This window comes from Myxococcus sp. CA033 (assembly GCF_013336625.1).
Classification (GTDB): Bacteria; Myxococcota; Myxococcia; order Myxococcales; family Myxococcaceae; genus Myxococcus; species Myxococcus llanfairpwllgwyngyllgogerychwyrndrobwllllantysiliogogogochensis.
On the sequence record NZ_JABUMU010000007.1, the window covers coordinates 177,595 to 292,937 of the forward strand.

The 115,343-nt window shown below is 69.1% G+C and carries 75 protein-coding genes and 2 tRNA genes (1 of these 77 running past the window's edge); 17 read left to right on the top strand and 60 right to left on the bottom strand.

From position 1 onward, the window contains the following. A partial coding sequence (locus HUA78_RS20030) for a non-ribosomal peptide synthase/polyketide synthase (protein ID WP_371745614.1) occupies positions 1 to 29,222 on the bottom strand: 29,222 nt, incomplete at its 3' end. 152 nt (positions 29,223 to 29,374) lie between these two features. Further along, entirely contained in the window at positions 29,375 to 31,678 is a 2,304-nt protein-coding gene (locus HUA78_RS20040) for a TIGR02266 family protein (RefSeq protein ID WP_174476935.1), read from the bottom strand. A gap of 175 nt (positions 31,679 to 31,853) precedes the next feature. Between HUA78_RS20040 and guaB the strand changes: the two genes are divergently transcribed. Then, a complete protein-coding gene (guaB, locus tag HUA78_RS20045) occupies positions 31,854 to 33,311 on the top strand; it encodes an IMP dehydrogenase (protein ID WP_141641090.1) in 1,458 nt (485 codons plus the stop codon). Positions 33,312 to 33,395: 84 nt separating this feature from the next. Here guaB and HUA78_RS20050 read toward each other — a convergent pair whose 3' ends face one another. Beyond that, positions 33,396 to 34,016 carry a hypothetical protein gene (locus tag HUA78_RS20050; protein ID WP_174455526.1) on the bottom strand — a complete coding sequence of 207 codons (621 nt, stop codon included), beginning with the start codon at positions 34,014 to 34,016 and terminating at the stop codon, positions 33,396 to 33,398. Between the two features lie 99 nt (positions 34,017 to 34,115). Between HUA78_RS20050 and guaA the strand changes: the two genes are divergently transcribed. Further along, positions 34,116 to 35,669: a glutamine-hydrolyzing GMP synthase gene (guaA, locus tag HUA78_RS20055; protein WP_141641088.1), complete on the top strand. Its 1,554-nt coding sequence runs from the start codon at positions 34,116 to 34,118 to the stop codon at positions 35,667 to 35,669. A 119-nt stretch (positions 35,670 to 35,788) separates the two neighbouring features. On the opposite strand, the gene HUA78_RS20060 is transcribed toward guaA, so the two are convergent. Next, a complete protein-coding gene (locus tag HUA78_RS20060; RefSeq protein ID WP_174476936.1) occupies positions 35,789 to 37,915 on the bottom strand; it encodes a S46 family peptidase in 2,127 nt (708 codons plus the stop codon). Positions 37,916 to 38,167: 252 nt separating this feature from the next. Next, positions 38,168 to 40,558: an ABC transporter permease gene (locus HUA78_RS20065; protein ID WP_174476937.1), complete on the bottom strand. Its 2,391-nt coding sequence runs from the start codon at positions 40,556 to 40,558 to the stop codon at positions 38,168 to 38,170. Positions 40,559 to 40,817: 259 nt separating this feature from the next. On the opposite strand from HUA78_RS20065, the gene HUA78_RS20070 reads away from it, so the two are divergent. After that, positions 40,818 to 41,366 carry a hypothetical protein gene (locus tag HUA78_RS20070; RefSeq protein WP_141648045.1) on the top strand — a complete coding sequence of 183 codons (549 nt, stop codon included), beginning with the start codon at positions 40,818 to 40,820 and terminating at the stop codon, positions 41,364 to 41,366. A gap of 202 nt (positions 41,367 to 41,568) precedes the next feature. Here HUA78_RS20070 and HUA78_RS47530 read toward each other — a convergent pair whose 3' ends face one another. From HUA78_RS47530 to HUA78_RS20135, 13 genes are all read right to left on the bottom strand, one after another. Further along, positions 41,569 to 42,387, bottom strand: a complete 819-nt coding sequence (locus HUA78_RS47530; RefSeq protein WP_174476938.1) for a DUF3014 domain-containing protein — start codon at positions 42,385 to 42,387, stop codon at positions 41,569 to 41,571. A 155-nt stretch (positions 42,388 to 42,542) separates the two neighbouring features. Continuing rightward, entirely contained in the window at positions 42,543 to 43,424 is an 882-nt protein-coding gene (locus tag HUA78_RS20080) for a ribonuclease H-like domain-containing protein (RefSeq protein WP_141648043.1), read from the bottom strand. Beyond that, complete coding sequence (locus tag HUA78_RS20085) at positions 43,424 to 43,888, bottom strand: (deoxy)nucleoside triphosphate pyrophosphohydrolase (protein ID WP_174476939.1); 465 nt, start codon at positions 43,886 to 43,888, stop codon at positions 43,424 to 43,426. Before HUA78_RS20085 ends, HUA78_RS20080 begins: the two co-directional genes overlap by 1 nt. Beyond that, positions 43,849 to 45,012, bottom strand: coding sequence for a PQQ-binding-like beta-propeller repeat protein (locus tag HUA78_RS20090; protein ID WP_141648041.1), 1,164 nt, complete (start codon positions 45,010 to 45,012; stop codon positions 43,849 to 43,851). The genes HUA78_RS20085 and HUA78_RS20090 overlap by 40 nt, the downstream gene beginning before the upstream one ends. Positions 45,013 to 45,022: 10 nt before the next feature. Further along, positions 45,023 to 45,823, bottom strand: a complete 801-nt coding sequence (locus HUA78_RS20095) for a tetratricopeptide repeat protein (protein ID WP_174455505.1) — start codon at positions 45,821 to 45,823, stop codon at positions 45,023 to 45,025. Between the two features lie 103 nt (positions 45,824 to 45,926). Further along, positions 45,927 to 47,306: a ribosome biogenesis GTPase Der gene (der, locus tag HUA78_RS20100; RefSeq protein ID WP_174455504.1), complete on the bottom strand. Its 1,380-nt coding sequence runs from the start codon at positions 47,304 to 47,306 to the stop codon at positions 45,927 to 45,929. Between the two features lies 1 nt (position 47,307). Continuing rightward, positions 47,308 to 48,252, bottom strand: a complete 945-nt coding sequence (era, locus tag HUA78_RS20105) for a GTPase Era (RefSeq protein WP_174455503.1) — start codon at positions 48,250 to 48,252, stop codon at positions 47,308 to 47,310. Positions 48,253 to 48,375: 123 nt separating this feature from the next. Further along, positions 48,376 to 48,927 carry a peptidylprolyl isomerase gene (locus HUA78_RS20110; RefSeq protein ID WP_174455502.1) on the bottom strand — a complete coding sequence of 184 codons (552 nt, stop codon included), beginning with the start codon at positions 48,925 to 48,927 and terminating at the stop codon, positions 48,376 to 48,378. Between the two features lie 79 nt (positions 48,928 to 49,006). Next, a complete protein-coding gene (locus tag HUA78_RS20115; RefSeq protein ID WP_174464520.1) occupies positions 49,007 to 49,732 on the bottom strand; it encodes a peptidylprolyl isomerase in 726 nt (241 codons plus the stop codon). Positions 49,733 to 49,776: 44 nt separating this feature from the next. Beyond that, the gene (gene rnc / locus HUA78_RS20120; RefSeq protein WP_174455500.1) at positions 49,777 to 50,586 is read right to left on the bottom strand and encodes a ribonuclease III; all 810 of its coding nucleotides are present in this window, start codon (positions 50,584 to 50,586) and stop codon (positions 49,777 to 49,779) included. Between the two features lie 9 nt (positions 50,587 to 50,595). Then, complete coding sequence (locus tag HUA78_RS20125; RefSeq protein ID WP_174455499.1) at positions 50,596 to 51,459, bottom strand: hypothetical protein; 864 nt, start codon at positions 51,457 to 51,459, stop codon at positions 50,596 to 50,598. After that, positions 51,459 to 52,604 carry an acyl-CoA dehydrogenase family protein gene (locus HUA78_RS20130; RefSeq protein ID WP_141645880.1) on the bottom strand — a complete coding sequence of 382 codons (1,146 nt, stop codon included), beginning with the start codon at positions 52,602 to 52,604 and terminating at the stop codon, positions 51,459 to 51,461. Before HUA78_RS20130 ends, HUA78_RS20125 begins: the two co-directional genes overlap by 1 nt. Before the next feature lie 69 nt (positions 52,605 to 52,673). Next, on the bottom strand, positions 52,674 to 54,203 hold the full coding sequence (locus HUA78_RS20135) for an acyl-CoA carboxylase subunit beta (RefSeq protein ID WP_174476940.1): 1,530 nt from the start codon (positions 54,201 to 54,203) through the stop codon (positions 52,674 to 52,676). Between the two features lie 206 nt (positions 54,204 to 54,409). On the opposite strand from HUA78_RS20135, the gene HUA78_RS20140 reads away from it, so the two are divergent. Then, on the top strand, positions 54,410 to 54,769 hold the full coding sequence (locus HUA78_RS20140) for a YtxH domain-containing protein (protein WP_141645878.1): 360 nt from the start codon (positions 54,410 to 54,412) through the stop codon (positions 54,767 to 54,769). Between the two features lie 109 nt (positions 54,770 to 54,878). Here the strand turns inward: HUA78_RS20140 and HUA78_RS20145 are convergent, their stop codons facing one another. Continuing rightward, positions 54,879 to 55,655: an enoyl-CoA hydratase-related protein gene (locus HUA78_RS20145; RefSeq protein ID WP_141645877.1), complete on the bottom strand. Its 777-nt coding sequence runs from the start codon at positions 55,653 to 55,655 to the stop codon at positions 54,879 to 54,881. Between the two features lie 102 nt (positions 55,656 to 55,757). Between HUA78_RS20145 and HUA78_RS20150 the strand changes: the two genes are divergently transcribed. After that, positions 55,758 to 57,719, top strand: coding sequence for a TIM44-like domain-containing protein (locus HUA78_RS20150; protein ID WP_174476941.1), 1,962 nt, complete (start codon positions 55,758 to 55,760; stop codon positions 57,717 to 57,719). A gap of 102 nt (positions 57,720 to 57,821) precedes the next feature. Here HUA78_RS20150 and HUA78_RS47535 read toward each other — a convergent pair whose 3' ends face one another. From HUA78_RS47535 to HUA78_RS20180, 6 genes are all read right to left on the bottom strand, one after another. Further along, on the bottom strand, positions 57,822 to 59,333 hold the full coding sequence (locus tag HUA78_RS47535) for a methyl-accepting chemotaxis protein (protein ID WP_174476942.1): 1,512 nt from the start codon (positions 59,331 to 59,333) through the stop codon (positions 57,822 to 57,824). A gap of 155 nt (positions 59,334 to 59,488) precedes the next feature. Further along, positions 59,489 to 60,457: a hydroxymethylglutaryl-CoA lyase gene (locus HUA78_RS20160; protein WP_141645874.1), complete on the bottom strand. Its 969-nt coding sequence runs from the start codon at positions 60,455 to 60,457 to the stop codon at positions 59,489 to 59,491. Continuing rightward, the gene (locus HUA78_RS20165) at positions 60,450 to 61,178 is read right to left on the bottom strand and encodes a class I SAM-dependent methyltransferase (protein WP_141645873.1); all 729 of its coding nucleotides are present in this window, start codon (positions 61,176 to 61,178) and stop codon (positions 60,450 to 60,452) included. The genes HUA78_RS20160 and HUA78_RS20165 overlap by 8 nt, the downstream gene beginning before the upstream one ends. Before the next feature lie 98 nt (positions 61,179 to 61,276). Continuing rightward, the gene (locus HUA78_RS20170; RefSeq protein WP_174476943.1) at positions 61,277 to 62,470 is read right to left on the bottom strand and encodes an aminotransferase class I/II-fold pyridoxal phosphate-dependent enzyme; all 1,194 of its coding nucleotides are present in this window, start codon (positions 62,468 to 62,470) and stop codon (positions 61,277 to 61,279) included. Positions 62,471 to 62,509: 39 nt separating this feature from the next. Next, a complete protein-coding gene (locus HUA78_RS20175) occupies positions 62,510 to 63,442 on the bottom strand; it encodes a phosphatase PAP2 family protein (RefSeq protein ID WP_141645871.1) in 933 nt (310 codons plus the stop codon). A 38-nt stretch (positions 63,443 to 63,480) separates the two neighbouring features. Next, the gene (locus HUA78_RS20180) at positions 63,481 to 65,991 is read right to left on the bottom strand and encodes an MMPL family transporter (RefSeq protein WP_174476944.1); all 2,511 of its coding nucleotides are present in this window, start codon (positions 65,989 to 65,991) and stop codon (positions 63,481 to 63,483) included. Between the two features lie 434 nt (positions 65,992 to 66,425). Between HUA78_RS20180 and HUA78_RS20185 the strand changes: the two genes are divergently transcribed. The 3 genes from HUA78_RS20185 to HUA78_RS20195 are packed head-to-tail and all read left to right on the top strand — an operon-like array spanning position 66,426 to position 70,181. Next, the gene (locus tag HUA78_RS20185) at positions 66,426 to 67,973 is read left to right on the top strand and encodes an aminotransferase class I/II-fold pyridoxal phosphate-dependent enzyme (RefSeq protein WP_141645869.1); all 1,548 of its coding nucleotides are present in this window, start codon (positions 66,426 to 66,428) and stop codon (positions 67,971 to 67,973) included. Positions 67,974 to 67,979: 6 nt separating this feature from the next. Further along, positions 67,980 to 69,161 (top strand): N-acetyltransferase, encoded by a 1,182-nt coding sequence (locus HUA78_RS20190; protein ID WP_141645868.1) that lies wholly within the window; start codon positions 67,980 to 67,982, stop codon positions 69,159 to 69,161. A gap of 18 nt (positions 69,162 to 69,179) precedes the next feature. Continuing rightward, on the top strand, positions 69,180 to 70,181 hold the full coding sequence (locus HUA78_RS20195) for an NAD(P)-dependent oxidoreductase (protein WP_174476945.1): 1,002 nt from the start codon (positions 69,180 to 69,182) through the stop codon (positions 70,179 to 70,181). Positions 70,182 to 70,255: 74 nt separating this feature from the next. On the opposite strand, the gene HUA78_RS20200 is transcribed toward HUA78_RS20195, so the two are convergent. The 7 genes from HUA78_RS20200 to HUA78_RS20230 form a co-directional block, all read right to left on the bottom strand. Then, entirely contained in the window at positions 70,256 to 70,891 is a 636-nt protein-coding gene (locus tag HUA78_RS20200; RefSeq protein WP_141645866.1) for a phospholipid-binding protein MlaC, read from the bottom strand. A 54-nt stretch (positions 70,892 to 70,945) separates the two neighbouring features. After that, complete coding sequence (locus HUA78_RS20205; RefSeq protein ID WP_174476946.1) at positions 70,946 to 72,730, bottom strand: TolC family protein; 1,785 nt, start codon at positions 72,728 to 72,730, stop codon at positions 70,946 to 70,948. A gap of 382 nt (positions 72,731 to 73,112) precedes the next feature. After that, positions 73,113 to 73,185 (bottom strand) — tRNA-Ala (locus tag HUA78_RS20210). Between the two features lie 55 nt (positions 73,186 to 73,240). Then, positions 73,241 to 73,642, bottom strand: coding sequence for a hypothetical protein (locus tag HUA78_RS20215; RefSeq protein WP_174455490.1), 402 nt, complete (start codon positions 73,640 to 73,642; stop codon positions 73,241 to 73,243). A gap of 56 nt (positions 73,643 to 73,698) precedes the next feature. Continuing rightward, on the bottom strand, positions 73,699 to 74,985 hold the full coding sequence (locus tag HUA78_RS20220) for an RsmB/NOP family class I SAM-dependent RNA methyltransferase (RefSeq protein WP_141645885.1): 1,287 nt from the start codon (positions 74,983 to 74,985) through the stop codon (positions 73,699 to 73,701). A 114-nt stretch (positions 74,986 to 75,099) separates the two neighbouring features. Then, positions 75,100 to 75,768, bottom strand: a complete 669-nt coding sequence (locus tag HUA78_RS20225; protein WP_141645863.1) for a response regulator — start codon at positions 75,766 to 75,768, stop codon at positions 75,100 to 75,102. 99 nt (positions 75,769 to 75,867) lie between these two features. Then, positions 75,868 to 75,953 (bottom strand) — tRNA-Leu (locus HUA78_RS20230). 96 nt (positions 75,954 to 76,049) lie between these two features. Between HUA78_RS20230 and HUA78_RS20235 the strand changes: the two genes are divergently transcribed. The 3 genes from HUA78_RS20235 (at position 76,050) to HUA78_RS20245 (ending at position 79,935) form a co-directional block, all read left to right on the top strand. Then, positions 76,050 to 76,796, top strand: a complete 747-nt coding sequence (locus HUA78_RS20235; protein ID WP_174468232.1) for a lipopolysaccharide assembly protein LapB — start codon at positions 76,050 to 76,052, stop codon at positions 76,794 to 76,796. Between the two features lie 397 nt (positions 76,797 to 77,193). Further along, positions 77,194 to 78,150: a diguanylate cyclase gene (locus tag HUA78_RS20240; RefSeq protein WP_141645883.1), complete on the top strand. Its 957-nt coding sequence runs from the start codon at positions 77,194 to 77,196 to the stop codon at positions 78,148 to 78,150. A gap of 48 nt (positions 78,151 to 78,198) precedes the next feature. Beyond that, positions 78,199 to 79,935: a response regulator gene (locus HUA78_RS20245; RefSeq protein WP_174476947.1), complete on the top strand. Its 1,737-nt coding sequence runs from the start codon at positions 78,199 to 78,201 to the stop codon at positions 79,933 to 79,935. 147 nt (positions 79,936 to 80,082) lie between these two features. On the opposite strand, the gene HUA78_RS20250 is transcribed toward HUA78_RS20245, so the two are convergent. The 17 genes from HUA78_RS20250 to HUA78_RS20330 all read right to left on the bottom strand — a co-directional run bounded on the left by HUA78_RS20250 (position 80,083) and on the right by HUA78_RS20330 (position 95,678). Beyond that, a complete protein-coding gene (locus HUA78_RS20250; protein WP_371745615.1) occupies positions 80,083 to 80,709 on the bottom strand; it encodes an HdeD family acid-resistance protein in 627 nt (208 codons plus the stop codon). 74 nt (positions 80,710 to 80,783) lie between these two features. Continuing rightward, positions 80,784 to 81,710 (bottom strand): tRNA (adenosine(37)-N6)-dimethylallyltransferase MiaA, encoded by a 927-nt coding sequence (miaA, locus tag HUA78_RS20255; RefSeq protein ID WP_174476948.1) that lies wholly within the window; start codon positions 81,708 to 81,710, stop codon positions 80,784 to 80,786. Then, positions 81,703 to 82,605 carry a hypothetical protein gene (locus HUA78_RS20260; protein WP_174476949.1) on the bottom strand — a complete coding sequence of 301 codons (903 nt, stop codon included), beginning with the start codon at positions 82,603 to 82,605 and terminating at the stop codon, positions 81,703 to 81,705. The genes miaA and HUA78_RS20260 overlap by 8 nt, the downstream gene beginning before the upstream one ends. Continuing rightward, positions 82,593 to 82,772 (bottom strand): hypothetical protein, encoded by a 180-nt coding sequence (locus tag HUA78_RS20265; RefSeq protein ID WP_217442545.1) that lies wholly within the window; start codon positions 82,770 to 82,772, stop codon positions 82,593 to 82,595. Before HUA78_RS20265 ends, HUA78_RS20260 begins: the two co-directional genes overlap by 13 nt. After that, a complete protein-coding gene (locus HUA78_RS20270; RefSeq protein ID WP_174476978.1) occupies positions 82,769 to 85,867 on the bottom strand; it encodes a PQQ-binding-like beta-propeller repeat protein in 3,099 nt (1,032 codons plus the stop codon). The genes HUA78_RS20265 and HUA78_RS20270 overlap by 4 nt, the downstream gene beginning before the upstream one ends. 16 nt (positions 85,868 to 85,883) lie before the next feature. After that, a complete protein-coding gene (locus HUA78_RS20275; RefSeq protein ID WP_174455485.1) occupies positions 85,884 to 86,426 on the bottom strand; it encodes a hypothetical protein in 543 nt (180 codons plus the stop codon). Next, positions 86,426 to 86,722: a PqqD family protein gene (locus HUA78_RS20280; protein WP_141646465.1), complete on the bottom strand. Its 297-nt coding sequence runs from the start codon at positions 86,720 to 86,722 to the stop codon at positions 86,426 to 86,428. The genes HUA78_RS20275 and HUA78_RS20280 overlap by 1 nt, the downstream gene beginning before the upstream one ends. Then, on the bottom strand, positions 86,719 to 87,126 hold the full coding sequence (locus HUA78_RS20285) for a S24/S26 family peptidase (protein ID WP_256434350.1): 408 nt from the start codon (positions 87,124 to 87,126) through the stop codon (positions 86,719 to 86,721). The genes HUA78_RS20280 and HUA78_RS20285 overlap by 4 nt, the downstream gene beginning before the upstream one ends. A gap of 137 nt (positions 87,127 to 87,263) precedes the next feature. Further along, positions 87,264 to 88,532 carry a histidine--tRNA ligase gene (gene hisS / locus HUA78_RS20290; RefSeq protein WP_217442540.1) on the bottom strand — a complete coding sequence of 423 codons (1,269 nt, stop codon included), beginning with the start codon at positions 88,530 to 88,532 and terminating at the stop codon, positions 87,264 to 87,266. A 26-nt stretch (positions 88,533 to 88,558) separates the two neighbouring features. Next, positions 88,559 to 89,401, bottom strand: coding sequence for an archaetidylserine decarboxylase (asd, locus tag HUA78_RS20295; RefSeq protein ID WP_141646468.1), 843 nt, complete (start codon positions 89,399 to 89,401; stop codon positions 88,559 to 88,561). Between the two features lie 13 nt (positions 89,402 to 89,414). Continuing rightward, entirely contained in the window at positions 89,415 to 90,131 is a 717-nt protein-coding gene (locus tag HUA78_RS20300) for a hypothetical protein (protein ID WP_141646469.1), read from the bottom strand. A 55-nt stretch (positions 90,132 to 90,186) separates the two neighbouring features. Further along, complete coding sequence (locus HUA78_RS20305; protein WP_141646470.1) at positions 90,187 to 90,918, bottom strand: metallophosphoesterase; 732 nt, start codon at positions 90,916 to 90,918, stop codon at positions 90,187 to 90,189. Between the two features lie 26 nt (positions 90,919 to 90,944). Then, positions 90,945 to 91,298: a TIGR02266 family protein gene (locus HUA78_RS20310; protein ID WP_141646471.1), complete on the bottom strand. Its 354-nt coding sequence runs from the start codon at positions 91,296 to 91,298 to the stop codon at positions 90,945 to 90,947. Between the two features lie 102 nt (positions 91,299 to 91,400). Beyond that, on the bottom strand, positions 91,401 to 92,327 hold the full coding sequence (locus HUA78_RS20315; protein ID WP_141646472.1) for a PfkB family carbohydrate kinase: 927 nt from the start codon (positions 92,325 to 92,327) through the stop codon (positions 91,401 to 91,403). Positions 92,328 to 92,441: 114 nt separating this feature from the next. Next, a complete protein-coding gene (locus HUA78_RS20320; RefSeq protein ID WP_141646473.1) occupies positions 92,442 to 93,971 on the bottom strand; it encodes an MlaD family protein in 1,530 nt (509 codons plus the stop codon). Positions 93,972 to 94,071: 100 nt separating this feature from the next. Continuing rightward, on the bottom strand, positions 94,072 to 94,809 hold the full coding sequence (locus tag HUA78_RS20325; RefSeq protein WP_141646485.1) for an ABC transporter ATP-binding protein: 738 nt from the start codon (positions 94,807 to 94,809) through the stop codon (positions 94,072 to 94,074). A gap of 53 nt (positions 94,810 to 94,862) precedes the next feature. After that, entirely contained in the window at positions 94,863 to 95,678 is an 816-nt protein-coding gene (locus HUA78_RS20330; RefSeq protein ID WP_141646474.1) for an ABC transporter permease, read from the bottom strand. Positions 95,679 to 95,876: 198 nt separating this feature from the next. Here HUA78_RS20330 and HUA78_RS20335 point away from each other — a divergent pair, with 198 nt between their 5' ends. From HUA78_RS20335 to HUA78_RS20345, 3 genes are read left to right on the top strand one after another with little or no spacing between them, the layout of a single operon-like run. After that, positions 95,877 to 96,434 carry a hypothetical protein gene (locus HUA78_RS20335; RefSeq protein ID WP_141646475.1) on the top strand — a complete coding sequence of 186 codons (558 nt, stop codon included), beginning with the start codon at positions 95,877 to 95,879 and terminating at the stop codon, positions 96,432 to 96,434. 24 nt (positions 96,435 to 96,458) lie between these two features. Continuing rightward, positions 96,459 to 97,853 carry a hypothetical protein gene (locus tag HUA78_RS20340; RefSeq protein ID WP_217442534.1) on the top strand — a complete coding sequence of 465 codons (1,395 nt, stop codon included), beginning with the start codon at positions 96,459 to 96,461 and terminating at the stop codon, positions 97,851 to 97,853. Then, positions 97,850 to 98,620, top strand: coding sequence for a hypothetical protein (locus HUA78_RS20345; protein WP_174476952.1), 771 nt, complete (start codon positions 97,850 to 97,852; stop codon positions 98,618 to 98,620). Before HUA78_RS20340 ends, HUA78_RS20345 begins: the two co-directional genes overlap by 4 nt. Positions 98,621 to 98,629: 9 nt before the next feature. Here the strand turns inward: HUA78_RS20345 and HUA78_RS20350 are convergent, their stop codons facing one another. Genes HUA78_RS20350 through HUA78_RS20370 form a run of 5 tightly spaced genes read right to left on the bottom strand, consistent with a single transcriptional unit; the run spans position 98,630 to position 104,838 of the window. Continuing rightward, entirely contained in the window at positions 98,630 to 99,328 is a 699-nt protein-coding gene (locus tag HUA78_RS20350) for an RluA family pseudouridine synthase (protein ID WP_174476953.1), read from the bottom strand. Next, positions 99,325 to 100,767, bottom strand: a complete 1,443-nt coding sequence (locus tag HUA78_RS20355; protein ID WP_174455478.1) for a pitrilysin family protein — start codon at positions 100,765 to 100,767, stop codon at positions 99,325 to 99,327. The genes HUA78_RS20350 and HUA78_RS20355 overlap by 4 nt, the downstream gene beginning before the upstream one ends. A gap of 8 nt (positions 100,768 to 100,775) precedes the next feature. Further along, on the bottom strand, positions 100,776 to 102,092 hold the full coding sequence (locus HUA78_RS20360) for a pitrilysin family protein (RefSeq protein ID WP_141646480.1): 1,317 nt from the start codon (positions 102,090 to 102,092) through the stop codon (positions 100,776 to 100,778). A 26-nt stretch (positions 102,093 to 102,118) separates the two neighbouring features. Further along, the gene (locus HUA78_RS20365) at positions 102,119 to 102,784 is read right to left on the bottom strand and encodes a response regulator transcription factor (protein ID WP_174476954.1); all 666 of its coding nucleotides are present in this window, start codon (positions 102,782 to 102,784) and stop codon (positions 102,119 to 102,121) included. A 2-nt stretch (positions 102,785 to 102,786) separates the two neighbouring features. Next, the gene (locus HUA78_RS20370; protein WP_174476955.1) at positions 102,787 to 104,838 is read right to left on the bottom strand and encodes a serine/threonine-protein kinase; all 2,052 of its coding nucleotides are present in this window, start codon (positions 104,836 to 104,838) and stop codon (positions 102,787 to 102,789) included. 389 nt (positions 104,839 to 105,227) lie between these two features. Here HUA78_RS20370 and HUA78_RS20375 point away from each other — a divergent pair, with 389 nt between their 5' ends. Continuing rightward, positions 105,228 to 106,937: an HAD-IG family 5'-nucleotidase gene (locus HUA78_RS20375; protein WP_141648660.1), complete on the top strand. Its 1,710-nt coding sequence runs from the start codon at positions 105,228 to 105,230 to the stop codon at positions 106,935 to 106,937. Between the two features lie 84 nt (positions 106,938 to 107,021). Here the strand turns inward: HUA78_RS20375 and HUA78_RS20380 are convergent, their stop codons facing one another. Continuing rightward, positions 107,022 to 107,918 carry a hypothetical protein gene (locus HUA78_RS20380; protein WP_174476956.1) on the bottom strand — a complete coding sequence of 299 codons (897 nt, stop codon included), beginning with the start codon at positions 107,916 to 107,918 and terminating at the stop codon, positions 107,022 to 107,024. 100 nt (positions 107,919 to 108,018) lie between these two features. Next, complete coding sequence (locus tag HUA78_RS20385; RefSeq protein ID WP_174476957.1) at positions 108,019 to 108,816, bottom strand: class I SAM-dependent methyltransferase; 798 nt, start codon at positions 108,814 to 108,816, stop codon at positions 108,019 to 108,021. Between the two features lie 208 nt (positions 108,817 to 109,024). Between HUA78_RS20385 and HUA78_RS20390 the strand changes: the two genes are divergently transcribed. Next, positions 109,025 to 111,274 (top strand): di-heme oxidoredictase family protein, encoded by a 2,250-nt coding sequence (locus HUA78_RS20390; RefSeq protein ID WP_141648663.1) that lies wholly within the window; start codon positions 109,025 to 109,027, stop codon positions 111,272 to 111,274. 69 nt (positions 111,275 to 111,343) lie between these two features. Here the strand turns inward: HUA78_RS20390 and HUA78_RS20395 are convergent, their stop codons facing one another. The 4 genes from HUA78_RS20395 to HUA78_RS20410 form a co-directional block, all read right to left on the bottom strand. Next, positions 111,344 to 113,509, bottom strand: coding sequence for a diguanylate cyclase (locus HUA78_RS20395; protein ID WP_141648664.1), 2,166 nt, complete (start codon positions 113,507 to 113,509; stop codon positions 111,344 to 111,346). Beyond that, entirely contained in the window at positions 113,506 to 113,787 is a 282-nt protein-coding gene (locus HUA78_RS20400) for a septum formation initiator family protein (RefSeq protein ID WP_141648665.1), read from the bottom strand. Before HUA78_RS20400 ends, HUA78_RS20395 begins: the two co-directional genes overlap by 4 nt. An 81-nt stretch (positions 113,788 to 113,868) precedes the next feature. Further along, positions 113,869 to 114,381, bottom strand: coding sequence for a TlpA disulfide reductase family protein (locus HUA78_RS20405; RefSeq protein WP_174455472.1), 513 nt, complete (start codon positions 114,379 to 114,381; stop codon positions 113,869 to 113,871). Between the two features lies 1 nt (position 114,382). Beyond that, positions 114,383 to 114,865, bottom strand: coding sequence for a Fur family transcriptional regulator (locus HUA78_RS20410; protein WP_174455471.1), 483 nt, complete (start codon positions 114,863 to 114,865; stop codon positions 114,383 to 114,385). Positions 114,866 to 115,216: 351 nt separating this feature from the next. Here HUA78_RS20410 and HUA78_RS20415 point away from each other — a divergent pair, with 351 nt between their 5' ends. Next, positions 115,217 to 115,343, top strand: the 5' end (the start) of a protein-coding gene (locus tag HUA78_RS20415; protein WP_174455470.1) for a hypothetical protein. It continues 1,109 nt past the right edge of the window; 127 of the gene's 1,236 nt are visible here — the first part of the coding sequence; the start codon lies at positions 115,217 to 115,219; the stop codon falls past the right edge of the window.

Genomic DNA, 115,343 nt, shown 5'->3' on the forward strand with positions numbered 1-115,343 from the left:
ACCTGGACGCCGCCGATGAAGAGCTCACCAGGGACGCCGATGGGAGTGGGCTGGCCGAGGGAGTCGAGGACGTAGAGGCGGGTGTTGGCGACGGGCCTGCCGATGGGGACGGAGGAGCGGGAGGAGCCGCGAGCGCAGTGGAAGAAGGAGACGTCGACGGCGGCCTCGGTGGGGCCGTAGAGGTTGTGGACTTCCGCGGAGGGCGGCAGGCGCGAGTGGGCGCGACTCACCAACTCCGAGGAGAGGGCCTCGCCACTGCACACGACGCGGCGCAGTCCCGAGAGCTTCTCGAGTCCCGGCTCCTCCAGGAAGGCGCGGAGCATGGAGGGGACGAAGTGCAGGGTGGAGATGCGCTGCTCGGAGATGAGGCGGACGAGGTAGGCGGGGTCCTGGTGTCCGCCCGGCTTCGCGAGGACGAGGCGAGCGCCCGTCATGAGGGGCCAGAAGAACTCCCAGACGGAGACGTCGAAGGAGAAGGGAGTCTTCTGAAGGACGGAGTCGTCGGGAGACAGGCCGTACTGCTGCTGCATCCACAGCAGGCGATTGACGATGCCGGAGTGGGCATTCATGGCGCCCTTGGGGCGGCCAGTGGAGCCCGAGGTGAAGATGACGTAGGCGAGGGAGTCGGCGCCAGCCAGGGGCGAGGGAGTCGTCGAGGGCTGACGAGAGACAGCGGCCGCGTCGGAGTCCAGGCACAGCACGCGAGAGGCGTGAGGAGGCAGGACGGGCTTGAGGTGCTCGTGGGTGACGAGGACGGGTGCATCCGCGTCCTCCAGCATTCCGGAGAGGCGCTCGCGGGGGTAGGCCGGGTCCAGGGGGACGTAGGCGGCGCCGGACTTGAGGACGGCGAGGAGCGCGACGACGAGGTCCAGGGAGCGCTCCAGGCAGACACCGACGAGGACGCCGGGACGAGCACCGAGAGAGCGCAGGTGCCAGGCGAGCTGGTTGGCGCGAGCGTCGAGCTGGGAGAAGGAGAGAGAGGAGTCCTCGAAGCGGACGGCCTCCGCGTTGGGAGAACGAAGGACCTGGGCCTCGATGAGCGAGTGCAGGGACACATCGCGCGGGTAGGACTCCGTGCGGCCCTGGAACTCCACCAGCACCTGTCGCCGCTCCTCCTCGCCCATCAGCGGGAGGCGCTGCACCGGCAGGTCCGGTGAGGCCACCACAGTGCGCGCGAGCACGTTGAGGTGCTCGATGAGGCGCTCCATCGTGGCGTCATCGAAGAGCTTCGCGGCGTACTCGAAGCGGCAGGCGAGCTCGCCCTGTCCCTCGACGACTTCCAGGCTCAGGTCGAACTTCGACGTCCCCGTGGCGACGTCGAGCTGGCTCAGCTTGAGCGTCTGATGCGTGGTCTCCGCCGGAGGCGTGTTGATGACGTTGAGGACGACCTGGAAGACCGGCGTGCGGCTCTGGTCTCGCGGCGTCTGGAGCACTTCAATCAATCGCTCGAAGGGCGCGTCCTGGCGCGAGAAGGCCCCCAGCGACTGCTTCTTCACGCGGCCCAATAGCTCGCGGAAGGTCGGCGTCCCCGTGAGCTGGGAGCGCATGGCCAGGGTATTGACGAAGCAGCCGATGAGGCCCTCCGTCTCCGGCTGCGTGCGGCCCGCGATGGGGATGCCGATGGCGAAGTCGTCCTGGCCCGCGTGGCGGCCCAGCAACGCCTGGTACAGCGCCAGCATCACCATGAACGACGTCGCGCCTTCCTTGCGGCCCAGGGCGAGCAGGGGCTCCGTCACCTCGCGACTCAGCACGAAGCGCAGGCTTCCACCGTCGTAGGACTGCACCGCCGGACGCGGCCGATCCACGGGCAGCTCCAGCGCGGGTACTCCAATGAGCTGGTCCTTCCACCAGCGAATCTGTCCGTCGAGGACCGCGCCCTCCAGCCACTCCCGCTGCCAGACCGCGTAGTCCGCGTACTGCACGGGCAGCTCGGGCAAGGGGTTGGGGATGCCCGCGCTGAAGCACGCGTAGAGCACCGACATCTCTCTCGCGAGCACCAGCGAGCACCACGCATCCGAGATGGCGTGGTGCATGACCATGTTGAGGACGTGGTCCTGTGGCCCCATGCGCAGCAACACCGCGCGGATGACCGGACCTTGCTCCAGGTCGAACGTCCGCGCGCCGTTCTCCTGGCAGCGGCGCATCAGCTCGGCCTCGCGCTCCTCGGAGGTCGCTCCAGCCACTACCTCCAGCGGCATGGGCAGGCCACCCTTGGGGTGGATGATCTGCACCGCTCCGTCCTCGGTGAGCTGGTACGTGGTCCGCATCACCTCGTGACGCTGCACCAACATGTTCAGCGCGGCCTGGAGCGCGTCGGTGTCCAGCGGACCGACGAGCCGGAAGCTGGAGCTGTTGTTGTACGCGGTGCTCGTCGGGTCGAGCTGCTGCAGGTACCACAGGCGCTGCTGCGCGAAGGACAGCGGCAACGGCCTGTCGCGCCGTGCCCTCGGAATCCCCATGGGCGCGGTGGGCACCGTGGCCGCACGGGGCGCGGGGCTCTCGGTCTTCGCGGGTGGCGCCTTGGCCACGGGGGCAGGGGGCTTGGGTACGGAGACCTGGACATTCTCCACGCGTCCATCCGCGCGCAGTCGCGCATGGCGGCCGGTGCGGAACACCTGGGACGCGCCTCCCATGGGGTGGGCCACCAGACGACGGCGCTCCTCCTCTTCGGAGCGCCACAGTCCGGAGGGCAGGCCCGCGCCTTCCAGCGCCAGCTCTCCGACGACTCCCACGGGCACGGGGTGGCCCGCGCCGTCGAGAATCCACGGACGGAGGCCCGCGGGGATGCGCTCCTCGGGGCCTCGGGGAACCAGCGCGCCTTCTCGTGCGCCGCCCGCGAGCAAAACCTGGAGTCCCGAGCTCTGATGCAGCGTCGTGGCCAGCTCGGGCGAAGCCCCATCGAGCACCAGGGCTCCCACGGGCCCCAGCGCCTCACGGGCGCCGGGCAGCTCGGTCAGCGTGCGCGCGAGGCGCGCGGACGTGTGCAGGAGGACCTGGCCTGGCTGCCGTGCCAGCTCCAGCACCTCGCCTACGCCCTGGTCGCCTTCCACCAAGACCTGCTCGTGGCGCGTGGCGGCCTCTTGCTCCAGGCGGTCTCGGATGGCGGAGAGCTTCTCGAGTCCCTTGAGCACCACGGGCGTCTCGAGCCCGAAGTCGATGAGCGCGGCGATCTCATCCACGTCCGCCACCCGCACGTCGAGCAGGCGCTTGAAGCCGCTCTCCACCGTGCCGATGAGGCCCGTACCCTTCGCGTGATGCTCGAAGGTGTGCTCCAGGAGGGTGTTGATGTCCTCCTCGGAGACCTTGTCGATTTCACCCTGGTGCCCCTGGGCCGCGAGCAGCGTGGCGGTGATTTCCGCCGAGCTGCGGAAGTAGCCCAGCAGCGGCTTGCGCACCGTGCGAAGGACTTCCTGTTCATCGTCGCCGATGAAGGCGTGCAGCATCACCGTGACGTGTCCTCGCCCCGGGTGGCCGTTGCGACGCCACGCCTCCCGGTAGAGGGCGACCCGCTGCTTCAGCTCGTCGATGGACAGCGCGAGCAGACCGGTGAGCACGCCCGCGCCCACCTCGCCGGCCAGTCGGAACGTCTCCGGATTGCCCACGGCCGTGAGCCAGACGGGCAGCTCCTTCTGCACGGGCTTCGGACGCAGCCCCACCTCCACCGTCACGCCACCACCACCCAGCCGCTTCATCTTCTCGCCCCGCCACAGGGAGCGCAGCGTCGCCAGGTGCTTCATCAGGATGTTGCGGCGGTCCTCGAAGTTGGCCGGAGCGAACGAGAAGTCCGCCACGTGCCAGCCCGTGGCCACCGAGAGGCCCACGCGGCCGCCCGAGAGGTTGTCCACGACGGACCACTGCTCGGCGACCTGCATGGGGTCATGCAGCGGCAGCACCACGCTGCCGGAGCGCAACTGCAGGCGTTTGGTGATGGTGGCCAGCGCCGCGGCGACGACCGCCGGCTGCGGGTAGAGACCGCCGAACGAGTGGAAGTGCCGCTCGGGCGTCCAGACGGCCGAGAAGCCGTGGGCATCCGCGAACTTCGCGCCCTCGACGAGCAGCTCGTACTTGGGACCCGTCATCGAGTCCTCATCGTTGGCGAAGTAGATGAGGCTCATGTCCATCGCCTGGGTGCGAGGACCGCCGCCTTGCAGTCGCACCAGTCGCGCGGAGACCTGCTCGGAGGGGAACGCCACGCGCAGACCGCGCGAGAGCGCCCACAACATCTCCAGCTCCGGACGCTCCGCCGACGTGTCGACCGCCGCGAGCCACGTGCCGCCTTCCGACGGACGCAGGCGCTCATCCAGCGCGGTGAACAACTCCGCCAGGGAGTGATGGTCCAACGTCCACGCCGGCTGGCCCGCGCCCGAAGGCAACAGCCAGGCCGCCGCATCCGCGCGAGTTCCACGTGCGCCCGTGCTCGCGGGAACCGATGCATCGAGGAGATCCTCGAGGTAGAGCGTGCGCGCGGCATCGAGCTTCGAGGAGGTGACGACCCCTCGCCAGGTGATGAGCAGGGGCGTTGCCGCGCCCTGGGGCGCATAGGCCGCGAGCCCACCCAGGTCCGTGGCGCCGAGGGCCACCACCGCGCCTCCGGCTTCGAGGACACCCCAGAGGACCGCCAGCTTCGAGGGGGACGGAGGCAGGCAGACCGCGACAGGGGCTCCGGGATTCAATCCCGTGGCACGCAGTCGCGCGGCGACGTTCTCCGCGCGCCGGGTCAGCTCCGCCCAGGACCAGGACTGGTCCCCGATGATGGCGGCCACGGTGCCTGGGTTCCGCTTCGAGCGCTCAGCGAGTTGGGCCGGAACGCAGGTGGAGACACGCACGGGACGCGGCGCGGGCCAGGTGGCGCGCTCGGTCTCGGTGGCCAGGGGCAGGCGAGAGACGCGCTCATCCGGACGAGCCATCGCGGACGCGAGCAGCACGTGGAGGTGGTCCACCATCCGACCGGCGGTCGCCGCGTCGAACAGCTCCGTGGCGTACTCCAGCGCGCCGTGGACGCGGCCCGACTCGTCACCAAGCACGAGCGTCAAGTCAGACAGCGTGGTGCCCCACTGCACGGGGCCGTCAGGGACTTCGACGATGGAGCCGCGGACCCCGGTCATCTCCAGGGCCGCCGCTCCGCCGCTGATGCCGCTGTGGAACACGAAGACGGTGTCCGTCATGCGCCCGCGGCCAATGTCCTTGCCGGGGACGAGTGCTTCCACCAGGTACTCGAAGGGCACGTCCGGACGGGACTGGACCTCGTTGAGTTCCTGGCGCACACGGTTGAGCAGCTCACGGAACGTCGGGTCGTCCGCGAAGCTGGTGCGGAACGCGGCGGAGTGCGCCACGTATCCGATGAGGGGCAGCAGCTCCGGCCGGGTGCGATTGCCCAGGGGTGTGCCGACGATGATGTCCGTCTGTCCGCTGTAGCGGTGCAGCAAGGTCTGCCACGCGGCGAGCACCAGCATGTACGACGTGAAGCCCTCGCGTTTACCGAACGCGCCCAACTCGCGGGCCAGGGCTCGCGGGAACTCCACGGGCAGGCGCACGGAGGTGAGCGGGCAACTCGCGGGGCGCTTGCGGTCCGTGGCCACCTCGAGCTGACGCGGCATTCCCGCGAGCCGCTGACGCCACCACTGCTCCTGCTCGGGGAAGCGGCCCTCGCGGATGCCCCCGCGCTGCCACGCGCCGAAGTCCGCGTACTGGATGGGCAGGGGAGGCAGGGGCGACGGGCGGCCTTGCTTGAAGGCGCCGTAGAGCTGCACCAGCTCGTTGATGAAGAGCGCGGTGGAGAGCGTGTCGCAGACGACGTGGTGGATGCTGCCCAGCAGCAGGTGGTGCCCAGGCTCCAGCCTGAGCAGTGAGGTCCGGATGACGGGCCCGTTCACCAGGTCGAACGGGAGCATCGCCTCCTCGCGCGCCAGGCGCATGGCCTCGGCTTCGCGCAGCTCGGGCGTGGCTCCGTGTACGTCGACGATGGGGAGGGGGATGTGTACGTCGTTGTGGAACCGCTGGACGGGTCGGCCGTCGACCACGTCATACGTCGTGCGCAGGGCCTCGTGCCGTCGGACGACCTCCTGGACCGCGCGCGCCAGCGTGGCCGCGTCCAGATCTCCTTCGAGTCGAAGGACGAAGGGGATGTTGTACGCGGAGAGGCCGGGCAGGTGCTGCTCCAGCCGCCAGACACGTTCCTGGACGAAGGAGAGCGGCAGCTCGGTTGTGCGGGGCAGGGGGACCAGGGGCAGCTCGCGCGTCGGCGCGGCGACGGGGGCCTGCCGCAGCATCGGCTCGATGCGCTGAGCGATGCCGGCCACGGTGGGCGCCTCGAACAGCGCCGCCAGGGGGAGCTGCACGCCGAACGCTTCTCGGACCTGGTTGAGAAGCTGCGCGGCCATCAGCGAGTTGCCGCCAATCTCCAGGAAGTCGTCGTCGCGGCCGACGAACTCCAGGCCCAGACGCTCACGCCAGAGTCCCGCGAGTCGCTCCTCGATGGCACCGCGCGGTGCGTCCTCGCGAGTCGGCGTGGCTTCCACGGGCTCCGGCTCGGGAGTCACCGGTGGCGACCGAGGTGCCTCCACTGGCGCCACGTGGCCGGGTCGGAATCCCGAGGGTTCCAGCGACGCTACCTGGGCTGGCTGGAAGCCTGAGGTCTCCGACGGCGCCACGTGGGCAGGGCGGAAGCCCGCGGACTCACTCTGGACGGCGTGAGTGGGCCGTGAGCCAGCGGGTTTGGACGGGAGTCCGTGCACGGGCGGTGAGCCGGGAGAACCGGCCGGGACTCCGTGGGCGGGCCGGACGCCAATGGCCTCCGATGGCACCACGTGAGCAGGTCTGTACCCAGACGACTCCGACGGAGCAACCAACGCCGGCAGGGGAACGAGCCCCGTCGTCGTCGGACGCCCGGGCTCCATTCCGGACGCCATGGCCGTGACAGACGGAGGGTGTGCGACCGGCGTTGGTGCTCCGGACGCGGCCCTCAGCTGCACGGTCTCCGCGACGATCAGGGGTTGCACAGGTGCCGCGCCGGGCTTTGCCTCCACCCAGACGCGCTTCTCCTGGAACGGATACGTGGGCAGATGCAGCCGGTGGCGCTGCTCATGCGCGAAGAAGGCGGACCAATCCACCTCCACACCCTGGGTCCACAGCTCACCCACGGACGCGAGGAGACTCGCGTGCTCGGGCGTTGAGGTCCCCCGCCGCAGCGTGGCGAGCGCCTTCACCCGGTCCTTGTCCTGGCCCAGCGACGCGCGCACCAGCGGCGTCAAATCCTGTCCAGGGCCCACCTCCAGCAACACGCTGCAGCCCTCTTCGAGCAGCGCTCCCACCGCGTCGGCGAACAACACCGGCTCGCGCATCTGGTCGGCCCAGTACCGAGGCTCGGCCAGCGCCCCGGTCCGCGCCCACGTGCCCGTCACGCTGGACGCGTAGCGCACTGTCGGCTCGGAGCGGCGCAGCGAGGCCACCACCCGCGAGAGTTCGGGCATCAGCGGCTCCACATCCGCCGAGTGGAACGCATGGGGCGCGGGCATCCGCACCACACCGACGTCCCGGCGCTTCAGCGTCTCCTGGAGTTGCTCCACCTCCGCCACGGGGCCCGCGACGACGCAGCGGTCCACCGCGTTGACCGCGGCCAGGGACAGCCGGCCCGACAGCAGCGGCTGCACCTGCGACTCGGGCAGCGCCACCGCGAGCATGGCTCCCGGCGGCATCCGGTGCATCAGCTCGCCTCGGGCCACGGCCAGCTTCAGGCCGTCCTCCAGCGACAACACTCCGGAGACGCAGGCCGCGGCGTACTCACCGAAGCTGTGTCCCAGGACGGCATGGGGCTTCAGGCCCCAGTCCATCCACATCCGCGCGAGCGAGCACTCGACGGTGAACAGCGCCGGCAGCGCGACGCGCGTGTCCGCGAGCAGCGTCGCGTGCTCGGCCTCCTGTCCCGGTGCGGAGGTCAGCAGCGTGCGGACCTGGGCCCGCAGCGCCGGAGTCAGCAGCGCCAGGCACGCCTCGACATGGGCGCGGAACGTGGGCTCGGTGTCGAGCAACTCTCGTCCCATGCCCAACTGCTGGCTCCCCTGGCCCGGGAAGATGAAGGCGATGCGGCGCCGACGCGCGGCCTCCGTGTCCTTCACCTTCGTCGGCGTGGAGGGCTTGAGGAGCTGTCGCGTCAGCTCGGCCGCGTCGCGAGCCACCACCACGCGGCGGTGCTCGAAGACCTTGCGCCCGACGGCGAGCGTGAAGGCGGCATCCGCCACGGGCAGGGCCTCGGCATGCGCCTCCGCATGGGAGGCGAGCTGCTTCGAGGCCGCATCCAGCGCCTCGGGCGTGCGTGCGGACAGGACGAACAGGTGATGCGTGCGGGAGCTGCTGCCGCTCGGAGACATCGGGGACTCCTCGAGCACGGCGTGGGCGTTGGTGCCGCCAATGCCGAAGGAGCTGACCGCGGCGCGCCGCGGGGTCTCGCTCCTCGGCCACGGCCGAAGGGTGGTGTTGACGAAGAAGGGCGTGGCGTCGAAATCAATCTGCGGATTGGGGCGCTCGAAGTGCAGGCTCGGGGGAATCTCCCCGTGCCGCAGCGACAGCGCGACCTTGATGAGGCCCGCGAGTCCGGCGACGGTGTCCAGGTGGCCGACGTTGGACTTCAACGAGGCCAGGGCGATGGTGCCTCGGTGCTCGGGGCCCAGGCCGTAGGCGCGCTGGAGCGCCGTCACCTCGATGGGGTCTCCCAGCGGAGTCGCCGTGCCGTGCGCCTCCACGTAGCCGATGTCCGAGGCCGGCACGCCGGAGCGCGCGAGCGCCTGGCGGATGACCGCGGACTGCCCCTGCACACTGGGCGCGGTGAAGCCCGACTTGTCGCGCCCGTCGTTGTTGGTCGCCGTCGCGCGAATCACCGCGTAGATGGCATCGCCATCCCGCTCCGCGTCCTCCAGGCGCTTGAGGACGACGCAGGCCACGCCGTTGCCGGAGACGGTGCCCTGCGCCGCCGCGTCGAACGAGCGGCAGTGCCCGTCCGGCGAGAGAATCATTCCCTCCTGGTACACGTAGCCCGTGCGCTGGAGCACCGACAGGCGCGTCGCCCCGGCCATGGCCACGTCGGACATTCCCGCGAGCAGGTTCTGGCAAGCCAGGTGGACGGCCACCAGCCCCGTGGAGCACGCGGTGTGGATGAGGACGCTCTCACCGGTGAGGCCCAGCTTGAAGGACGTCTTCGTGGCCAGGCTCTCGTGAGTGGCCGTGCCGTAGAGTTCGAACAGCGCGGCGCCATCCAGCGGCACCGTGGCGCGCACCGCCTCCGTGTAGCCGGAGTCGATGGCCCCCGCGTACAGGGAGATGGCACCCGGGAAGCGATCAGGGTCGATGCCCGCGTCTTCCAGCGCCGTCCAGGCCGACTGGAGGAACACCCGCTGCTGCGGGTCCAACCACTGCGCCTCGCGCAGGGACATGTCGAAGAACGCGTGGTCGAAGCGGTCCGCGCCTTCGAGCACGCCCCCCGCCGGGACGAACGCCGGGTGCTGGCTCAGGTCGATGCCCTCGGGGAGGCCGGGCATGCGCTCCAGCTCCTCGGGCTTGAACCAGGTGATGGACTCGATGCCTCCGCGCAGGTTGCGCCAGAACTCGCCCACGGACCTCGCGCCGGGGAAACGTCCCGCCATGCCGATGATGGCGACGGCCCCCGAGGTGGAGGGCTTGGACACGGGGTGCTGAGGCACGGGATCGACGTGAGGCGTCGCCGTGGTGGCGGCCTCCGCGCCCTGCTTCTCCAGGGCACGGGCGAGCCCCTGGACGGTGGGGTGTTCGAACAGCCACACCACGGGGAGCGGCTGGCCCAGCTCTTCACGCAAACGCGCGGCGATGCGCACGACGGAGAGCGACGTGCCGCCCAGCTCCTCGAAGAGGTGGTCATGCATGCCGACGCGCTCGGTGCCCAGCTCCTTCGCCCAGATGGCGGAGATGCGCTGCTCCAGTGGATTCGCGGGCTCGACGAAGCGGCCCTGTCGTCCCGTGGACGCGGCATCCGGCTTCGGCAGTGCCTTGCGGTCCACCTTGCCCGTCGAATTCAGCGGCAGGGTGGGCAGCGTGACGATGACCGACGGCACCATGTACTCGGGCAGCCGCTGGCGCAGCCCCGCGCGCAGGTCGGCCGTGTCCAGCGTCTGGCCCTCCCGCGCGGAGACGTAGGCCACCAGTCGCCTGTCACCGGGGACGTCTTCGCGAACCACGGCGGCGACTTCGTGCACGGCGGGCTGCGAGGCCAGGGCGGCTTCCACTTCGGACAGCTCGATACGGAAGCCGCGGATCTTCACCTGCTGGTCCGTGCGTCCGATGAACTCCAGCACGCCCTCGGCCCGCCAGCGGACGACGTCACCAGTGCGGTAGAGCCGCTCTCCCGGGAGGTTGCCGTAGGGATTCGGGACGAAGCGCTCGGCGGTGAGGTCCGGCCGCGACACGTAGCCGCGAGCCACGCCCAGGCCACCGAGGTACAGCTCGCCAGGGACGCCCACGGGCACCAGCTGCTGCCGGGCATCCAGGACATACGCCTGCGTGTTGTCGATGGGCGTTCCAATGGGGAACGACACGCCCGACGGCATCGGCCGCTGGATGGAGAAGGCCGTGGCGATGACCGAGACCTCGGTGGGCCCATAGGCGTTGGTCAGCGAGCCGCGCACCGTGGACAGCGCGCGATGCGCATGGGGCGCCGAGAGGACCTCACCGCCGACGTGAATCTCCTTCAGGCGCTCCAGGATGTCGGGGCGGTGCTCCACGAGCTGCGCGAAGAGGCCCGAGGGCAGGTGCGTGAACGTGACGCCATGCCGCTCCATGACCGCGCCCAGCGTGTCCAGGTCACTGGGGACGGCGTTGGCCGGGTAGATGACCACTCGGCCGCCATGCAGCAGCGAGGGGCACAGCTCCAACACCGAGCCATCGAACGAGATGGGCGCGAGCAGGATGCTGGTTTCTCGTGCTCCGTACCGCGCGTACCGCTCCGCGTGGCACAGGCGCAGCAGGCCCCGGTTCTCGATGGCCACGCCCTTGGGCCGCCCCGTGCTGCCGGACGTGAAGATGACGTACGCGAGGTTGCGGGGGCCCGCGCCGGAGCTCGGTGGCGTCGTGGGCCATGAGTCCAGCTTCAGGTCCTCCAGGTTCAGGCTCTCCAGTCCCGAGTCGGGGAGGGACAGCCGCTCCCTCAGCGCGCGCGAGGAGACGAGCAGCTTCGGCCGCGCGTCCTCGACCATGAAGGCCAGGCGCTGGGCCGGGTAGGCCGCGTCGAGCGGGACGTAGGCGCCACCCGCCTTCATCACGGCGAGGATGGTGACCACCATGTCGAAGCCGCGCTCCAGGCACACGGCGACGAGGACCTCGGGCCCCACACCGCGAGAACGCAGCAGGTGCGCGAGGCGGTTGGCCCGTGCCTCCAGCTCCCTGTACGTCAGCTTCTGTTCGCCGGACTCCAGGGCGATGGCATCGGGGCGCAGGTTCGCCTGTCGCGAGAACCCGTCCACGAACGTGGCATCCGCCGGGAAGGGCCGCACGGTGTCACTCCAGTCGACCACGAGCTGACGGCGCTCGTCCGACGAGAGCAGGTCCAGCGTCCCCAGCGCACGGTCCGGAGTCGCCACCACGGCTTCGAGCAGGTTTCTCAGGTGGCTCGCGAGGCGTGCCACCGTGGGCGCGGTGAACAGCTCCGTGCTGTACTCGATGACGCCACGCAGCCCGTCCGCCTCTTCCACGAGGACGAGGCCGAGGTCGAAGCGCGCGGTGTCGTTGTCCACGTCGAGCTGGCGCAACGTCAGGCCGGGCACGTTCATCGTCGTGGCGGGCGTGTTCTGGAGCGCGAAGACCACCTGCACCAGCGGCGTGCGTCCCAGGTCTCGCTGGGGATGGAGTTCCTCGACGAGCCGCTCGAAGGGCAAGTCCTGGTGCTCATACGCCGCGAGGGTCGTCTCACGCACCTGGGCGAGCAATGCGCGGAATGAGTCCTCCGGACGCACCCGTGCGCGCAGCACCAACGTGTTGACGAAGAACCCGACCAGTCCCTCCAGCTCGCCATGGCGGCGGCCCGCGATGGGCGAGCCGACGAGCAGCTCCTCCTGCCGGCTGTAGCGCGAGAGCAGCGTCTGCCACGCGGCCAGCAAGGTCATGAAGGGCGTGGCCCCTGCCTGCCGTCCGAGGGCAACGACGCGATTCACCAGCTCACGAGGAAGCTGGATGGCGTGCGAGGCCCCCTGCGGCGTGCGCAGCGCGGGACGCGGCAGGTCGGTGGGCAGATCGAGGACGTGAGGCGCGCCTTCGAGTCGCTGCTTCCACCAGGCGACTTCCCTGGCGAGCGTGTCGCCCTGGAGCCACTGGCGCTGCCACGCCGCGAAGTCGACGTACTGCACCGGCAGCGGAGACAGCGCCGGAGCCTTCTGCGCGGAGAAGGCCTCGTAGGCCAACGCCACCTCGCGCACCATCACCGCCAGGGACCACCCGTCCGAGATGATGTGGTGCATGACGAGCACCAGTACGTGCAGCTCCGAGTCGAGCTTCACCAGCACGGTGCGCAGGAGCGGCCCGGTGCTCAGGTCGAACGGTTGGCTGGCCTCCTCGGCGGCGTACTTGCGCGCCGCGGCCTCGTGCTCCGAAGGCGGGACATCGGTGAGGTCGGCGAGCGGCAGGGTCCACGGCTTGTGCGGATGGAACGTCTGCGTGGGCTGGCCGTCCTTGAGCGCGAAGGTCGCGCGCAGGGGCTCGTGACGGGAGACGAGGACGTCCAGCGCCTGCCGCAGCGCCTCGGGATTCAAGGCGCCTTCCAGTCGGACCGCGCCGGACACGTTGTACTGGGTGCCTCCTGGCTGGACCTGGTCCAGCAGCCACAGCCGCTGCTGCGCGAACGACAGCGGCAGCTCCCCGTCGCGAGGAATGGGACGCAGCGGCGGCACCTGCGACGGTGTCGAGCGGAAGAGCATTCCCTCTTCGACAAGCTCCGTGACGCGGGCCACGGTGGGCGCGTCGAACAGGGCGTGCACGGGGAGTTCGACGCCGAACGTGGTGCGGATGCGAGAGACGAGCTGGGTCGCGAGCAGCGAGTGTCCGCCGAGCGCGAAGAAGTCGTCATGCAGCCCCACGTGCTCGACGCGGAGCAGCTCGCGGAAGGCGCTGGCGACCCGTTGCTGGAAGGGCGTGAGTCGCTCAGGTGCCGAGGGCACGGTGGTTCCTCCCGTGGTCGGTGTCACCGGGGCCGGGAGCACCTTCCGGTCCAGCTTCCCGCTCGGGGACAGCGGGAAGGCCGGGAGGCTCACGAAGGCCGAGGGCACCATGAAGGTGGGGAGTCGGGTCGCCAGGTGGTCCTTCAGCCCGGTCGTGTCGGACGACGCGGACTCCTGGACGACGTAGGCGACGAGGCGCTGGTCGCCGGGGACGTCCTCGCGAACGAGGACGACGGCGTCGCGGACGGAGGGGTGTGAAAGGAGAGCGGCTTCGATGTCACCGAGTTCGATGCGGAAGCCGCGCAGCTTGACCTGGAAGTCGGAGCGGCCGAGGTACTCGAGGGTGCCGTCGGGCAGCCAGCGAGCGACGTCGCCGGTGCGGTAGAGGCGGGCCTCGGGAGCGTCGGAGAACGCATCGGGGATGAAGCGCTCGGCGGTGAGCTGGGGCTTGCGCCAGTAGCCGAGGCCGACCTGGACGCCGCCGATGAAGAGCTCACCAGGGACGCCGATGGGAGTGGGCTGGCCGAGGGAGTCGAGGACGTAGAGGCGGGTGTTGGCGACGGGCCTGCCGATGGGGACGGAGGAGCGGGAGGAGCCGCGAGCGCAGTGGAAGAAGGAGACGTCGACGGCGGCCTCGGTGGGGCCGTAGAGGTTGTGGACTTCCGCGGAGGGCGGCAGGCGCGAGTGGGCGCGACTCACCAACTCCGAGGAGAGGGCCTCGCCACTGCACACGACGCGGCGCAGTCCCGAGAGCTTCTCGAGTCCCGGCTCCTCCAGGAAGGCGCGGAGCATGGAGGGGACGAAGTGCAGGGTGGAGATGCGCTGCTCGGAGATGAGGCGGACGAGGTAGGCGGGGTCCTGGTGTCCGCCCGGCTTCGCGAGGACGAGGCGAGCGCCCGTCATGAGGGGCCAGAAGAACTCCCAGACGGAGACGTCGAAGGAGAAGGGAGTCTTCTGAAGGACGGAGTCGTCGGGAGACAGGCCGTACTGCTGCTGCATCCACAGCAGGCGATTGACGATGCCGGAGTGGGCATTCATGGCGCCCTTGGGGCGGCCAGTGGAGCCCGAGGTGAAGATGACGTAGGCGAGGGAGTCGGCGCCAGCCAGGGGCGAGGGAGTCGTCGAGGGCTGACGAGAGACAGCGGCCGCGTCGGAGTCCAGGCACAGCACGCGAGAGGCGTGAGGAGGCAGGACGGCCTTGAGGTGCTCGTGGGTGACAAGCACCGGCGCATCCGCGTCCTCCAGCATTCCGGCGAGGCGCTCACGGGGGTAGGCCGGGTCCAGGGGGACGTAGGCGGCGCCGGACTTGAGGACGGCGAGGAGCGCGACGACGAGGTCCAGGGAGCGCTCCAGGCAGACACCGACGAGGACTCCGGGACGAGCACCGAGAGAGCGCAGGTGCCAGGCGAGCTGGTTGGCGCGAGAGTCGAGCTGGGAGAAGGAGAGGGAGGAGTCCTCGAAGCGGACGGCCTCCGCGTTGGGAGAACGAAGGACCTGGGCCTCGATGAGCGAGTGCAGGGACACATCGCGCGGGTAGGCCTCCGTGCGGCCCTGGAACTCCACCAGCACCTGTCGCCGCTCCTCCTCACCCATCAGCGGAAGCTGTCCGATGGGGCTCTTCGCATCGCGGGCCACGGTCTCCAGCAGGACGCGGAAGTGTCGGCCCAGCCGCTCGGCGGAAGCAGGGGAGAACAGGTCGAGACTGAACTCCAACGCGCCGTCGAGTCCGCCGTCCTGCTGCTCCATCAGGGACATCGTGAGGTCGAGCCGCGCGGTGTTCGTCGCGGTCTTCAACACGTCGACCCGGACGCCGGGCAGCGCCGGAGGCTGCATGGGCGCGTTCTGCAACGCGAACATGACCTGGATGAGCGGAGACCTGCGGCCCTCGCGCTCGCCGCCGAGCGACTCCACGAGCTGGTCGAACGGGACGTCCTGGTGGACGTACGCGGCCAGCGACTCCTCACGGACTCGCGCCACCAGCTCCGTGAAGGTCGGGTTGCCGTCGACGCGGGCCCGCAGCACCAGCGTGTTGACGAAGAAGCCGATGAGCGGCTCCAGCTCTGCTCGGGTGCGCTGGGCCACGGGGCTTCCGATGCAGAAGTCCTGCTGCCCGGAGTAGCGCGACAGCAACACCTCGAACGCGGCGAGCAGGACCATGAACAGCGTGGCCCCTTCGGCGCGAGCCAGCTTTTCCAGCTCCGCCACCAACTCCGGGGGCAGCGTGAAGAAGTGGCTGCCACCCCGAATCGTCCGCGTCGCGGGGCGCACGGTGTCCGCCGGAAGCTCCAGCGCGGGAGCCCCGACGAAGCGGGCGCGCAGTGCTTCGAGCTGTCCCTGGATGCCCTCGGAGCGCACCCACTGCCGCTGCCACGCCGCGAAGTCCGCGTACTGCACGGGCAGCTCGGGCAAGGTGGGCTCACGGCCCTCGGCGATGGCCTCGTAGAGCGCGGCCACCTCTCGCACCAGCACACCCATGGACCAGCCGTCCGAGACGATGTGGTGCATGCACAGCAACAGGACATGCTCGCTGGGCTCGGTGCGGACGAGCACCGTGCGCAGCATCGGACCGTTCTGGAGGTCGAACCGGTGATGCGCCTCCTCGACCATCCGAGCGCGGAGCGCGGTCTCGCGCGCGGCGGGAGCCAGCGTGCTCAGGTCCTCCACGGGCAGGGACCAGCGCGTCGGCGCGGGTTGGATGCGCTGGAACGGAAGGCCTTCACGGGCGAGGAAGGTCGTGCGGAGCACCTCGTGCCGGAGGACCAGCGCGGCGAAGGTCTGCCTCAACACGTCCACGTCGAGCGCGCCGGACATCTTCAGCGCCACGGGCACGTTGTAGACGGCCTGGCCCGGCTGGAGCTGTTCCAGGAGCCACAGGCGCTGCTGGGCGAAGGACAGGGGCATCGCCTCGTCACGGGCCACCGTCAGCAGCGGCGGCATCGCCGTGCGCGAAGCGTGCAGCATGAGCGCCTCGATTCGCTGCGCCAGCCCCGCCAGCGTGGGGGCCTCGAACAACACGCGCAGCGGCAGGTCCACGTCGAGCCGCGCGCGCACCCGTGTCACCAACTGCGTGGCCAGCAGGGAGTGGCCACCCAGCTCGAAGAAGTCGTCGTCCGGACCCACCCGGTCCACCTTCAGCACCTCGCGGAACAGGGCCGCGAGCTGCTGCTGGAGGAGGGGAAGGGCATCCTCGGAGACAGGCGAGGACGAGGACACTTCCGGCGTCGGCAGCGCCTTGCGGTCCACCTTGCCGTTGGGGGACAGAGGCAGGGCGTCGAGCGCGACGAACGCCGTCGGCACCATGTACTCCGGCAACTGACGACGCAGGTGCTCACGCAGGGCGCCGCTCTCCAGCGTCGCGGGCACCACGTACGCCACCAGTCGCTTGTCGCCCGGTGTGTCCTCGCGCACCACCACCGTGGCTTCGAGCACGCCCGGATGGGTGCGCAGCGAGGCTTCGACCTCGCCCGGCTCGATGCGGAAGCCGCGCACCTTCACCTGGAAGTCCGTGCGGCCCAGGAAGCGGAGCGTGCCGTCCTCTGTCCACCGCACCCGGTCTCCGGAGCGGTACAGCCGAGCGCCCGGAGTGGAGGAGAACGGATGAGGAACGAAGCGCTCCGCGGTGAGGGCGGGCTGGCCCAGGTAGCCCCGGGCCAGACCGTCTCCTCCGATGAACAGCTCACCCGGGACACCGACGGGCACGGGCTGCAGGGCGTCGTCGAGGACGAAGACCTGGGTATTGCCGATGGGCCGACCGATGGAGACGGAGGTCCCCATTTCGTCACCCGGTGACAGCCGGTGGCAGGCGGTGAAGGTGGTCCCCTCGGTGGGGCCGTAGCCGTTCACCAGCCCCCGGCCACTGGCCAGTCGCTCGCGCACCCGTGGCACGGGCAACACGTCGCCGCCCGCGAGGAGCTGCGGAACCCGGGCCAGGGCCTCCGGCTGGTGCTGCTGCATCTGGTCGAACAGCGCGGCCGTCAACCAGAGGAGCGACACCTCGTGCCGCACGAGCGCCTGGCCCAGCTCCTCCAGGTCCGTCGTCGCGTGCGGGTAGATGACCAGCCGTCCGCCATGCAGCAACGCGCCCCACAGCTCCAGGGTGGACGCGTCGAACGCCAACGGCGCGAGCTGGAGCACCACTTCCTTGGGGCCCAGGTCGACGAAGCGCGCGCCGGTCAGCAGGCGCACCACGCCTCGGTGCGGAATGGCCACGCCCTTGGGCGTTCCCGTGGAGCCGGAGGTGTACGTGACGTACGCGAGCTGGTCCGGTCCGATATCCGCGTTCACCGCGTGCGTGGGCTGCCGCGCGATGACGCTCCATTCGGAGTCCAGGCTCACCAGGGGCTGCGAGCCCGAGGGGAGCTCGTCCTCCAGCGACGCCTGCGTGAGCACCGCCGCCACGCCCGAGTCCTCGAACAGGAACGCGAGCCGATGCGCCGGATACGACGGGTCCAGGGGCACGTAGCAACCCCCGGCCTTGAGGATGCCGAGCACCCCCACCACCATCTCCAGTCCCCGGTGGAGGCACACGCCCACGCGCGACTCGGCGCCCAGGCCCAGGGTGCGCAGGTGGTGCGCGAGCTGGTTGGACCGCTCGTCGAGCTGCGAGTACGTGAGCGTCCGACCGTCATGCTCCACGGCCACGGCCGACGGCGTGCGGGCGACCTGAGCGAAGAACAGCGCGGGAATCGTCGCCACGGCGGGCAGCTCCACCCGCGTGTCGTTCCAGTCGCGCAGCTGTTGATGACGCTCGGCTTCGGTCATCAGGGGCAACTGACTGAGGCGCTGCTCCAGACTTCCGCGAGCCACCGCCTGGAGCACCACGCGCAGGTGCTCCGCCATCCGGTGGATCGTCGCTTCGGTGAAGAGGTCGGTGCTGTATTCGAGCTGTCCCTCCAGCGCGCCCTCCCGCTCCATCAGGGAGAGCGTGAGGTCGTAGCGCGCCGTGTCCGTGGTGCACGGAAGCAGGTCCACCTGCATGCCAGTGAGCGACGGCGCCCGCATCGGCGTGTTCTGGAGCACGAAGAGGGTCTGGAACAGCGGCGTGCGCGAGAGGTCTCGCTCACCGCCGAGGGCTTCCACCACCCGGTCGAACGGCGCGTCCTGATGAGAGAAGGCCGCCAGGGCGACTTCCTTCACCTGCCGCACCATGGTGGCGACGGTGGGGTCCTCGCCCCACTGGAAGCGCAGCGGGACGGTGTTGACGAAGAAGCCGATCAACCCCTCCAGCTCCGGCCGTTCGCGGTGACCCACCGTGGTCCCCGTGGTGAAGTCGCGCTGCCCCGAGTACCGCGCCAGCAACGCCTGCCAGCCGGTCAGCAGCACCATGAACAGCGTCGCGCTCTGTTCGCGACCGACGACCTCCAGGGCCGACACCAGCTCCGCGGGCAACGAGAAGGAGTGCATGGCGCCCCGGAAGCTGCGGGACGCGGGACGTGCATGGTCCGTGGGAAGCTCCAGCACGGGAGCCTCCTGGAGCCGTGAGCGCCACCAGTCGACTTGCGCGCTCACCGCGCTGTCTTCCATCACTCGCCGCTGCCACGCCGCGTAGTCGGCGTACTGCACCGGCAGCTCCGGGAGCGCCGCGCTCTTGTTCTCCAGGAGCGCGGTGTGGACCTCGGCGACTTCGCGCACCAGCACGTCCACGGACCAGCCGTCCGAGATGATGTGGTGCATGCATAGCAGCAGGACGTGCTCCTGCTCCCCGAGCTTCAGCAGGGCGGTGCGCAGCAACGGGCCGCGCTCCAGGTCGAAGGGACGGTGTGCCTCTTCGCTGATGCGTCGCTCGGCCGTGGCCTCGCGCGCGGAGGGCTCCAGCGCGCTCAGGTCCTCGATTCGCAGCTCCCAGGTCTCGGGGGCGGGATGGACGTACTGCACGGGCCGCCCCTCGCGGGACGTGAAGGTGGTGCGCAGCGTCTCGTGACGACGGGCGACCTCCTGGAAGGCACGGCGCAGCACGTCCACCTGGAGCGTCCCACGCAGTCGCAGCGCGGCGGGCATGTTGAACGCGACGAGTCCCGGCTGGAGCTGGTCCATGAACCACAGTCGCTGCTGGGCGAAGGACAGCTCCATTCCCTCTGGAGCGCGGGGCAGGGCGACCAGGGGCGGCAGCTCGGAGGCGGACGCCGCGAGCGAGGCTTCGAGTCGCTCCGCGAGCCGCGCCACGGTGGGCGCCTCGAAGAACGCGCGCAGCGACAGCGTGCTCCCCAGCCGCGCACGCAGTCGCGTCACCACCTGCGTGGCGAGCAACGAGTGCCCGCCCAGCAGGAAGAAGTCGTCATGCAGGCCCACGCGCTCCACACGCAGCACTTCGCGGAACACGTCCGCGAGCTGTCGCTGGAGCTCCGTCTGGGGGGCCTCGAAGCTGGAGGCTCCCGCAGCGAAGTCAGGGACTGGCAGGGCCTTGCGGTCCACCTTGCCGTGGGACGTCTGGGGCAACGACTCCAGCGCGACGAACGCGCTCGGCACCATGTACTCGGGGAGGCGCTGGCGCAGGTGGGCGCGAAGCGACTCCGTGTCCACGGTGGCCGGCGAGACATAGGCCACCAGTCGCTTGTCACCTGGAACGTCCTCTCGGACCACCGCGATGGCCTCACCGACCTCGGTGTGCGCGCGCAGGGCGGACTCCACCTCACCCAGCTCGATGCGGAAGCCACGCACCTTCACCTGGAAGTCGATGCGCCCCAGGAACTCGAGGGTGCCATCCGGACGCCAGCGCACGCGGTCTCCCGAGCGGTACAGCCGCTCGCCGGGCGTGGAGGCGAAGGGATTCGGGACGAAGCGCTCGGCGGTGAGCGCGGGCTGGCCCTGGTAGCCCCGAGCGAGCCCCGCTCCACCGATGAGCAGCTCGCCCGGAACACCCACGGGCACGGGCCGAAGGCTCGGGTCCACGACGTAGACGTGGGTGTTGGCCAGGGGGCGACCGATGGGAATCGAGTCGCCCAGCGTGTCACCCGGGTTCAGGGGGTGCTGCGTGGTGGCGACGGAGACTTCCGTGGGGCCATAGGCGTTGATGAGCGAGCGGCCCTGGGCCAGTCGTTCCCGCGCCCGGGGCACGGGCAGCACGTCTCCACCCACGATCAGCCAAGGCACCTGGGCCAGGGCCTCCGGTTGATGCTGCTGCATCACGTCGAACAACGCGGTGGGCAGCAAGGCGGCGGTCACTCGCTCCTCGACGAGGATGCGTGCGAGTTCTGTCACCTCGGGCATTTGAGCCGGGTACACGACGAGCCGTGCGCCGGACAGCAGCGTGGTCCAGACCTCCAGGGCGAGCGGGTCGAACGTGGGCGCACAAATCTGGAGGACGACGTCCTCGGGTCCGGTGGCGAGGCTCAGGCCGGACGCCAGACGCAGCACGGCCCGGTGGGTGACGGCCACGCCCTTGGGCACGCCCGTCGATCCGGATGTGTACGTGACGTAGGCAAGCTGGTCCGGGCTCGTCGAGAGCGTCACCTCGTCTGTCGACTGGCGCGCGATGTGCGCCCACTCGGAGTCCAGGCACACGCGCGAAGGCGCGACGGACGGGAGCACCGAGGCGACAGCCTCCAGCGTGAGCACCGTGGAGAGGCCGGCATCCGCGATGACGAAGGCGAGTCGTTGCTCGGGCCACGCCGGATCCAGGGGCACGTAGCTGCCACCAGCCTTCACGACACCGAGCATGGCGACCACGAGCTCCGTGCTTCGCGGCAGGAGCAGGCCCACGCGAGGCTCCGACCCCAGTCCCCGGGCCAGGAGGTGGCGCGCGAGCTGGTTGGAGCGTGCTTCGAGTTCCGCGTAGCTGAGCCCGTGGCCCTGGTGAACCACTGCCACGGCGTCGGGTCTGGCCCGCGCGTGCGCGGAGATGCGCTCGTGGAGCGTGGTCTCGGACGGGTACTCGGCGCGGGTGTCATTCCAGGAGACGAGCACCTGGTGTCGCTCTGCCTCGGACATCAGCGGCAGTGCGGAGAGCCGGCGCCCCGCGTCTTCCACCACGCCGCGCAGCAGGCGCTGGAAGTGGTCGACCAGTCGCCGCGCGGTGTCCGGGGTGAAGAGGTCCAGGCTGTACTCGAGCTGCCCCGCGAGGGCTCCCGCGCGTTCCATCAGCGAGACGGTGACGTCGAACTTGGAGGTGTTCGTCGCCGTCTGAAGAAGGTCCACGCTCAGGCCCGGCAGCGCTGGCGGCTGCAACGGAGCGTTCTGGAGCACGAACACCGACTGGAACACGGGCGTGCGCGACAGGTCGCGCTCTCCGCCCAGGGCCTCGACGAGTCGATCAAAAGGCACGTCCTGATGAGCGAAGGCCGCGAGGGACTCCTCGCGCACCCGGCCCACCAGCTCCACGAAAGTCGGGTCGCCCGCGAGCTGTGCCCGCAGCGCGAGCGTGTTGACGAAGAAGCCAATCAGCCCCTCCAGCTCCGGACGCGTGCGATGGGCCACGGGAGTGCCCACGCAGAAGTCCGTCTGGCCGGAGTACCGCGCGAGCAGGGTCTGCCAGGTGGCGAGCAGCACCATGAAGAGCGTGGCGCCCTCGGACTGGCCCAGCTTCTCCAACTGGGAGACCAGGTCACCCGGCACGGTGAAGAACTCTGTCGCGCCGCGCGAGCCGCGCACGGCGGGACGCGGGAAGTCCGTCGGCAGTTCGAGGACGGGGGTCCCCTGGACGTGCGCGCGCCAGGCTTCGAGCTGGGTGTTCTCGGTCTCGTTCTCCAGCACGCGCCGCTGCCAGGCCGCGTAGTCGGCGTACTGGACCGGGAGCGTGGGGAGGGTGGCCGCGCGGCCCGAGGAGACGGCCGCATAGAGCATGGCGACCTCGCGCACGAGCACGCCCATGGACCAGCCGTCGGAGACGATGTGGTGCATGCACAGCAGGAGCAGGTGCTCCTCGGCTCCCAGTCGGAGCAGCGCCGTGCGCAGCAGGGGGCCGTGCTCCAGGTCGAACGCGTGGTGCGCCTCCTCGGAGACGCGGTGCTCCACGGCAGCCTCGCGCGCGGAGGACTCCAGAGTGCTCAGGTCCTCGACCGTCAGGGGCCAGGCCTCGGGCGCCGGGTGGATGAGCTGCACGGGCTGGCCATCGCGCGAGGCGAACGTCGTCCGCAGGGGCTCGTGCCGACGGACGACCTCCGCGAAGGTCCGACGCAGGGACTCGACGTCGAGTCGTCCCGTCAGCCGAAGGGCCACGGGGATGTTGTACGCGGCCTGTCCGGGCTGGAGCTGCTCCAGGAACCAGAGGCGCTGCTGCGCGAAGGACACGGCGAGCGCGTCCACCGTTCCGGAGCGAGTCAGGCGCTCCAGGGGCACGCTCTCGCTCGGTGTCGGAGCCGAGCCTTGTAGCGGAGCGATGCGCTCGGAGAGCCGTTCGACGGTGGGCGCTTCGAAGAGGGCGCGAAGGGACAACGAGACGCCGAGCTGAGCGCGCAGCCGCGTCACCACCTGCGTGGCCAGCAGCGAGTGTCCACCGAGCGCGAAGAAGTCATCCCGGGCCCCCACGCGGGAGTGCCCCAGCACCTCGGAGAAGATGCGAGCGATGGCCTCCTCGGTGGGGTTTCTCGGCGCGAGGTATTCGTCCTCGATGACGGAGCGGTCCGCTTCCGGAGCGGGCAGCGCGCCACGGTTCACCTTGCCACTGGGAGTCAGCGGCAGCGACGGCAGCACGACGAAGGCCGACGGCACCATGTGCGGCGGCAAACGCTCCATGAGCGACTGCCGGATGCGCGCCACTTCGCGAGCACTCCGGGCCCCGCGCAGCGGGTCGTTCGCGAGTCGCGACACGGGCGCGAGGTCACCGGCCGCCTCCGGGGTGAGGTCGAGTCGAGTGGCCTCACCGGGCCGTGAGAACACCACGTCCAGGGCGCCGTCCGCATGCGCGCCGGCCCAGCTCACCCGGACGTCGTAGCCGATCACTCCGCCCAGGGCATAGAGGTCCTCCGGCTCCACGCCTCGTGAACCGGGCCAGTCGCGGAGCACTTCGCGCAGCGCGCCCACGTGCGGCGGCCGGCCGGAGCCGGAGAGCAGCGCGACCAGGCGCGTGTCATCGAGCACGCGGGCGTTGGGCAGGCCGCGCACGGCCAGCATCGAAGGCTGGGCTTCGAGCTTCTGGCGCAGAGGCTCCAGCGACAGGTTGCTTCCATCCACCCAGTCAGGACGCGAGGCCGCGGCGGCCTCGCCCACGTGGAGGATGACCTCGTAGCGGAAGCGGCTCAGCTCGTTGTCGTAGCGACCGTGTTTGGGCAGGACCTCCACTCGGGAGATGCCCGGCACCCGCGCGGGCAGCGAGGTGAAGTACGTGGGCGAGAGGACCAGCTCCTCCTCGGCCAGCACGTCTCGCTGCACGCGGTACTGGAGTTGCGGCGTCGACAGGTTGGGCGGCGCGCGGTGCAGGCGCACCGAGGCACGGAAGGACTCCAGCAGCTCCAGGTTGCGCACGTCGCCCAGGAAGATGCGGCCCCCGGGCTTGATCACCTTCACCGCTCCGCTCAGGACCTGGAGCAGGTAGTCGCCGCTCGGGAAGTACTGGATGACGGAGTTCAGGATGACGGTGTCGAACGAGTGGGGCTCGATGCCAGACAGGTCATCCACGCTTCGATGCAGCAAGGAGACGGAGCGAAGGGAGTCGCCCAGTCGTTCCTTCTGCTGCTCGATGCGATCCAACGCGGGCCGGGCGAAGTCCACGCCCCAGTACGCCTCGCACCGAGGCGCCAGCCGGTACAGCAGGAGGCCCGTGCCGCAGCCCAGCTCCAGCACCCGGCGAGGACGCAGGGCGAGGATCTGCCGCACCGTGGTGTCCACCCACTCGCGCATCTGCGGCGCGGGGAGCGGCCCACCGGTGTAGCTGTCATTCCAGCCGGAGATGTCGAAGGTGGGGTCCTCGCTGCGCTCCCCCTGGGCGTAGGTCTCGTCGTAGACGGCCTTCCACTGCGCCGTCTGCTCCACGGTGCCCGAGGAGTCCAGGTCCCCGAGGACAACATACGCCGCCAGGCGCTTGTCTCCCGGCGAGTCCTCGCGGGCCATCACCACGGTCTCTCGCACCGAGGGATGCGTGCTCAACGCCGATTCGATCTCCCCCAGCTCGATGCGGAAGCCGCGAATCTTCACCTGGTTGTCGATGCGGCCCAGGTACTCCAAGTCTCCATTGGCCAGGCGTCGCGCCAGGTCTCCCGCGCGGTACAGCCTGCGTCCGCGCACGGGGCCGAAGCGGTCTTCCACGAAGCGCGCGGAGGTCAGCTCGGGACGCCGCAGGTAGCCACGGGCCACACCCGCGCCACCAACGTGGATTTCTCCCGGGACGCCCACGGGCACGGGCTGGCCGAGCGCATCCAGCAGGTAGATTTGAAGGTCCGGAATCGGCGCGCCAATCACGCTGGACCAGGGGCGCTCCACGTCCTCCATCCGCACGGGACGGTAGGTGACGTGGACCGTCGTCTCGGTGATGCCGTACATGTTGACGAGCGTCGGACGCGCGTCGCCATGCCGCTCGAACCACGGACGCAGCGCGGCCATGTCCAGCGCTTCACCGCCGAAGACCACGTAGCGCAGGGACAACGTGGGGAGCGGACCGCGCGCGGCGGCCTGTTGCTCGGCATGGATGAGCTGGCGGAACGCGGTGGGCGTCTGGTTGAGGACGGTCACGCGCTCGTCCACGAGCAGCCGATGGAAGGCCTCGGGAGAGCGGCTCACCCAGTACGGCACCACCACCAGCCGGCCGCCGTAGAGCAGCGCGCCCCAGAGTTCCCACACTGAGAAGTCGAACGCGTAGGAATGGAACAGCGTCCACACGTCCTCGGGTCCGAATTGGAACCACGCGTCGGTGGCGGTGAAGAGGCGCACGACGTTGTCGTGCCGCACCATCACGCCCTTGGGGCGCCCCGTGGAGCCGGAGGTGTAGATGACGTAGGCGAGGTCGCTCGGGGCGTTGCAGCGCGGCGGGCGAGGCGCGGGGGTGGAGTCGGACGGCTCGGTGTCCAGACGCACCACGGCGGCACCGGGCGCGGGCACGCGGTCCTCCAGCGAGGTCTGCGTGATGAGGACGGGGGCCTGCGCGTCCTCCAGCATGAACGCGAGGTTCTCCCGGGGATACGACGGGTCCAGCGGCAGGTACGCACCGCCAGCCTTGAGGATGCCGATCAGGGCCACGACGAGGTCCAGCCCGCGCTCCAGGCACACTCCGACGAGGACGTCGGGGCCCACGCCATGGCGCAGCAGCACCTGGGCCAGCCGGTTCGCGCGTGAATCCAGATCGCGGTACGTCAGGTGACTGGACTCGAACGTGGCTGCGACGGCGTCCGGCGTGCGGTCCACCTGCGCCTCGAAGCGCTCCACCAGCGTGCTGTCGCTCGGCGACTCGGTGCGGGGGTTCCAGGCGTGCAGCACGTGCTGACGCTCGGCCTCTGTCATCAAGGGCAGCTCGGCGATGCGCTGGCCGGGAGCGTCCACCATGCCGCCCACCACCACTTCGAGGTGGCCGAGCAGCCGGTCGATGGTCTCCGCATCGAAGAGGTCCGACGCGTACTTGCAGCCGATGAGCAGGCCGTCGGGCCCGTGCGCGGCCTCGAACGTCAGGTCCAGCTCGGTGGTGCGGTTGTCCAGCAGCGACACGCCCAGCGTCAGGCCGTTGCCGACGGCCAGGTCGCGCGGAATGTCGTAGTCGTCGAGGACGAAGGCGACGTTGTACAGCTCGCGCCGCTGCGAACCGGGCTGCACGGCCGCGAGCACGTGGTCGAACGGGCAATGCCCGTGGGCCAGCGCGCCCAGGGTGCTCTGCTTCACCGCCGCGAGCAGCCCCGTCACGGTGGACTCGGACGGGAGCCGTACGCGCAGAGGGATGAAGTTGGTGCAGTCGCCCATCAGCCCGCGAATGCCGGGGACCTCGCGGCCGGAGATGGCGGAGCCGAGCACGAAGTCGGCCTGTCCGCTCCAGCGATGCAGCACGGTGGACAGCGCGGCGACCACGCTCATGAACGGCGTGACGCCTTCACGTCGGCCCAAGGCATGGAACTGCGCCATCAGCGCCGCGGGCAACAGCCGCGAGCGGCGCGCACCGTGGAACGAGAGGCGCTGCGGCCGAGGTCTGTCGGTGGGAAGGGCGAGCAGAGAGGGGGCCTCCGCGAGCGCCTGCTTCCACCACGTCAGCTCCTTCCGGAGTGCCTGGGGCGTGAGGTGTTCACGCTGCCACGCGGCGAAGTCTCCGTACTGGAGCGCCGGCTCGGACAGGGGCGAAGGTTGTCCCGCGCTGAAGGCCCCGTAGAGGGTGGCCAGCTCGCGCGCCATCAGGCCCACGGTCCAGCCGTCGGCCACCAGGTGGTGTACGGAGACGACGAGGGCATGGTCCTCGGCCGCGAAGCACACGAGGCTGAAGCGAAGCAGCGGACCCGTCGCCGGGTCCATGGGACGTTGGCCATCTCGTACGGCCACGGCATCCAGCACGGAGGCGCGGTCCGCGAGGTCATCGGCGTCAGTGACGACTCGCTCGATGGCCACGGGCGTCGGTGCGTGGACGTGCTGGAGCAGCTCACCGTCCTTCGAGGTGAGCGTGGTCCGCAGCACGTCGTGGCGACGGACCAGTTCGTTCAGCGCGCGCTCCAGCGCGGCCGTGTCCAGGTGTCCCCGCAACGTGAAGGCGAGGGGGATGTGGTAGGCGGTCGAGGCCGGTTCGAGCTGTTGGATGAACCAGAGTCGCTGCTGCGCGAAGGAGGCCGGCAGGGGCCCTGTGTTCGCGCTGCCCCGCGCCACCGGACCGGAACGCGGTGCGAGCGAGCCCTGGGCCCCCGTCGAAACCTCTCTGATGAGGCCCCGGAGGCTGACGTCCTGAAGCAGCGTGGCGGCGGAGATGCGCGCGCCCAGGCGCTTCTCGATGCGCACCTGAAGGTCGGCCGCGCCCAGGGAGTCCATCCCCAGTCGGGTCAACGGAGCATCCAGGTCCACGGTGCCAGCGGAGGCACCCAGTACGGCGGAGAGTTCCTCGCGAAGCGCGCGCTCCAGCTCCGCGGAGGACAAGCCCGAAGTCCTCGCGGATGGTTCCACGAGCGCGCCAGCGGAAACCGCCACGTCGGCGCTCGCGGACGGCGCGGTGCCGGACTGAGCGGCCACACCGACACCCACCGTCGATGCCGTGCCGGGCTGAGTGGCCACGCCGACGCCCACCGTCGATGCGGTTCCGGACTGTGCGGCCACGCCGACGCCCATCGTCGACGCGGTGCCGGACTGAGCGTCCGCGGTCCCACCAACGTTCACGGACGAAGCGGTGCCCAGCAGCGACGACCCGGTTGCTCGAGGCTCCCTCTCAACGACCCCAGCGGTTGCATCCCGAGTCGTCCCAGGTGCGCCCCCGAGGTTCAGGTCCGAGCGCCACAGCACGGGCAGCTCGCCCGAGGCCAGGCCCGCCCGGCAGGCGAAGCGCTGGATCTTCCCGCTCGACGTCTTCGGGATGGAGCCGGGCGGAAGCAGTGCCACCGTCCTGGGTTGGACCTCCAGCTCACGGGCAATGCCCTGCCGCACCGAGTCCGCCACGGCGGTCAGCGCCTCGGTGTCTCCCGACTCCGCAAGCTCGCGCGCTACCTCCGCGACCACCGCGAGGGCCTCACCCTCCGGCGTCTCGATTCCGAAGGCCGCCACGCCACCGGGCCGCACGCGCCGATGCGCGCGCTCCACCACGGCCTCCACGTCCTGCGGGTACAGGTTCCTACCCCGCAGGATGATGAGGTCCTTGCGACGCCCGGTGACGATGAGCTGCCCGTCATCGAGGAGCAGTCCCAGGTCCCCCGTGCGCAGATAGGCAGGTCCGTCCTCGGCGCCCACGGGGCGTGCCTGGAACGTCTCCTGCGACTGCTCGGGCTTGTGCCAGTAGCCCAGCGCCACACTGCCGCCGGACACCCAGATTTCGCCCACTTCACCCGGAGCCCGCTGCACCTTCGTCTCGGGATCGACGATGAGCAGCCGCTGCTCGGCCAGCGTCGCACCGCAGCTCACATGCGCGCGGACGCCCGGGGTCTCCGGAGATGCGAGGACAGCGGTGCCACGAGACAGCGAAGCCTCGTCGAGCACGTGCACGCGAGGAACGCGGCCCTTCTGCTCACCGGTGACGATGAGCGTGCCCTCGGCCAGCCCATAGCAGGGATAGAACGCCTCGCGACGGAAGCCCGCCGGAGCGAACACCTCCGCGAAGCGGTCCAACGTCGCGGCTCGAATGGGCTCCGCTCCGCAGAACGCCACTTCCCACGAACTCAAGTCGAGCGCCTTCACATCCTCGGAGGTGGCGCGACGCGCGCACAACTCGAAGGCGAAGTTCGGGCCTCCACTGACGGTGCCCCGGAAGCGGGACACGGCCTCCAGCCAGCGCATGGGACGCTGGAGGAAGGACATCGGTGACATCAACGCCACGGAGAAGCCGCCGAACAGCGGCTGGAGGATGCCGCCAATCAGCCCCATGTCGTGGTACGGCGGCAGCCAGATGACGCCCACGCTGTCGCGGCGCACCTGGAACGCACCGGAGATGAGCCCCAGGTTGTGCAGCAGGTTGGCGTGGGACAGCATCACGCCCTTGGGCGTCCCCGTGGAGCCCGACGTGTACTGGAGGAACGCCAGCGTGTCGGAGCCAAGGTCGGGCTCGCGCCACGCGTCCTCGCCGCCCACGGGCAGGTCATCCGTGGACAACCACTGGAGCGCTCGGAAGTCCGGCGCCTGTTCGAAGACGAAATCCGCCAGGCCCAGGATGCCCGACGTGGTGAGTACCACCGTCGCCTCCGCGTCCTGGATGATGGCGCGCAAGCGGGGAAGGGTGCGCTCGAGCCGCGTCGGGTCCGGCGGATAGGCGGGCACCGCCACCGCGCCCGCATACAAGCAGCCAAAGAAACCCGCGAGGTAGTCGAGCCCCGGCGGATAGAGCAGCAGCACTCGCTGGCCCACGGCCCCACGCGCTTGCAGCGCGGCGGCGATGCGACGTGCCTGGCGCTCCAGCTCGGGTGCGGTCAGCGCGGCTTCGTCGCCGTCCGACTCTCCGAGGAAGGTGTAGAGCGGCTGCCGCGACGACTCTCCGACTGCGCGCACACGGAGGGCGTCATTGAGGATTCGAAAGGGAGCATGCATGGGGTGTGGAGCTCGTCCGGGCTGATTGCGGCCGGCGGCTTAATAACAGGCGAGGCCGACAATCGCGGGCCTCAACGACTACCCACATGCATCTTCATTCCCAGCGTGAAAGTGGAAGGACGACTGATCCACTCTCAGCAAGAAATCGAGACTCAGGCCCTACCGAACAAGCCTTTGAGCCATCGCACGAAGCCTCGCGACTTCGCGCTCACCAAGGCCGGTACCGCGTGGACGTTGGATTGCGGCGCGGCTGTGACCTTCGGAGGAGCGATTCGTGGGGCCGAGGTAGTTGTCACGCCCGCAGGAGCCCTCATCGGCGCCGGACTGGCGGTGCCTGTTCCCGTCGTGCTCACGGTGCGCGTCGGCGTGGAGCCCGTCGCCTGTGCCGCGGCGGCCGTTCCTTCGGCGTCCAACTGGGCGAGCTTCGCCTTCACGGCGTCGGGCGTGTCGCGCGTGGAGAAGGTGCTCGTCACCTCGCGCCCGGAGGAGGACTCGCGCGCGGTGACCTTCAACAGTGACTCGTTGTTCACCTCGAACGTCACCGACACCTGCACGGCGCCACGCGGGAGCTTGGGCAGTCCCGCGAGCTTCAGCGTGCCCAGGTACTCGTTGTCGGACGCCTTGTCGGAGTCGCCCTGGAACACGGTGAGCTCCAGCTCCGTCTGGCCGTCGCGGTGCGTGGAGAGGGTGTAGCTCTTGGTGGAGGGCAGCGAGGTGTTGCGCTCCAGCACGGGCTTGAAGCGTCCACCGGGCAGGCCCACGCCAATAGCCATGGGGAGCACGTCGATGAGCACCACGCCCTCGAGCTGCCCCAGGCTGTGCGCCAGGAGCGCGGCCCCCAGGGCCACCGCTTCGTCGGGGTGGACGCCCTTGCTCGGCGGCTTGCCGAAGAAGCGGGTGATCTTCTCGTGCACCAGCGGGAAGCGACTCTGGCCTCCGACGAGGATGACCTCGTCGATGTCCTTGGGGCCCAGGTTCTTCACCCGGAGGACCTCCTCGCAGACCTGGACGGTGCGGTCGACGAGCCCTTCCGTCAGCTCGATGAGCTTCTGCCGCGTGAGCGTGACGTCCAGGTCGTACGGCTTGTCCTCGATCATCGTGACGAAGGCCACATGCACCCGCATCTCCGAGCGCTCCGACAGCGCGCACTTCGCGCGCTCCGCCGCGTCGTTGATGCGCTGCATGGCCACCCGGTCGCCCTGGAAGGCCCGGCCCGTCTTCTTCTGAAACTCCTCCAGCAGGTACGCGACGATGGCGTTGTCGAAGTCGATGCCACCCAGGAAGGTGTCGCCGCCGGTGGAGATGACCTCGTAGACGTTGTCGGCCAGCTCCAGCACGGACGCGTCGAACGTGCCACCGCCCAGGTCGTACACCAGCACGCGCTGGTTGAGCTTGCGGCCGTAGCCGTACGCGAGCGCCGCGGCGGTGGGCTCGTTGAGGATGCGCTCGACGTAGAGCCCCGCGAGCTTGCCGGCCTCGCGCACCGCGTGGCGCTGGTTGTCGTTGTAGTACGCCGGGACGGTGATGACGGCGCGGGACACGGGCTGGCCCAACTGGTTCTGGGCGACTTCGCGCACCTCGCGCAGGATGAGCGCGGAGATCTGCTGGAGCGTGTAGACGCGGTCCGACAGCTTCACGCCCGCGTCACCGTTCTCTCCCGCGGTGATCTCGTAGTGGAACTTGTCCTTGATGGCCCCGACGATGGCCGACTCGTACGCGCGCCCCACCAGGCGCTTGGCGCCGTACACCGTGTGCCGGGGGTTGGTGAGCATCTGCCCCTTGGCGGGGTGGCCCACCACCAGCTTGCCGCGCGTGTTCACGGCGATGATGGAGGGCACCGTGTTGTGGCCCTCGCGGCTGTTGAGCACCCCGGGCTTGCCGTTGCGCACATAGGCGGCACACGAGTTCGTCGTGCCCAGGTCGATGCCAATCACCACACCCGCGCGCTTGGGCTCCGCCGTGTTCAGGTCCAACGCCGCGTCCGACATCATCGTCGCGGGCACCGGGGCGACTCCGCCCGGAGGGGGGGCGACCTGGGCGGCGACGACCTGGGGATTCGCCTGCCGTGGCGGAGGTGGGACGGTGTAGTCCGGAGCACCCACGCCCGTGGGGACCGGGGGCGCGTCCGACTGGGCGTGGGGCAGGGCGGCGACCGCCGAGTCGAGGAAGCGGCGCGTCTGGGGGTCCATCCCCAGGAAGCGCAGGCCCATGCCCACCACGCCCTGGCCTCCCTGCCCGGTGACGAAGTGGACCACGGCCTGCGCGTGGATGAGCCGCTCGCCGCTCGCCAGCCGAAGGTCCAGCGTGACGGCCGTCCCCGGAGGCTTCACCGCGCGAGCGCGCAGGTAGATGCCACCCCGGGTGACGTTGCCGCCGTACTTCGCCAGGAACTCCTCCGGCGTCGCGAATGGCAGCTTCACGACCAACCCGACCGCCGCCTGATTCGATTCCGTCAAAGCCCGGTTCCTGAGACGTGAGTGAAAAGCCCGGTCGGATTATCGCTTGAAGTGCGAGTGAACGGGCGTCAAAAAGTCCACCCTTCCAGGTTGCGTGGGGACAACGTACCTCGTATGGAACCGCACCCTCGGGGCGCTGGTGCCTCGTGGGCCCTTCGCCCCGGGAGCGCCGCCCATGTTGAACCCCGAGATCCGGCTCGCACTCACCTTCGATGACGTCCTCCTGGTGCCCGCCGAAAGTTCGGTTGTCCCCAAGGATGCGGACCTGTCGACCCGCCTCACGCGCAACCTTCGCCTGAACATCCCGCTCCTGTCGGCGGCGATGGACACGGTGACGGAGTCGCGCACCGCCATCGCCATGGCGCAAGAGGGCGGCATCGGTGTCATCCACAAGAACATGACCCCCGAGCAGCAGGCGCTCGAGGTGACCAAGGTCAAGAAGTTCGAAAGTGGAATGGTGGTGGACCCCGTCACCATCGACCCCGAGGCCCCGCTGGGCCGCGCCATCGAGCTGATGCGGCACCATGGCGTGTCGGGAATCCCCGTGGTGAAGGGGCGTCGCCTCGTCGGCATCGTCACCAGCCGCGACGTGCGCTTCGAGACCAACCTCACGCAGAAGGTCGAAGCGGTGATGACGCGCAAGCTCGTCACCGGCCGCGAGGGCATCATCCAGGGGGATGCGCAGAAGCTGCTGCACGAGCACCGCATCGAAAAGCTGCTCATCGTCAACGACGACTTCGAGCTGCGCGGCCTCATCACCATCAAGGACATCGAGAAGCGCAGGACGAACCCGAACGCGGCCAAGGACGGAAAGGGGCGCCTCCTGTGCGCCGCCGCCGTGGGCGTGTCTCCGGACCGCGAGGCGCGCATCGACGCGCTGGTAAAGGCGGGCGTGGACGTCATCGTCGTCGACACCGCGCACGGCCACTCCAAGGGCGTGGTGGACGGGGTGCGGGACACGCGCAAGAACTTCAAGGGCTTCGAGCTCATCGCCGGCAACGTCGCCACCGCCGAGGCCACCCGCGCGCTCATCCAGGCGGGCGTGGACGCGGTGAAGGTGGGCATCGGCCCCGGCTCCATCTGCACCACCCGCGTCGTCGCCGGCGTGGGTGTGCCGCAAGTCACCGCGGTGGATGACTGCTGCCGCGAGGCGGAGAAGCACGACATCCCCATCATCTCGGATGGCGGCATCAAGTACTCGGGCGACATCGTCAAGGCGCTCGCGGCCGGAGCCAGCACGGTGATGATCGGCTCGCTCTTCGCCGGCACCGAGGAGGCCCCCGGAGACGTCATCCTGTACCAGGGCCGCAGCTACAAGAGCTACCGGGGCATGGGCAGCCTGGGCGCGATGAAGCAGGGCGCCAAGGACCGCTACTTCCAGTCGGACGTGGACGCGGTGAAGCTCGTTCCCGAGGGCATCGAAGGCCGGGTGCCGTACAAGGGCACGCTCGCGATGAACGTCCACCAGATGCTGGGCGGCATCCGCAGCGGCATGGGCTACGTGGGCTGCGGCACCATCGACGAGCTGCGCAAGAACGCGACCTTCGTGCGCATCACCTCGGCGGGCCTCAAGGAGAGCCACGTCCACGACGTCATCATCACCGAAGAGGCTCCCAACTACCGCGTGGAGTAAGGCGCGCCGTCGGGCGAATCCCGGAACGAAAAGAGGGCCCACGCCAGGCGGCGGGGCCCTCGGTTGTTTCGGCCGGGAAGGCGGCTACTTGCGGCCCTTGCGACCGCCGGAGCCGGAGTCCTCGGAGGACGGCGACGCGGCGGAGATCTTCCCCTCGGCGCCGGCCACGCGGCTGAGCAGGGCGTCCTTGTCGTCGGGCTCCAGCGTTTCAATGGCCTGGCGCAGGGTGTTGAAGTCGAGCCGGGCGATGGTGACGGTGTTGCCGCCCTTGATCTCCTGCACGGTGGGCACCATCACCAGCTCGCGCATGTAGGTCTCGAACTCCACCTTCACGTCGGCCGTCTGCTGGATGCAGGTGTCCCGTGCATTGACGATCTGCTGGCTGCCCTCGCGGTAGCTCAGGTCCGGGTTGCGGTTCATCGCCTCCTCGAACGTGGTGGTCCGCTTGCGCAGCGAGGAGTACAGCTCGATGTAGTCGACGAGGCGGTCCGTCTCGGGGCGATTGACGTTGCGGGCCTTGCCCAGTGCGTCGGTGGTGTCGTCACAGGTGAGCTTCTGGAGATCGGAGACCCCTGGCGTGTCTTTGACAGCCAGGTTCTGGGTCTCGCGGTCCAGTCGCTCGTCGGAGGAGATTTCCTTCACGCATCCAGAGGCGGAGAGGAACAAGAGGGTCGCAGCAGTGGAAGCGGACAGGCGGCGGAGCATCCGGACCTCGAACAATTGAGGGGACTTGGGCGTTGCTTTCCGGAAGTTTGTAGCGATAAGGGCCCCCAGCCGTCAACGACGCCCCTTGGAGAACCTCCGGTGGACCTGCACGCCGAGAAGATCCTGATCCTCGATTTCGGGAGTCAGTACACCCAGCTCATCGCCCGGAGGGTGCGCGAACTGGGCGTTTATTGCGAAATCCACCGCCCGGACCTCCCGGCGGAGGATATCCGCCGCTATGCCCCCCGGGGCATCATCCTCTCCGGAGGCCCGGCGTCCGTGGAGGCGCCTGGTTCCCCCCGGTGTGACCCGTTCGTCTTCGAGGCGGGCGTGCCCGTCCTCGGCATCTGCTACGGCCTCCAGCTCACCGCCAAGCTCCTGGGCGGGCGCATTGACCGGGGCGCACACCGTGAGTTCGGCAACGCGGAGGTCGAAGTCCTGGCCCCCCGCGGGCCCTTCTCGGAGTTCAAACCCGGAGACCGGGTCCAGGTGTGGATGAGCCACGGAGACCGGGTGGAGGAGCTTCCGCCCGGTTTCGAGGCCATTGGTCGCAGTGGCAATTCGCCCTTCGCTGCGGCGGCCCACCAGACCAAGCCCTTCTACGGCCTCCAGTTCCACCCGGAAGTCGTACATACCCCGCAAGGCAAGGCCATGCTGCGCGCCTTCCTCTTCAACGACTGCAAGGTGAGCGGCTCGTGGACGATGAAGGGCTTCATCGACGAGGCGGTGGCCACCATCCGCCGCCAGGTGGGTGAGCAGGGCCGGGTCATCTGCGCGCTGTCCGGCGGCGTGGACAGCTCCGTGGCCGCGCTGCTGCTCCACCGCGCCATCGGCCCCCGGCTCCAGTGCATCTTCGTGGACAACGGGGTGCTGCGGCAGGGGGAGCGCGCCCAGGTGGAGGGGCTCTTCGTGGACCGCTTCCACGTCCCGCTGAAGACGGTGGATGCGCGGGCCCGGTTCCTGGACGCGCTGGCCGGCGTGACGGACCCGGAGAAGAAGCGGAAGATCATCGGCCGCGAGTTCATCGCCGTGTTCGAGGAGGCCTCGCGCGACATCCAGGACGCCGGGTTCCTGGCACAGGGCACGCTGTACCCGGACGTCATCGAGTCCGTCTCGTACAAGGGCCCCTCCGTCACCATCAAGAGCCACCACAACGTGGGCGGCCTGCCGGAGACGATGAAGCTCAAGCTGGTGGAGCCGCTGCGCGAGCTGTTCAAGGACGAGGTCCGCGCCCTGGGCCGCGAGCTGGGGCTGCCCGAGGACATGGTGAACCGCCAGCCGTTCCCCGGTCCCGGCCTGGCCATCCGCGTGCTGGGTGAAGTCACGGAAGCCCGCCTGGAGCTGGTGCGCCGCGCGGACGCCATCGTCCAGGAGGAGATTCGCGCCGCGGGGCTCTACAAGGAGCTGTGGCAGGCCTTCGCCGTGCTGCTGCCCGTGCAGAGCGTGGGCGTCATGGGCGACGAGCGCACCTACGAGTCCACCTGCGTGCTGCGCGCCGTCACCAGCGTGGACGGCATGACCGCAGACTGGGCCCGGCTGCCGTACCCCGTGCTGGAGCGCATCTCCACGCGCATCACCAACGAGGTGCGTGGCATCAACCGCGTCGCCTACGACGTGTCCTCCAAGCCCCCGGCCACCATCGAGTGGGAGTGAGCCGGGAGTAGGGTGCCCGCTGGAAACGCGAAAGAGGCTGCCTGGCGAACGTGCCCAGGCAGCCTCTTCGTGCTTCAGGGGTCCGGGGGTTGAGCCCGGGCCCCTTCAGGCGGGGTGAATCACCCGGCCGGCTTCGTGGGGACCGAGGGAATCTTGGTGCTGCCCGGACGCAGCTCCTCGAGCACCCGGGTGGCGCCGTAGATCTTCTTCAGCGACTCGATGATGGCGTCGCTGTGCACGGCCACGGTGCGGTTGACGGACTCGTCGAAGCCGTACTCACCGCCCAGGGACTGGATGTTGCCGTCGAACACCAGGCCGACGATCTCCGCGTCCTTGTTGATCATCGGGGAACCGGAGTTGCCGCCGATGATGTCGTTGCTGGTGACCAGGTTCATCGCCGTGGCGCCGTCGAGCAGCTTCTCCGACTTCAGCCAGGAAGGCGGAAGGGCGAAGGGCTCCTCGCCCGTGGCGTGCTCGAACGTCCCGGCCATCTGGGTGACGGGCTCCACCTTCTTGCCGTCCTCCATGTAGCCCTTCACCGAGCCGTAGGACAGGCGCAGGCTGAACGTCGCGTCCGGGTACTGGTTGGTGCCGTAGGCCTCGAACTTCGCCTTGGCGACCAGCTCCGCGTTCTTCTTGATGACCGCGTCGATGTTCTCCTCGTAGTTCTTGCGGACCGCGCGGCCATCCGCGTCGAGCGCGAGGGCCAGCTGGATCATCGGGTCCTTCGAAGCGGCGATGGCCGCCTTGCCGCCGTCGAGCAGGCCCTTGCGCACGGCCACGTCACAGACCTTGGAGCCCTTCACGTCCTTGAGGACACAGAGCTTGGAGCCCTTGACCAGCCGGGCCGCCAGCTTCTCGGGGGACTCCTTGCCCAGGACCTTCTTGACGAACGGGTGGTTGGAGCCGAGCTCCTCGCGCATCTTCGTCAGGCCGAACGACAGGCGCATGATCTCCAGCTCCGGGTAGATGGGCGCCGGGCTGAGCAGCCCGGCCGTGAGGGCCGGCACGTTGGCCTGGTTGAACTCACGCAGGCGCTGGCCGTTCTCCTTGGGGAGCTCCTCGGAGGCGCGCACCAGCGTCTTGGCGATGCTGTACAGGCTGGAGGACAGGCCGTTGCCCTGCTCGACGAAGGCCAGGTCCTTGCGGACGTTGACGAGCTGGCCCTGCGCCTTGGCGATCTCATCCCACGCCGCGCCGTACTTCTTCTTCATCTCCGGGTTGGCGTCGACCTTCTTGCGCAGCTCCTGCTCGGCGGCGACCTTCTGGCCGAAGAACTTCTTGTCCTGCAGCGCCTCCAGGCGGCCCTTGGTCGCCTTCAGGCCGTTCTCCACGCCGAAGAGCAGGTTGTTGGAGATGCGCTTCTGCTCGGGGCCGCGCTTCTGGAACTCCGTCACCATGCCGCGCACTTCGGACATCATGAAGAGCATCTTCGGCATGGCCACGTCGCGCTGGTACTCCAGCTCCGCGATGGTCAGCCCGCGCGAGGTGCGGCCGGGGTGGCCGGACACGAAGGTGAGGTCACCCTCCTTGGCGCTCTTCTCGGACCACTTGAAGAAGTTCTCCGTCTTGGCCGGCTTGCCGTCCTGGTAGACGCGCAGGAACGTCACGTCCAGGTCCCACCGGGGGAACTCGAAGTTGTCCGGGTCGCCGCCGAAGAAGGCGATGGCGTGCTCGGGGGCCATCACCAGGCGCACGTCCTGGAAGCGGCGGTACTTGTAGAGGTTGTACTTGCCGCCCTGGTACAGGGTGACGACGTCGCAGCGCACCTTGGCGTCGCCCGCGGAGCACGCCTGCTCCAGCTCGGACATCTTCGCCTTCAGGGCGTCGCTATAAGGCTTGCCGGACAGCCCCGCGGTCGCCTTGTTCAGCGTCTCGGTGACGTCGGTGATCTGCTCCAGCTGGTTGATCTCCATCGCCGGGCACTGCGTCTCCTCGGCTTCGGTCTTCGCGTAGAAGCCGTTGGCGATGTAGTCCTTCTTGGCGCCGGAGAGCTGCTCGATACAGCCGCGAGCACAGTGGTGATTCGTCATCACCAGGCCGTTGGCGGACACGAAGCTGGCGGAGCAGCCGCCCGCGAGCCGCGCGGAGGACAGGCGGGCCTTGTCGAGCCACTCCTGCGAAGGCTCGAAGCCGTACTTCTCCTTCACCTTCGCGGACGGGAAGTTGTTGTACGTCCACATGCCTTCGTCGGCCAGCGCGGGGGCGGCGCCGACAAGGGTGGCAATCAGGAACAACCGTTTCATTGGACAGGTCCTTTCCAGGGCCGGGGGTGTCGCGGTTCTGCGGTAACCCACTGCCTCGGTCAACCGGGAAAAAAGCTGGGAAGAATTCCCAACCCCTGGAACATCCAGGCGGCCTGGGGATTCCTCGTCAGTGCGAGGAGTCCTACGAGATGTTGCTGCCCGTGATTGCACGATTCGAGCGGATGACCGCTCCCCAGGGTTGGCTATCGCAGCGCGTCGAGAACCCGCCGCTCCGGGTCGGGTCGCCGTGACTCAGGTGCGCATGGCCACGAGCGGGTCCACGCGGGTGGCGCGGCGCGCGGGGAACCAGCAGGCCAGCAGGGCGACGAGGGCGAACAGGGTAGCCACGGCGCCGAAGGTGAGGGGATCCGTGGCGGTGATTCCGTGGAGCTGGCTTTCGAGCAACCGGGTCAGCGCCAGGGAGCCCACAAGCCCTAGGACGATGCCCAGTCCCGCGAGCCTCGCTCCCTGGCCGAGCACGAGTCGGAGGACGTCTCCGGGCCGTGCCCCGAGCGCCATGCGGATGCCGAGCTCCCGCGTCCGCTGCGAGACGAGCAGCGAGATGACGCCATAGAGGCCGTAGGTGGACAGCACCAGGGCGAGCGCCGCGAAGCCGCCGAGCAGGCACAGCACGAGCCGCCGGAAGCCAAGCGACTGGGAGATGACCTGGTCCATGGTGAGGGCACGGAAGACGGGCAGGCTCGAGTCGACCCGGCGCACGGCCTCGCGGACCGAGGGCAGCAAGGTCTCCGGTGGCACCGAGGTTCGAGCGACGAGCACCAGGCTGTCGTCGCCCCAGGGCCGGCCGTAGGGGACGTGGAGCTCGGCCAGCGGCGTCTTGTCCAGGCCGGCCTGTCGCACGTCGCCCACGACGCCGATGATGGTGTGGGCCCCGGTGCCGAGTCGGAGCTGGCGGCCCAGGGCGTTGCCGTCCGGGAAGTGCCGGCGCGCGAGCGTCTCGTTGATGATGACCGTGGCGGGCTGACCGGGGGCCGCGTCGACGGTGGTGAAGTCGCGGCCTTGCTTGAGCGGGATTCCCACCGTGCCGAAGAAGCCGGGGCTCGTGGAGCGGCGCTCGGCCCTCGGTTCCGAGCCGGCCTCCGGGGGCGGTTCGCCCTCGATGACATAGCGGGCGTTGTTCCATGCGCGCTGGATGGGCAGCAGCGACGTCATTCCCACGGCGCTCACCCCGGGCAGAGCTCGCACCTGGTCGAGGATGGGCTCCAGCAGGGTGCTCGGCACGTTTCCGTCCAGGCCCTGATCGGTGAAGAAACGGCTGTCGGGGATGGCGATGTGCAGCGTGAGCAGTTGCTCCGGAGCGAGCCCAGGGGACGTGCCGAGGAGCTGGAAGAAGCCCCGGCCCAGGAGGCCCGCGCCCACGAGGAGCACCAGACAGACCGCCAGCTCCACGACGACCAGCGTGGACCGGAGGCGTCGGCCGCCCTGGATGGGGGCCCCGCGAAGGTCGAGCCGGGAGACCTGGAGCGCGGGAAGCAGTCCGAAGGCCAGGCCGCTCAAGATGGAGATGGCGGCGAGGAACAGGAAGGTCGTCCCATCGAGGGAGACCGCGGCCCGGTGTGGCATCGACTCGGGGACCACGGCGAGCAGCGCGTCCAGGCCCCAGTGCGCGAGCAGTCCACCCAGGGCGCCACCCGTGAGCGCGAGCAGGAGGCTTTCGACGAGGAGTTGCTGGATGACGCGGGCGCGCGTCGCGCCGAGCGCCACGCGGACGGCGAGTTCCTGCCGGCGGGCACCAGCGCGCGCGAGCAGGATGTTGGCGACGTTGGCGCAGGCGATAAGGAGGACCAGGGCCACGGCGCCGAGCAGCAGCTTCAGTGGGCCGCTCCAGAGCCGCGTCTGGGCCTCGGCGAGCGAGTCGACCCGTGCGGTGCGTTCCTTGAGGGCATCCGGGCCCGCGGCCGCGATTCCGGCGGAGACGGCCTTGAGTTGCTCGTTGGCCGAGTCCAGGGTGATTCCGGGCGCCAGCCGGGCGCGCACGGAGAGCACCGTGGAATAGCGACCGCCACGGGCATCGGGCGGAGCCACCAGCGGCAGCCAGACGTCCATGTCCGGGGCGAACGACTCGGGAATGACTCCGACGACGGTATGCGGGACGTTGTCCAGGAGCACCGTGCGGCCGAGGACGGCGGGATTCGCGCCAAAACGGCGTCGCCAGAGCGCCTCGTTGAGCACCGCGACGGGCTCATGCCCAGGCTGGTCGTCGCCGGGCGCGAAAGTCCGGCCGAGCAACGGGGGGACGCCGTGCACGGTGAAGTAGTCGGCGGTGCCTCGGGTGGTTTCCAGGCGCTCGGAGTCGTCGTCCGCGCGGAGAATCGAGCCGCCCACGGTGAACGCCGCCATGTGCTCGAAGGCCCGGGCCTGGTCGCGCCAGTCGAAGAACGTGAGCCAGGAGACCGGGCCGCCTGAGCCTTGGGCGCGCAGTTCGACGAGCGACACGAGCCGCTCGGGTTCGGCGTACGGGAGAGGCCGGAGCAGCACGCCGTGGACCACGCTGAAGATGACGGCGTTGGCGCCGATGCCCAGGGCGAGGCAGAGGATGGCGGCGGCCGCGAAGCCGGGGGCACGTCGGAACGTGCGGAACGCGAAGCGCGCATCCGCGAGCAGGTCGTCGAGGAATCTCATGGGGCTGGTCCGGGAACGCCGTGGTGGAGGTTTGGAAGGCCCCCATCTTTGCCGACCGCCGCGCGCCGATTGCCCGGGAACAGCGGGGAAGAACCCTGGAAAAACGACCCCTGGTTTCCCATTCACTTAGTTTACATAACGCATGTTATCGGACGTATCGATAGAGGGAGGACAGGGGTGAACCGTGGGCCTGGCTGCCTGGATGCCCGCATCGAGTCCTCGCTTCTCGTGGCCACCGTGGCCGCGTACCGTGCCCGGCATGCGTTTCCTCCAACGAACCGCGGTCACCACCGCGTTTTGCTGCGGCCTGCTGGCGCTGACGGGATGCCCGGACAAGACCTCGGGTCCGTCGCCGGATTCTGGCGTCGCCGAAGTTCCCGAGGCGCCCAAGGCCCCGCCGCCGACCACGTTCGCGCTTCGCTCCCAGGTTCCCGATGCGGGCCTCGCGGAGATCTCCCTGGACCCTGGTGAGAAGCCGGTCATCGAGCAGACCTCGACGCTGGAGCTGACCGCGTCACGAGGCCTCCGGAACTACCGGGTCCGGCTCTTCGACGCCGCTGAGCGCGCCATGGTCTCCGACGACGTCGCCGAGGAATCCGACACCGGGCTCGTCTACCGCATCGTCCTGCCCCAGCCCCTGAAGACCGGCTTCGAGTACACCCTGGTCGTCGATGCCCAGACCGGCACCGCGTTCACGGACACCTTGGGCCGCGACGTCGAGGAGCTCCGCACCACGTTCCTGATCGCCGGCGAAAAGGAAAAGCCGGCACCGCCTCCAGCGCCGGCCAAGAAGAAAAAGCGCCGCTAGTCCTGGGCCTCATGGCGGCCCCGAATGTTCCCGGCGCCGCCTCGAATGTTCCGGGCCGCTAGCCCTGGGCCCGCATGAACATTCCAGCCTTGCCGCGAACATCCGGCCCCCGGCTTGCCCCGGTCGCCCCTGAACATTCGGGCTCGCTACCGCGAATATTCGGGCTCCATCCAGCCCGGCCGCCCATCAGCATTCGGGCTCGCTACGGGCCCTCGGCGGCCACCGGAGGCAGTCCCAGCGCGCCCTGAAGCTCCCGGAGCTTCGCCTGGATGACCCGAATGTTCTGGGGCCCCATCCGCAGCAAGTGCTTCTGCGCCCGGCTCAGGCCCTCCAGCTCCGGCGAGGCATAGACATAGAGCGCTCCTTGCGGCTGGACCTCCAGCGCGGCGCCCTCCGGAACCGGAACCGCGAGCAGATGTTGGATGGCTCGGCTCAGCGTCGAATCGAACGTCTGTCCCGGCGGAGCAATCTCGCCATGCGCCTGGTCGATGAGCGGCTTCAAGTCGCGGTACATGCTCTTGGCGACCTGCGCGTCGAAGGTGCCGAACACTCGCGCCACCAGGTCGTAGCGAGCATGGCTTCGCGGGTCGATGGTCACCGACTTGTCCTTGCCCTCGACGACCTGGAATCCATCCGCCGGGCCCAGGAAACCCAGCACCATCCGGGGGCTCACGCCCTCCGCGATGTTGTTCACGGCCGCCGTCACCCGGCGCACCAGATCCTTCTCCTGGAGCCAGCGCTGGAGTTCCGCTTCCTCCGACATCCGGCTCGCCATCTCCCGGACCCGGCCGTCACTCCCCGGAAGCGAAGCCGTCGGTGCTACCGGCGCGGCCACACCTGCGTCCTCGATGATTGGAGCCACCGCGACCACGGGCGGCGGCTCCTTCTCGAAGAGGCCCAGCGCGACGGCGGCCCCTACGCCCACCGCCACCAGCGCGCCGCCAACCAGCGCGGCCTTCTTTCCAGCCGAGCCGCGCTGGGGAACCTCGGAGCTCTCTGTCGGGTCAATCGGGTCGCTCATGGGTTGCGGTCCTCCGTCTCGGGTTCGGTTCACCCTACAAACGACTCCTGGACGCATTCCACGGGCGCGGTGCAACCCATGAGGCCGGTTGTTCACCGGAAGAGAGTCCCAGGGGGGCGAATCGCCGAGGCACCCTGCCCGCCCTGCTCAGGAACTCAGGGAAACTGCTCTTCGGCCCGGACGCGCTCGAGTGTCTGAAGGTCCCGCTCCGTGGGCCCCAGCTCCAGGATGATCCGGCTCACGTCGTACAGCACTTCGCCACGCTCGAACACGGGCAGCCGGGGCACGTCCTGGTTCAAGTCATCGGCGCCGCGGTTGTAGGCCACGTCCATCAGCGTCCGGAGCTGGAAGGAGTCGTAGAGGTTGTATTCCACCAGGAACCGCAGCGCCTCCACGTCGCCGCGCCGCGTATACGCACGCCACAGCAGCACGGCGTCGTAGCCGTTGACGCCCTTCATGTGCGGCGGACGCTCGGCGCCAATCTTTCCTTCGATCTCCTTCAGCCCGCCGCCCAGTCCCAGCCGACGCGTGACGAAGCGCAGATCGATATGCGCGTCCGGCACCGGAAACCGCCCCGCGCCAAAGTAGTTGCGCAGCACCGGCACATCGAACGTGGACCCGTTGAAGGTCACCCACAGCCGCCGCGCCGCCATGGCCTCCGGCAGCGCGTCCATGTTCCGGCCCTGGATGAACACGTGCAGGCCCGTGGCATCGAACAGACTCACCACCGTGGGTGCCTGGGCCTCGCGGCCATCCGTCTCGATGTCGAAGTAGACGGCGTCCTGGTGGAACTCGGGGTACAGCCGCCAGTGCTCACGGGGCGGAATCAGCTCCGCCAGCCGGCGCAAATCCCTCCGCTCCAGCGCCTCACGACCCAGCGCGAGTCGCTCCCGCGCGATGTCGTCCGTCTTCCGGGTGATGGCCACACCCTCGCCGGCCGCCGGATAGTCGTCCCACGTCTTGAAGCCGCGCGCCCAGAGGTCCTTCTCGCGCCAGGGGCCCACGCCGGGGATGTGCTGGAACGTCCGCTGGAGCATCAATCGAGCGCGCCCAACCTTCCCGCCACCAGTTCCTCCAGGAGCGGAATGTCCGCTTCGCAGAAAGGCAGGGACTGCATCTCCCCGGGCGTCCGGAACTCGAGCGCATTCGCGCCCAACGGCTTCGGCTCACCAGAGAGCATCCGCGCCGCGTAGAGCACCAGCTCCACCGTCAGGTCCGGGTACTCGTGGCGGCCTTCCCACAGTCGCCGGCCCACGGAGAGCTCCACATCCAGCTCCTCGCGACACTCCCGGGCGAGCGCGGCTTCGTCCGTCTCGCCAGCCTCCACCTTGCCACCGGGAAACTCCCACAGGAGCGCGCGGCTTCCACCCGGAAGCCGCTGCTGCACCAGGAAGCGCTGGGCGTCGAGGCGACCTGGAATCAGCGCCGCCACCACGCGGACCGTCCGGGTCGCCACCGTGGTCACCCCTTCAGCCCGTTGAAGTCCAGCGAGTAGAGCCATCCGTTGTTGGAGAGCACGAACAGCTTCGAGCCCGCCACGAACGGCGTCGCGGAGACGCCGTCACCGGGGTTCCACGACACGCGCGCCTGGCCCGTCTTCGGGTCCAGGAACAGCAGCGACCGCTGGATGGGAACAATCAGCATTCCCTTGGAGAACACGGGCGTCTGGCCCGACCTTTCGCCCAGGGGGTGCGACCAGAGGAGCCGTCCGTCTTCCGCCAGGTAGGCGTCCACGCGGCCGTCGCCCACGGTGAAGAGCATCTGCCCCTTCGCCAGCAGCCCCGTCATGCCGGACACCGAGCTGGTCCAGACCAGCTCTCCGGACTCCGCCTCCAGCGCGAAGAGGCCGTTCTTGTACGACGCCACGTAGAGCTGCCCGTGGTCATCCAGCGCGGGCGTGGTGTCCACGTCCAGGAACTCGGAGCCGCTTCCCGACAGCGACTTCTCCCAGTTGGCGCCGCCGTCCTTCATGTTCAGCGACACGATGTAGCCGTCGGAGAAGCCCACGTAGACATTGCCGTCGCGAACCAGCGGCGTCGACGCGCCTCGCACCGTGAAGCCCGACGGCGGATCCCTGCGGTACTGCCAGGCCCAGACCCCGTCCTCGACCTTCACCGCGAACAGGGTGTCGCTCTCCGAGGCCACCAACACCAGGCCCTCGGCAATCACCGGCACCGTGGCCAGCGACTCACCCGCCGCGTACTGCCACTTCTGATCTCCAGTGGCCGCGTCCAGCGCGTACAGGGTGCCGTCACCCCCGGGAACGAAGGCCACGCCGTCGCTCACCTGGGCCCCCGCCGCGAAGCGGGTCGTCGTCCGCTTGGACCACTTGATCTGACCGTCCGGACCCACGCCGCGGATGACGCCATCCCGCGTGAGCGCGATGACCGTCTTGCTCTTCGCGTCGTACGCTGGCGAGGCGACCTCGCGCGGCGCGTACTCCAGCAGGGTGGGCGCCACCAGTGGCGCCCACCAGTCCACCGAGAAGTAGTCCACCGGAGGCGCCAGCTCCGTGCGGGGCAGCTCCGGATTGCCGTAGCGCGGCAGGGTACTGCAACCGCCCAGGAGACCGACCGCCACGGCACTCCCCAGCCAACGCCTCCAGCTCACGAGCTGCTTCTTCATAACGTGCGCGCTACCCCGCGTCAGTGACGGCGGCCGGCGCGGGCGCCGGGGCCGGGATCTTCACGCCCTGCGAGGCCAGCACCGCCAGCCGCTCGCTGGACAGTCGCGCCGCCGTGGTGTTCGCGTGGTCCGTGGACACCTTGGACAGCACGGCCGCGGCCTCGTCCTTCTTGTCCTGCGCGATGAGCATCCGACCCTTGTGGTAGTCGCCCATGCCGGCCAGGAACTCACCGCCGCCCGCCGCGCCCATCTGCTCGAAGGACTTGATGGCCTCGTCGTACTTCTTCTCCGCCTCGAAGGCGTAGCCCTGTCCCTCCAGCGCGCCCGCGCGGAGCGGGTCGTTCTGGGCGGCGCCCTTCAGGAAGTCGCTGAACGCGGTCTGCGCGTCCGCGAAGCGGCCCAGGCGGAACTGCGCCTCGCCGAGCGACAGCGCCGCAGTCGTCGCCGACCGCGTCCCACCGTGCTCCTTGCGGAAGTCCGACAGCGCCGTCACCAGCGCCTCGTCGCGCTCCTTCACGTTCTTGAAAGGCGTCTCGGTGTCGCCGGGCTGCGCGGGCTGCACGCCCTCCACGGGACGATCCAGCACGGCGAGCGCCTGGCCCAACGCCTGGCCGGCCTGCGCCTCGCCGCGCTTGGACACCTCGCTGGCGATGGCCACACCCACGCCGCCCAGGATGATGACGGCCACGGCGATGCCGATGAGCTTCTGCCGCTGGATGAGCCAGTCACGCGCGTCAGCGCCGACCTTTTGGAAGGTGTCCGGCTGACGAAGCTCCTGCTGGCGAATCTTCTCGGTCTTGGTTCCAGCCACGTCGGTCAACCTCTCTCTGCGCTTCGGTGCTCTACCCTGTCGGAGAGCGGAAGAGCGGCGCACTGTACGGAGCGCGCGCCGCGAGTGTCAACGCACGGACGCTTCAGTGCTTCCCCTGATGGCTCGGCCTCTTTCGAGCCGCCCGCTTCGCCTGTCCGGGCCGCTCCCGGAACACCAGCCGGATGGGCACGCGCAGGTCGAAGGTCTTCCGGAGCTGATTGGTGATGTACCGCTTGTACATGTCCGGCACGCCCTCCGGATGGTTGCACGTGAGGGCGAACGTCGGCGGCGCCGACGTCACCTGGGTGATGTAGTACAGGCGCAGCGGCTTGCTCCGGACGATGGGCGCCGGGTGGTTGTCCACCATGTACTCCAGGAGCCGGTTGAGCTGGGGCGTGGGGGCCCGGAACCGGAACTGCTCGGCCAGCTCCACCGCCGCGTCCATGACCTTCTCCACCTTGGAGCCCGTCAGCGCGGACGTGAAGATGATGGGCGCGTAGCCCACGAACTTCAGCGAGTGCCGGAGCGACTCCCGGAACGCCTCCTGGCGGCGCTGATCCGCGTCGATCAGGTCCCACTTGTTCACCACGATGACCAGCGCCCGGCCGCGCTCCTCGGCCAGGCCCGCCAGCTTCGCGTCCTGGTCCACCGCGGGCTCCGTGGCGTCCATCAGCAGCACCGCCACGTCGCTGCGCTCCATCACCTTGAGCGCCGCGATGACCGAGTACTTCTCGATCTGGTGGGCAATCGTCTTCTTGCGCCGGATGCCCGCGGTGTCCGTGAGGAGCAGCTTGCGGTCCTTGTACGTCAGCGGCGAGTCGATGGGGTCCCGCGTCGTCCCCGGAATCTCGCTGGCCACCACCCGCTTCTCCTTCAGGATGGCGTTGACCAGGGTGCTCTTGCCCACGTTGGGCCGGCCGATGATGGCCACGCGGATGATGCCGTCGTCCGGCGGGGCCTCGGCGTCCTCGCCCTCTTCCTTGGGCGGCAGCTTCTCGACGACTTCGTCGAACAGGCCGGGCACGCCCAGGCCGTGCTCCGCGGACATGGCATGCACCTCGCCCAGGCCCATCTTGTAGAAGTCCGCGGTCAGCGACTGCATCTGCCCGCTGGTGGTGTCCAGCTTGTTCACCGCGACAATCACCGGCTTGCCGCTCTTGCGCAGGTACTTGGCCACCGCTTCGTCAGCGCCCGTCACGCCCTCCCGGCCGTCGGTGACGAAGATGATGACGTCACACTCCTCCACGGCCAGCTGGGCCTGCTCGCGCACCTGCTTGAGCAGCGAGTCCTTCTCGCCGGGGACGAAGCCGCCGGTGTCGATGAAGGTGAACGCCCGTCCACCCCACTGCGCGTCCGCGTAGTGGCGATCCCGCGTCACGCCCGGCTGGTCCTCCACCAACGCGATGCGGCGACCGATGAGGCGGTTGAACAGCGTGCTCTTGCCCACGTTGGGGCGTCCGACAATGGCTACCAGGGGCTTCATCTCAGTCGTATCCCAGCTTCTTGAGGCCTTCGGGGCGCTCGCTCCAGCGCGGCTCCACCCGGACACGCAGGTCCAGGTACACATGCGCGCCCAGCAGGCGTTGCACGGACTTGCGCGCGTCCGTGCCAATCGTCTTCAGCATCTGCCCCTGTTTTCCAATGATGATGGCCTTCTGGCTGTCGCGCTCCACGAAGATGGAGGCGGCGATGCGGATGAGTCCGCCCAGCTGGCCCGGAGGAGTTCCCGGCCGGGGCTCGCGCTCGGACTCGTCGAAGATGTCCACCATCACCGCGGTGGAGTACGGAATTTCCTGGCGGCAGTGCCGCAGCACCTGCTCGCGGATGTACTCGCTCACCAGCGTCCGCTCCTGCTGGTCGGTGAGCATGTCCTCGTCGAAGAGGTTCTCGCCTTCCGGCAGGTGGCTCAGCACCGTGGTGAACAGGCGCTCCACGCCGTCCTTCTCGCGCGCGGAGATGGGGACCACCTCCGCGAAGGGGAACTCCTGGCGGTACAGGTCGATGAGCGGAAGGATGGCTCCCTTGGGGATGGAGTCGATCTTGTTGATGACCAGGAAGGTGGGCTTGCCCAGCTTCTGGAGCCGCTCGAGGATGATGCGGTTGCCCGGGCTGACCTCGGGCTTCTCGCCGGCGGGCGGTTCAATCAGGAAGAGGACCAGGTCCACCTCCTCCGCGGCCTGGATCGCCGTCTCCACCATGTAGCGGTTGAGCTCCCCCTTGGCCTGGTGGATGCCGGGGGTGTCGAGGAATGCGACCTGCCCTTCAGGGCGGGTCACGACTCCGAGGATGCGGTTGCGCGTCGTCTGCGGCTTGCCGGAGACGATGGCGATCTTCTCACCGGTGAGCGCGTTGAGCAGGGTGCTCTTGCCCACATTGGGGCGTCCGATGAGCGCGGCGAAGCCGCTGCGGTGGTTCTTGGGAGAGGCCATTGCTTCGAAGGTGGTCTGGGAGTCCCTGTGTGGCTGGGAGCCCCTGAGGGGGAACTTCCAACAGCGCCCTATAACAGACCACCACCCCCGGCATCTGCCCGGGGCGGTGGTCAGGCGGGCGGCCTACGGCTGGGTCGTCGAGATGGTCAGCTTGTTGACCGTCACGGGCGTGCGGGGACGGTCATCACCATCCCGGGCCACCTTGCTGATCTTCTCCACGATGTCGTAGCCCTTCACGACCTCGCCGAAGATGGTGTGCTTGTTGTTGAGGTACGTCGGCTTCGACGTCGTCAGGAAGAACTGGCTGCCGTTGGTGTGCGGCCGGCCGATGTTCGCCATCGCCAGCAGGCCCACCTTGTCGAACGTGCGGCCGGACTGGAACTCGTCCTTCACGTTGAAGCCGGGGTTGCCGCGGCCGGAGCCGAGCGGACAGCCGCCCTGAATCATGAAGTTGTCGATGACGCGGTGGAACACGGTGCCGTCATAGAACGGGCGCTTCGTCTTCTCCTGCGTCTTGGGGTCCGTGAACTCCAGTTCCCCCGTCGCCAGGCCCACGAAGCTCGCCACCGAATCCGGGGCGTCCTTCGGGAACAGCTTCACGACAATCTGCCCCTGCGTGGTGTCGAAGGTGGCGTAAAGGTCATTGCCCGCGCGGGCCTCGTCCGTCATTCCCATGCTGCCCTCCCGTCTTGCTTGATGGACCCGCCGAAGCAGCGGGTCCGTTTCACGTCCACTGCCCTAAAGTCCCGCCAACCTACCGGGAGGACTCGGGCCGAGCGCCCTGGGGCTTCGGCGTCACCGGGGGCTTCACCGGGGCATCCGCCGCCGGTCCCTTCCGGATGACGACGCCCGCGGGCGCCTTGTCGCTCAACTCCACCCGGGTGAGCACCACCGGCGTCTGCGGCCGGTCGCGGTTGTCCCGAGGCACCGCGCCAATCTTCTCCACGACGTCGTAGCCCTTCACCACCTCACCGAAGAGGGTGTGCTTGTTCGTCAGGTGGTCAGGCGCGCTGGTGGTGATGAAGAACTGGCTGCCGTTGGTGCCCGGTCCCCGGTTGGCCATGGCCAGCTGACCCGGCTTGTCGAAGACGTGGCCATTGTTGAACTCGTCCTCGAAGCGATAACCCGGGTCACCCGAGCCCGTCCCCGTCGGGTCCCCTGCCTGAATCATGAAGCCCGGGATGACTCGGTGGAACACCGTCCCGTTGTACAGCGGCTTCTTCGACATCTCTCCGGACTTGGGGTCCCTCCATTCCTTCTCACCCGTGGCCAGACCCACGAAGTTCGCCACCGTCTTCGGGGCGTCCTTGGAGAAGAGGCGGACGGTGATGTCGCCCTCGCTCGTCTTCAGCGTGGCGTAGAGGTCCTTGCCGGCCGTCACCTTCTTCGTCCACTTGCCGGGAGCCGCGGCGACAGCGGTACCCGCCACCAGGCAGGCCACCAGCGCGAACGTCAAACGGAGGGGTGAGGAGGGGCGCATGGGCGCGGCACCTTATTCCCCACCCCCTTCCCCACCAAGGGGTTTCACGCCGAGGTGTCGTCCGGTGGCACTTCCGGGGTGGGCGCCTCCACCGGGGGCGGCCCTCCCTCGGGGGGCGGAGGGGCGGCGCTCGCGGCGGTGGCGGCGTCCTGCTTGATGCGCTCCAGGGTGGCCTGCGCCGCGCACTGCTCCGCTTCCTTCTTGCTGCGGCCGGAGGCCCGGGCGAAGGGCGCGTCGCCCAGCGTCACCTCCACCTCGAAAACCTTCGAGTGCTCCGGGCCCGCCTCTGAAATCACGCGATAGCGAGGCGACAGCTTGAGCTTCTCGTGGGCCATCTCCTGGAGGAGCGTCTTGTAGTCCAGCCTCCCCTGGCCGCTGGAGACCTCGTCCAGCAGCTCCGCGAAGCACCGGTCCACCAGGGCCACGGCGGGCTCCAGGCCCGCGCAGAGGTAGACGGCGCCGAAGACGGCCTCGAGCGCGTCCGCCAGCACGGAGTTCTTCTCGCGGCCGCCCGACAGGAGCTCGCCCCGGCCCAGCAGCAACAGGTCTCCCAGGGGGATGGTGCGGGCCACCCGGGCCAGGCCGTCCTCGTTGACGATGCGGGCGCGCATCTTGGTGAGGTCGCCTTCGGGCATGCCCGGGAAGCGCTCCATCAGCCGGTGGCTGACGGCCAGGTTCACCACCGAATCGCCCAGGAACTCCAAGCGCTGGTTGTCCTTGAGGTCCTTGTCCCGCGTCTCATTGACGTAGGTCTTGTGGGTCAGGGCCTCGAGCGCGATCTCCCTGCGCGAGAACCCCAGGCCCAGGCGCTTCTCCAGGGCCTCCACCCGCTCCGACACAGTCAGCTTCTCCACGGACGTCTTTCACTCCTGAGGCGCGTCCGGTCCGACCAGCCTCACGGCTTCGGGACGAACTTTCAGCAGCGCCGCCACCATCCGGACAATGCCCGGGAATTCATCCAGCTCGAACCGGCCCGCCCACACCTTGCCCTGAGCCCCCGCCAGCAGGCCCCGGAAGGTGCGTCCCGCCACCCTCGCGGCGGCGAAGCGATACGGCCGGCCCTCCACCTGCAACTGCGCCAGCAGCTCCAGGCTGCTCCGGGGCGGAACCAACGACTCCGCGCCAAACTTCTCCACGATGTCTGAAAAACGCACCAGCCCCGCGCCCGCGGGCGAAGGCTGTGGACGGCTCGCCGGCTCACCCAGCAGCGCCGCCAGATACCCCGTCAGCGCGGCGCGCTCGCGGAACTCCGACAGCTCCAGCGTGTGCCCCGCCCCCCCGGAGACCTCACCCGCGTCCCGCTGGGCGCGGGCAATGCGGAAGTTGCCCAGCCGGTCCGCCGCGAGCAGGACGGAGAGGTCGCCCTCCACCACCTCGGTAGTCAGCTCCAGGGTGTCCTGGTCCACGCGCGGCACCAGCCCCAGCACCTGGAGCTCCGCCGAACGACGCTGGACATGGAAGATGTGCTCGTTGAAGGCGTCCGACAGCAGCGCTTCGATATCCGCCACGTCGCTGAGGGCGCCGACGAGGATGGGCGCGAGTCCCACCACCGCCGCCGGGGAGATGGGGATGAGCCGGTCCCCCATCACCTGGAAGGTCACCTCGGCGATGAACGCCTTGGTCACGGGATTGACGAGAGGAGACGACTCCAGGTCCAGCACCGCTTCGATGCCGGCCACATCCTCACGTACTTGAAGCCCGAGTCCCTCCAGCCGTGCCGTGTCCATCAAGCCCCTTTGAAGGTCTCTCTCGCGATGATGGTGCGTTGGATCTCGCTCGTTCCCTCTCCAATTTCACACAATTTGGCGTCGCGGAGGTAGCGCTCGACGGGGAATTCGCGGGTGTAGCCATAGCCTCCGTGGATCTGCACCGCCTTGGAGGCCGCGCGCATGGCGACCTCGGAGGCGAACAGCTTCGCCATGGAGGCTTCCTTGGAGTACGGCTGGCCCGCATCGGCCATTCGCGCCGCGCGGTGGACGAGCAGCCGCGCCGCGTCCGTCTCCGTCTTCATGTCCGCCATCATCCAGCGCAGGGCCTGGAACTCGGAGATGGGCTGGCCGAAGGCGGTGCGATCCTTGGAGTAGCGCACCGATTCCTCCAGCGCGCCCCGGGCCAGGCCCACCGCCAGCGCGCCGATGGTGATGCGGCCCTTGTCGAGAATCTTCATCGTGTCGATGAAGCCGTGGTCGACCTCGCCGACGCGGTTCTCGTCGGGGACCTCCACGTTCTCCAGCACCAGCTCCGCCGTGTCCGACGAGCGCATGCCCAGCTTGCCGTGGATGGCGCGCTGGCTGAACCCGGGCATCCCCTTCTCCAGGAGGAACGCGGTGACGCCCTTCTGGCGCTTTTCCGGGGAGGTCACCGCGAGCACGACGAAAACGTCGCCCACGGTGCCCTGGGTGATGAACATCTTGGTGCCGTTGAGCACCCAGTTCTTGCCCTGGCGCACCGCGGTCGTCTTCATGCCGGACGCGTCCGAGCCGGACCCGGGCTCCGTCAGGCCCCACGCACCCAGGGCCTCCGCGGAGGCGAGCTTGGGCAGGTACTTCGCGTGCTGCGTCTCGTTGCCGAAGACGCGCAGGTGGCTGGTGCCCAGGCCGTTGTGGCTGGCCACCGTGAGGGCGAGCGAGCCGTCGTAGCGGGCGATCTCCTCCACGGCCACGGCTACGGCGAGCGAGTCCATGTCCGCCCCGCCGTACTTCTCCGAGACGAGGATGCCCATGACGCCGAGCTGGCCCAGCTCCCGGACGACTTCCATCGGGAACTTCTCCTCCTTGTCCCACTGGCCGGCGAAGGGCTTCACCTGGCGCTCGCAGAAGTCGCGGAGGGAGGACTGGAGGGCGCGATGACTTTCGGGAAGTTCAAAGTCCATGGTCGGGAGGATCTATAGCAAAGGGTCCCGGAAGGCAGCGGGCCTTCCGGGTAGGGCAAGATTCTCTACTCAAACGGGATAGACGCCGTGCTTCTTTTCGGCACGAGGCGTCTGGCGCGAGGCGTACAGCCCGTAGCGCTGGGTCAGCTCGTGACGCAGGCGCTCACCGGGGACGATGTCATCGATGACCAGCTCGCTGGCCAGCTTGTAGATGTCCACGTCCGCCTTGTACTCGTCGCGCAGCTTCTGGACGTAGGCGGGGCGCTCGGCCTCGGGCAGCTCTTGAATCTTGTTGTAGTAGACGGCGTTGACGGCCGCCTCCGGGCCCATGACGGCGATCATCGCCCCGGGCAGGGCCAGGGTGGCCTCCGGCGCGAAGCCCGGGCCGCTCATGGCGTAGAGGCCGGCGCCGTACGCCTTGCGCACGACGAGGCAGATGCGGGGCACGCTGGCCTCGGACACCGCGGAGATCATCTTCGCGCCGGAGCGGATGATGCCCGCGCGCTCCACCTTGGTGCCAATCATGAAGCCCGGCACGTCCGCCATGTAGAGCAGCGGAATGTTGAAGGCGTCACACAGCCAGATGAACCGGGCCGCCTTGTCCGCGCTGTCCACGAAGAGCACGCCGCCCTTGTACTTGGGCTGGTTGGCGATGATGCCCACCGGACGACCGTCGATGCGGGCAAGGCCGGTGATGAGTTCCTGGGCGAAGAGCTTCTTCACCTCGAACCAGCTCCCCTCGTCGATGAGCTCGGTGATGAGGGCGTGCATGTCGAAGGGCTTGTTCTGGTCGACGGGGACGATCTCCTCGACCTTCTTCCCGCTGGCCTTGGGCGCCTTGGACTCCGCGCGCGGCGGCAGCTGGCTGCAGTTCTCCGGGAAGTAGCTCAGGTAGTTCTTCGCCGCGGCGATGGCCTCCTGCTCCGTCTTCACCAGCACGTCGCCACAGCCGGAGATGGAGCAGTGCATCTTCGCGCCGCCCATCTCCTCGAGCGTCACCTTCTCGCCAATCACCATCTCCGCCATGCGCGGGCTGCCCAGGTACATGGAGGCGTTGCCGTCCACCATGATGACCAGGTCGCAGAACGCGGGGATGTACGCGCCACCGGCGGCGGAAGGTCCGAAGAGCAGGCACACCTGGGGCACGTCCCCGGACAGGTGCACCTCGTTGTAGAAGATGCGTCCGGCGCCCCGGCGACCGGGGAACATCTCCACCTGATCGGTGATGCGGGCTCCCGCGGAGTCCACCAGGTAGAGCAGCGGGCAGCGCAGCGAGCGGGCGGTCTCCTGGATGCGGAGGATCTTCTCCACCGTGCGGGCACCCCAGCTGCCGGCCTTCACCGTGGAGTCGTTGGCCATGATGGCCACCGTGCGTCCGGCCACCTTGCCCAGGCCGATGACGACGCCATCCGAGGGCAGCTCCCCGTCCAGGTTGTTGGCGAGCTTCGCGTCCTCGACGAAGGAGCCTTCGTCGACCAGCAGGCGGATGCGCTCCCGCGCGAACAGCTTGCCGGCCTCCTGGTTCTTCGCGTGGTACTTCGGCGCGCCACCCTTCTCCACCTGGGCGATCTTCTCGAGCAGTTTCGTGTCTTGGGACATGGCCCGGGCGACATAGCAGAAAGGTCCACGGCTGGCTGCTCTCTCACCGAGGGCTCGACGCACCCTGTCGTCCAGCCGATGACGCGCCGAGCGAACCCCAGGGTCCGGGGGGTGGCGGCGCGGGCTCCCCTGCCTACCTTCAACGCTCGAAGGAGACGCTCCGCGGCGCGGCGCGTCCCCGACCAACACTGGCCCAGGAGGGATGCATGTTCGCGAAGAAGAAGGCGAAGTGGACGGCGAAGGGTTTGGCCAAGAGCGAGCTGTACCGCAAGTGGATGGCGCACAAGCTCCTCGACGAGCTTCCCCGCGTCGCCCGGAATCGCTGGGACGACTTCGAGCCGGATGATGCGCTGCGGCACGTGGGTCTGACGACCTACAAGCCGGGCCGCGCCGGGCTGGGCAGCCTGGGTCTGTTCCTCATCGGCGCGGTGGCGGGCGGCGTGGCGGCCCTGCTGCTCACCCCGAAGACGGGCGACGACCTGCGCAGCCAGGTGAAGGACAAGGCCATGGGCTACATGAACAAGCAGAACATCGGACTGGCGCCGGAGAAGAGCGCCAGCGCCTAGCGAGTGAGACTGCCTCGTCGCGCGGGCCACTCGTTCGCGAGGGTCCGACCCGACCAGGGTCACGAGGGCGGGGTCCGCGAGTCGCGGGCCGCCGCCCTTCGTGTGTTTCTCAGCGCCCCTTGAAGACGGGGGGACGCTTCTCCGCGAAGGCACGCAGGCCCTCGAGCCGGTCCTCCGTCTTGAGGACCTCTTCGTACTTGCGCAGCTCCAGCGCGAGCGCGTCGTCCAGCTCCAGGCCCGTGCCCTCGTCGATGGCGTGTTTGGCCGTGGCCACCGCGATGGGGGCGTTGTCCACCACCGACTCCGCGAGGCCGTGCGCGACCTCCAGGAGGTGCCCTTCGGGCGCGAGCCGGTTCACCAGCCCCACGGCGAAGGCCTCCGCCGCGTTGAGGCGCCGGGCGGTGAGGATGAGGTCCTTGGCGCGCCCCGGGCCCACCAGTCGCGCCAGCCGCTGCGTGCCGCCGCCTCCGGGGATGATTCCCAGCTTCACCTCGGTGAGCCCCAGCTCGGCCGCCGGGGCCGCCACGCGCAAATCACAGGCGAGCGCCAGCTCGGTGCCTCCACCGAAGGCCGCGCCGTTGATGGCGGCGATGAAGACGCAGTCGCTCTTTTCAATCGCGCGGAACGTCTTGCGCAGCCCGTCGAGGAACGCGCGCACCTCGTCCTCGGCCATGCCCGCGCGCTCCTTGAGGTCCGCGCCCGCGCAGAAGGCCTTGTCGCCCGCGCCGGTGATGACGACCGCGCGAACCTGGTGCCCCGAGGAAACCCGAGCGACGAGCGCGCCCAGCTCCTGGAGCATGGCGCGGCTGATGGCGTTGCGGCGGCCCTCGCCGTCGATGGTCCAGATCTCGATGGCACCGCGTGCGTCGACCTTGAATTCCGGCATATCCGCTCCCCTTCCAGGGCCCGCCCGGCGGGCCGCTCTGGGACGCGGCAGAGTGCGGCGGGAAGGCGGGTCTGGCAAGGCGGAAACGGTTAGCATCCCCTCATGCCTTCGCCGCGCACCGTGCTCCGACAGCTCGCCCCGTGGGCCTCCTGGTGGCCCTCGGCCCTCGCCCTGGTGGCCCTGGCCCTCGTTCCCCTGGACGCCCCGGCCCGGGGCGGTGGTGGCGAGCACTACACGCGTCCCTCCTCGGACCGCGACGGCGGTGGCGATGGGATTCCCATCTGGATCCTCTTCGAGGCGTTCCGGCTGGTGTTCCGCTACCCGAAGGTGATGATTCCGCTGCTGGTCATCTGCGGCGTCGGGTACTGGCTCTACAAGCGCAACCTCCACCCGACGGCCACCACGCGCAAGGCGTTGGACCAGTACGAGGCGGACCAGCGCACCCAGGTGACTTCGCGCGACGTGTCCGGCTGGGTCAACGCGCTCAAGCTGAAGGACCCCGCGTTCGAACTGGAGCCCGTGCTCGGCAAGGTGCGCAGGCTGTTCATGGACCTGCAGCAGGCCTGGTTCCGCCGCGACATGACGCCGGTGCGGCCCTTCCTTTCGGACGCGACGTGGCAGCGCTTCGGCGTGCAGCTCAAGCTGCTGGATGCGCAGGGCGTGCGCGATGCCATCACCGACATCGAGGTGCTCGACGTCCAGCTCATCGGCCTGGAGCAGAGCGAGTGGTTCGACAGCATCCAGGTCCGCGTCCAGGCGCGGATGCGGGACACGGATGTGTCCGCGAACGACACGGATGCGCAGGCCGTCGAGGCCGCGCGCAGGGCTCGGATGGAGACCTTCACGGAGGTGTGGACCTTCGTGCGCAAGCCGGGCGTGCAGACGCGCATCGGCGCGGACCTGTTCCAGGGCAAGTGCCCCAACTGCGGCGCCCCGTACAAGGGCGGTGCGGCCAACCGCTGCGAGTTCTGCAACGCGGTGGTGAACTCCGGCAACTACGACTGGACGCTCACGGAGATAACGCAGGGCGTGGAGCACTCGCGCTACCACCGGACGGTGGACGGGCTGATGCAGGCGCGGCAGGACGACCCTGCACTCAACCTGGAGGTCCTGGAGGATCGCGCGTCGCTGCTGTTCTGGAAGTGGATCGACGCACAGAGCCGGGGCGACACGAACGGCCTGTCCAAGGTGGCCACGCCGGATGCACTCGGGACGCTGAACTCCGAGCTGGACGGTTTGCGTCGCCAGGGCCGGCGGAGGGTGTTCCTGGAGTGCGCGGTGGGCTCGGTGGATGTGCGGCTGCTGGAGGTGGACCCGCGAGGGTATGACCGCGCGCACGTGGAGATCCGCTGGAGCGCGCGCATGGGTGTGGGCCCCGTCAACGAGCGTCCTCCGCAGATCCCCACCCTGCCCCAGCGCTTCGTCTTCACGCTGGTGCGCAAGCATGGCGCGCGGACGAACACCGCGAACGGCGTGTCCACGGACCGCTGCCCTCAGTGCAACGCGCCGCTCACCGACAGCGCCGCCACGGCGTGCGAGTTCTGCGGCACTCAGCTCGCCAATGGTGAGCGGGACTGGGTGCTCGCGTCCGCGCTGCCCTTCGAGGCGTGGAATGTCCGCGAGGGAGCGAGCAGCTACCGGGCGCCGCCTGCCCGCGCGCCGGTGGCTCGGCCGTCAAACGGTGCGCCCGCGGTGGCCTCGTCGGGGAACGGCACGGACGCGGTGCTGGATGTCCAGGAACGGCATCGGCTGCTCTACATGATGGCCGCCATCGCCGCCTCCGACGGCACCGTGACTCCCGCCGAACGCCGGCTTCTGAAGCTGTGCGCCGAACGCTGGGACGTCGAGTGGTCTCAGGTGGAGATGGCCCTCAACGCGGGGCCGCAGCTCTTCGAGCGACTGGTTGCCCGGGGCAGCCCCGAGGCGGAGGTCTTCCTGCGCAACATCGTCGAGATTGCCCTGGTGGATGGCCGCATCGACCGCAAGGAGCGCCGCATGCTGGAGTCCGCGGCGGGCCACCTGGGCCTCCAGGAGAAGCTGGCGTCGATGATCAGCGACCGTTGAAACGGCAGGGGGCGGGCCACCGAGCCCGCCCCTCCGGGAATCCGGCGAGACACACTCCGAGTATGATTACTGGGAGTGAAATCCAGCCCTGGGCCCGAGGGCTCAGGAGGGGCGGTGTGACTCGGGCTGATAGGCCTGGATGACCCGCTGCACCCGGTCGGTGACGGACTGGAGGGCAACGGTGGCTGAGGCGGCGGAATCCAAGCGGCCCAGGGTCTCCGTCATCATCGCGGACAGGTCATTCACGGCGCTGAAGAGCTGCGAGACGCCCGCCGCCTGCTGCCCCACCGCCGCTGAGATGCGGCGCACGCTGTCGGTGCTGTTCTCCATCATCGAGGTGAGGCCACGAAGGCTCTCGCCGGACTCGCGCACCACTTCCAGGTCCATCGACATCCGCTCGGAGCCCCGCTTGCTCGCGGTCATCACCGCCTGGATGGACTTCATCGTTTCGTCGAGGATGACGCGCACCTCGCCCGTGGCCTGCTGGGACTGGCGCGCCAGCCGACGCATCTCGGTGGCGACCACCGCGAACCCCCGGCCCGTCTCCCCCGAGCGCGCGGCCTCAATCGCGGCGTTGACGGCCACCATGTTGGACTGGTCCGCCAGGTCCTTCACCGTGGCGGCGATGTCGTTGAGCTTGCGGGCCCGCGCGCCCAGTTTCTCGAGCTGACCGGACAGCTCCGACGCCTGCGACCGGATGCCCTCCAGTCCCAGCATGCTCTTGCCAATCATCGCCTGGGCCGTGGTGCCCGCATCGCCCGCCTGGGTGGTGGACTCCATGATGACCTCCGCCTGCCGTGAGGTCTCCTCCGACGTGCGCTGAATCTCCGTCGCCGTCACCTGTGTCTCGGACAGCGCCTGCGCCTGCCGCGACAGCATCCGGCGCTGGTCCTCGGTGGTGATGGTCAGGGAGAGCATCGCCTCGGTCAGCTCCCGAGCGGAGTCCATCAGTGGCTCCACCACCCTCGCCTGGATTTCCCCCTGCGCCAGCTCCAGCCGGGCCTGACGCGACGCCAGCTCCCGCAAGTCCCTTCGCCCGCTCAGGCAGGTCAGGATGAGGAACACGTTCTCGAACACCACCCAGCCCGCGTGCTCCAGCGGACGCCACACGCTCACCAGGTCCGAGCCGAACACCGATTGCGGCCAGAACAGCCCGCGCGCAAGGTGGTCCACCACCACCACGCCCGAGTAGATGAGCAGCACGCGCACGTCCCGGTAGACGGCCAGGAAGGCCAGCGAGCCGAAGATGTGGAAGTGCGTCTCGATGCGGCCATCGGTGATGTGGATCAGCAGCCCTGACGTCAACGCTTGCGCCACCGCGATGGAGAAGCGCGTGGACACGCCCCCAGGACGCAGCAGGCTCAGTGACACCGGAAGGCTGGCCACCACGAGTCCGAGCACGCCCGCAGCCCAGACATGCGGGTGCACTTCACTCGAGGTCCCCGCCCACGTCCGTGGCGACAAGACGAGCGCGGTGAGGAGCGCCCCCAACCATTGAAGTCCCATCAGCACGGCGAACATCCGGTCCGTGCGGCGGTGGAGGGCAGATTGATGCGCGTCAAAGATGTCCGACGAGCGGTTCGCGAGGGCCGTCGCGTCGACCGTGTGGGTCATGAAGCAAGTCCAGGTGGGGGGTACAGGGTCGACTCCCACCCAGGCTAGCAGTGGTGCCCTCGTATCGGAACCACCGTCGAAATTTTACAGACTTGCCACCCCTCACGGAGGGAGTGGCCCACGGAGCCGCTCCAGGCGAAATCCGTGGGAATGGCTCAGGTCTGCGCGCGGCGAGAGGCCTTCTTCTCGCGCTCGCCCAGGGCGGCCTGGAGGTACTTGCCCGCCAGCTTCCGACCGATGAGCTCCTGGGCAATCTCCCCGGCCTCCACCAGCCGGTCCAGGTTGATGCCGGTGTCCACCCCCATGCCGTGGAACATGAAGACGGCGTCCTCGGTGGCCAGGTTGCCCGCGGCTCCGGGCGCATAGGGGCAGCCGCCCAGCCCGCCGATGCTCGCGTCGAACGTCGTCACGCCCGCGGACAGGCCCACCAGCGAGTTGGCCAGCGCGGTGCCTCGGGTGTCGTGGAGGTGCAGCGCCAGCTTCTCCACCGGAATGTGCTGGAGGAGCGCCTCCAGAATCTCTTCCGTCTGCCGGGGCGTGCCCACGCCAATCGTGTCGCCGAGGCTGAGCTGGTAGATGCCCGCGTCCACGAGGTAGCGGCAGATGTCCACCACGCGCTCCACCGGGACATGGCCCTCGTAGGGACAGCCCCACACGGTGGACAGGTAGCCGCGCACGCGCATTCCGGCCTGGAGCGCGGCGGACGTCACCTCGCGAGCGCCCGCCATCGCCTCGGCGATGCTCTTGTTGATGTTCTTCTTGGAGTGGGCCTCGGACGCGGAGATGAACACCGCCGCCTCCTGCAACCCCGCCTCCTTCGCGCGCTCCAGCCCCTTGAGGTTGGGCACCAGCGCGGAGAACACCACGCCCTCGCGGCGCCCCACCAGCCGCAGCAACTCCTCCGCGTCCGCGAGCTGGGGAATCCACTTGGGCGACACGAACGACGTCACCTCGATGCGCTTCTCGCCGGCCGTCACCAGGGCGTCGATGAGCCGCGCCTTGTCGCGCGTGGGCAGTGTGCGCAGCTCGTTCTGGAGTCCGTCCCGAGGGCCGACTTCGTACACGTCCACCCGCTTCGGCAGCTGGCTCAGCAGGGTTCCACGCGCTCGTGAATTCTCAGCCATCTCGCAGCACCGCTCCCACAATCAGGTCGGCCGACAGATGCGTCAGCGGCTCGCCATCGAGCCCGCCATGCACCCAGGAGATTGAAAACCCCGTGCTTTCCAACAGCCCGGCGAGATCCGCAAGGGGATAGTAACGAATGGCGTAGGACGCATGCAGGACGCGCCCGTCCACGAGGGTGAGCGTTCGTCGTCCCACGTCACGTCCCGTCGCCGCGTCGAAGTGACTCTCCTCATCCAGCACGCCACCACCGGGAAGCCCGCGCTGGAACGCGGCGTCGGGTGACGCGGCCAGTCGTTCATGTGGCACCGTCTGGAACACCAGCCGCCCTCCCCGTCTCATGGCGCGCGCCAGCTCACGGAGGATGTGTACGTGCTCCTCGTCCGTGAAGGCGAACAGCGTGGAATACCACGCGTACGCACCGGACAGGCTCCCCTCCCGAAAGGGCAAGGCCCTCAAGTCTCCGCGCACCACCGGGAAGCCCGGGCGTCGCATCGACAGCGAGAGCGCGTCCTTCTCCAGGCCGATGACGCGACCGGCCAAGGGCCCCGAGGCCTGGAGCCGCGCGGCATGGCGGCCATGCCCGCAGCCCAGGTCCACCACGGGCCCCGGGCCGGGGAGGTCGGCGAATGCGCGCGCGAGGTAGTCCACCTCCCTCGCCGTAACGGACTCGGAGAGGAACGGCAGCGTGCTGCGCAGGTACAGCTCGCCGAAGAAGTCCACGCGCGCCCGTGGCGGCCGGGAAGTGCCGGGCCGCCCTCCTGCGAGGGGATGTAGCAACCGCGTGCGGGGCTCGCAACGCGCGCGCGGGCACGGCGCCGTCAGCGTCGAGTCGACAGCTTCGCGCGCAGTCGGAGCACGGCCTCATCCAGCACCGCGTCCGTCTTGCAGAACGCGAAGCGGGCGAGCCCGTGCCCCAGGTGCCGATGTTCGGGCCCGTAGAAGACACTCGGGGGAATGGCCGCCACGCCGACCTCCGACACCAGGTGCCGGCAGAAGGCCACGTCGTCCGGGAAGCCGAAGCCCCGGATGTCCGCGAGGATGAAGTAGCTGCCGTCCGGGGTGTACGCCGGCAGTCCCGCCGCGCGCAGCCCGGCGAGCAGCCGCTCCCGTCTCGACAGGTAGGTCGCCGCCAGCTCCGCGAAGTACGCATCCGGCAACCGGAGCGCCGCCGCCATGGCCGCCTGGAAGGGAGACGCCGTCGCGAAGGTGACGAACTGGTGCGCGCGCTGAATCGCATCTCGCAGCGGGGGCGGCGCGATGACCCAGCCCACCTTCCAGCCCGTGAGGCTGAACGTCTTGCCGCCGCTGCTCACCGTCACCGTCCGCTCCGCGAGCGACGGCACCGTGGCCGGGCGCACGTGGCGGGCGGGCGCGAAGGTGATGTGCTCGTAGACTTCGTCGGACAGCACCTTCACGTCATGCTCGGCGCACAGCGCGCCGATGCGCTCCAGCTCCTCGCGAGTGAAGACCTTGCCCGTGGGGTTGTGGGGCGTGTTGAGGATGAGCAGCCGCGTGCGCGGACCGAAGGCCGCGCGCAGTTCGTCCCAGTCGAACCACCACTGCGCATGCACCGCATCCGGTGGACGCAAGGGCACCCAGCGCGCGGTGGCGCCGACGAAGGTGATGTTGGCGTCGTACGAGTCGTAGAACGGCTCGAAGGCCACCACCTCGTCGCCCGGGTCCACGAGTCCCAGCAACACATCGAGGATGGCCTCGGTGGCGCCGCTGGTCACCGTCACCATGGTGTCCGGGTCCACCGTCTGCCCGTAGAAGCGCGCGGCGTGTTCGGCGATGGCGACCCGCAAGTCCCGGGCGCCCGAGCTCATGGCGTACTGGTTGACGCCCTCGCGGATGGCCCGCTGAGCGGCCTCCTTCACGACGTCAGGCCCGTCGAAGTCGGGGAACCCCTGCCCCAGATTCACGGCGCCATGCTTCTGCGCCAGGGCGCTGAACTCCGAGAAGACGGTGGTGCCGAACCGGGACACGCGCTGCGACAACACGGGCCTGGACATGGGGGCTCCTGGCGGCCGGCGTCAGTCGCCGGACCGGGCTCAGGGGCGCAAGATAGCGTCCACGGGGACGGAACGCGCGGCTCTCTCGCTCTCGCGCTGGCGGGCCGCTCGGGACAGGGCCGCGGACATGCCCACCACCACCATCACCAGCGGCACCGCGCACAAAAGGTCCGTGGCGTAGTGGAAGCGCCCGGCCAGCGTCGCGACGATGAGCCCCAGGCCCGGCAGCAACATCACCCAGAACAGCTTCCGGGAGAACCGCCACGAGTAGAACAGCACCACCAGCGTGGTGCCGGTGTGGCCCGACGGGAAGCAGTCCCGACCGAAGAGGGGCCTGCGCATGATGGAGTCCAGCATCGGCGTCCACGTGCCCTGCAGCGGCCCGCTGAACGCGTCGACCAGGAAGTAGCGCGGCCCCACGGCGGGCACCAGCGAGTAGGCCGAGTAGTTGAGGATGAACAGCAGGCCCAGTCCCAGCAGGTACTCGTCGAACTCCGCCGAGGCGCCCCGCGCCCGGTAGTACAGCCCGATGCCCAGCACCAACGGCCAGACGAAGTGGCCGTAGTAGCAGACCATCAGCACGTCGTTGAGCCACGGCGGCACGACGTGCGCGAGCACCACCGCCGCCTGGAACCCGAAGATGCGCTGGTCCGCCGCCACGAGCTGCGCGTCGCGCAGGAACGGGTTGAGCGTGTCCACCACCGGCGACAGCCACGAGTGCGTCAGCACCGCCACGGGCAGCAACCAGAAGTCGGCGATGACCGTCAACCAGCGCTGGCGAGGGAACCAGGACTCCAACGTCCGCAGCACCAGCGGACCGGCGGCCATGGAGGCGAACAGCCCCGCGTTGGGGATGGCCTGCGGCGCCCAGCGTCCCGGCCCGAGCAGGACAAAGGCCCCGAGCGAGCACGCGATGACGATGATGAGGTCCACCGCCCCCAGCCGGACCTGCGCATCACGAGGGCCATTCATGGGGACGGAGCCACGAAAGCTCTGGAAGGTCACGAGACTCACGCCGATTTCCGCTCCCCCGATGGCGCGGTGTCCTGACCGGCCATGTCGAGCTCCAGGCTCCGGACGACAGCACCCTCCCGGGCGACCGAGCCCTGCCTCTCCTTCCAGCGCTCCAGGAGGGCGAGCAGCGCGGGGAAGAAGACCGTGGTCCCCAAGAAGGTGCACACGACCCCAAGTAGCGCAATCTGTCCGATGCTGCGCAATCCCTGGTGGTTGGCCACGAGCAGCGCGCCGTAGCCCGCCGCGTTCGACAGCGTGGCCACCACGGCCGCCAGCCCCGTGTGCCGCACCACCTTGCCGAGCGAGCCGGGGCCCTCCTCCTCGTACCGGTGATACAGGTGGATGGAGTTGTCCACGGCGATGGCCAGGAGATTCGGCAGCACCACGGCGTTGATGAAGTTGAGCTGCACGTCGAACAGGTACATGCCGCCCGCCAGGCACGTCATGCCCAGGAACAGCGGCCCCGTCACCAGCAGCGCGCGCTTCAGGCTGCGCAGACTCAGCAGGATGACGACGAACACCACCGCCGCCGCGGAGCAGAGGATGAGCAGTCCGTCTCCGCGCACCAGCGCGAAGATGCGCGCGGCGATGCGGTTGCTGTCCAGGACGGACATCTCCACACCCCGCGCCGTCGCCGTCTCCACCACCTGGTCGATCTGCGCGGCCCAGCGCTTCAGGTCGTCGGTGTCGTAGTTGGACACGGAGGGGAACAGCAGCAGGAAGGTGCCCTGGCCGTCGGTGGCCAGGAAGCGACGGCGCACCTCCACGGGCAGCGAGTCCAGGCCGTAGGGCTTCGCTTCCACCATCTGCTCGAAGTCCTTCAGCCGCGGATCCTCGTGCGCCGCCTCGGGCAGCCCCTGCAGCAGCGCCCGGATGCCGGCGATCTCCTTCTCCCGTCGCTCCAGGTCTCCCGGCACCAGGTCGTTCAAGGAGGTGGTGCGCAGGAACACGGAGTCGGCGCCGTTGCGCTGCTTCACCTCCGCGATGACCTGCTCCACCTTCGCCACCTGGGCCAGGTCGTCGACCAGGAAGATGGCCGGGTTGAGCGGCTGTCCCAACTGCTCGGTGACATGGTCATCCAGCCGCGAGGCCGGCGAGTCACCCTTCAGCTTGCGCATGTCCGTCTCGAACCCCAGGCGCGGGGCGATGGAGACGGAGAACGCGGCGAAGCCCACCACCAAGAGAGCTAACAGCGCGATGACGGGCGTGGGCCAGCGCTTCCACTCCCGCGCCGGAGCCGGGGTCGCCGACGACGTGGCGGTCTCCGCCGACGCGGGCGCGCCGTCCTTGCGCGCGGGGCGCAGCCGCTCCGCGATGGCGAGCAGTGACGGTCCCAGCGCATACGCCGCGATGACGGCGAGCAGCACGCCCAGGCCCGCCAGGAAGCCGAACTGGTTGAAGGCGTGGAACTGGGCCAGGAGCAGGACGAAGAAGGCCGCCGCGTTCGTCACCGCCGAGGTGAGCGCGCCGCTGAACGTGCCGCGCACCGCCATGGCCAGCGCGTCGCGCGACGAGCGCGTCCGCCGCTCCTCCCAGTAGCGCATGCACAGGTGCACGCCGTACTCGATGCCCAGGCCGATGAGGATGGCGACCAGGAAGCCCGTCACCACATTGAGGTGGCCGATGGCGAGCTGCGCCACACCGAACGTCACCAGCAGCCCCACGACGACGGGCACGCCGACGACGGCCAGCGCCGCGATGCGTCGCGTGGCCAGCAGGATGAGCCCCACCGCGATGAGCGCGGACAGCATGCCGGCGCGCGACAGGTCGCCCCGCATCACCGCGTCTTCCTCGATGCGGTTCTGGAAGTTGCCCGTGGCCTCCAGCTTCACGGCGGGAAAGCGCTCCGAGGCCAGCATCCGGCCCGTGCCCATGGCCAGCTCCACGAAGCGGCGCGCGAAGGAGAGGTCTCCCGCCGTCCCCATGGGCTTGAGCATGAGGTACACCTCGGTGCCGTCCGCGTTGGCCAGGTACTCGTGCACCGGCGCGTTGGGCGAGTGCTTGCGGGCAATCTCCTCGAACGTGGGCGGAGGAGGTGTGGCTCCCAGGTCGATGTAGAAGGGATTGGCCTGCTGCCGCTCGTAGCGCACCCGCGCCGCCAGCTCCGTGCGCAGCTCCACCAGCTTCTCCGCCGGCAGCAGCAACAGCCCGTGACGACGGAAGAACTCCACGTCGTAGCTGTGCTCGACGTAGCGGACCTCCGGCAGGGCCTCCAGCCGCGATTTCAGCTCGCTCGCGTAAGCCTTCAGCCGCTCCGGCGTGTCCCCCTTCGCGACGATGACCAGGTACCCATCCCCGCCGGCCTTCTGCGACACGCGTGTCAGGTCCTGGACTTCACGGGCTCCCTGGGGAAGCAGTTCCACGAATGAACCACGAAACTCCAACCGCGACGCCAGTGCCATACCGCCCGCGGCGAGCAATGCGCAGATCAGCAGCACGTACCAGGGCCGGGAGACCGCCGTCTGGATGAACCCCTCGAACCACCGTTCCCGCAGAGACCTGGCCACCGTCCACTCCTCGATGAACGCCGGGCATAGCAAATTCCCGGCCATTCGTAGCCCCCCCAAACAACGGGCGGCTGGAAAGCCTTCCGCCGGTCATTCAGGTGCCGCCGGACGTGCAGCCGAGTACACACGGTACTTTCCAGTATCCACTGGAAGACGGTGCGATGCGGCGGGGTGCCACCAAAGAGCCAGTGCTGTCAAGGCACGGGCGTCAAAGGGCCTCTCGCATGGGACTCAAGCGACAGTCCGCGCCTTGACACTGCCTCTCGGCCTCTTTATTCACCGCCCCGCGTCCCCCGAGGGAGGTCGACGGACGCAAGGTTGCCCCCGGCTCGGGAACGAGCCCTGCATGGTGAGTGGCGACCGGAGCGATGCATCCGCCTGACAGGCGACAAACCCTCCCCCGACGCAGACATACAGAAAGACCACAGAACACCATGAGCGACGTCTTCGACAAGTGCAGCAATTGGAAGGACTACCGCATCGCGAAGGCCACCGGCCTCTACCCTTACTTCCGCGTCATCGAGGCGTCGCACGGCGCCACGGAAGTGGAGATCGAGGGCAAGCGGGTGATCATGGTTGGTTCCAACAACTACCTCGGCCTGTCGGCGGATCCGCGCGTGAAGGAAGCGGCGATCAAGGCGACGGAGAAGTTCGGGACGACGTGCTCGGGCTCGCGGTTGTTGAACGGCACGCTGGCGCTGCATGAGGAGTTGGAGGGACGGCTGGCCAAGTTCCTCAACCGCGAGTCGGCGCTGGTCATCTCCACCGGCTTCCAGACGAACCTGGCGCTGGCGTCGATTCTCGGCCGCCACGACATCGTCTTCAGCGACCGGCAGAACCACGCGTCGCTGGTGGACGGCATCCGCCTGTCCTTCGCCACCGAGCGCAAGTTCCGCCACAACGACATGGACCACCTGGAGCAGCTCTTGTCCCAGGCGGATCCGAACGCGGGGAAGATCATCATCACCGACGGCGTCTTCTCCATGGAGGGAGACGTCTGCAACCTGCCGCGCATCGTGGAGCTGGCGAAGCAGTACAACGCCCGGGTGATGACGGATGACGCGCACGCCATGGGCGTGCTGGGTGAGAAGGGCCGGGGCACCTCGGAGTACTTCGGCCTGGAGAAGGAGACGGACCTCGTCATGGGGACGTTCTCCAAGAGCTTCGCGTCGCTGGGCGGAGTGCTGTCCGGTCCGTTCGACGTCATCAACTACATCCGCCACAAGTCCCGCTCGGTCATCTTCTCCGCGTCCATGACGCCGGCGTCCATCGCCTCGGCGCTCAAGGCGCTGGAGATCATCGAGGCGGAGCCGCAGCGCCGCGCCCGCCTGCTGGACATCGCGGAGAAGATGCACAACGGCTTCCGCGCCATGGGCTTCGACACCGGCGTGTCGGTGTCGCCCGTGGTTCCGGTGCACATCGGCGACCAGGTGAAGTGCTTCCGCTTCTGGCGCGCGCTGCATGAGGCGGGCGTCTTCGCCAACCCGGTGATTCCGCCGGCGGTGGAGGCGGGCCACGCGCTCATCCGCACGTCGTACATGGCCACGCACACCGACGCGCAGTTGGACCGGGTGCTGGACACCTTCGAGACCATCGGCCGCAAGCTGGGCGTGATTCCGGAGACGCGCCCCACGGTGTACGAGCCGGTGCAGATCGCCCGCCCGGGCACGTCCGTGCGCTCCAACAAGGCGAGCGAGAAGTGGGCGGCGGGCTCCGCCGGTCTGCTCGCGGACAAGGGCGGCATCACCCTGGAGCAGTTGCAGCGCATGTCGTCGCGCGAGGTGGCCGGGAAGATCTTCGACGCGGTGGAGCAGCTCACCTGGCGCGCGGCCAACCTCCAGCCGGAGGACCTGCGTCAGTTGCGCTCCGCGCCCATGAAGCTGTGGGAGAAGCGCGGCACGCTGCCCGGCCTCCTCCTGGAGAAGGGCGCGCACTTCTTCATGCGCAACGGCACCGACGGCAACCCCGCCGAGAGGACCTGATCCCCCATGGCCCTGCCCGCCGAGCCACCCGCGACACAGCCCGCCCTTCCTCCCCTCCCCTTCGACGTCTTGGTGACGCCCGTGCGGGGCGCCGCGGCGCAGATGACGTTCATCCGCTTCCCTGCCTCGCTGTACGCGGGAGATCCCAACTGGGTCCCCCCGCTGGAGATGGAGCGCAAGGACTTCCTGGACCCGAAGAAGAACCCCTTCTTCGAGTATGGCGAGGTGGAGCTGTTCCTCGCCCGGAGGGGCCAGGAGGTGGTGGGCCGCATCGCCGCCATCCGCAACCCACGTCACCAGGAGATTCACGGGACCAAGGAGGGCTTCTTCGGCCTCTTCGAGTGCGTGAATGACGCGGGCGTCGCGCGACTGCTGCTCGACGCGGCGGGGGCGTGGCTGAAGCAGCGCGGGCTGGACGCCATGCTCGGGCCTGCCAACTTCTCGTCCAACCAGGACTGGGGCCTGCTCATCGAGGGGCACGACTCGCCGCCGGCCGTGATGATGCCGTACAACCCGCCCTACTACGCGTCGCTCATCGAGGCGTGCGGGCTGGTGAAGGCCAAGGACCTGTTCGCCTACGAGCTGTCCTCGTCCGCGGAGCCGCCGGAGAAGGTGGTGCGCATCGCGGAGAAGATGCGCCAGCGCGAGGGCATCACCGTGCGCGCGGTGAACCTCAAGGACTTCGCCAACGAGGTCGAGCGCATCCGCGACATCTACAACTCGGCCTGGGAGAAGAACTGGGGCTTCGTGCCCTTCACGGACCGGGAGTTCGACCACCTGGCCAAGGACATGAAGACCATCGTCCGGCCGGAGCTGGTGCTCATCGCCGAGGTGAAGGGTGAGCCTGTCGCCTTCTCCATGACGTTGCCGGACGCCAACCACGCGCTCAAGGCCGCCAACGGGCGCCTGACGACGTTCGGCCTGCCCATCGGCCTGGTGAAGCTGGCGCTCGCCTCGCGAAGCATCCGCCGCCTGCGCCTCATCACCCTCGGAATCAAGGAGGGCTACCGGCGCCGAGGGCTGGACGCCATCCTGTACCTGGACACGCTGCGCACCGCGCACCGCCTCGGGTACTCCGGTGGAGAGATCTCCTGGACGCTCGAGGACAACCACCTCGTCAACCGCGCCATCGAGTCGATGGGTGGCCAGCGCTCCAAGGCGTACCGCATCTACCAGCGCCCGCTGTAATCCTCCTGGAGTCTCCTCGTGCGCTTCCTCCTCACCGGTGGCACTGGTTTCATCGGCCATCGGCTCGCGAGCCGCATTGTCGAGCGGGGTGACTCGCTCACGGCGCTCGTGCGCTCCAGCTCTCGTCGCGACGCGCTCGCGGCGCTCGGTGCCCGGTTCGCCGTGGGAGACCTGACGACGGGCGAAGGGCTGGCGGAGGCCGTGCGCGACGTCGACTGTGTCCTGCACCTGGCCGGCGTCACCAAGGCCCGGGAGCCCGCGGGCTACTTCGAGGGCAATGCGAATGGCACCCGCCGCGTCGCGGAGGCCATGGCGTCACTGCCCCGCCCTCCCCGGCTCGTCTACTGCTCGTCGCTGGCCGCCGCGGGGCCGTCCACTCCAGAGCGTCCACGCCGGGAAGAGGACCCTCCGGCGCCCGTCTCCGTCTACGGCCGCAGCAAGCTGGGGGGCGAGGAGGCCGTGCGAGAGCTCGCGGACCGGGTGCCATCCGTCATCGTCCGGCCCCCCATGGTCTACGGCCCTGGCGACGTGGAGTTCATCCCCTCCGTGATTCCCATGGCGGAGCGAGGGCTGGCGCTCAAGAGCGGCTTCGGGCCCAAGCGCTACTCGCTCATCCACGTCGATGACCTGAACACCGCGTTGCTCGCGGCCGCCGAGCGAGGCCCCACGCTGGACAAGGCCGACCCGGCGCGCGGCGTGTACACCGTCTCCGATGGACGCGAGTACACCTGGGAAGAGCTGTGCGCGGCGGTGGCCCATGCGCTGGGCCTCAAGGCCCCCACCGTGCTGCCCGTGCCCGACAGCGTGGGCTACATGATTGGCCTGGGGTCCGAGGTCATCGCCCGACTGCGCGGAATCACCCCCATCCTCAACCGCGACAAGGTGCGGGAGATGACCGCCGCGGCGTGGACCTGCACCACCGAGCGCGCCTCGCGTGAGCTGGGCTTCCTGCCCACCATCGCCCTGGCCGACGGGCTCGTCGGGACCCTCGCGTCGTACCAGCAGCTCGCGCGCACCTGAAAAGACGAAGGCCGAGGCCCCTCGAATGGGAGCCCCGGCCTGGAGTGCTTCGGTGACGCGGGGTTCGCGTCAGCTCACTTCGTCGGACCCGCCGAGCCGCCCGTCGCCGAGCCCGTTGCGCCCGTGGAGCCCTTGGCCGAGTTGGCCGCGTTCTCCTTCTCGAGCTGCGCCCGCTTGGTCTTCAAGGTGGAGAGCAGGCCGTCGAAGCCCTTGGTGCTCAGCAGCTTCTGGAACTGGCCCTTGTACGTGTCCACGAGGGACACCTCGTCGGTGACGACGTCGTAGATGCGCCAGTCGCTCTTGGCGCTGGGCTTGTACAGGCGGTAGTCGACGGGAATCTGGTCCTTCTTGAGGGTGAGCGTCGTGTTGACGGTGGCCTCGGTGCCCTCGATGGACTCCTTGCCGTACTTCACTTCGGCCTGGGCCTGGCCAATGGCCTTCTGGGCATAGGAGGCGCGCAGGAGCCCCGTCATCGTCTCCGAGAAGTCCTTGCGCTGGGCGGGCGTGAGCGTGGCCCACGTCTTGTCTCCGAGGGCGCGCTTCGCCAGCTCCTGGAAGTCGACGAACTTCTCGACGACGCTGGCGAGGGATTCAACGGTGGCGCCGGGAGCGTTGGCGGCCTTCTGGACATCCGCGTTCCCGGACTTGACGACCGAGAGGGGACCAGGCGCCGCGGCGATCAGGGTGGCGGCAAGCAGGGAAGCAATCATGGCTTTTCGACTCCGTGAAGGAGGACGGTACAGCGGACAGACGCGGCGCCCCGATTATTCACCCGGGGCGGGTGGCGTCCCCGTGACTCGGGCGAGGGCCGCCATTCCCAACCGGACGTCGAACCAGCTCTTCGACCGGTCGCCTGTAACCTGCGCATAAGCCGTGAAGGCGTCCACCAAATCGCGCGTTTCTCCCGTCCCCAGGTCGAAGGCGGCGAACGCGGAGGTGACCCAGCGACGCGCGCTCTTCTCCGCGTCCGTATACGCCCGGGCCCGAGACCACGCCGCCACCAGCTCGCCATGCACCTTCGCCACTTCCAGGCGGATGCCGGCGCGAATCTGTTTCTCCTGGGCGCGCAGCTTGTCGAGCTCCGCCCGCGCCTGATCCAACTGCGCGTCCTTGATGGGGATGTCGAACGTCCCCCGCACCACCAGGCCGAGGCCCGCGGTGCGATCATTGTACGGGTCATACGCGAAGGGGCTGCGCTGCCGGGTGGCGCTGCTGGTGAACCGCACGTCGTAGAACCCCGCGAGCCCCAGGTCCGGGAAGTAGCTCCGTTCACGGATGAGCACTTCGGACTCACGCGCGACGATGCCCGCGGCGATGGCGGTGAACTCCGGCCGGTACTGATCGGCCAACGCCAGAGCCCGCTCCAGCGAAGGCGGCTGCACCTCCGCTTCGGGCGCCAGCTCTTCTTCCACGACGTCGACCGCCGCACCGGGGGCGGCGTTGGCCAGCACGCCGATGGCGGTCAGCGCGAGCGCGCGCCCTTGAATCGCCTCGGCCTTCTTGGCCTCGACGATCTGCCGGAAGAAGCGGACCTTGTACGTGTCCACCTGGGTCACCTGGGGTGACTCCTCCTTCAGCAGCGCGGCGATGCGCTCGGCGGCGTCCTCCAGTCGCTTGGAGACCTCCTCGAGCTGCTGCACCCCGGAGCGCGCAAGCTGGTAGCTGAAGTACGCCTGCGCGGCCTGGAAGCCCGCCTCGTCCTGGGCCCGCTCGCGCAGCGCGGCGCCGAGGATGGGGCCCTGCGCGCCCGCCTTCTCCAGCGCGGTCAGCTTGCCAAACGTGTAGAGCGGCAGCACCGCGTTTCCCGAGGAGAACACCGTCACGCCGACCTTGCCGAGGTTCCAGTCGCCTTCGTAGGACGCCTCGGTGGTGGGCGGGCCGCCGACGCCGTCATTGCGCGCCTCGGGCACCGGGCCTCCCGCGCCCACGGAGATCTCGAACTTGGGGAACCAGGCCCACTTCGCCTGTTTGTAGAGCGCCTGGAACTTGCGCAGCTCCGCGCTCGCCTCCTCCACGCGGGAGTCCGTCGCGCGCGCCCGTTCCACCAACTGCCCCAACGTCAGGGGCGCGGCCTTGGCGGGCGGGGCGTCCGCATCCGGTACCTGCGCCACGCCCTCCTTGGCCTGCTGCGCCTCGCGCGCGGTCTCTCGCATGGGCGCCGGAGACACCGTGCGGCCCCCGGAAGGGTTCGTGGAGCTGTCCACCGTCTCGGGCGCAATCGTCGGCGGACCTGGAGGAAGCGTGGTGCCTCCCGTCGAGCCCGTCGACGTGGCGGGAGCCTGCGGCGCGGCGGCGCCAGGCGTCGGCGTCCCCGTGCTCGGAGTGGGAGTGGGCGTGGGCGTGGGGCTTCCCGTCGTCCCGGTTCCCGTCCCGGACTGACCGCTGCCGGTGGTTCCCGTCGTCCCCGGCGTCGAGCTGCCCGAGGTCCCCGTCGTTCCCGGCGTCGAGCCACCGCCCTGCCCCGCCGAGCCTGGGGTGAGCTGGGCGGCCGACAGCCCACCCGCGAGCACCAGCGCCACTGCCACGCCTCGATCCAGGTGTCTGCGCATTGCTCGGCCTCTCGCGGGCCCCCATATCCGAGAAGCCCGCGACGTCGCAGCATCTTCCTTCGCCAGGGCACAGTCACCGACCAACTTCGTCCGCTGTCGAGAGTCCTCGTCCATCGCGTCCCCATGTCCCCGTGCCGCGCCACAGTGAGTAGCGTCGAAGGGGCCACGTTCACCACGTCGCGACATCGCCGAGACCTCGAATCGTGCTTGGAAGAATGCGGAGGACGGGACGCCAGCGCGGAGCAGCTCCGGGGAGTCGTCGGTCACGCACTCAAGGAAGCCGCGTGAGGCCCGGCGCGAAACCGGGGCCATCGCTCGCGACCGCCCATCGGAAATGAAAAAGGCCCGCCAGGTTTCCCGGGCGGGCCTTTCTACTTCAGAGTGGAGCTAACCGGGATCGAACCGGTGACCTCTTGAATGCCATTCAAGCGCTCTCCCAGCTGAGCTATAGCCCCGTCTTTTGCTGCTGGCCGCCTTGGGTTGCGGCCCGACGTCGAAAGTGCGTGCCTTCTACCGTTTCTTGTTCCCAGGGCCAAGAACTGTTTGAGGCTTCGGTGCGTTTTTTCCAACCTTCAACCGCTCGGCGACTTCCTCACCTTCCCGAAGGATATCGGTGAGCTCGCGAGCATGCGCCTCGGCTGCCTGCTCGGCCGCCTCGATGGCCTTGAGCGCGGACGCGAAGCCCGCGGGAAGCTCCAGCCTGCCCTTCTGGATCTGCCGGTAGACCAGGTCACCGAGCTCCTTGAGAGCACGGTCCTTCTGGTCCTTCAGCACGGTGGCCCTGGCGTTCGCGCGGGCCAGGTCGGTGTTGCGCTCCACCGCCTCGCGCAGCTGCGCCAGACGGGCCTGCGCCGCCTGGAAGGCCTCGTTGATCTGCTTCACCACCTCGGACTGCTTCGCGTCGGCCGCCACGTGGGTGACACCCCTTGAAGAACCAATACTGGCGTAGCGTGTGGGCTCGTGGACTGTCAACCCTGCCCCGTCGTCCGGCGCAGCCTCGCGGCGAAGAATCCGCCCCCTGGCACCTTGGGCGGCAGGGACTTGAGGTACGGCCCGTGGGCCGCCAGCGCGGCCCGTTCCGCTCCGAGCACGTCTGAGACAGGCTCCAGGGTGAACTCCGGATGTTTCGCCAGGAAGCCCTCGACCACGGCCTCGTCCTCGTCCGGCAACACCGAGCAGGTGGCGTAGACGATGAGCGCTCCGTGCTTCGCCTGCCGGGAGACCTCCTCCAGCAGCTCGGACTGCGTCGTCTGGTACTTGGCGATCTCCTGCGCGGTGAGCTTCCACTTCTGATCCGGCTCGCGCGCCAGTGAGCCCGTGCCGCTGCACGGCGCGTCGATGAGCAACACGTCCGCGTCGGACAGGGGCAAGGGATGCGGGAAGGCCACCTGCCGCAGCGAGAAGTGACGCACCCGCTCACGCGCCTCGGCCAGCCGGCGCCGGGAGCGGTCTCCCGCGAGCACCCGGCCCGAGGGACCGACGAAGTCCGCCAGCGCCAGCGTCTTGCCGCCCGCGCCCGCACAGACATCCGCGACGGTGAGGCCCGTCAGCGAGCCGCCCACCGGACGGCAGACCTCCGAGATGAGCTGGCTGCCCACGTCCTGAACTTGCAGTCGCCCCGTCTTCATCATCCGCGTCTCGAAGACGCGATGGCTCGCATCCACCACGCGCACCGCGTCCGGAGCGGCGAGCACCGCCTCCGCCGCGACGCCCTCCTCCACCAGCGCCGCCAGGACTTCATCCCGCGTGCCCGGAGGCCTGACGCGGAAGTGCAGGCCGGGCTCCTCGTCGAGCGACGACAGCAGTCCCTCCAGCGTGGCTTCGTCCGGGTACGCCTGCGCCAGCTTCTGCACCAGCCAGTTGGGGAACGAGTACCGCATGGCGAGCCGCTCCGCGTGGGAGTCCGGCAGCGGCGCTTCGGGCAGCTCCGACTCCACCACCTTCTGGAGCACCTCGTCCTTCAGGGTGCGTGGCCTCATGGGGCCCGGCAGTCGCACCTCCGGGCCGATGCGCGCCCAGGTCTCACCACAGAAGATGCGCCGCCACAGCGCGTACCGCACCAGGGCCTGATCCTCCACCATCACCAGTTTGCCCGGCGGGTGGCCCAGGAGCTTCGCCGCCAGGTCCAACAGGCGCTGATGACGGGACAGCTCGCGAACGACGAGCGCGGCGAAGCGCCGCTCCTGGCCTCCGAGCCCATCCGCGTCCCGCAGGGCATTGGCCAGCGCGGCCTTCAGCGGATCTCCCCGCAGCACCGCGATGTGCGCTTCCAGCGCCGCCGTCGCCGCCCTCCGCGAGGGACGACCGAGACGTGCCGCATCATGCGGAGTTGTAGGCCAAACAGTGTCCACGGGTGCCAACCTGCCCTTTCAACCGTCCAGGCCGAGCGTGATGACGAGACACCCGGTGGGCGTGCGCACCTCGGGCGTTTCGTCCGCACCCACGAAGAACGTCGCCGGGGCCACGAAGCGTGTCCCCTCGATCTCCAGCTCGCCCTCCAGCAACAGGGCCGCCTCCCGCCCACGAGGCCGGGCCGACCAGGCCCACTGCCCCGCCGCCGCCAGCCGCACCCAGATGGCGCCCGCCGCCTTGCCGCCCGGCGAGGCCAGGTGCACACCCGGCGCGCACTCCACCCAGTCACTCTCGGAGGGAACCTGTCCCCTCGACGCCAGCTCCACGTTCCGGTGCACGGCCAGGAAGCGCTCCACCAACCCGAGGATGTCCTCGATCTGGAAGGGCTTCACCAGGACGCCATCCGGGACGAAGGGCCTCAGGGCCCGCGCCACTTCCTCCGGAGACGCCGCGCTGACGATGGCCACCGCCTGGCGCCCCTTCCGGGCCGCCTCCAGCACCGAGCGCCCGCCCGACTCTCCGCCGCCGATGCGCAGGTCCGTGACGACGAGGTCGAAGCGCTCCTGGCCGAGGGCCGCCAGCGCCGAGCTCACTTCGCCGACCGAGCGCACCTCCGCCAGGTCGGAGATCAGCTCACCCATGCCTTCCCGGAGGCTCGCGTCGTCCTCGACCAGCAGAACCTTCATCTCGGGGTATCTCCAACGCCCCTGACCGGAGCACGTCCTCCACGGTCCCAGGCGGGGGAACCGGCGATGCCCTGCCAGTCACCCACCCCTTTCGGGAAGTGGCCCTCCCCGGACTCGAACCGGGACGCGGGGTCAGCCGCAGCGGATTTTGAGTCCGCCTCGTCTACCAATTTCGACAGAGGGCCGTTTGTTACGGAAGCGGCCAGACGTATACCGCGACGGTCGCCCGTATGCATCCGAAGATTGCGGTGCCGGACGCACATCGCTATGAGGGCCCCCGCATGTACAACCTGCTCATCTCGCTGGCAGTGGGAATCGTGGTCGCGCTGCTGGTGAAGTTCGCCGGCTTCTCCATCTGGGCGGGCCTGGTGCCCGGCCTCATCGCCGCACTCGGTACCTTCATCTTCCTGGCCCGGCGGGTCGCCACCCGCATCCAGGCACTCATGACGACGGTGCAACAGGACCTCCAGTCCCAGCCCACCAGTCAGAAGGACGCGCAGGGCCGGGTCGACCGGGCCGTGAAGACGCTCGAGAAGGGACTCGTCTATGACAAGTGGCAGTTCATGGTGGGTCCGGAGATTCACGCGCAGATCGGGATGCTGAAGTACATGGTGAAGGACCATGACGGGGCGCAGGCGGCCTTCAGCAAGGGCAGCTCCCGCAACTACATGGCGAAGGCCATGGAGGGTGCCCTGCGCTACCAGCGCAAGGACTTCGCGGGGATGAAGACCGCCTTCGAGTCCGCCTCCAAGAGCGGGAAGAAGGAAGCCATCGTCTGGGCCGTCTACGCCTGGTGCCTCCTGCAGAACAAGGAGAAGGACGAGGCCCTCAAGGTGCTCGGCCGGGGCGTGGAGGAGAACCCGAAGGACGAGAAGCTCAAGGCCAGCCTCGCCCAGCTCCAGAACGACAAGCGGCTGAAGATGAAGCCCTACGAGCCGCTGTGGTGGCAGTTCGGGCTCGAGGCCCCGCCGACGATGCCTCCCATGGGCGGTGGTGGACGCCGCATGCAGTTCGTTACCCGACGTTGATCCCAGGAGCGAGGGGGGCGTGCGCGCCCTCCTTCGCCCGGGAATTCCTACCGCCTCCCCTGCCCTGACGCTGGAACGACTTCCGATCCGCCTTCGTTGCGAGGAAGCGTTCGCATCGCAACCCCCTGAAATGACTCCCGGCCGCATGCCTGCTCCAAGGGCATGCTGCTTGCTCTTCGCCCACGCGCGCCGACGGGGATGACACCCGCCGCGCACAGCAGTCGGGCCTGGCGGCCGGAGGTCTCGGGTGAAGGTTGCGGGTGGGGATGGGTGCTCGCAGGACCGGGCGGTGGCGGATGCGCGTGGGGCGCAGGGGCGGCGAGAGCACCTGGTGGGGCGTGGCATCCGAGACCTCTGGACCGCGAATCATCGGGAGATCAACGAAGCGGAGAGGTTCATGCAACGGCGAGGGCGCACCTCGGAGCGGTCCCTCCTCCTGGTCATCGAGGATGACGCGAGCGTGTTGGAGAGCCTGTCGGACCTGCTCGCCTCGCGCTTCGATGTCCTGGGCGCGGCGGATGCGGGCGTGGGGCTGGAGTTGGCGAGCGAACATCGTCCCGACCTGGTGCTCCTGGACAGATTCCTGCCCAGCGGGGATGGGCTGGCGGTGTTGGAGGCGCTGCAGCGGGACTCCCGCACGGAGTCGACGCCGGTCATCTTCCTGACCGGGGACGCGGACGAGGCCACCCTGGAGCGCTGCCTGGAGATGGGGGCGGTGGACTTCATCCACAAGCCGGCGAGCGCGAGGGAGCTGATGGCACGGATCGACCGGGCGCTGCGGCAGAGCGAACAGCAGCGGCGGCTTCAGATCCTCGCCCAGACGGATGCCCTCACGGGGCTGGCGAACTTCCGGGCCCTCACCGTGCGGCTCGAAGAGGAGCTGCGCCGGGCCCAGCGCTACGGCTACCCGCTCAGCGTGGTGGTCATCGACCTGGACCACCTCAAGGCCATCAACGACGGGATGGGGCACGACGTGGGCAACCGGGCCATCCTCGCGCTGGCCAACCAGCTCAAGGGCAATCTGCGCGAGTCGGACTTCGCGGCGCGCTTCGGCGGCGACGAGTTCGTGGCGCTCCTTCCCCACCAGACGGCGCTGGAAGCGGCGGTGTTCGCCGAGCGCATCCGCACCGGGCTGCATTCCGTCGGCGTGCAGAAGAGCGACGGCCGCCCTGCTTCCTTCGGGTTGAGCGTGAGTGTCGGCATCGCCGACCACACATTGGAAACACCCCGGGACGATACGGATGCGCTGATGAAGGCGGCGGACGCGGCCCTCTACGAGGCCAAGCGCGAAGGGCGTGACCGGGTCGTGGTGTTCGGCCGTCCGGCGCTCGCGCCGCCCGTGCAACGACACTGAGCGCGGGGCGGGACGAAGCAGGCGACGGCGGGAAGCTAGAGGGCGCGGATGATTCTGGGCAACAGGCTGACGAGCGGTTCGAGGGTGGCGGTCGTCGGGGGCGGTATCGCGGGGGCGGGGCTGGCGGCCTCGCTGCTCTTCAACGGCAGGGCACGGGGGCTGACGCTCGATGTGCGCGTCTACTCCGGGGGACTGTCCGAGCGCACCGCGCCTCCCGCGGTGCTGACACCCGAGTGTCGCTCTCGCCTGGCCGCGCTGGGCTGTCGCATCCCCACCGAGTGGCGCGCCCACGAACTGCGGGGCGTGGAGATCATCGCCGAGGGACGTCGCGAGCTGCTGACCGCCTCCCCCGGTGGCCTCTGGGTGGTGGACGGCTGGCCCCATGGAGAAGGAGGACTGGCCCAGGTGCGTGATGTGCTGGCCACGGCGGCCAGCGCCCAGGGCGCACGTTTCCTCGAGCGGCACGTGGACCGGGTGGAGCGTCAACCCGCGGCCCCGGATGCGCCCGCGTCCGTGAGAGGCGCCGGGCCGCTGGTGGTCCGAGCGCAGGGAGGCGGAGAGCGCTTCCATGCGGTGGCCCTGGCCGGTGGCGCGGGGCCGATGATGGGTGACGCGTTCTTCCCGGGCTTCCGCCCCGCGCCCACGGTGGCGGCCGTGCAGGCACGGCTGCGGCACGCTTCGCCGCGGCTGGAGATCGCCCCCGTGGCTCGGCTGTGGGTGGCGCCGCTTCCCACGGTGGAGGGGCTGTTCCTCCTGCCGGGCGCGGACTCTGTCTATGCGCTGGCCTTTGGCCCCTCGGTGACGCCGGCCGACCTGTGCCAGGCGCTGATGATGGCCGCCCGCGATGGACTGCTGGAGGAAGGGTTCGAGCTGGCCGCGCTGGAGACGACCCGGTTGCCCTACGGGCCGGGGCGCACGCTGGTGGCGCCGGGACAGATCGCCGTGGGCCCCGCCGCGTTCGGACATCCGCTCCAGGTGGGGCTGTCGGAGACGCTGGCCTCGTGCAGCCGGGCGGCGGTGGCGCTGCTGGATGGAGGGTTGGATGGCTCGGCCCTGGAGCGTCGCTACGTCCGCGAGGGCCTGTGCGAGCTGATGGAGGACGCGGCGGCCGGAGCCCGCGCGGCGTCGTGGCTGCGGCGCGCCGGGAAGCGAGCGCCTGGGGCCTTCGTCGCGGCGAAGGGACGGCGCACGTCGTCCGGTGTCTACGGGGGTGGAGTGCTGGGCCTGAGTGCTCCCACGCCGCTGGCCCTGTTGGGGGCGATGCGCTGGGCGGGCCTGCGTGAGGTGGTGGGCTCCTGGCTGCGCACGACGATGGAGCCCGTGCCCATGGCGGTGCCGGAGTTGGAGCCCGACTTGTACTACGTCGTGGACGATGACCCCGACGCGCGTGAGGCGCTGACGGCGCTGCTGGAGAGCACGGGCGCCAAGGTGGTGTCGTTCGCGGACGAGCTGGCGCTGTTCTGCGCCGTGGCTCGACGGCCGCCCACGGCCATCATCCTCGATGTCGTGCTGCACTGGGTGGACGGGCTGCGCTTGTGCGAAGGTCTGAAGCAACATCCCCTCACGCGAAGCACGCGCGTGGTGGTGATGAGCGGCTTGAATCGTCCGCACGTTCGCCAGAGAGCGCTCGACGCGGGGGCCGAGGCCTTCCTGCCCAAGCCCGTGGATCCGGAGCGACTGCTGCGCATCCTCACCGGCCGGTTGGCCTCGCCCAGCACCACGGCTGACGCGACGACGCGACAGCCGACCGATGCGGGTGGTTCGGACCGCTACGCCGCTTCCTAGGGAGCTGTGCTCGGCACGGTGCCTTTCAGTCCACCGTGCCCGCACCGGGGCGTGACGGGGTGACGCGCGCGCGACGCCGCACGCCAACGAGGAAGGGCACGGGGCCTCCTGGCCGCCGTGCCCCTCGTTCGTTCCGCGAGCGCCCGCTTACGTGGCGATGCGACGCAGGCCTCGGCGCAGCTCCAGCGAGCCGGCCATGAGCGCGATGCCACGCATGAGGATGGAGATACCCACCAGGGTGCCCACCAGCCACACGGCGGAGACCGGCCACTGCGCCATGACGATGACACCCAGGGCGATGGAGATGGCGCCATAGGCGCAGTCCCAGCCCCACTGGGGATACCGGTCCATCAGCGAGGTCACCACGTGGAAGAGGCCGCTGGCGAAGAAGTAGCCAGCAAGCAGGAGTGTCAGCGCCCCCAGGCCCGCCGCCGGATACACGAGCACGAAGAAGCCCACCACGGTGGAGAGCACGCCGCTCAGCAGATAGAGCCAGAAGGGCCCGCCGGCCTTGCGGACACGGAACGAGGAGACAATCTCCGCGATGCCCGTTCCGGCCAGCAACGCGCCAAAGAGGATGACGGAGACCAGGCTCGTGAGGAACGAGGCCCCCAGCGCGACGAAGCCGAGGACGGCCATCAAGAGCCCCAGGACGAATGGCGGTCCCCATGCCGCTGAGGCGGCCTTGCTTCTGTCACCTGTCGCGGGTTCACGTTTGTAACTGGTGTCCATGTCGGTCCGCCTCCCTTGGAGGAAAGATTCAGCGGCGAACATGGGTGCCTTGGAGCACGGGGACAACAGCCTCACTTCCCGCTCCTCCCCTCCCCGCCCCTCCCTGGAGGGTGACTTCAGCCCGGTGCGCTCGGCGTGCTCTCGCGCAGGGAGGCATACGGGGGCTGGATGAAGACGGCGCCCGGCTCCTTGCGGAACCAGGTGAGCTGGCGCTTGGCGTACCGTCGCGTCTCCTGCGCGGTGTCTCGAATCGCCTCGTCCACGGACAGGCGGCCCTCCACCACCGCACGTGCCTGCACGTAGCCTACGCTTCTCATCGGGGCGGCATCACCCAGGCCTCGCTCCAGATGTGCCCGGGTTTCCTCCACGAGCCCGGACGCGAACATGGCCTCCGTGCGCGCGTTGATGCGGCCGTACAGCTCCTCTCGCGGCGGGTCCAACACGTAGAACCGGAAGGGATACCGGTCCGGAGCGAACGCATGGGCCTTGCGGAACTCGGAGGCGGGCACGCCCGTTTGCGCGTGGATCTCCAGCGCGCGGACCACTCGCACCAGGTCTTGAATGGGCAGCTTCGCCGCGGTCTCCGGGTCCACTTCCGCCAGCCGGCGATGGACGGCCTCGCGCCCCTGTTCCTCCGCGAGCGCATCCATTTCCGCGCGCAGCTCCGGGAGCGCTCCCGGGGCGTCCACCACGCCGTGAAGCAGGATGCGCAGATACAGCCCCGTGCCTCCCACGACGACCACGGGCCGACCGCGTCCGGTGATGTCAGCGATGGCCGCGTCCGCTCGACGCTGGTACTCGGCGGCGGAGAAGGTCTCCATCGGGTCCACCACGGACACGAGGTGATGCGGCACCTCGGCCAGCTCCTCCGTCGAAGGCTTCGCCGTGCCGACGTCGAAGTGCCGGTACACCTGTTGCGAGTCCGCGCTGACGATCTCCCCACCCAGGCGACGCGCCACCTCGATGGCGAGCGACGTCTTCCCCGACGCCGTCGGCCCGGCCAGCACCGTCAACGTCGGTCTCCCCTCCTGTGCCTCACCCATGTCCCGACACTCCCAGGGCCTCACGCACCACGGTGGCGGCGGACGCATCTCGCGAGAACACCAGACGCACCGGCTCCACGTCCGACAGCAACCTCCCCGCCGAGGCGAGCAGCGCAGCCCGGCCCTCGGAGGAGGCCTCCGACAACAGCGCATTGTGCACCAGCACCCGGCCCACGTCCCCGGCACGCTGTCGCTCCCAGCGCGAGTTCGAATCCCAGGCCAACGTCCCCACTGCGCGCAGCCGGGCCTCACGTGGGAACCCGAGGTTCCACGGCGTCCCCGCGGCTCGCCATGAGCCCTCCATCGCATCGGGCCAGACCGCCACCAGCTCATCCGAGAGCAGCGCCTCGCCCGCGTCCATCCACAGCCCACCCAGGGTGCTCTTGCCCGCGCCCGAGTGCCCCGTGAAGAGCGCCGCCGCGTCGCCATGCACGAGCGCCACGCCATGCACCAACAGGCCACCGCGACGCGCCAACTCCGCCGCCAGCATCACCCGCAGCACCACCTCCACGGGGAAGCGACCCGCGCCGACCACCTCACCACGGAGGCCGTCCGCGTCGAGTCTCGCCGAGTAGTCCTCGCCTTCCAGCCGGAGCGAGCCATCCTGCTCGCGCCAGGGTCGGGGCAGCTCGCGGGTCGTCGGCTCGGGGCGGGCCACGGAGGGGGCCGCGACGCGCAGCCGGCAGACTCGGACACCGGCCAAGGGTGGAGCAATGACGAAGCCCGCCAGGGAGCGGTGCAGCAGCTCCCGGACACGGGAGTCTGGCACCTGGAGGCCCACGGTCCATCCAGCGATGGAGAGCCATGGGCCTGACGTCTCCAGGCCGTCTTCGTCGGAACCGCCGGAGCGCTGGGGACCGGACGGGCCGGCTCCCGATGCGTTCAGGGCGTGCACTCCGACTCGCCGGGGATGTTGCACTGGGACATGGCCGCGAGCGCGACGAAGGGCTGCTCCCACAGGATGGCGGGAGCCTCGTAGCGCGAAACAGCCTCGGTGGAAGCAGTCCGAGGAACCTCCGTCGACGGCGACGGAGAGGACAAAGGAGTCGAGGGAATTTTCACGGGAACGGTACCGGGAAGGCGCAGATGCGGCCGTCCTGAGAGCCCACATGCAGTCGGGAAACAGTGGTGTCGATGGTCGGAGTGCCGATGAGCTGCGTGTCGCCGATGGACACCTGCTGCGAGTCCACGCCGCCAATCATCTCGAGCTGATGCACCTTCCCGTCGGAGCTGCCCACGTAGATGCGGACGACGCCGTTGGAGTTGAGGGTGAAGGTGCCGGAGGGATTCGCGATGGGCGTGGTCCACACCTGAGAGGGTGCCGTCTCCCCAGCCGTCACGTGGTCCCAGAACTCCACGCTGCCACTCGCGAGGCTGGCCACGAAGCCTCCGCCCAGGGGCCGCACGAAGCTGGTGAACGCGGGCGTGCTCGGCGAGGGACGCGTCGCCACATTCGCGCTCCACACAGACGTCAGGGTGCCCGCGTCGATGGCGTGGACGACGCCGTCGCTGTTGGTCGCGAAGATCTGATTCGCCACGGCGTTGCGCACCAGGCTGTGCTCCAGGTCGCCCAGGGAGAGGCGCGTCACCTCGGTGCCGGTCAGCGTGTCCAGGACGCGGAGCGACGCCGTTGTTCCACCATGCGTCTTCGAGCCGATGAAGAGGCGGTTGGTGGTGTAGTCGACCACCATGCCACCACTCACCATGCCCAGGTCTCCGGGCTGGTAGGTGAAGACCGGCGTGCCCGTGCGCGCGTTGAGCGCCACCACGCGATTCAGGGCCGGGTTCGCCAGCCGCGTCGCGAAGAACGCCAGGTCCAGGTTCGGCCGCGCGGCCTTGTATGCGGCGTTCGCGTAGTCGTGGAGCTGCGTCACGGGGAAGGACTGGATGGTGCCAATGGGTGCGCCGGTGTTGTCCCAGCGCCACAGCACCGTGCCGGTGGTGGCGTTGAGCGCGTAGGCGACACCTGACTGGTCGGCGGTGAGGATGTACTGGCCTGCCAGGCCATTGAGCGGCACCACCGGGAAGCGGCTGCCGATGAGGCCCGACAGCGGAAGCGGACGCCAGCGCTCGGCACCGTCGGCCGAGGGCGTGGTGACATTGGTGAGGTTGGCGACGACCGAGTCGTTGAAGGAGCTGAAGATGCCCACGCCCAGCTCGGTGATGGGCTGGAGGCGAGCATCCAGGCCCACCGAGTAGCACCACAACGGCGCCGCGCCGACGCGGGCCTGGGGCGTCGCGATGAGCGCCGCCGAGGCCGTGGGCCGGCTGCCCGCTGAGTACCGTCCCACGTCATCGGTGTTGAACACGCGGTAGTGATACGTGGTGCCGTTGACGACGGTGGTGTCGGTGATGGAGGACGTCGAAGTGAAGCTCTCGGAGGCGACGACGGTGGCGTTGCCAAGCGTCGAGCCGGCGGCGTAGGCCCGACCGGCGACCGGCAGCGTGTTGGGTGCGGCCCCCGCGGAACGAAGCACCAGCACGCCGTTGTGAACCGCGGGGTTGTCCCACGTCACCGTCACGCTCGCATCCCGAGCCACCGCGGTGAGCCGCTCGACTTCCGGCGCAGTGCCCGTGGCGATGGTCACCGGGGCCTCGATGCGCGCGGCCGAGTCGGACGCGTATACGAGAGGCAGATGCATCCGGTGGCGGAACGCCGTGGGCGCGGTGACGTTTCCGACGCTCGCGTACGTCACGGTGAAGGCGCGCTCCTGGTTGGGCATGATTCGCGCGGCATTGTTGTTCGCCGTCCAGGTGAAGCTCGTCGCACTGCTCGAGATGGACCACCCCGCCGGGGCCGCCGGATTGCCGCTGACGAACGCGAAGAAGTTCACGGCGGGCCGGAGCAACGTGACCTGCTCGATCGGCAGCGTCCCCCGGTTCTGCACCGTGTAGACCACCGGCTGATTCGGCACGCCCGGAACGAGCACGGACGGACTCGCCTTCAGGCGATGCGTCACGATGCGCCCCTGTCCCGAACGCACGACCTGGGTCGTCGCGGCGCTCCCGTTCAACGTCGCATCCGCCTGCACATCGAAGGCGAAGTCGGAGAACTCGGCGCCAGTGAGGGTGTAGCTCCAGATGAAGTGCGCGGAAGCGCCGGGGGCCAGGCGCGACACGCTCGCGGGATTGGGGCCGGAGGCGAGGGCCGCCACGGCAGTGCCCACAAAGACGGGGGCACGGGGCGTCACGTTCAGATAGGACGCGGTGGTGGACGTGTTGGTGACGCTGAGCCGCACTTTCACCGTCTCGCCCACGAAGGCCTGGACGTTGTCCACGTCACCGGAGGCCGCGAGCACACCCACATTGGCCATGGGCGTGTCGGCCACGGCCGAGGTGACCGAGCCGCTCCCGCTGGTGGCGCGGACGCTGGCCACCATCGTCCCACCCGTCTGCGTCGTGGCCCGCGCGGAGAGGATGCCCGCTCCGCGCAGGGGAATGTTCACCTGGAAGTTGGCGGGCTGGACCTCGACGACCTCGAACGAGACACCGCCCACGCCGGTGCTGGGGCCTTCCGCCGTGATGTTGTTCTGGGCGGCCGTCTGGCTGGTCCGGTTCTCGATGACGAGGCGCGCGGTGATGTCGTCGCCCACGGGAAGAACCCGTGGCTGGATGTCGACCCGCGTGGACAATCCCACGCGCCGCCATTCCGCGGCGGCCGTCGTCCGATTCGTGGTGAAGGACTGGTTTCCGCAAGCCTCTAAGGCCGTCAGCGTCGTGAACCGCTGGCCCGTGGCATTGGCCGCCGTCACTTGCGGAATCATCCGCAGCGTGAAGGTCGCCGTCTGGTCCTGCATCAAACCGGCGTCCGCCAACGCGCAGTTGACCGGGATGTTGTACGTCACCTGTCGCGTCGCGATGAAGTGGTCCGCGACCCAACCCGCGGGCGCCGGGCTCTCCAGCAGCGTGTATCCGGTGGGCAGGATGAACGACACCTGGTTGATGGGCCGGAACAGCGGCGAGGTGCTCCGGGTGTTGTTGCGCACCTGGACGCGCAGCTCGGAGACCTCATCCATCACCACTGTCGCCTGGGTCTCCCCGGGCTCCGCGAGCGTCGTGAAGACGGCGGCGCGGGTCGTACTCTGGGCCAGCGCGGCGAAAGGAAGGACGAGCACCGCGACGAGCGCGGCGAGGCGGGCGTTCAGCGTGGGAATCATGGCGGAAGGCCTCACGTCACGGCTCCAGGGTGAAGGCGGCCGTGGTCAGCGGCGCGCCGTCGAGAAAGAAGCGAACCTGCCATGTCCCGCTCATGCCGGAGGTGGCCACCGTCGTTCCGGCCACGGGCAGCGAGAAGCGCACGGTGCGAGTCACGTCCGGCTTCGCCTCCACCACTGAGGTGCGACGCTCGTACGGATGGCCGGAGGGCGACACGAACTCGACTTCCACGCGGCCCTTGCCACGCACGCCGCTCACCGTCAGGTCCACGTCCACCTGGGACACGTCCGACAGGCCATGCGCGTCCAGCCCCACCACCTCCGCGTGCCCGGAGACGGGCGTCGGCATCGGCTCTCCCTCCGCGGCTTCAGCCGTCGGAGGCCGGGCGGCCTCGCTCTCCTCGCCCAGCACGTCCGTGGGAGCAACGGGCTCCACGGCGGGCGGCGTGCCCTCCGCGGGTGCATCCGTCCAGTCGAACACCCGGGGAGAGATTCCGCTCTCCGTACAGGCCGTCAGCAGCAGCGCCGCCGCCGAGCAGCCCGCCGCAATGCGCGCTCGCATCACCGTACCTCCTGAAGCTCGTCGACCAGGCCCAGTCGGGCCAGGTCCGTGAGAAACCGCAACGTGTCCGTGAGCACCTGGCCCACGTCCATGGAGAACTCGCGGGCCACGACGTCGGCCACCGAGCGCGCGGAGCGCGTCCCGTCACTGAGCTCCCAGATTCGCACCGCCGTCGCGTTGAGGCCACGCAACGTGCGCCCCTCCGCGTCCAGCAGGAGAAAGTCCGCGCCGAAGCGCTGTCCCTCCGCCCCCACCCGTCGCCGCGGAAGATGGTCCGCCGAGAAGTCGCCGCTCATGAGCGCCCTCCCCGTCCCAGCCACCGCGCCACCCTGCCCCGCACCACCGCGCGCACCCGACCGAGCCGCGACGGCCCCCGGTCCCACTCCGCGCCCAGCTCCACCGCGCCCCGCCGGACACACGTCACGCGCCCGAGAATGCGCGACGCGGGAATCGGAGGGTCCTCCGCCGGCGCATTGTCCCCGCGCAGCGACAGCACGCCCTTCCCCGCCGCGCGGACCCGATGCAGGACGAGCGCGTCGTCGAACCGCGCCAGCACCACCTCACCCGGCCGTGGCTCGCCAGACAACGGCTCCACACCAGCGAAGTCCCCTGCCCGCAACGATGGCCACATGCTGTCTCCCCGTACGGGAATCCAGCGAAAGGCCGAAGGCGAAGCGGAGGTGGGGGACTCACCCGACATTTCCGAGCCAGTCTACTCCACCGGCCAGGGCGGCGCGAATGAGTCCCTTTGGATTCCCCTTGAATTTCCCGGAGGTTACAAGACCCCTCCGGGCTGGACTGAATCGCGGGGAGTCCTGAATTCCCTCGACTACAACCTCACGAGGCGCTGAGGGCGTCCGCCCGGGGAGCGGCCGAGTGGGCCCGCACCGTCCGCGCGATGTCATCCAGGGCCACGGGGATGGGCTCCCCTCCGGCCATCTGCTTGAGCTTCGCCTGCCCGCTGGTGCGCTCCAACTCCCCGAGCACGAGCGTGAAACGCGCCCCGCTCTTGTCCGAGCGCTTCATCTGGCTCTTGAGGCTGCCGCCGCGCGTGTCGAAGTCCACTCGAAGGCCGTCGCGCCGCAGCCGGCTCGCCAGGGTGAAGGCCGCGTCATGCGAGCCCTCATCCGCCACCGCGATGAACAGGTCCGGTGTCGCGCCGAACTTCTGCTGGCTCTCCTTGAGCAGGAGCACCAGGCGGTCCAGTCCGCACGCGAAGCCGACGGCGGGCACGTCCGGCCCCCCCAGGCTCTTCACCAGCTTGTCGTAGCGGCCACCGGCGCCCACCGTGCTGGCGGTGCCCAGCGCGGGGTGCGAGGCGATGAACTCGAAGACGGTGCGCGTGTAGTAGTCCAGGCCGCGAACCATGCGCGGATTGACGACGAACTTGATGTCCAGCGCCGTCAGCTTGCGCTGCACGTCATCGAAGTGCGCGCGGCACGGCTCGCACAGGAACTCGAGCACGTTGGGGCCCTTGGCGGCCACCGCCTGACACGTCGGGTTCTTGCAGTCGAGCACCCGCAGCGGGTTCTTCTCCATGCGCCGGTGACAGTCGGAGCACAGCTCCTCGCGGTGGGCCTGCAGGTACTCCACCAGCTTCATGTGGTACGCGGGCCGGCACGTCTCGTCGCCCAATGAGTTGAGATTGAGCGTGATGTCCTGGAGCCCCAGCTTCTGGAGGAACTGGGCCACCATGTCCATCACCTCGACGTCCTGGGCGGCCTCCTTCGAACCGTAGGCCTCCGCGCCGATTTGATAGAACTGCCGGTAGCGGCCCGTCTTCATCCGCTCGTACCGGAACATCGGCCCCGTGTAGAACCAGCGCGTCAGCGGCTCCTTGTTCACGATGGAGTGCTCGATGTACGCGCGCGCCGCCGGGGCCGTGCCCTCGGGTCTCAGGGACAGGCTGCGGTCGTTCTTGTCGGTGAAGGTGTACATCTCCTTGCCGACGATGTCCGTCTCCTCACCCACGCTGCGCACGAACAGCGCCGTGTCCTCCAGCATGGGCGTGCGGATCTCCCCATAACCGAAGCGACCGAACAGCTCTCGCGCCAGGCCCTCCACGTGCTGCCAGATCTCAATCTCGCCTGGCAGCAGGTCGTTCATGCCCTTGACGGCGCTGAGCGTCTGACTCACGGGATGACTCCAATGCGCTGCCCCAGCCGAAGCACCGCCTCTTCCTGGAGGCTCGCTTCCCACTTCACGCGGCCGGGCTCGAACAACAGGATGACGGTGGAGCCCATCTCGAACCGACCCAGCTCGCCGGCCTTCTCCACCTTGTAGCCCTCTTGATACCGGTGCACCTTGCCCGGCTGGCCCGTGTGCGTGGTGATGTCCTCGTAGGACGCCTTGATGCGCGACACACAGGTGGCGCCCACCTTCACCACGGCGCACTGCCCCGCCGCCGTCTGGAGGTAGGTCACCAGCCGCTCGTTGACGCAGAACAGGGACTGCTTGTTCTTCACCGACGCCGGATTCACCGGCCAGAACTCACCGGGGATGTACGCATAGCCGGTGATGGTGCCCGCCAGCGGCGAGTGGATGCGGTGGTAGTCGCGCGGCGACAGGTAGATGGTCGTCCAGGCTCCACCGTGGAAGGGCTTCGCCGCCTCCGCGTCCCCCAGCAGCTCATCCACCGTGTACTCGATGCCCTTGGCCTGCAGGCACCGGCCGTGCTCGGAATAGCCCACCTGCGACACGCGGCCGTCCACCGGGGACACCACGGCCTTCTCGTCCGGGTCGATGGGGCGCAGGCCCGGCTTGAGGGCGCGCGTGAAGAACTGCGCGAACGTGGGGTAGTGCTCGATGGGGTGCTCGGCCTCCGCCATGTCCACGTTGTAGGACTTGGCGAACGCCCGCATGGCCGCCTGGTGGACGGGCGCGGGAATGGGCACTCGCGTGGCCATGCCCACCGCCGTCGACAGGGCGGACTTGGGCAACACGCGCATCAACTTCATGAAGGTCTGTTCGTTCATGGGGCGTCTTTGACTAACGGCCGGCGTCGGTCCCCGCGGGGGGCTCCGTCCCGGCATCCAGCGTCCGCGTCACCGTCCGCACGGAGCTCTTGGGCAACAACATCAACACCCGTCCCTCTTCGACGATCAGCACCGTGTCGGGATGTCCGGGGTACTCCAGGCGGCAGGCCGTGCTGTCAGTCAGCTCCCACGCGTCCCGGATGCCGCGCCCCTCCACGTTGATGGGGGTGCCACGCTTGAAGCAGCCTCGGAAGCCGGCGACCAGCTCGTTCGCCGGGGTGCCAGTCTGGGGGCCGTTCACCGGGCCGGCGTCTGGAGGACCGGCGTCCACGGCCTCGGCGGGAGGAGGAGGCGGCGGCGGTGCCAGCGTGGTGGAGGGCGCGTTCGGGACGACCTCGTGGGCGCTGGCCACTGCCTTCTGCCTCGCGACGAGGGCCTCCTGCATGCGCGCCCGGTTCTTCTGGATGCGCTGGAGCAGCTCCTGCGCGGAGGGCGCATCCAGGCTGTCCTGGGGCACGCGTTGGAGCTTCGCCTCGATGGACCCCATCTGCGGGTCCAGATAGGCGTCATCCAGCTTCTGCGCGTACAGCTCGCGGAACTGGCGGGTGGCCTGCTCGTACTCAGCGGACGGCGGTGGTGGCTCGCGACGGCAGGCCGACAACACCAGCAGGAGGGCGGAAACAAGGGCCGCGAAGGGCCGGAGGGATGCTCGGAGGACCTGGGGGCGCACGCACCCGGTTTATTTCATTTCCCCCCGCCGTGCCCAGTTTTCAGAAAGCGCCGCGTCAAACGCCGAGGAACAGGCGCTTGCCGAAGTTGAGCGCCAGGTCGGCGTCGAAGATCTTCTGGGCGGACGTCTCGATGTCGTACTCCACCCGGACGTACTCCACCGTGCGCGCATCCGTGTCGCAGATGACGAAGCAGGCGCGGTTGTCGTAGTCGCGCGGCTGGCCCACGCTGCCCACGGAGATGATGTACTTGTAGCCCTTGCGGATGCCGAACTTCTGGGCCACCACGTCGTTCACCTCGCCATTGCCGATGGCGAACGCCCGGCACAGGTGGCTGTGGCCGATGAACGTCACCTCCGGCAGCTCCTCCACGTAGGGCGTCAGCTCCCGCGCCTGCTCCAGCGCGAAGATGTACTCGTACGCCTTCGGGTCGATGGGCGAGCCGTGGCAGAAGCCCACCTCGCCAATGCGGTACGTGTACGGAAGGCTGCGCAGCCACGCCATGTTCTCGTCCGTGAGGACGTTGGCGGACCAGTCCAGCGCGTGCCGGGCGGCGTCGTAGTAGTACGAGTAGTCCATCCGCCCCGCCACCGCGGCGTCGTGGTTGCCCAGCAGCGTGACTTCCGCCACCGAGCGCACCAGCTCGCAGCACGGGTTGGGAGACGCGCCGTAACCGACGATGTCCCCCAGGGACACGATGCGGTCGACCTTCTGATGCTCGGAGACCCGGAGCACCTCGGTGAGCGCTTCGATGTTGGAGTGGATGTCGGAGATGACGGCGATGCGCATGGATGCCTCGGTCGGTGGCGCCGCGTTCAGCCGGCCCAGACCGCCTTCACGGGGTTCTTCTGCTGCTGCGAGATAATCCGCCGGAGCCGCCCCAAGGTTTCCGCATCCAGCGATTCGAACTGGAGCCCCATCCCCGGCGGGTAGGCCCGGTCCTCCTCTTCCCTCAGCCATACCACCGTGGCCGCCGCCTGTACTTCGGGATCCTCCGCGGGCGTCAGCCGGAGGACCGCTCGCGCACCTCGCGCCAGCGGAGTGCTCGTCCGGAGAAACAGACCTCCCTCGCTCAGGTTCGTGATGCGGGCATACAGGGTGACGTTGTCTCCCTCGCACCAGCAGCGCAGCAAGGTGGGTACCCGTGCGGACTTTCGGTTATCGCTCAACCCTCTTCCTTCCCGAGCACCAAAGGATGGAAGCCTAGAGACGGCCTGAATCCACCGTCAAGTTCGTGGGTGAGCTGGGACCCCACCTCACCCTCCAGGCGCTCAACGCTCCAGCGGGCCCAGGTCGTCGAAATGGGTCAGCTTCCTGAATTCCGCGAAACGAGCGCGAATCTCCGGATGCGTCACCTCGCGCAGGCGCTCCAGGCTGAACTTCTCCACGGTGAAGGAGGCCATGACGCTGCCCATCACCATGGCCCGGCGCAGCACCGTCGAGTCGATGTCCGACGTCGCCGTGGCCAGCGCGCCCATGAAGCCACCCGCGAAGGTGTCACCGGCGCCCGTGGGGTCGAAGACCTCCGCCAGCGGGAAGGCCGGGCAGGCGAAGACGTGGTCCTTCTCGAAGAGGAGCGCGCCGTACTCGCCGCGCTTGATGACGACGCGCTGCGGACCCATGCCGAGGATGGCGCGCGCGGCCTTCACGACGTTGTGCTCACCGGCCAGCTGGCGCGCCTCCGCGTCGTTGACGAAGAGCAGGTTGACGCGCTGGAGCGTCTTGAGCAGGGCCTCGCGGCTGCCCTGGATCCAGAAGTTCATCGTGTCGGCGGCCACCAGCTTCGGCGAGCGCACCTGATCCACCACGCGCGCCTGCAGCTCCGGGTGGATGTTGCCCAGGAAGACGTAGGGCGTGTCGCGGTAGGCCGCGGGCAGCTCGGGCGAGAAGGTCTGGAAGACGTTGAGCTGGGTGTCCAGCGTCTTCGCCTCGTTCAGCTCGTAGCCATAGCGGCCCTTCCAGCGGAAGGTGCGGCCGGGCACGCGGGTGAGGCCCTCCAGGTCGATGCCTCGCCCCTTGAGGAAGCTCACGTGAGCTTCAGGGAAGTCCTCGCCCACCACGGCGACGATGCGCGCGGGAGTGAAGAACGACGCCGACGTGGAGAAGTAGGTGGCGGACCCGCCGAGGACGTCCTCCTTCTGTCCGAAGGGGGTTTCCACCGAGTCCAATGCGACGGAGCCGACGACAAGGAGGGACATTGCGAGCTTCCTGGAAATACAGAGGGGGGCACGGTGCCCTGCCAGGAACCCCGTGCCCGTGCCGGGTACGCGGTTTCACGGCTGGCGTCAAGCCGCGCAGCCGTGAAAACCCGATCAGGGGGTGGGGATGCCCGTGGCCGTGAGGATGGCCTTCAGGTCGTCGTCGGTGAAGAACAGGCCGCCGCCCACGAAGAAATCGCGGCCGGCGATGAGGCGCTGCGTTGCCGTGTCCCGCTGCTGGGCGTTGAGCATGTCGTCCATGCCCGCGACGACGAACAGGTGGTCGAACGCCTGAGCCCGCAGCGTGGCGCGCAGCCGGGGATAACGCAGCTCGTCCGCCGCGAAGTTGAAGGCGTCCATCTTCAGCGTGAGGGCGTCGTCGAACAGGTGCAGGTCCGCGCCCACGCCGCCGGTGGACTCGATGAGGCCCACGCGCAGCGTGGTGAAGTACCAGCGCTTGGCGAACTGCGCGCTGATCCGCAGGCTTTCCTTCGTCACCTTGCGGGTCTGGATGACGGGGTCGCCCTCGGACGGCGGATTGGTCTGCACGGTCTCCGTCGTCACGGTGCCGCGCGGGTCGTCCACCAGCTCCAACAGGTAGTACTTGTCCGGCTTGGGGATGAGCCGCACGGAGAAGACGTTCTTGGAGCGGCCCTGGGCGGCCAGGTAGCTGCTCTGGATGCCGACCTCCGTCTGGAGGTCGGTGAGCTTGGCGGCGAAGCGGGCCACGTCCTGCACCGTCTCGCGGACCTCGCGGCCCACGCTCTCGTCGGTGAGCAGCACGCCCGCGGCGCCCTCCCCGTCCTTCACCTTGCGGGTGATCTCCTCCAGGTTGCCCAGCGTGCTGTCCAGCTTGGTCAGCGTCTGCTTCAGGCTGGCGACGCTCTCCTTGAAGTCACCCTCCCCGCTCCCGACGATGTTCTTGACGCTGGCGAGCACCTCGCGCACGTCGCGGGTGATGAACTCGATGTTGTCGACGATGCGGCCGACGTCGGCCTGGTTGTTCTGGGTGATGGTCCGCACGTCGGTCGACACCCCCTCGAAGTTCGCGAGGATGACGTCCAGCCGGTCCGCGTTGCGGCGCACCGTCGCGTCCACGGAGTCCGACAGACGGACGAGGTTCTCGACGATGCGCTGGAGCGAGCCGGCGCCGCGCTCTCCGCCCAGCACCTCGCGCAGCGCGCCCGTCACCTGCTGGATGTCGGAGGTGATCTGCGACAGCGACTCGAAGATGGCCTCCATGCCCTGCGTGTCGATGACCCGGCGGATCTGCCCGCCGTTCTCCAGCTTGGGGGCGTTCTCCGTGCCGGGATTCAAGTCCAGCAGGTAGTCGCCCAGGAGCGACTCCGAGCGCTTGGTGACGACCGCGTCCTCGCGCAGGTCCACGTCTTCGCGGATCTTCAGGACGACGCGCGCCCGCGTGCCCTCCAGGATGATGTCGTCAATCTCTCCCACCCGGATGCCGGCGATCTGCACCCGGCCGCGCACCGCGAGGCCAGACGCGTCCCGGAAATAGGCCCACACGCGCGTGGAGTCGCTGTCGCTCAGGCCGCCTTCGCGTGCGAACAGCACGAAGGTGACGAAAAAGGCCCCCGCGGCGATGACCAGCAGGCCAACACGGAAGGGCGTAACGAGCTTCTTCACCTGATGTGACTCCGAGGGCTACCGGCCGGGCGCGACTCTAACGTTTTGCATCTGGAGTGCCACATTTTCCTGAAAGCGGAGCCTCCCGGGGCCCCTGCCCTCAGTTCTTCCCGAACCACGTCTCCAGGAACACCTTCACCGCCGGGTGCTGGGACTCGCGCAGCTGCTCCGGAGGGCCGTGCGCCACGATGACGCCCTTGGAGAGGAACGCGATCTGGTCCCCCACGTTGAACGCCGAGGAGATGTCGTGGCTGATGACCACGCTCGTCACGCCCAACCCCTTCTGCGCCGCCAGGATCATCTCATCCACGTAGTCCGTGGTGATGGGGTCCAACCCCGTGGTCGGCTCGTCGTAAAGGACGATCTTCGGGTCCAACACGACGGCGCGCGCCAGGCCCACGCGCTTGCGCATGCCGCCCGACAGGTCCGACGGGAACTTCGACTCCACCTCCCGTTTGAGCCCCATCAAGTCCAGCTTGGAGCGGACCTTGGCGTACAGCTCGTCCTCGGACAGGTGGGTGTGCTCGCGCAGGGGGAAGGCGACGTTCTCGAACACCGTCATGGAGTCGAAGAGGGCCGCGGCCTGGAACACCATGCCGAACTTGTTGCGGACGCGCTGGAGGCTCTGCACCCCCATGGGGATGATGTCCTCGCCGTCGATGATGACCTGGCCGCTGTCGGGGCGGAGCAGGCCAATCATGTGCTTCATCAGCACCGTCTTCCCGGAGCCGGAGCCGCCGAGGATGACGCACGTGCTGCCCGCGGGCACGCTGAGGTTGATGCCGGTGAGGACCTTGTTCTCACCGAACGTCTTGTGCAGGTCCACGATCTCGATCATCGGCTTCGTGGACATGCCGGCGTTGTCTTCGGACGGAGGACCGGAGGCAGCCATCAGTGCATCACGATGCCCACGAGGAAATCGAGGATGAAGATGGACAGGGCGCTGGCCACCATCGCCTCGGTCGTCGCCTGACCCACGCCCTTGGCGCCGCCCGACGCGTTGAAGCCCTTGTAGCAACAGATGAGCGCCACGGAGACGCCGAACACGGCCCCCTTGATGACGCCCTCGTAGATGTCCACCGGCTCCAGCCACTGCTGGGTGCGCGTCAGGAAGGTGCCCGGGGAGATTCCCAGGCCTCCCACCGCGACGAAGTAGGCGCCCGTCATGCCCGCGGTGCTGAACAGGATGGTCAGCATGGGGACCATGAACAGGCCCGCCAGGATTCGGGGCACCAGCAGGTACTGGACCGGGTTGACGGCCATGGTCTCCAGCGCGTCCACCTGCTCGGTGACGCGCATGGTGCCCAGCTCCGTGCACATGGCGGAGCCGGCGCGCATGGTGACCATCAGCGCGGAGAACACCGCCGCCAGTTCGCGCGTCAGCGTCAGCGCCACCGTGGGGCCGACGAGGCTCTCCGCGTCGAAGAGCGCGAAGGCCTCGGACGTCTGGAGGGCGAACACCATGCCGGTGAACAACCCCGTCAGTCCGACGATGAAGATGGAGCCCACCCCCACGAAGTCCAGCTGGGCGAACAGGTTGTGGAGGCGGAAGGGGCGCCGGACGCTCCAGCGGGCCACGTCGATGGCCAGCGTCACGACGCCGCCAATGGTGCTGACGACGTCGATGAGGCCCTTGCCGAAGCCGGCCACCGTCTGGGTGAAAATCCCTGGCTCGCGGGCCGGCTTGCTGGGGGTCTGCGTGGTCATGCGGTCAGGCGCCTACTCTTACGTGCCACGACGGGGGGCACAAGCGAAGTGTTCCCTCCCAGGCCTGGGAGCGATACCACCAGGCGGGCGGGCGACGAAGGGACTACCTCACTTCGGAGCGATGCGTTTATGTTCCGCGCCCCTTTCTTTCCAAGCCCGGTGCCCGCGAGGCGCACCGGGCCGAGAACTCAGACGAACATGGCAACTCATAAGGTCGGCGGCGAGGTGGACGCATACTGCACCCGCTGCAAGCTCACCCTCGCGCACACCATCCTGGCGATAGTGGGAACGAAGATCGCTCGGGTGCGCTGTAACACCTGCAACGGGGACCACGCCTACCGAGGCGCCCCGGGCACGACGGACCGCCCTGCTCCCACCCCGCGCGCGAGCCGGGCCTCGGGTGGCCTGACCAGGGCGGAGAAGATCATCATCTCCTTCGAGGAGCAGCTGGCTGGCAGGGACGTCGCCAACGCGCCCCGCTACAGCCCGAAGGACACGTACAGCGTGGATCAGGTCATCCAGCACCCGACGTTCGGCGTGGGACTGGTGACGGCGGTGCGGGGCGACAAGGTGGACCTCACCTTCCGCACCGATACCAAGACGCTGGTGCATGGCCGTGGCGGCGCGCCCTCGGAGAAGCCCGCCTTCAGCCCGCCCGTCCGGCAGGCGACCGGCCCCGCGGACAAGCCGCAGGTCGCCGCTGAAGAAGTCCCGGCGGAAGCGCCCGTCGAGGAATCCCCCGCAACCGGGGATTGACCGAGGCGAGGCGGGAGGGCGAAGTTGGGCGGCACGCTCGTGCGCACCCGCTCGCCGCCCTTCCTGCCGTTCCTCGTGCTGGCCCTGGCCGCTTCGGCGGCCCTGGCGGCGGCTCCTCCGGACTCCGGCCTGGAGGTGCGCGCCGCTCCCGCTCGGGTCGTCCTGGGGCGGGACCTGGCCGTCGCATTGGAGGTCCGCGTTCCTCCAGGCGCGGGGCCGGTGCGGGCCGCGGCGTCGTCGGGGCGGTTCGCGGAGGAGCGACTGGACGGCGGTGCCCGGCGCACCTTCCGTTGGACGCCCCCTCCCGTGCGGCACCCCCTGGTGGCGGTGTTCGCGTTCTGGGTCGAGGCCGGTGACGGCCCTCCCCGGGTGACGCTGTTCCGGCTCGGGTTGCTCGGACAGACGACGCTCGACGTGGCCACCGCGCCTGGCGCCACCGTCGAGGTGTTGCTCGGCGACAAGCGCTTCGGCCCCATCCAGGCGGATGCCCGAGGCAAGGCCCGGGTCCCCGTGGAGGTGCCTCCCGGTGTCGTGTCCGCGCGCGTGCTCGCCACTCGAGGTGAGCTGCGCACCGATGCGGCCACGCCCCTGGATGCGCCCCGCGCGAGCCCACGCGTCGCGGTGCTCACGCCCTCTCCCCTCCCCGCCGAGGGAGGCTGGTTGTTCGTCGCGGGTGGGGGACCACTCAACTTGGCTGCGCTGGAGCTGTCCGTCGAGGGCGCCCGGTATGAGCCCGTGCGGGGAGGAGCCAACGTCGCGCGCTTCCGTGTGGTGCCAGCGCCCGAGGCCTCCTCCGTCACGGTGAGCGTGCAATCGCCGGGGGCGGAAGTGGCTCGGACCCGGGCCGACGTGAGACGCGTGCCCTCGCGGAAGGACCTCGTGCCCGTGTCTCCCCTCGCGGAGGAAGCTCAGGGCACATGGCGTCCGGCGCTGCAGGTACTGGCGGGGGGCTCGTTCGCCAGCGGAGACAACACGGGCCCTTTCGGCGCGCTGGGTGTGTCGCTCACCGCGCCGTGGTGGAACGGACGGTTCGCGGCGGAGCTGGAGGTGGGCATGCGGGGCGCCACGTTCAACGGGACGGTGGGCACGCTTGGCGCGGTGCGTTCCCAGGTGCTGGCGGTGCCCGTCCTCGCATCGGTGCGCGCGGAGGTGCTCCAGTTCGCCGCGTTCACCCTGTACGGCCGAGCAGGAGGTGGACTGGCGCCTTTCCGTCATCGACTCCGCAGCGACTTCCAGGCGGAAGTGAAAGAGAGCAAGCTTTCCGGCATGGGGTTCCTGGCCGTCCAGGGCGCGTACCGGTTCGGGCGCTGGAGCGCGCTGGGAGAGCTTCGTGGCGCGTGGGCGCCAGCGAGCACGCCCCTGCTGGACGCGCAGCTCGGCGGTGTGGCCGCGCTGCTGGGGATGAGGTTCGAGCCATGACTCGCGTCACCGTGATCCTCGCGCTGCTGTTGGCGGCTTGCGGCTCGAGCGCGGTGCTCCCGGCTCCGACCATCATCGCCGTGAGTCCGAGAGAGGCGCAGGTCGGCTATCCCGGCACCATCCGCGTAACGCTCGACGCGGTGTTCCCCATCCGCGTGGACTACTCCCGCCAGGAGGCGCGCGCGGGGACCGGGACGCGACTGTGGTTCGGCTCCGTGGAAGCGCCCCTGCACGACATCGACGAGAGCGGCACGCTCTCGGCGGATGTGCCGGAGCTGCTGCCCCCGGGAGAACACGATGTCCGCGTCGTCCTCGCAGACGGTCGGGAGGCCCGCCGTGAACGAGGCTTCACCCTGCTCGACGGGGACGGCACCGACGAGGACGGCGGTGTGGAGGAGGTCCCCGACGGAGGCATCTTCGTCGCGGATGGAGGTCCGGAGCAGGATGGAGGGCCGACTCCGGGGACGCCGATGCAGCCAGGGGACATCACCGGCTTCGAGTTCGAGTCGGTGCAGGAGCAGACCCGGGGCCAGCCCTTCGTCATCACGGTCCGAGCCCTGGGCCCTCGCGCGGCGGAGTTCGAGGACAAGCTGGACCTCACCGTGAACAAGTCCAACGGGGGCGTCAGCCCCACGTCGCTGGATCAGTTCGTCGCGGGGGTCTGCACGCAGTCCATCACCCTGGACGTCCAGGGCGACAACGTGACGCTGACGGTGATGGACCGCTTCGGAGTCGAGGGCAACTCCAACAGCTTCAAGGTGAAGTAGTCCGCCGCGTCAGGCCAGCGTGAGGCGCAGCAGCTCGCGAACGCGCGCCATGTCCGGAGGCAGCGGAGCCTCCACCGCCCGGGCCTCCACTCCGGGTAGTGCGGGCCACTCCACCCGCGCCGCGTGCAGGGGCGTGCGCGCGAGCGCCACGGCTTCCCCCTGCCCTCCCAGCTCCTTCTCCAGCCAGGGAGTGTCGCGGCCGTACTGGTGGTCCAGCAGCAGCGGGTGCCCCAGCGAGAGCAGGTGCACGCGAATCTGGTGCGTGCGTCCGGTGAGGGGTTCGGCTTCCACCAGCGTGGCGCGGTCGAAGCTCTCCACCGGTCTCACGCGCGTGCGCGAGGGCTTCGCCTCCGCTTCTCCCGGACGGGCCACGCGCATGCGGCCCTTGCGCGCGGCGACCAGCGGCGCGTCCACGAGGCTCGGCGCATCGATTCGCCCTTCCACCAGCGCGACGTAGCGCTTGCGCACCTTGCCCGCCTCGAAGGCCACGGAGAGCGAGCGGTGCACCTGGGCGTCGAGCGCGAAGAGGAGCGTACCGGAGGTGTCGCGATCCAACCGGTGCACCACGAAGATCTTCTGGCCCCGCTGTGCCTCCAGCGCATCGCGCAGGGATGGACCGCCATCACGCCCGGGGATGACAGGCACCCCGGGCGGCTTGTCCACCACCAGCAGTCCTCCTCCTTCGAAGAGGATGCGAACCTCGGTCACTCGTACTCCGAAGCCTGCACCACGGAGATGGGCCCCAGTCCGCGCAGCTGCTTCTTCACCGCATCGGCCTTGCCCAGCACGACGATGGTGGGCGGCTCCGCGAAGCAGTACTTCTTCGCCACCACGGCCACCTGCTTCGGCGTCACCGCGCGCAGCCTGTCGCGGAAGTTCATCACCCAGTCGTCCCCCAGCCCGTGCAGGCGCATGTCGGCGATGCTGCTGGCGATGGACTCGTTCGTCTCCGTGCGCAGCGGGTAGAGGCCGCCCATGTACGCCTGCGCGTCGCGCAGTTCGCCCGGTTTGATTCCGGAGTCGCGCATCTTGGCGATCTCCGCCAGCGACACGTCGATGATCTCCCGCGTCGACTCCGTCTTGGTGAACGTCGAAAGGGCGAAGATGCCCGCCGCGTTCATCGCGTCGAACCAGCAGCCGATGCCGTACGTGAGGCCCCGGTTGACTCGGACCTCGTTCATCAGGCGCGAGGTGAAGCCGCCGCCCAGGGCCACGTTCATCGACGTGGCCGGGAAGTAGTCCTCGTGGCCCATGCGGTAGCCCGGGCCGCCCATGCGCACCTGCGACTGCGTCTGGTCCGGCTTGTCCACCACGATGACCTTGCCGGCCTTCGCCACCTTGGTCAGCGGCGGGATGACCATGGGCGCGTCGGGTCCGCCCGTCCAACCGGCGAAGGACTCCTCGGCCGCCGCGGCCACGCGCTTGGGGTCCACCGAGCCCACCACCACGAGCATGGCGATCTTCGGCCCCATGCGCTCCTGGTGGAAGCGCACCGCGTCTTCACGCGTGAAGGTGCTCACCGTCTTCACCGAGCCGCTCACGTCGTGCCCATAGGGATGATTCCCCCACAGGGCCTGGACCATGGCGCGGTCGGCGATGACGGACGGCTCGTCCAGGTCATTGGCGAACTGGGCCAGCGCCCTGTCGCGCGCGTCCACGACCTCCGACTCGGGGAAGCTGGGCTCCTGCACGAGCTGGCCCATGATGCCCAGCATCTGCGCGAAGTGCTCGGCCGGGGTGGTGATGGCGACGGACAGCGTGTCCTCGCCCACGCCCACGCCCAGGCTCGCGCCGACGAACTCCACGGCCTCGTCGATGGCCTCCGCGTTCAGGCGGCGGGTGCCCCGGCGCAGCAACCGGGCCGCGAAGTCCGCGATGCCATGCTTGCCCGCGGGGTCGGTGGAGCTGCCGGCGCGAATCACCAGCCGCATGGAGACCATGGGCAAGGGGCCGCGCTCGGCGGCGACCACGCGCAGCCCGCTGGACGTGGTGCTCTCGTGCAGCGTGGGGAACACCAGGGCGCGACTGGCCGAGCTCTTCACGGGCGCGGCCTTGCGAGGTGCGGACTTCGTCGCCCGGGCCGGCGTCTTCTTCTTCGCGGCGCCGCGGGGGGCGGACTTCGGGGTTCGGCTCTTGCGGGAGGCCATGGAGGCAATCAGCTTTCTTCAGAAGGCGCGGGCACCAGCGTCACGACGGAGCGGCGCTCGGGGAGGAGGTATTTCGCGGCGGCGGCCTTCACCTGCTCGCTCGTCACGGCGGCATAGGCGGAAGGCAGCGTGAGGACGTGGCGCCAGTCGCCCAGCAGCGCCTCGTAGTTGCCCATCGCGTGGGCACGGCCATTGTTGGTGCCCAGCTCGCGCAGGTGGTCCGAGCGCAGGTTGTTGAGCGCCTTCTGGAGCTCGCGTTCGGTGATGCCGTCGCGCGCCAGCTTCTCCAGCTCCGCGTACAGCGACGCCTCGGCCTTCTGCGGGTCCGCGCCGGGCTTCAGCTCCAGGAAGAAGAGGATGGTGCCGGGGTCGATGCGCCAGCTCCAATCGAGCCCCACGCCCACCACCACCTTCTGCTCGTACACCATGGAGCGCACCAGCCGGCTCCCCTCTCCCTTCGTGAGCACGTACTGCGCCACGTCCAGGGCCAGGGTCTCCTCGTTGCGCGCGGCGGGCCCACGGTAGCCAATCATCACCGCCGGGGACTGCGCGGGGTGGCGCACGGTGGCGCGGCGCTCACCGCGCTGCTCGGGCTCCGCGTTGATGACGGGCAGCGGCGCGGGGCCTCGGGGAATGTCGCCGTAGTAGCGGCGCACCAGGGCCATCGTCTTCTTCGGGTCGATGTCGCCCGCGATGTAGAGCATCGCGTTGTTGGGGGCGTAGTAGGTGCGGAAGAACGCCTGGCAGTCTTCGCGACTGATGGCTTCGATATCCGCCAACCAGCCAATCACCGGCCAGCGATACGCGTGCGCCTTGTAGATGAGCGAATCCAGCTCCTCACCCATCATCCCGCCGATGTCGTTGTCCATGCGGACGCTGCGCTCTTCCTTCACCACCTCGCGCTCGCTGGTGAGCATGTCCTGGGAGATGCGCAGCGAGCGCATCCGGTCCGACTCCAAATCCAGCACCGTCTCCAGCGCGTCGGAGGAGAAGTCGTCGTAGTACACCGTCGCATCGTGGGACGTGTACGCGTTGGAGCTGCCGCCGTTGGACTCCAGCGTCTTGTCGAACATCTTGGGGCCGTACTTCTTGGCCCCGTTGAACATCATGTGCTCGAACAGGTGGCTGATGCCGGTGATGCCGGGGCGCTCATTGCGGCTGCCCACGTTGAAGAAGGTGTAGAGGCTGACGACGGGGGCCAGGTGGTTGGCCAGCAGGCGGACCTGGAGGCCATTGGGCAGCGTGGCCTCGTGCACGTCGAACAGGGACTGGAGGGCGGGGTCCGCGGCGCGGGCGGGAGCGGACTTCGTGGAAGCCTTGCGCATAGGCCCCCAACGTATACAGGGCGAGGCTACAGGTCCACGACACCTTCACGCAGGGCCAACACCACGGCCTCCACATGAGAGTTGACGCCCATCTTCCGGTAGATATGTGACAGGTGCGTGCGGACGGTGCGGCGCTCCAGCGTCATCACGTGCCCCACCTCCGCGTTGGACAGCCCCTTGGCCACGTAGCCCAGCACCTCGAACTCCGTGGGCGTCAGCTTCCAGGGGTTGTCCGCCTTCTTCTTCGGGGTGGCGGGCTTGCCCTGGATGGACTGGAAGTAGTTCCAGAAGCGACGGGCGATGATGGCTTCCAGGACGGTGCCGCCCGCCATCACCTCGTGGATGCCGGCGCGAATCTTCTCCGGGCCCACGCGCTTCACCAGGTAGCCGGACGCGCCGGCCTGGATGGCCTCGTAGACCTTCTGCTCGTCGTCGAACGAGGTGAGGATGAGGATCTCCACCTCCGGCGCCTGACGCTTCACCTTCTGCGTCACCTGGATGCCGTTGATGCCGGGCAGCTCCAGGTCCAGCAGCACGAGCTGCGGCCGGACGCGGACGATGTCCTCCACCGCGGCCTCGCCCTCCTGACTGCTGCCCACGACCTCCAGCTCCTCGAACGTGCTCAGCACCTTGAGCAGGTTCTTGAGCAGCTGCGGCTGGTCCTCGACGACGAAGATGCGAGTGCGGTCCATGGTCACCGTCGGGGGGGCACGCTGAAGTTCAACACGGTTACTTGATTCTCTTTGCCCTTCAATATGCGGACCGACATCTTCTTCATCTCACCGGTCGACAGGGCGATCATCATGACCTCGTACGAGCCGACACGCACGGGGTAGCGTCTCACGGGCGTCGAGCGGCTGATGAGGTCTCCGTCGAGGAACACCTTCGCGGGGATGTTCGTCTCGATGGAGAGGAAGCCGCGCACCCTGACGGGTGGCTTGTTCAGCGCGACGACCTGATCCTCCACTTCCTCCCGGGGCTCGGGCGCGCGGACGGCGGCGGCCTTCGGGGGCGGCGCGGGCCGGGGAATCGGCGTCGGGTCGGGAGGAAGCACGGGGGCATCCCCGGGCTCCTGCACCGGAGGGCCGTCCCCTCCCAGGCGCCAGGCGGCGATGACGAACGTCGACAGGCCGACGAGGGCCAGCACTCCGGCGATGGCGACCAGTCGACCGCGACGGTGCTGCGTATCGCGGATGCTCCGCTCGTCGGTATTCATCCGCGGGGAGGGCTGCGCGGGAAGCGCGGGCGCGGAGGGCGGTGGCATCGCGATGTCGTCGCGCCGGCCCGGGTGCGCCACCGCGGGGAACGGGTCCGGCAGCGTGCGAGGCCCTTTCTCCACGGGCGGCGGCGCGCGCTTGGCCCGAGCCGCGGCGCGACGACCGACGACGGAGAACTCCTCGTCATCGTCGGGAGGCGGGCTCGGCGAGGAGAAGTCCTCGAAGACGCGCATGCGCGGATTGCGAACCTGTGCGCGCGCGGCCCCCTGGTCGGCTCCCCCACCCTTCGCCCCCAGTTGCCGACGCGGCTTGGGCGGCGCGGCGCCCGGAGGCGCATCCCAGCCCTGCTCGACACCGGGGGCCTGCGTCCCCTCCGTCCAGTCCCCGTCGGGCAGGCGCTGCTCGGGCTCCGGAGCGCTCGGGGCGGGCGCGGCGGCGATGTCCGGCTCGTAGTCCTCGGGACGGTATTCCTCGAAGCCGGGCACGGACTCCAGGGTCTCCGCGCGGGCCTCCGTCTCCGAGAGCGCGCGGGTGTAGGGGGCGCGCTGGACGATGGAGGCTTCGGGCTCCTCGGCGCCCAGGTCGTCCATCTCCGCGCCGGAGATGGGCTCCAGGGAGAAGGGCTCCTTGAACGGCGGGGCCGTGAGACTCGCGATGCTGACCTCGTTGGGGAACAGCTCGGTGACGAAGCGGCGCACGTCGTCCGCGCCCGGCATGCCTCCGCTGGCCGAAAGGAAGTTGCGCAGCGCGTTCGAGAACTCCGCGCACGAGCGGAAGCGCCGTGCGGCGGTGGGCTCCAGCGCGCGAAGCACGAGCGGATCCAACCGCGCGTTGATGCGGCGATCCAACCGGCTGGGCGGAGGCAGCCCCTCGCTGCGGCGCGTGGAGACACCGCCGCTGCCGGGAATCACCGGCTCGCGCTGCGTGAGCAGCTCGTAGGCGATGGCGCCCAGCGAGTACACGTCGGACGCCTCCGTGGCGGCCTCTCCCCGGGTGACTTCGGGCGCGCGGTATGTGCCGCGGCCCCGCCCCGCGAAGGACTTGCGCAGCTGGGGCACGGCCAGGAGCGCGCGCATCGCGCCGAAGTCGCAGACCGCGGGCGTGCCAGCCCGGCCCAGCACCACGTTGCCGGGCGTGAGCGCTCCGTGGATGACGCCCGCGTCGTGCGCGTGCTGCACGGCGTCCAGCAACTGGATGACGATGTAGAGCGCCACCGCCGAGGGGAGGAGGACCTCCTTGGTGTGCAGACGCTGGAGGGCGGTCCCCAACAGGGCGCCATCCACGTCCTGGCGGACCACGGCGAGCCGCTGACGCACGACGCCCATGTCCACGACATGGAGGATGCCCGGGTGGCGCACGGACTGGAGCAGCCGCGTCGTCTCCGCCAGGTCCAGCGCGTAGGCGGGGTCCGACGTCTTGGGGTGGAAGAGCTTCACCACCACCTCGCCCGACGGAGCCTGGACGGCCTCGTATAGCTCCGCCAGCTCTCCGGACTCGATTCGACCCGTCAGACGATACGTGGCGCTCATCGCTTCTTTCGCGCCGGGCGACGGCGAGTCACTGCGGAAAAGACGAAGCCACACCAGACGCACGACTCGCCGCGTCGGCCTGGGGGGAGCTCCAAGGTACAGCCGGGGCAGCGCGGGCGCGCTCGCCGGGACTCCGGTTTCGAGGGCTCGGCCGCTCGCCCGGAGGTGCTCCGAGGGGTGGCGACGGGACGAGGCGACGCCGCGCGCAGCCGGGCCTCCAGACGGCGCACCCGGTCCTCGAGCGCGGCGACCCGGGTGGACAGGCGCGCATGGAGTTCCTCGGCGGTCTCCGAGGGCTGACGTCGGACAGGCGAACGCATCGCGGCCTTTGAGCGTGCCACGCCCGTCCAGTGCCCTCAAGGACCGAGCCGCGAACCAGCACGCGTGTTATGTGTGGACGTCCCGTGGCTCCAACCCTGTCCCCCTTCCGTCCCATCCCGGGCGGGCCCTCCCCGGACCCGCTTCACGGGAGCTTCCGTTCACCTCTCAACCGCGCGCGCTCGGAGGCGGCGGCTCAGCACGCCCAGCAGCTCCTCGAGGATGAGACGCTGGCGCGGCTGCTCTCCACCCCGCGAGCCCCCAGGGACACCGTTCCGAGGGCGCGGGAGGTCTTCGTCAACCGCAACCTGCGCATGTCTGGGCTGGAGCTCATCGGCTTCGACATGGACTACACGCTGGCCATCTACCACATGCGCCGGCTGGAGCAGCTGTCGTTCGACATGACGCTGGCCAAGCTCATCAGCGAGTACCACTACCCTCCGCTGGTGGGGCACCTGCTCTACGACCACCACTTCGTGATGCGTGGGCTCGCGGTGGATCGCCTGAACGGGAACATCCTCAAGATGGACCGGTTCGGCCACGTGGGCCGCGCGTACCACGGGCTGCGTCCGCTGAAGCCGGAGGTGTCGCGAGAGTTGTATCGCAACAAGCGCGTGCGGCTGCGCAACCCCCAGTTCGCCTGGAACGACACGCTGTTCGCGCTGCCGGAGACGTGCCTGTTCGCGGGCATCATCGAACTGCTGGAGTCGCTGGGCCAGAGCGTGGACTACGGCAAGCTCTACGACGACATCCGCGAGGCCATCGACGCGGTGCACCGGGACAACTCGCTCAAGCGCGAGGTTCGCAAGGACCTGGGCCGGTACGTGTTCCTGGACCCGGAGCTGGGGCCCGCGTTGCACAAGCTGCGCTCGGGCGGCAAGCGGCTGTTCCTCCTGACGAACTCCGCGTGGGACTACACGGACGCGGTGATGAAGTACCTGCTGGACGGGCAGCTGCCGGAGTACCCGAGCTGGCGGAACTACTTCGACGTGGTCGTGACTGCCGCGGGCAAGCCGGGCTTCTTCACGGACGCGCGGCCGTTCCTGGAACTGGACACGTCGACGGAGGAAGGCCGCCCCGTGGGCGAGGCCACGTCGTTGGACCGTGGGAAGGCTTACTCGGGCGGCAACCTGGCGCGCTTCGAGGAGCTCACGGGCTACCGGGGTGAGAACATCCTGTACGTCGGCGACCACATCTACGGCGACATCCTGAAGTCGAAGAAGTCGTCGCTGTGGCGCACGTGCATGGTGGTGCAGGAGATCGAGGATGAGATCACCTACACCGCCACGCGGCGCGAGGAGATTGGCACCCTCACCCAGATGGAGATCCTCCGCGAGCGCCTGGATGACGAGGTCAACCACCACAAGACGCTGCTGAACCTGCTGGAGCGGCGGCTGGAGCGCGAGCCGCTGACGCCCTCCGAGCGCGAGTCCGTGGAGGAGCAGCGCCGTCAGCTGAAGTCGGAGCTGGACAAGATGCGTCGCGCGCTGAAGGACGCGACGGGCATCGCGGACACGCTGGAGGAAGACGTCGAGGAAGGCTTCAACCCGTACTGGGGCCTGCTGTTCAAGGAGGGCAACGAGAACAGCCGCTTCGGCTACCAGGTGGAGCAGTACGCGTGCCTCTACACGAGCCGCGTCTCCAACTTCCTGCACCACTCGCCCATGCAGTACTACCGCTCACCGCGAGATCAGATGCCGCATGAGCAGGCCGGCGCGCTGTCCGCGCGGCTGTCCCCCATGGGTGGCGAGGGTCCACCCAAGGGTGCTGGGAAGGACTGACGGCGCCCTCCCCTTCCTTGGTCCGCGCCAGGGAAGGGCCACTCGCGTGGCGCTGACTCCTGATTCCGCCCGCGTGCCCCGGTGTCATCCACCTGGGACAAGCACCCGGGTGGACAGGGGCACGGCGTCCAGGCGGGGACGTTGAAGCTCCAGCGCGCCGATGAACTCGGGAGCGCGACGCGAAGACACTCGCGACAAGGTCATCGAGAGTTTCTGTGCGGCGGGCGGCACCTCCCCCACGGTCGACGTCATCGCCCGGTACTCACGCGCCTCCACCAACTCGGGCCAGGTGTCCTCACCCAGGTAGAAGTCGGTCCGGGCGTTCAGGGAGACCTGCACGGAGGTCGCGAGGGGATGCAGTCCGTCCGGCCTGGAGAGTCGGAGGTAGTGCTCCTTCGTCCGTTGGTACTTGCGATACGGGTGATGACTGGGATGGTGCTGATAGCGGGCCGCATACACCCCGGTGACATCCAGCTCCTGCGTCCGCCAGGACTCCTCCTGGACCTCTGGCCTCACGAACTGTGATGCCGCGACAATCGACCGCAGGATGTCCCGCGTCCAGGGCTCCAACCCGGGCTCGAAGTACGTCACGAGCGCCGCGCCTCGCGCATCGAGCAGCACGTAGACGGTGGCCTGAAGTTGCGTGATGGAGGACTCGGGATGCAGACCCGAGCCACGACTCGACTCGAAGTACGCCTGCGCGCGGACGGTGACTCGCAGGTCGACTTCCCCTTCCCGAAGGCCCACCACCGCGACGCGCAGCTCACCCTGCAGGGAGCTGATCCGAGCCGGTCGCGCGATATCCTCCCCCGGACCGCGGGCCCCTCGCTCGTCGTAATAGAAGAGGTTGTAGGCCCGTTCGATGCCGGGCATCCAGGCACGAGCGTTCGTCACGGCGGCCACGGCCCTGGGCTCCGGTGACTGCGGGCCAGGCGCGGCGATGGCCAGGAGGCTCATTGCGAACAGCCAGCGATGACGCATCACGGAGGAGTCCGGGGGAAAGAAGGGGCGCCCTGCAGACGCCCCTGTCCCACCGACGGTTCCAGCCCATCCCAGTCACAGCGATGTGCACCGTCGCGATTCACGAGGTCGACTTCGCCGGGACGTGGGCGGCGACACGCCCCCAGGCGACGTCGGAGAAGCGGGAGAGCGGCTCCGGTGTGAGCCCGAGCTTGCGCAGGTCATCCGTGTAGCGCGCGCCCTTCACCACCACCCACCGGCGTGCCACGCGCCTGGCTTCTTCGAGTGTCTCCGCCGTGAGGGGCGCATGCTCCGCGAAGCGGCGCAGCACCTCGAAGGCGGGCTGTGCCTTCTTCGGCTTCGCGAACATCGGGTCGAAGAACACCACGTCGAAAGACGCGGACGGCAGCGTCCTGAGGTACTCGCGCGCGTCCGCATGGACCACCTCGACGGCGCACGCGTCGGCCCCCCGCTCGTAGCGACGCAGCCCCTCCCCCGCCACCGCGCACAGCGCGCGGCTCTTCTCCAGTCCGACGACGCGTCCGGAGGGGCCCACCGCCAGCGAGGCCACCAGCGCGTCCTGCGCAAGGCCCAGCGTGCAATCCAGCACCGAGTCTCCAGCCCCGAGCTCCGCCACCCGGACGAACGTGTCGGGCTCCCCCGCGCGCAGGCGCATGAGGCGCAGGTGCGCCATGCCCGCATGGAACCCGAAGGAACCCTCCGGCTCCCACAGCGTCACCCCATCTCCGCCCACCACCAGCAGCGCCTCCACCTTCGTCCCAAGCCAGGGGGCGATGCCCTCCTTCGAACGACGAGGAAGGAACGGCAGGCCCCACCGCGCCGCGACGGCTCTCGCCTCCTGGAGCTGCGCGGCATCCACCTTGGTGCTGGTCGTCACCGCCAGGGGTACGGGGGGCATGAGCGGCGCGCATCCTGCCCCAGTCACCCCTCAACGCAACGCATCAGGACGCAAGTCCGAGCTGTCGGGGATGTCCGGAAAATAACCCTAGTAGATAAATTTTCCGAACATCATAGGAATTCTTGGCTTCTCGGCCTAACACTCCACTTCCTTCGGATGGTGGAGAAAGCCGAAGCCACCATGCGGAGGATCCCCCTGGAGAACACGCATGAGTAAGAGAGCAACAGGAGTGGCCGTGGCATTGTTGATGGCGGCATGCGCGGCCAGTTCCGCGAGCGCCGCCACCTCTGGCGCTCAGCCGTCTGGCTCGTCCGCCATCTTCTTCATCGACACCACGTCGTGGGCAGACATCCACTACAAGGTGAACAACGGTTTGCAGCTCAACGTGAGGATGGCCGTCACCAACGGCCGCAACGAGTTCACGGTGAGCGGTCTCAACACCGGTGACTTCGTCGACTACTCGTTCACGTACTGGGACGTGGCCTGTAACTGCGCCTTTGACACGGCGTGGGCACGCTACACGCACTCGGGCACCTCGCAACCCGACGCCGGCACCGGGACTCCGGATGCCGGTACGGGCACCCCCGACGCCGGGCCCCCGCCCGACGTGGGGAACATCATTCCCCTCTTCAACAGCGGTACCGCGCTGGAGCCCGCGACGACGCAGGACACGTCGACCGCGCTCATCACCCGCGTGGGAGACCGCGTCCGCGACAGGCACGCGCGCGAGTCTCAGTACCAGGCCTATGACCACTACCTGGCGCGCTACTTCGAGAACCGCACCTTCTGGCTCGAAATCATCGACGAGGTGGCCAAGGGCGGCAGTCAAATCAAGGTGAACCTGCACACGGTCTATCCGCACGACGGCACGAACTTCCGCGCCTTCTTCCGCGGCCTCAACACCGTGGCGGAGTACTTCCACAACGGCACCTTCGAGCGGGTGAACGACTTCCTCTACACCGCGAGCGTGAACTTCAACGCCAAGGAGGGCCGGGCCATCCGCGTGGGAGACCGCATGGAAATCGAGGCCGGCGTCTTCCTTCGGCAACCGGTGGAAGGTCGGTTCAACTACTACGGCCGCGCCCTGCTCTACCTCGTGGGCAGCGCGGGAATCGTCCCGTTCGAGGGCCAGGGCGCCATCCTCGACTCCTTCGCCCTCCCCGCGGCGGGCTGGTCAGGGGGACGCACGACGCTGAACTACCCCTACTCCAACGAGCCGAGGAACCGGTTCCTGCAGATGGCGCTGAACATGGCGCCAGTGAACGCGCAGCCCTTCGTCGAGGGCCGCCGCCTGCACCACACCGACTTCAGCGACGGCAGCCACTCGGAGCCAGGCAACCCCGTCATGTCGTCGCAGGTGAACAAGCTGGGGCCCCACTACATCTCCCGCTCGTGCATCTCCTGCCACGTGCAGAACGGCCGAGGCCTTCCGCCCGCGGTCAACACCACCCTGGGCAACTACGTCGTCAAGGTGGGCCGGGTGAATGGCTCCACGGTGACGGCGGACCCGTTCCTGGGCTTCCGCCTCCAGCCGCGCAGCACCAGCGGCACGCCCGAGGCGGACGTGCGCATCGCCAGTTGGACGACGAGCACCGGTCTGTTCGCGGACGGCTCGGGCTACGAGCTGCGCAGGCCCAACTACACCTTCCTCAACGTCATCCCCACGAACCACTCGGCGCGAATCACGCCGCAGCTCGTGGGGTTGGGCTTGTTGGAGGCCGTTCCGGAGACGGCCGTCGCGGGGCTCGCCGACCCGAATGACAGCAACGGGGACGGCATCTCCGGCCGCATGCAGGCCGTCGTCGACCCGGAGACGGGCCAGACGCGGCTGGGCCGCTTCGGGTGGAAGGCCGGCATCGCCCGGCTGAAGCACCAGGTGGCCGAGGCCCTCAACCGGGATATCGGCGTCACCAACGCCGTGTTCCCCACGGGTGACTGCGGTCCGTCGCAGCAGGGGTGCGCGGGCGCAAGCCAGGAGCTGAACAACGCGGACCTGGACAAGATGGTGCGCTACGTGGCGCTGCTCGGCGTGCCCGCGCGGCGCGACTTGCGCGATGCCACGGCGCTGCGCGGAGAGACGCTCTTCGCGAACGCGGGCTGCGCGAAGTGCCACGCGGCTTCGCTCACCACCAGCGCCTGGCACCCGAACGCGGAGCTGCGCGGACAGACCATCCGCCCGTACACCGACCTGCTCCTGCACGACATGGGCACGGGCCTGGCCGACAACCTGCCCGAAGGAATCGCCTCCGGCTCCGAGTGGCGCACGCCTCCCTTGTGGGGCATCGGCCTGACGGCGGGCGTCAGCGGCGGCGAGGCGTACCTGCATGACGGTCGCGCGCGCAGCCTCACCGAGGCCATCCTCTGGCACGGAGGCGAGGGCAACGCCTCGAAGAACGCCTTCGTCGCGATGAACGCCTCGGACCGCGCCGCGCTGGTGAGGTTCCTCCAGTCGCTGTAGGCCGTCGGACCCGTCGGGTTCCACTCGGCTCGGGGAGTCCCGAAGACAGGGGCTCTCCGAGCCGGGAGACTACGAGGCCTCCACCGCCTGGAGCTTCCGGCCACCCTGCATCTGCGCCACGGTGACGGACTGATTCCGGCCGTTGCGCTTGGAGTGGTAGAGGCACTGGTCCGCCAGGTCGATGAGCTGCTGCTTCTCCATCCCGTGGTCGGGGAAGGTGGCGATGCCCAGCGACATGGTGATGCGCAGCGGCCCCATCTCCGTCTGGAAGACCTCCGCCTTCACCGCCTCGCGAATCCGCTCGGAAATGGTGAACGCACCCTTCGCGTCCGTCTCCGGCATGATGATGACGAACTCCTCGCCGCCGTAGCGCGCCACCACGTCCGTGTCGCGCGCCATGGACTTGATGATGCGCGCCACGCCCTTGAGCACCTGGTCGCCCGTCGGGTGGCCATAGGTGTCGTTGACGCTCTTGAAGTGGTCCACGTCCGTGAGGACGACGGAGCACTTGCGCTGGTAGCGCCGCGCCTGCGCGAGAATCTCGTCCGCCTTCGCCTGGAAGGTGCGGTGGTTGAACAGGCCGGTGAGGCCGTCCGTCGTCGCCATCCGCTCCATCTGCTCGTAGAGCTGCGCGCGGAGCACGGCCTGCGCGGCTTGAATGGCGATGACCTCGATCATCCGCAGCACGTCCTGCTCGAAGTTCGCCTTCTTGCGCGAGCCCGCCACCAGCGTGCCCAGGATGCGGTCCCCCGCCACCAGCGGGAAGATCTTCAGCGCGCCCAGGCCGCGAATCTGCGTCTCGTCGTCGAAGATGACCTGCCGGTCCATGGCCTTGAGATCTCTTCCCGGCAGCGGCGCGCCGTAGCGCACCACGTTGGCGACCAGCCCGTTGTTGTCCGCGAAGGAGCGCCCCTCCAAAGCCTTGCCGTGCGCCGTCACGCCCGTCATCCGCGCCACGCGGTGCATCCGCTTGCCGTCCACTTCCGACACCAGCGTCACCGCGCAGAAGTCCAGGCTCGCCAACTGCCGGGTGCTCTCCAGCACCGCCACGAAGACCTGCTCCGGGCTGCCCGCGCGGTTCAGCTCCTCGATGGCCTTGAAGAACCGGTCCTTCTCGTCGCGCGTCTTGCGGATGTAGCTCATCACCCGCTCGACCTCGATGGAGCGCAGCACCTCACCAGCGATGGTGCTCAGGAGCTTCTCGTCCTGGTCGCTGAACGGCTCATGGCTCAGGCGGTCCGCCACGAGCACGCCGCGCACCAGGCCGCTGCCCTCGATGATGGGCACCGCCAGCAGGGCCTGCACATTGGGGCCGCCGCCCTCGTAGTACGTCACGCCCTTGAGGCCCTGGGCGGAGTTCATCCGCACCGGCGCGCGGCGCTTGAGCACGCCGCCGATGATGCCCTCGCCCGCGCCGAAGCGCTCGCGCTGCACGCGCTCGGAGCCGGAGCGGCAGTCGTAGAGCTTGAGGCTGCGGTCATCGGAGGCCAGGAGGAAGGCCGCGCAGGTGTGGGTGCGCAGGCCCGTCTCGGCGATCTCCAGCGCCGCGTGCACCGCGCCTTCAATCTCCTTCACCGAGGCGACGAGCCACTTCTCGTCGGAGCTCATGCCGCTGAAGCTGTCCGCCGTGCCGGAGCTCACCAGGCGGAAGGTGCGCGCGCGCTCCTCCACCTCGCGGATGCGCTTCTGCACCGCGTCGTTCTCCGCGCGGCGGGCCACTGCGATGCGCGAGGCCAGCACCAGGTGGTACAGACCGGCGAACAGCACGAGGAACGCCGAGTGCGTCGCGAAGCTCGCCGCGTTGGGCACCGGGCCGCCCAGCGTCACCAGCGCGTCGAACACCAGCGCCACGCCCAGCAGCGTCAGCCCCGCGTTGCGCGGCAGGAAGGCGACCAGGAACGCCATCAAGAGATAGACGATGGGGAACAGCTCCCCGCCGCCGATGGCCACGACGATGAAGCCCGCGGCGACCAGCCCGCCGCCCAGCTCCAGGTCATCACGCAGGTCGATGACCGCGCCCACCGAGCCGCGCATGGCCCGGCGCCACGCCGCCACGGCGATGCCCACCAGCAGGAACAGCACCAGCCCGGCCTCTGTCCAGCCCAGCGTGTGCAGGCCTCGGAAGCCGCCGCGCGCCAGGTGGAGGAACGTGGACAGCCCCGCCACGGTGGGAAGCAGCCGCACGACATGACGCAGCAACCTTCCGGGCGACGGAAACGCGCTCAGCGACGTCATGGTGACTCCAGATGAAAGACGAGCTCGCCCGGCTTCACGTAGCCGAGCTCTTCACGGACGGCCCGCTCCAGCGCGGCGGGGTCCTTGCGCAGGGCGGCGATCTCCTGGCGCAGCGCCTCGTTCTGCTCGGACAGGGAGGTGTTGCGCTGCTGGAGCGCACCCACGTCCTGTTTCAAGGAGAGGTAACGGCGGAAGCCCTTGGCATCCGCCACTGACAGCAGGCTCAAGGCCCCCGCCACACCCACCGCCACCACCAGGAGCTTTCCGCGAGCCGTCATGAACGCCGTCGACGGTACCAGCGAGCCTCGCCCCCGCAAGAAATCCGCTCCAGACCTGTAGCACCCGTCGACTTTGCGCGCTCAGTCCTGCTTCAGCAGCTTTTCAATCGCCTTCGCCACGTCGCCGTGGCCTTCCACGCCCTGCCAGCCAGCCACCGCGCGGCCCCGCCGGTCCAGCAGGACGGTGGTGGGCAGCCCCTTGATGGGGCCAAACGGGCTGCGGCCCTCGATCATCCACTCCGAGGCCACCAGCACCGGGTAGCGGGGCGCGTAGTGCTCGGCGAAGGGTTGGAGCACCTTCGTGCCTTCCAGGTCCATCCCCACCGACACGACCTGCAGTCCCTGCGCGCCATAGTCGCGCTGGAGCGCCTCCAACGTTGGCATCTCCGCCAGGCACGGGAAGCACCAGGTCGCGAAGAAGGAGACCAGGACGACCTTGCCCTGCAGCTTGCGCACGTCGTGGCGGGTGGGGCCCACCGACGGCAGGGCCAGCGACTGGAGGAAGGCCGGTCCGGCATCCACCGGCCGCGAGCCACGACACCCCGCCAGTGACAGCAGGGCGATGCAGGCCAGGGCTCGCGCGGCGGCGCTCATCTCACGCTTCCGTGGGCAGGGGGGCCCCGCGCTGGCAGTCCCGACACAGGCCGTACAGCTCCATCTTGTGCGACGTCACCGCGAAGCCGTGCTTCCTGGCCACCGCGTCCTGGAGCGTCTCGATGCGATCATTCTCGAACTCGATGATCGTGCCGCACCGGGTGCAGATGAGGTGGTCGTGGTGGTCTCGTCCCGCCGCGGCCTCGTAGCGCGTCTGGCCGTCGCCGAAGTTGCGGGCGTGGGCCAGGCCGCACTCGTTGAGCAGCTTCATGGTCCGGTACACCGTCGCGACGGAGACCTTCGCGTCTTGCGACCGCACCTTGTTCCACAGCTCTTCCACCGACAGGTGGCCGCCGACGGCGAAGAAGGTGTCGATGATGAGGCTGCGCTGCCGCGTGCTCTTCAGGCCATGCTGGGCCATGTAGCGGGCGAGCACCTCGTCCTTGTCCTTGATGTCGTCGTGGTCGTGGTCGTGGCCCTGCATGAAATCCCTCGGTAGGGGGCCGACCCTGCGTTGGCCCTCTCATCCTTGTGTAACCGCGCCCCGGAACCGCGCGCGCCCCGCCCTTCCCCCCAGCTCCGGTCCTCTTCGAAGTAAACTGTCAGCGACCTCTGTTGGTCTCCGGAAGCGGGGCCTCTGATACCCCCTGCCTCCTCGGCCCGCAACGTCCGGCAGCCGGCGTCAAGGATCGCTCCTTCCCTTGGCCGGCCCGTATCCTGGCTTGCAACAGCCGCTGGCTGTTTAGATTGGAGGCGGACTGGCTCATTGACACTTGTCTGGCCGCGAAGATAGAGGCATCCGCCCTCGTAAACGAGCATTTTTCCGCACCTTTCCATGACCAGCCCCTGGCAGAGAAGACGACAGCCCGACGACGTCCCCACCCCCGTGGCGGTTGCCGTCTCGGATTTCTGCCGGCGCGCGAAGTCGCCGGCACCCGCTCCCGAGGTCCGTGAAGCGCTCG

Coding starts and splice junctions, on each gene's coding strand:
- guaB (WP_141641090.1), top strand. CDS start 31,854: ATGTTGAACCCCGAGATCCGGCTCGCACTCACCTTCGATGACGTCCTC.
- HUA78_RS20050 (WP_174455526.1), bottom strand. CDS start 34,016: ATGCTCCGCCGCCTGTCCGCTTCCACTGCTGCGACCCTCTTGTTCCTC.
- HUA78_RS20060 (WP_174476936.1), bottom strand. CDS start 37,915: ATGAAACGGTTGTTCCTGATTGCCACCCTTGTCGGCGCCGCCCCCGCG.
- HUA78_RS20065 (WP_174476937.1), bottom strand. CDS start 40,558: ATGAGATTCCTCGACGACCTGCTCGCGGATGCGCGCTTCGCGTTCCGC.
- HUA78_RS20070 (WP_141648045.1), top strand. CDS start 40,818: ATGCGTTTCCTCCAACGAACCGCGGTCACCACCGCGTTTTGCTGCGGC.
- HUA78_RS47530 (WP_174476938.1), bottom strand. CDS start 42,387: ATGAGCGACCCGATTGACCCGACAGAGAGCTCCGAGGTTCCCCAGCGC.
- HUA78_RS20080 (WP_141648043.1), bottom strand. CDS start 43,424: ATGCTCCAGCGGACGTTCCAGCACATCCCCGGCGTGGGCCCCTGGCGC.
- HUA78_RS20085 (WP_174476939.1), bottom strand. CDS start 43,888: ATGGCTCTACTCGCTGGACTTCAACGGGCTGAAGGGGTGACCACGGTG.
- HUA78_RS20090 (WP_141648041.1), bottom strand. CDS start 45,012: ATGAAGAAGCAGCTCGTGAGCTGGAGGCGTTGGCTGGGGAGTGCCGTG.
- der (WP_174455504.1), bottom strand. CDS start 47,306: ATGAAGCCCCTGGTAGCCATTGTCGGACGCCCCAACGTGGGCAAGAGC.
- era (WP_174455503.1), bottom strand. CDS start 48,252: ATGGCCTCTCCCAAGAACCACCGCAGCGGCTTCGCCGCGCTCATCGGA.
- HUA78_RS20110 (WP_174455502.1), bottom strand. CDS start 48,927: ATGGGAATGACGGACGAGGCCCGCGCGGGCAATGACCTTTACGCCACC.
- HUA78_RS20115 (WP_174464520.1), bottom strand. CDS start 49,732: ATGCGCCCCTCCTCACCCCTCCGTTTGACGTTCGCGCTGGTGGCCTGC.
- HUA78_RS20125 (WP_174455499.1), bottom strand. CDS start 51,459: ATGGACACGGCACGGCTGGAGGGACTCGGGCTTCAAGTACGTGAGGAT.
- HUA78_RS20130 (WP_141645880.1), bottom strand. CDS start 52,604: ATGGACTTTGAACTTCCCGAAAGTCATCGCGCCCTCCAGTCCTCCCTC.
- HUA78_RS20135 (WP_174476940.1), bottom strand. CDS start 54,203: ATGTCCCAAGACACGAAACTGCTCGAGAAGATCGCCCAGGTGGAGAAG.
- HUA78_RS20140 (WP_141645878.1), top strand. CDS start 54,410: ATGTTCGCGAAGAAGAAGGCGAAGTGGACGGCGAAGGGTTTGGCCAAG.
- HUA78_RS20145 (WP_141645877.1), bottom strand. CDS start 55,655: ATGCCGGAATTCAAGGTCGACGCACGCGGTGCCATCGAGATCTGGACC.
- HUA78_RS20150 (WP_174476941.1), top strand. CDS start 55,758: ATGCCTTCGCCGCGCACCGTGCTCCGACAGCTCGCCCCGTGGGCCTCC.
- HUA78_RS47535 (WP_174476942.1), bottom strand. CDS start 59,333: ATGACCCACACGGTCGACGCGACGGCCCTCGCGAACCGCTCGTCGGAC.
- HUA78_RS20160 (WP_141645874.1), bottom strand. CDS start 60,457: ATGGCTGAGAATTCACGAGCGCGTGGAACCCTGCTGAGCCAGCTGCCG.
- HUA78_RS20170 (WP_174476943.1), bottom strand. CDS start 62,470: ATGTCCAGGCCCGTGTTGTCGCAGCGCGTGTCCCGGTTCGGCACCACC.
- HUA78_RS20175 (WP_141645871.1), bottom strand. CDS start 63,442: ATGAATGGCCCTCGTGATGCGCAGGTCCGGCTGGGGGCGGTGGACCTC.
- HUA78_RS20185 (WP_141645869.1), top strand. CDS start 66,426: ATGAGCGACGTCTTCGACAAGTGCAGCAATTGGAAGGACTACCGCATC.
- HUA78_RS20190 (WP_141645868.1), top strand. CDS start 67,980: ATGGCCCTGCCCGCCGAGCCACCCGCGACACAGCCCGCCCTTCCTCCC.
- HUA78_RS20200 (WP_141645866.1), bottom strand. CDS start 70,891: ATGATTGCTTCCCTGCTTGCCGCCACCCTGATCGCCGCGGCGCCTGGT.
- HUA78_RS20205 (WP_174476946.1), bottom strand. CDS start 72,730: ATGCGCAGACACCTGGATCGAGGCGTGGCAGTGGCGCTGGTGCTCGCG.
- HUA78_RS20225 (WP_141645863.1), bottom strand. CDS start 75,768: ATGAAGGTTCTGCTGGTCGAGGACGACGCGAGCCTCCGGGAAGGCATG.
- HUA78_RS20235 (WP_174468232.1), top strand. CDS start 76,050: ATGTACAACCTGCTCATCTCGCTGGCAGTGGGAATCGTGGTCGCGCTG.
- HUA78_RS20240 (WP_141645883.1), top strand. CDS start 77,194: ATGCAACGGCGAGGGCGCACCTCGGAGCGGTCCCTCCTCCTGGTCATC.
- HUA78_RS20245 (WP_174476947.1), top strand. CDS start 78,199: ATGATTCTGGGCAACAGGCTGACGAGCGGTTCGAGGGTGGCGGTCGTC.
- HUA78_RS20250 (WP_371745615.1), bottom strand. CDS start 80,709: ATGTTCGCCGCTGAATCTTTCCTCCAAGGGAGGCGGACCGACATGGAC.
- miaA (WP_174476948.1), bottom strand. CDS start 81,710: ATGGGTGAGGCACAGGAGGGGAGACCGACGTTGACGGTGCTGGCCGGG.
- HUA78_RS20270 (WP_174476978.1), bottom strand. CDS start 85,867: ATGATTCCCACGCTGAACGCCCGCCTCGCCGCGCTCGTCGCGGTGCTC.
- HUA78_RS20275 (WP_174455485.1), bottom strand. CDS start 86,426: ATGCGAGCGCGCATTGCGGCGGGCTGCTCGGCGGCGGCGCTGCTGCTG.
- HUA78_RS20280 (WP_141646465.1), bottom strand. CDS start 86,722: ATGAGCGGCGACTTCTCGGCGGACCATCTTCCGCGGCGACGGGTGGGG.
- HUA78_RS20285 (WP_256434350.1), bottom strand. CDS start 87,126: ATGTCGGGTGAGTCCCCCACCTCCGCTTCGCCTTCGGCCTTTCGCTGG.
- hisS (WP_217442540.1), bottom strand. CDS start 88,532: ATGAACGACCTGCTGCCAGGCGAGATTGAGATCTGGCAGCACGTGGAG.
- asd (WP_141646468.1), bottom strand. CDS start 89,401: ATGAACGAACAGACCTTCATGAAGTTGATGCGCGTGTTGCCCAAGTCC.
- HUA78_RS20305 (WP_141646470.1), bottom strand. CDS start 90,918: ATGCGCATCGCCGTCATCTCCGACATCCACTCCAACATCGAAGCGCTC.
- HUA78_RS20315 (WP_141646472.1), bottom strand. CDS start 92,327: ATGTCCCTCCTTGTCGTCGGCTCCGTCGCATTGGACTCGGTGGAAACC.
- HUA78_RS20325 (WP_141646485.1), bottom strand. CDS start 94,809: ATGATCGAGATCGTGGACCTGCACAAGACGTTCGGTGAGAACAAGGTC.
- HUA78_RS20330 (WP_141646474.1), bottom strand. CDS start 95,678: ATGACCACGCAGACCCCCAGCAAGCCGGCCCGCGAGCCAGGGATTTTC.
- HUA78_RS20335 (WP_141646475.1), top strand. CDS start 95,877: ATGGCAACTCATAAGGTCGGCGGCGAGGTGGACGCATACTGCACCCGC.
- HUA78_RS20345 (WP_174476952.1), top strand. CDS start 97,850: ATGACTCGCGTCACCGTGATCCTCGCGCTGCTGTTGGCGGCTTGCGGC.
- HUA78_RS20355 (WP_174455478.1), bottom strand. CDS start 100,767: ATGGCCTCCCGCAAGAGCCGAACCCCGAAGTCCGCCCCCCGCGGCGCC.
- HUA78_RS20360 (WP_141646480.1), bottom strand. CDS start 102,092: ATGCGCAAGGCTTCCACGAAGTCCGCTCCCGCCCGCGCCGCGGACCCC.
- HUA78_RS20365 (WP_174476954.1), bottom strand. CDS start 102,784: ATGGACCGCACTCGCATCTTCGTCGTCGAGGACCAGCCGCAGCTGCTC.
- HUA78_RS20370 (WP_174476955.1), bottom strand. CDS start 104,838: ATGAGCGCCACGTATCGTCTGACGGGTCGAATCGAGTCCGGAGAGCTG.
- HUA78_RS20375 (WP_141648660.1), top strand. CDS start 105,228: ATGTGTGGACGTCCCGTGGCTCCAACCCTGTCCCCCTTCCGTCCCATC.
- HUA78_RS20380 (WP_174476956.1), bottom strand. CDS start 107,918: ATGCGTCATCGCTGGCTGTTCGCAATGAGCCTCCTGGCCATCGCCGCG.
- HUA78_RS20385 (WP_174476957.1), bottom strand. CDS start 108,816: ATGCCCCCCGTACCCCTGGCGGTGACGACCAGCACCAAGGTGGATGCC.
- HUA78_RS20390 (WP_141648663.1), top strand. CDS start 109,025: ATGAGTAAGAGAGCAACAGGAGTGGCCGTGGCATTGTTGATGGCGGCA.
- HUA78_RS20395 (WP_141648664.1), bottom strand. CDS start 113,509: ATGACGTCGCTGAGCGCGTTTCCGTCGCCCGGAAGGTTGCTGCGTCAT.
- HUA78_RS20400 (WP_141648665.1), bottom strand. CDS start 113,787: ATGACGGCTCGCGGAAAGCTCCTGGTGGTGGCGGTGGGTGTGGCGGGG.
- HUA78_RS20405 (WP_174455472.1), bottom strand. CDS start 114,381: ATGAGCGCCGCCGCGCGAGCCCTGGCCTGCATCGCCCTGCTGTCACTG.
- HUA78_RS20410 (WP_174455471.1), bottom strand. CDS start 114,865: ATGCAGGGCCACGACCACGACCACGACGACATCAAGGACAAGGACGAG.